Annotated in this window: 109 protein-coding genes, 1 tRNA gene, 1 pseudogene and 1 riboswitch (1 of these 112 only partly in view); of the genes and pseudogenes, 54 read left to right on the top strand and 57 right to left on the bottom strand. The window is 64.3% G+C overall.

The window, feature by feature from the left end; all coding sequences use genetic code 11:
- A protein-coding gene (locus AC1DW2_RS16810; RefSeq protein WP_477006637.1) for a GMC family oxidoreductase crosses the window boundary here: on the bottom strand, positions 1–187 show its start. 1,412 nt of this gene lie to the left of the window's left edge; the window shows 187 of its 1,599 coding nt (coding positions 1–187); its start codon is at positions 185–187; its stop codon lies off the left edge, out of view.
- Positions 188–388: 201 nt separating this feature from the next.
- Between AC1DW2_RS16810 and AC1DW2_RS16805 the strand changes: the two genes are divergently transcribed.
- The gene (locus tag AC1DW2_RS16805) at positions 389–1,177 is read left to right on the top strand and encodes a thermonuclease family protein (RefSeq protein WP_477006636.1); all 789 of its coding nucleotides are present in this window, start codon (positions 389–391) and stop codon (positions 1,175–1,177) included.
- 214 nt (positions 1,178–1,391) lie between these two features.
- Here AC1DW2_RS16805 and cyoD read toward each other — a convergent pair whose 3' ends face one another.
- Genes cyoD through AC1DW2_RS16785 form a run of 4 tightly spaced genes read right to left on the bottom strand, consistent with a single transcriptional unit; the run spans position 1,392 to position 5,242 of the window.
- Positions 1,392–1,781, bottom strand: coding sequence for a cytochrome o ubiquinol oxidase subunit IV (gene cyoD / locus AC1DW2_RS16800; protein ID WP_028150137.1), 390 nt, complete (start codon positions 1,779–1,781; stop codon positions 1,392–1,394).
- A complete protein-coding gene (locus AC1DW2_RS16795) occupies positions 1,778–2,419 on the bottom strand; it encodes a cytochrome (ubi)quinol oxidase subunit III (protein WP_071916008.1) in 642 nt (213 codons plus the stop codon). The genes cyoD and AC1DW2_RS16795 overlap by 4 nt, the downstream gene beginning before the upstream one ends.
- The gene (cyoB, locus tag AC1DW2_RS16790; RefSeq protein WP_477006635.1) at positions 2,419–4,419 is read right to left on the bottom strand and encodes a cytochrome o ubiquinol oxidase subunit I; all 2,001 of its coding nucleotides are present in this window, start codon (positions 4,417–4,419) and stop codon (positions 2,419–2,421) included. Before cyoB ends, AC1DW2_RS16795 begins: the two co-directional genes overlap by 1 nt.
- Positions 4,409–5,242 (bottom strand): cytochrome ubiquinol oxidase subunit II family protein, encoded by an 834-nt coding sequence (locus AC1DW2_RS16785; RefSeq protein ID WP_166088820.1) that lies wholly within the window; start codon positions 5,240–5,242, stop codon positions 4,409–4,411. Before AC1DW2_RS16785 ends, cyoB begins: the two co-directional genes overlap by 11 nt.
- Before the next feature lie 233 nt (positions 5,243–5,475).
- On the opposite strand from AC1DW2_RS16785, the gene AC1DW2_RS16780 reads away from it, so the two are divergent.
- The 3 genes from AC1DW2_RS16780 to AC1DW2_RS16770 are packed head-to-tail and all read left to right on the top strand — an operon-like array spanning position 5,476 to position 7,656.
- Positions 5,476–6,288, top strand: coding sequence for an SDR family NAD(P)-dependent oxidoreductase (locus AC1DW2_RS16780; RefSeq protein WP_477006634.1), 813 nt, complete (start codon positions 5,476–5,478; stop codon positions 6,286–6,288).
- Positions 6,289–6,299: 11 nt separating this feature from the next.
- A complete protein-coding gene (locus AC1DW2_RS16775) occupies positions 6,300–6,854 on the top strand; it encodes a carboxymuconolactone decarboxylase family protein (protein WP_477006633.1) in 555 nt (184 codons plus the stop codon).
- Between the two features lies 1 nt (position 6,855).
- On the top strand, positions 6,856–7,656 hold the full coding sequence (locus AC1DW2_RS16770; protein ID WP_477006632.1) for an SDR family NAD(P)-dependent oxidoreductase: 801 nt from the start codon (positions 6,856–6,858) through the stop codon (positions 7,654–7,656).
- 47 nt (positions 7,657–7,703) lie between these two features.
- On the opposite strand, the gene AC1DW2_RS16765 is transcribed toward AC1DW2_RS16770, so the two are convergent.
- The gene (locus AC1DW2_RS16765) at positions 7,704–9,044 is read right to left on the bottom strand and encodes a PQQ-dependent sugar dehydrogenase (RefSeq protein WP_477006631.1); all 1,341 of its coding nucleotides are present in this window, start codon (positions 9,042–9,044) and stop codon (positions 7,704–7,706) included.
- Positions 9,045–9,280: 236 nt separating this feature from the next.
- On the opposite strand from AC1DW2_RS16765, the gene AC1DW2_RS16760 reads away from it, so the two are divergent.
- The 3 genes from AC1DW2_RS16760 (at position 9,281) to AC1DW2_RS16750 (ending at position 11,836) form a co-directional block, all read left to right on the top strand.
- The gene (locus tag AC1DW2_RS16760; RefSeq protein ID WP_477006630.1) at positions 9,281–10,471 is read left to right on the top strand and encodes a urate hydroxylase PuuD; all 1,191 of its coding nucleotides are present in this window, start codon (positions 9,281–9,283) and stop codon (positions 10,469–10,471) included.
- Positions 10,472–10,623: 152 nt separating this feature from the next.
- A complete protein-coding gene (locus AC1DW2_RS16755; RefSeq protein ID WP_477006629.1) occupies positions 10,624–11,481 on the top strand; it encodes a VOC family protein in 858 nt (285 codons plus the stop codon).
- Between the two features lie 79 nt (positions 11,482–11,560).
- Entirely contained in the window at positions 11,561–11,836 is a 276-nt protein-coding gene (locus AC1DW2_RS16750; RefSeq protein ID WP_063984872.1) for a hypothetical protein, read from the top strand.
- Between the two features lie 157 nt (positions 11,837–11,993).
- On the opposite strand, the gene AC1DW2_RS16745 is transcribed toward AC1DW2_RS16750, so the two are convergent.
- Positions 11,994–12,968 carry a Bug family tripartite tricarboxylate transporter substrate binding protein gene (locus AC1DW2_RS16745; protein WP_477006628.1) on the bottom strand — a complete coding sequence of 325 codons (975 nt, stop codon included), beginning with the start codon at positions 12,966–12,968 and terminating at the stop codon, positions 11,994–11,996.
- A 422-nt stretch (positions 12,969–13,390) separates the two neighbouring features.
- Between AC1DW2_RS16745 and AC1DW2_RS16740 the strand changes: the two genes are divergently transcribed.
- Positions 13,391–14,062 carry a hypothetical protein gene (locus AC1DW2_RS16740; protein ID WP_208085308.1) on the top strand — a complete coding sequence of 224 codons (672 nt, stop codon included), beginning with the start codon at positions 13,391–13,393 and terminating at the stop codon, positions 14,060–14,062.
- The gene (locus AC1DW2_RS16735) at positions 14,059–14,328 is read left to right on the top strand and encodes an HGGxSTG domain-containing protein (protein ID WP_085404512.1); all 270 of its coding nucleotides are present in this window, start codon (positions 14,059–14,061) and stop codon (positions 14,326–14,328) included. Before AC1DW2_RS16740 ends, AC1DW2_RS16735 begins: the two co-directional genes overlap by 4 nt.
- Before the next feature lie 324 nt (positions 14,329–14,652).
- On the opposite strand, the gene acuR is transcribed toward AC1DW2_RS16735, so the two are convergent.
- From acuR to AC1DW2_RS16720, 3 genes are all read right to left on the bottom strand, one after another.
- A complete protein-coding gene (gene acuR / locus AC1DW2_RS16730; RefSeq protein WP_085404513.1) occupies positions 14,653–15,285 on the bottom strand; it encodes an acrylate utilization transcriptional regulator AcuR in 633 nt (210 codons plus the stop codon).
- Positions 15,286–15,412: 127 nt separating this feature from the next.
- Positions 15,413–17,098 (bottom strand): alpha/beta hydrolase domain-containing protein, encoded by a 1,686-nt coding sequence (locus tag AC1DW2_RS16725; protein WP_135215063.1) that lies wholly within the window; start codon positions 17,096–17,098, stop codon positions 15,413–15,415.
- A 28-nt stretch (positions 17,099–17,126) separates the two neighbouring features.
- Positions 17,127–17,645, bottom strand: coding sequence for a hypothetical protein (locus AC1DW2_RS16720; protein WP_477006627.1), 519 nt, complete (start codon positions 17,643–17,645; stop codon positions 17,127–17,129).
- 174 nt (positions 17,646–17,819) lie between these two features.
- On the opposite strand from AC1DW2_RS16720, the gene AC1DW2_RS16715 reads away from it, so the two are divergent.
- Positions 17,820–18,527, top strand: coding sequence for a LysR substrate-binding domain-containing protein (locus AC1DW2_RS16715; protein WP_477006626.1), 708 nt, complete (start codon positions 17,820–17,822; stop codon positions 18,525–18,527).
- Between the two features lie 173 nt (positions 18,528–18,700).
- On the opposite strand, the gene AC1DW2_RS16710 is transcribed toward AC1DW2_RS16715, so the two are convergent.
- The 3 genes from AC1DW2_RS16710 to AC1DW2_RS16700 form a co-directional block, all read right to left on the bottom strand.
- Positions 18,701–21,883, bottom strand: a complete 3,183-nt coding sequence (locus AC1DW2_RS16710; protein ID WP_477006625.1) for an efflux RND transporter permease subunit — start codon at positions 21,881–21,883, stop codon at positions 18,701–18,703.
- A gap of 1 nt (position 21,884) precedes the next feature.
- Entirely contained in the window at positions 21,885–23,093 is a 1,209-nt protein-coding gene (locus AC1DW2_RS16705; RefSeq protein ID WP_477006624.1) for an efflux RND transporter periplasmic adaptor subunit, read from the bottom strand.
- Positions 23,094–23,502: 409 nt separating this feature from the next.
- Complete coding sequence (locus AC1DW2_RS16700) at positions 23,503–23,871, bottom strand: hypothetical protein (RefSeq protein ID WP_477006623.1); 369 nt, start codon at positions 23,869–23,871, stop codon at positions 23,503–23,505.
- Between the two features lie 58 nt (positions 23,872–23,929).
- Between AC1DW2_RS16700 and AC1DW2_RS16695 the strand changes: the two genes are divergently transcribed.
- From AC1DW2_RS16695 to AC1DW2_RS16655, 9 genes are all read left to right on the top strand, one after another.
- On the top strand, positions 23,930–25,174 hold the full coding sequence (locus tag AC1DW2_RS16695; protein ID WP_477006622.1) for an MFS transporter: 1,245 nt from the start codon (positions 23,930–23,932) through the stop codon (positions 25,172–25,174).
- 258 nt (positions 25,175–25,432) lie between these two features.
- Positions 25,433–26,194 (top strand): outer membrane protein, encoded by a 762-nt coding sequence (locus AC1DW2_RS16690; RefSeq protein ID WP_477006621.1) that lies wholly within the window; start codon positions 25,433–25,435, stop codon positions 26,192–26,194.
- A 173-nt stretch (positions 26,195–26,367) separates the two neighbouring features.
- A complete protein-coding gene (locus tag AC1DW2_RS16685) occupies positions 26,368–27,561 on the top strand; it encodes a M20/M25/M40 family metallo-hydrolase (RefSeq protein WP_477006620.1) in 1,194 nt (397 codons plus the stop codon).
- Positions 27,562–27,651: 90 nt separating this feature from the next.
- Complete coding sequence (locus AC1DW2_RS16680; RefSeq protein WP_354245901.1) at positions 27,652–28,413, top strand: alpha/beta fold hydrolase; 762 nt, start codon at positions 27,652–27,654, stop codon at positions 28,411–28,413.
- Positions 28,414–28,576: 163 nt separating this feature from the next.
- Entirely contained in the window at positions 28,577–29,665 is a 1,089-nt protein-coding gene (locus AC1DW2_RS16675) for a mandelate racemase/muconate lactonizing enzyme family protein (RefSeq protein WP_477006619.1), read from the top strand.
- Between the two features lie 228 nt (positions 29,666–29,893).
- Positions 29,894–31,042, top strand: a complete 1,149-nt coding sequence (locus AC1DW2_RS16670) for an amidohydrolase (RefSeq protein WP_071916026.1) — start codon at positions 29,894–29,896, stop codon at positions 31,040–31,042.
- A gap of 293 nt (positions 31,043–31,335) precedes the next feature.
- Positions 31,336–32,763, top strand: a complete 1,428-nt coding sequence (locus AC1DW2_RS16665; RefSeq protein WP_038944105.1) for a sodium:solute symporter family protein — start codon at positions 31,336–31,338, stop codon at positions 32,761–32,763.
- The gene (locus tag AC1DW2_RS16660) at positions 32,760–33,974 is read left to right on the top strand and encodes a sialidase family protein (protein ID WP_477006618.1); all 1,215 of its coding nucleotides are present in this window, start codon (positions 32,760–32,762) and stop codon (positions 33,972–33,974) included. Before AC1DW2_RS16665 ends, AC1DW2_RS16660 begins: the two co-directional genes overlap by 4 nt.
- 4 nt (positions 33,975–33,978) lie before the next feature.
- The gene (locus tag AC1DW2_RS16655) at positions 33,979–34,659 is read left to right on the top strand and encodes an SDR family NAD(P)-dependent oxidoreductase (RefSeq protein ID WP_477006617.1); all 681 of its coding nucleotides are present in this window, start codon (positions 33,979–33,981) and stop codon (positions 34,657–34,659) included.
- A gap of 96 nt (positions 34,660–34,755) precedes the next feature.
- Here AC1DW2_RS16655 and AC1DW2_RS16650 read toward each other — a convergent pair whose 3' ends face one another.
- The 4 genes from AC1DW2_RS16650 to AC1DW2_RS16635 all read right to left on the bottom strand — a co-directional run bounded on the left by AC1DW2_RS16650 (position 34,756) and on the right by AC1DW2_RS16635 (position 39,699).
- Positions 34,756–35,688, bottom strand: a complete 933-nt coding sequence (locus AC1DW2_RS16650; RefSeq protein WP_477006616.1) for a dihydrodipicolinate synthase family protein — start codon at positions 35,686–35,688, stop codon at positions 34,756–34,758.
- 91 nt (positions 35,689–35,779) lie between these two features.
- Positions 35,780–37,138 carry an ABC transporter substrate-binding protein gene (locus tag AC1DW2_RS16645; RefSeq protein WP_085404529.1) on the bottom strand — a complete coding sequence of 453 codons (1,359 nt, stop codon included), beginning with the start codon at positions 37,136–37,138 and terminating at the stop codon, positions 35,780–35,782.
- 212 nt (positions 37,139–37,350) lie between these two features.
- Complete coding sequence (locus AC1DW2_RS16640; RefSeq protein WP_063984892.1) at positions 37,351–38,406, bottom strand: LacI family DNA-binding transcriptional regulator; 1,056 nt, start codon at positions 38,404–38,406, stop codon at positions 37,351–37,353.
- 105 nt (positions 38,407–38,511) lie between these two features.
- Positions 38,512–39,699: a CaiB/BaiF CoA transferase family protein gene (locus AC1DW2_RS16635; RefSeq protein ID WP_477006615.1), complete on the bottom strand. Its 1,188-nt coding sequence runs from the start codon at positions 39,697–39,699 to the stop codon at positions 38,512–38,514.
- Between the two features lie 171 nt (positions 39,700–39,870).
- Between AC1DW2_RS16635 and AC1DW2_RS16630 the strand changes: the two genes are divergently transcribed.
- Positions 39,871–40,758, top strand: coding sequence for a VOC family protein (locus AC1DW2_RS16630; protein WP_477006614.1), 888 nt, complete (start codon positions 39,871–39,873; stop codon positions 40,756–40,758).
- A 54-nt stretch (positions 40,759–40,812) separates the two neighbouring features.
- On the opposite strand, the gene AC1DW2_RS16625 is transcribed toward AC1DW2_RS16630, so the two are convergent.
- From AC1DW2_RS16625 to AC1DW2_RS16600, 6 genes are all read right to left on the bottom strand, one after another.
- Positions 40,813–41,097 carry a hypothetical protein gene (locus AC1DW2_RS16625; protein WP_135215059.1) on the bottom strand — a complete coding sequence of 95 codons (285 nt, stop codon included), beginning with the start codon at positions 41,095–41,097 and terminating at the stop codon, positions 40,813–40,815.
- Positions 41,098–41,295: 198 nt separating this feature from the next.
- Entirely contained in the window at positions 41,296–43,797 is a 2,502-nt protein-coding gene (locus tag AC1DW2_RS16620; RefSeq protein WP_477006613.1) for a two-component system VirA-like sensor kinase, read from the bottom strand.
- Entirely contained in the window at positions 43,794–44,702 is a 909-nt protein-coding gene (locus AC1DW2_RS16615; protein ID WP_477006612.1) for a cytochrome-c peroxidase, read from the bottom strand. Before AC1DW2_RS16615 ends, AC1DW2_RS16620 begins: the two co-directional genes overlap by 4 nt.
- A 186-nt stretch (positions 44,703–44,888) precedes the next feature.
- Entirely contained in the window at positions 44,889–45,524 is a 636-nt protein-coding gene (locus AC1DW2_RS16610; RefSeq protein ID WP_477006611.1) for a DUF1127 domain-containing protein, read from the bottom strand.
- 107 nt (positions 45,525–45,631) lie between these two features.
- On the bottom strand, positions 45,632–46,357 hold the full coding sequence (locus AC1DW2_RS16605; protein WP_014497160.1) for a response regulator: 726 nt from the start codon (positions 46,355–46,357) through the stop codon (positions 45,632–45,634).
- 365 nt (positions 46,358–46,722) lie between these two features.
- Positions 46,723–47,673: a c-type cytochrome gene (locus AC1DW2_RS16600; protein WP_477006610.1), complete on the bottom strand. Its 951-nt coding sequence runs from the start codon at positions 47,671–47,673 to the stop codon at positions 46,723–46,725.
- A gap of 389 nt (positions 47,674–48,062) precedes the next feature.
- Between AC1DW2_RS16600 and AC1DW2_RS16595 the strand changes: the two genes are divergently transcribed.
- The 3 genes from AC1DW2_RS16595 to AC1DW2_RS16585 all read left to right on the top strand — a co-directional run bounded on the left by AC1DW2_RS16595 (position 48,063) and on the right by AC1DW2_RS16585 (position 52,004).
- The gene (locus AC1DW2_RS16595; RefSeq protein WP_477006609.1) at positions 48,063–49,409 is read left to right on the top strand and encodes a nucleotide disphospho-sugar-binding domain-containing protein; all 1,347 of its coding nucleotides are present in this window, start codon (positions 48,063–48,065) and stop codon (positions 49,407–49,409) included.
- A gap of 86 nt (positions 49,410–49,495) precedes the next feature.
- Positions 49,496–50,746, top strand: a complete 1,251-nt coding sequence (locus AC1DW2_RS16590) for a multidrug effflux MFS transporter (protein ID WP_231144381.1) — start codon at positions 49,496–49,498, stop codon at positions 50,744–50,746.
- A 235-nt stretch (positions 50,747–50,981) separates the two neighbouring features.
- Entirely contained in the window at positions 50,982–52,004 is a 1,023-nt protein-coding gene (locus AC1DW2_RS16585; RefSeq protein ID WP_477006608.1) for an alpha/beta hydrolase, read from the top strand.
- Between the two features lie 87 nt (positions 52,005–52,091).
- On the opposite strand, the gene AC1DW2_RS16580 is transcribed toward AC1DW2_RS16585, so the two are convergent.
- Positions 52,092–52,553: a hypothetical protein gene (locus AC1DW2_RS16580; protein WP_477006607.1), complete on the bottom strand. Its 462-nt coding sequence runs from the start codon at positions 52,551–52,553 to the stop codon at positions 52,092–52,094.
- Between the two features lie 282 nt (positions 52,554–52,835).
- Here AC1DW2_RS16580 and AC1DW2_RS16575 point away from each other — a divergent pair, with 282 nt between their 5' ends.
- Together AC1DW2_RS16575 and AC1DW2_RS16570 are read left to right on the top strand one after the other, a co-directional pair.
- Positions 52,836–53,792 carry a hypothetical protein gene (locus AC1DW2_RS16575; protein WP_477006606.1) on the top strand — a complete coding sequence of 319 codons (957 nt, stop codon included), beginning with the start codon at positions 52,836–52,838 and terminating at the stop codon, positions 53,790–53,792.
- 379 nt (positions 53,793–54,171) lie between these two features.
- A complete protein-coding gene (locus AC1DW2_RS16570; RefSeq protein WP_354245845.1) occupies positions 54,172–54,570 on the top strand; it encodes a hypothetical protein in 399 nt (132 codons plus the stop codon).
- A gap of 63 nt (positions 54,571–54,633) precedes the next feature.
- Here the strand turns inward: AC1DW2_RS16570 and AC1DW2_RS16565 are convergent, their stop codons facing one another.
- The 6 genes from AC1DW2_RS16565 to AC1DW2_RS16540 all read right to left on the bottom strand — a co-directional run bounded on the left by AC1DW2_RS16565 (position 54,634) and on the right by AC1DW2_RS16540 (position 59,658).
- A complete protein-coding gene (locus AC1DW2_RS16565; protein ID WP_477006605.1) occupies positions 54,634–55,308 on the bottom strand; it encodes a Crp/Fnr family transcriptional regulator in 675 nt (224 codons plus the stop codon).
- Between the two features lie 321 nt (positions 55,309–55,629).
- Positions 55,630–56,013 carry a hypothetical protein gene (locus AC1DW2_RS16560; RefSeq protein ID WP_477006604.1) on the bottom strand — a complete coding sequence of 128 codons (384 nt, stop codon included), beginning with the start codon at positions 56,011–56,013 and terminating at the stop codon, positions 55,630–55,632.
- A gap of 577 nt (positions 56,014–56,590) precedes the next feature.
- Positions 56,591–58,240, bottom strand: coding sequence for a chaperonin GroEL (gene groL, locus AC1DW2_RS16555; protein ID WP_071917644.1), 1,650 nt, complete (start codon positions 58,238–58,240; stop codon positions 56,591–56,593).
- Between the two features lie 141 nt (positions 58,241–58,381).
- The gene (locus AC1DW2_RS16550; protein ID WP_354119881.1) at positions 58,382–58,699 is read right to left on the bottom strand and encodes a co-chaperone GroES; all 318 of its coding nucleotides are present in this window, start codon (positions 58,697–58,699) and stop codon (positions 58,382–58,384) included.
- 103 nt (positions 58,700–58,802) lie between these two features.
- Positions 58,803–59,066: a DUF1488 family protein gene (locus AC1DW2_RS16545; protein ID WP_063984906.1), complete on the bottom strand. Its 264-nt coding sequence runs from the start codon at positions 59,064–59,066 to the stop codon at positions 58,803–58,805.
- Positions 59,067–59,583: 517 nt separating this feature from the next.
- A tRNA-Gln gene (locus AC1DW2_RS16540) sits at positions 59,584–59,658 on the bottom strand.
- A gap of 269 nt (positions 59,659–59,927) precedes the next feature.
- Here AC1DW2_RS16540 and AC1DW2_RS16535 point away from each other — a divergent pair.
- Positions 59,928–61,706: an acyl-CoA dehydrogenase gene (locus tag AC1DW2_RS16535; protein WP_477006603.1), complete on the top strand. Its 1,779-nt coding sequence runs from the start codon at positions 59,928–59,930 to the stop codon at positions 61,704–61,706.
- A 6-nt stretch (positions 61,707–61,712) separates the two neighbouring features.
- Here AC1DW2_RS16535 and AC1DW2_RS16530 read toward each other — a convergent pair whose 3' ends face one another.
- Positions 61,713–62,948 carry an MFS transporter gene (locus AC1DW2_RS16530; RefSeq protein ID WP_477006602.1) on the bottom strand — a complete coding sequence of 412 codons (1,236 nt, stop codon included), beginning with the start codon at positions 62,946–62,948 and terminating at the stop codon, positions 61,713–61,715.
- A gap of 302 nt (positions 62,949–63,250) precedes the next feature.
- Between AC1DW2_RS16530 and AC1DW2_RS16525 the strand changes: the two genes are divergently transcribed.
- Positions 63,251–64,006 carry an enoyl-CoA hydratase-related protein gene (locus AC1DW2_RS16525; RefSeq protein ID WP_028148179.1) on the top strand — a complete coding sequence of 252 codons (756 nt, stop codon included), beginning with the start codon at positions 63,251–63,253 and terminating at the stop codon, positions 64,004–64,006.
- A 14-nt stretch (positions 64,007–64,020) separates the two neighbouring features.
- Here the strand turns inward: AC1DW2_RS16525 and AC1DW2_RS16520 are convergent, their stop codons facing one another.
- Positions 64,021–64,170 carry a hypothetical protein gene (locus AC1DW2_RS16520; protein ID WP_477006601.1) on the bottom strand — a complete coding sequence of 50 codons (150 nt, stop codon included), beginning with the start codon at positions 64,168–64,170 and terminating at the stop codon, positions 64,021–64,023.
- A 56-nt stretch (positions 64,171–64,226) separates the two neighbouring features.
- Here AC1DW2_RS16520 and AC1DW2_RS16515 point away from each other — a divergent pair, with 56 nt between their 5' ends.
- From AC1DW2_RS16515 to AC1DW2_RS16485, 7 genes are all read left to right on the top strand, one after another.
- Complete coding sequence (locus AC1DW2_RS16515) at positions 64,227–65,885, top strand: bifunctional metallophosphatase/5'-nucleotidase (protein ID WP_477006600.1); 1,659 nt, start codon at positions 64,227–64,229, stop codon at positions 65,883–65,885.
- A gap of 135 nt (positions 65,886–66,020) precedes the next feature.
- Entirely contained in the window at positions 66,021–66,950 is a 930-nt protein-coding gene (locus AC1DW2_RS16510; protein ID WP_477006599.1) for a histone deacetylase family protein, read from the top strand.
- A 68-nt stretch (positions 66,951–67,018) separates the two neighbouring features.
- Entirely contained in the window at positions 67,019–67,270 is a 252-nt protein-coding gene (locus AC1DW2_RS16505; RefSeq protein ID WP_008132970.1) for an exodeoxyribonuclease VII small subunit, read from the top strand.
- 589 nt (positions 67,271–67,859) lie between these two features.
- A complete protein-coding gene (gene dxs / locus AC1DW2_RS16500) occupies positions 67,860–69,788 on the top strand; it encodes a 1-deoxy-D-xylulose-5-phosphate synthase (RefSeq protein ID WP_028148183.1) in 1,929 nt (642 codons plus the stop codon).
- A 37-nt stretch (positions 69,789–69,825) separates the two neighbouring features.
- Positions 69,826–70,380, top strand: a complete 555-nt coding sequence (locus AC1DW2_RS16495; RefSeq protein ID WP_208085212.1) for a nucleoside 2-deoxyribosyltransferase — start codon at positions 69,826–69,828, stop codon at positions 70,378–70,380.
- Between the two features lie 34 nt (positions 70,381–70,414).
- Positions 70,415–71,149 (top strand): TlyA family RNA methyltransferase, encoded by a 735-nt coding sequence (locus AC1DW2_RS16490; RefSeq protein WP_477006598.1) that lies wholly within the window; start codon positions 70,415–70,417, stop codon positions 71,147–71,149.
- A complete protein-coding gene (locus AC1DW2_RS16485; protein ID WP_477006597.1) occupies positions 71,142–72,389 on the top strand; it encodes a class I SAM-dependent RNA methyltransferase in 1,248 nt (415 codons plus the stop codon). Before AC1DW2_RS16490 ends, AC1DW2_RS16485 begins: the two co-directional genes overlap by 8 nt.
- A 40-nt stretch (positions 72,390–72,429) precedes the next feature.
- On the opposite strand, the gene AC1DW2_RS16480 is transcribed toward AC1DW2_RS16485, so the two are convergent.
- Genes AC1DW2_RS16480 through AC1DW2_RS16460 form a run of 5 tightly spaced genes read right to left on the bottom strand, consistent with a single transcriptional unit; the run spans position 72,430 to position 77,366 of the window.
- Positions 72,430–73,281, bottom strand: coding sequence for an ABC transporter permease (locus AC1DW2_RS16480; RefSeq protein WP_477006596.1), 852 nt, complete (start codon positions 73,279–73,281; stop codon positions 72,430–72,432).
- Positions 73,282–73,283: 2 nt separating this feature from the next.
- The gene (locus tag AC1DW2_RS16475; RefSeq protein WP_477006595.1) at positions 73,284–74,132 is read right to left on the bottom strand and encodes an ABC transporter ATP-binding protein; all 849 of its coding nucleotides are present in this window, start codon (positions 74,130–74,132) and stop codon (positions 73,284–73,286) included.
- On the bottom strand, positions 74,129–75,175 hold the full coding sequence (locus AC1DW2_RS16470) for an ABC transporter substrate-binding protein (RefSeq protein ID WP_477006594.1): 1,047 nt from the start codon (positions 75,173–75,175) through the stop codon (positions 74,129–74,131). The genes AC1DW2_RS16475 and AC1DW2_RS16470 overlap by 4 nt, the downstream gene beginning before the upstream one ends.
- A gap of 38 nt (positions 75,176–75,213) precedes the next feature.
- Positions 75,214–76,434: a CaiB/BaiF CoA transferase family protein gene (locus tag AC1DW2_RS16465; RefSeq protein ID WP_477006593.1), complete on the bottom strand. Its 1,221-nt coding sequence runs from the start codon at positions 76,432–76,434 to the stop codon at positions 75,214–75,216.
- Positions 76,431–77,366 (bottom strand): hydroxymethylglutaryl-CoA lyase, encoded by a 936-nt coding sequence (locus tag AC1DW2_RS16460; RefSeq protein ID WP_477006592.1) that lies wholly within the window; start codon positions 77,364–77,366, stop codon positions 76,431–76,433. The genes AC1DW2_RS16465 and AC1DW2_RS16460 overlap by 4 nt, the downstream gene beginning before the upstream one ends.
- A 169-nt stretch (positions 77,367–77,535) precedes the next feature.
- On the opposite strand from AC1DW2_RS16460, the gene AC1DW2_RS16455 reads away from it, so the two are divergent.
- The gene (locus AC1DW2_RS16455; RefSeq protein ID WP_071917648.1) at positions 77,536–78,366 is read left to right on the top strand and encodes a GntR family transcriptional regulator; all 831 of its coding nucleotides are present in this window, start codon (positions 77,536–77,538) and stop codon (positions 78,364–78,366) included.
- A 48-nt stretch (positions 78,367–78,414) separates the two neighbouring features.
- Here the strand turns inward: AC1DW2_RS16455 and AC1DW2_RS16450 are convergent, their stop codons facing one another.
- Positions 78,415–79,017 carry a hypothetical protein gene (locus AC1DW2_RS16450; protein WP_477006591.1) on the bottom strand — a complete coding sequence of 201 codons (603 nt, stop codon included), beginning with the start codon at positions 79,015–79,017 and terminating at the stop codon, positions 78,415–78,417.
- A 253-nt stretch (positions 79,018–79,270) separates the two neighbouring features.
- Here AC1DW2_RS16450 and AC1DW2_RS16445 point away from each other — a divergent pair, with 253 nt between their 5' ends.
- Positions 79,271–80,329: a class I SAM-dependent methyltransferase gene (locus AC1DW2_RS16445; RefSeq protein WP_208073489.1), complete on the top strand. Its 1,059-nt coding sequence runs from the start codon at positions 79,271–79,273 to the stop codon at positions 80,327–80,329.
- 30 nt (positions 80,330–80,359) lie between these two features.
- Here the strand turns inward: AC1DW2_RS16445 and AC1DW2_RS16440 are convergent, their stop codons facing one another.
- Positions 80,360–80,743, bottom strand: a complete 384-nt coding sequence (locus tag AC1DW2_RS16440; RefSeq protein ID WP_063984917.1) for a bleomycin resistance protein — start codon at positions 80,741–80,743, stop codon at positions 80,360–80,362.
- A 201-nt stretch (positions 80,744–80,944) separates the two neighbouring features.
- Here AC1DW2_RS16440 and AC1DW2_RS16435 point away from each other — a divergent pair, with 201 nt between their 5' ends.
- On the top strand, positions 80,945–81,718 hold the full coding sequence (locus tag AC1DW2_RS16435; protein WP_477006590.1) for an enoyl-CoA hydratase/isomerase family protein: 774 nt from the start codon (positions 80,945–80,947) through the stop codon (positions 81,716–81,718).
- Between the two features lie 32 nt (positions 81,719–81,750).
- Here AC1DW2_RS16435 and AC1DW2_RS16430 read toward each other — a convergent pair whose 3' ends face one another.
- Positions 81,751–82,383 carry a hypothetical protein gene (locus tag AC1DW2_RS16430; RefSeq protein WP_071916058.1) on the bottom strand — a complete coding sequence of 211 codons (633 nt, stop codon included), beginning with the start codon at positions 82,381–82,383 and terminating at the stop codon, positions 81,751–81,753.
- Between the two features lie 179 nt (positions 82,384–82,562).
- Positions 82,563–83,426: a DUF1194 domain-containing protein gene (locus tag AC1DW2_RS16425; RefSeq protein WP_063984919.1), complete on the bottom strand. Its 864-nt coding sequence runs from the start codon at positions 83,424–83,426 to the stop codon at positions 82,563–82,565.
- Between the two features lie 263 nt (positions 83,427–83,689).
- Positions 83,690–83,767: riboswitch (Fluoride riboswitch) on the top strand.
- A gap of 52 nt (positions 83,768–83,819) precedes the next feature.
- Between AC1DW2_RS16425 and AC1DW2_RS16420 the strand changes: the two genes are divergently transcribed.
- The 5 genes from AC1DW2_RS16420 to clpS are packed head-to-tail and all read left to right on the top strand — an operon-like array spanning position 83,820 to position 86,602.
- A complete protein-coding gene (locus tag AC1DW2_RS16420) occupies positions 83,820–85,067 on the top strand; it encodes an MFS transporter (RefSeq protein WP_477006589.1) in 1,248 nt (415 codons plus the stop codon).
- A complete protein-coding gene (crcB, locus tag AC1DW2_RS16415) occupies positions 85,042–85,476 on the top strand; it encodes a fluoride efflux transporter CrcB (protein ID WP_354174262.1) in 435 nt (144 codons plus the stop codon). Before AC1DW2_RS16420 ends, crcB (AC1DW2_RS16415) begins: the two co-directional genes overlap by 26 nt.
- Before the next feature lie 6 nt (positions 85,477–85,482).
- A complete protein-coding gene (gene crcB, locus AC1DW2_RS16410; protein ID WP_247314118.1) occupies positions 85,483–85,911 on the top strand; it encodes a fluoride efflux transporter CrcB in 429 nt (142 codons plus the stop codon).
- A gap of 2 nt (positions 85,912–85,913) precedes the next feature.
- Positions 85,914–86,255, top strand: coding sequence for a DUF190 domain-containing protein (locus AC1DW2_RS16405; RefSeq protein ID WP_208085197.1), 342 nt, complete (start codon positions 85,914–85,916; stop codon positions 86,253–86,255).
- A gap of 41 nt (positions 86,256–86,296) precedes the next feature.
- Positions 86,297–86,602, top strand: a complete 306-nt coding sequence (gene clpS, locus AC1DW2_RS16400; RefSeq protein ID WP_014497217.1) for an ATP-dependent Clp protease adapter ClpS — start codon at positions 86,297–86,299, stop codon at positions 86,600–86,602.
- Positions 86,603–86,645: 43 nt separating this feature from the next.
- On the opposite strand, the gene AC1DW2_RS16395 is transcribed toward clpS, so the two are convergent.
- The 4 genes from AC1DW2_RS16395 to fabI form a co-directional block, all read right to left on the bottom strand.
- On the bottom strand, positions 86,646–87,836 hold the full coding sequence (locus AC1DW2_RS16395; protein ID WP_477006588.1) for an adenylate/guanylate cyclase domain-containing protein: 1,191 nt from the start codon (positions 87,834–87,836) through the stop codon (positions 86,646–86,648).
- A gap of 70 nt (positions 87,837–87,906) precedes the next feature.
- Positions 87,907–88,995: a chorismate synthase gene (gene aroC, locus AC1DW2_RS16390; RefSeq protein WP_247314124.1), complete on the bottom strand. Its 1,089-nt coding sequence runs from the start codon at positions 88,993–88,995 to the stop codon at positions 87,907–87,909.
- Between the two features lie 89 nt (positions 88,996–89,084).
- The gene (locus AC1DW2_RS16385) at positions 89,085–89,684 is read right to left on the bottom strand and encodes a histidine phosphatase family protein (RefSeq protein WP_038958652.1); all 600 of its coding nucleotides are present in this window, start codon (positions 89,682–89,684) and stop codon (positions 89,085–89,087) included.
- 14 nt (positions 89,685–89,698) lie between these two features.
- The gene (gene fabI / locus AC1DW2_RS16380; protein WP_477006587.1) at positions 89,699–90,514 is read right to left on the bottom strand and encodes an enoyl-ACP reductase FabI; all 816 of its coding nucleotides are present in this window, start codon (positions 90,512–90,514) and stop codon (positions 89,699–89,701) included.
- Positions 90,515–90,685: 171 nt separating this feature from the next.
- Between fabI and AC1DW2_RS16375 the strand changes: the two genes are divergently transcribed.
- The gene (locus AC1DW2_RS16375) at positions 90,686–91,174 is read left to right on the top strand and encodes a sigma-70 family RNA polymerase sigma factor (RefSeq protein ID WP_014497222.1); all 489 of its coding nucleotides are present in this window, start codon (positions 90,686–90,688) and stop codon (positions 91,172–91,174) included.
- A gap of 106 nt (positions 91,175–91,280) precedes the next feature.
- A complete protein-coding gene (locus tag AC1DW2_RS16370; protein WP_477006586.1) occupies positions 91,281–92,051 on the top strand; it encodes an anti-sigma factor family protein in 771 nt (256 codons plus the stop codon).
- Between the two features lie 443 nt (positions 92,052–92,494).
- On the opposite strand, the gene AC1DW2_RS16365 is transcribed toward AC1DW2_RS16370, so the two are convergent.
- Entirely contained in the window at positions 92,495–93,457 is a 963-nt protein-coding gene (locus AC1DW2_RS16365; RefSeq protein WP_085401292.1) for a DnaJ C-terminal domain-containing protein, read from the bottom strand.
- Between the two features lie 110 nt (positions 93,458–93,567).
- Complete coding sequence (locus AC1DW2_RS16360) at positions 93,568–93,975, bottom strand: RT0821/Lpp0805 family surface protein (protein WP_063984928.1); 408 nt, start codon at positions 93,973–93,975, stop codon at positions 93,568–93,570.
- Positions 93,976–94,088: 113 nt separating this feature from the next.
- Here AC1DW2_RS16360 and pdxH point away from each other — a divergent pair, with 113 nt between their 5' ends.
- From pdxH to AC1DW2_RS16345, 3 genes are read left to right on the top strand one after another with little or no spacing between them, the layout of a single operon-like run.
- Positions 94,089–94,730, top strand: a complete 642-nt coding sequence (gene pdxH, locus AC1DW2_RS16355; protein WP_085401293.1) for a pyridoxamine 5'-phosphate oxidase — start codon at positions 94,089–94,091, stop codon at positions 94,728–94,730.
- A 25-nt stretch (positions 94,731–94,755) separates the two neighbouring features.
- The gene (locus tag AC1DW2_RS16350) at positions 94,756–95,508 is read left to right on the top strand and encodes an SDR family NAD(P)-dependent oxidoreductase (RefSeq protein WP_063984930.1); all 753 of its coding nucleotides are present in this window, start codon (positions 94,756–94,758) and stop codon (positions 95,506–95,508) included.
- A 17-nt stretch (positions 95,509–95,525) separates the two neighbouring features.
- Positions 95,526–96,296, top strand: coding sequence for a class I SAM-dependent methyltransferase (locus AC1DW2_RS16345; protein WP_477006585.1), 771 nt, complete (start codon positions 95,526–95,528; stop codon positions 96,294–96,296).
- An 84-nt stretch (positions 96,297–96,380) separates the two neighbouring features.
- Here AC1DW2_RS16345 and AC1DW2_RS16340 read toward each other — a convergent pair whose 3' ends face one another.
- A complete protein-coding gene (locus AC1DW2_RS16340; RefSeq protein WP_477006584.1) occupies positions 96,381–96,599 on the bottom strand; it encodes a hypothetical protein in 219 nt (72 codons plus the stop codon).
- A gap of 186 nt (positions 96,600–96,785) precedes the next feature.
- Positions 96,786–97,763 carry a magnesium transporter CorA family protein gene (locus AC1DW2_RS16335; RefSeq protein ID WP_166087661.1) on the bottom strand — a complete coding sequence of 326 codons (978 nt, stop codon included), beginning with the start codon at positions 97,761–97,763 and terminating at the stop codon, positions 96,786–96,788.
- Positions 97,764–98,100: 337 nt separating this feature from the next.
- Here AC1DW2_RS16335 and AC1DW2_RS16330 point away from each other — a divergent pair, with 337 nt between their 5' ends.
- Complete coding sequence (locus tag AC1DW2_RS16330) at positions 98,101–98,787, top strand: L,D-transpeptidase (protein WP_063984933.1); 687 nt, start codon at positions 98,101–98,103, stop codon at positions 98,785–98,787.
- Positions 98,788–98,823: 36 nt separating this feature from the next.
- Here AC1DW2_RS16330 and AC1DW2_RS16325 read toward each other — a convergent pair whose 3' ends face one another.
- Positions 98,824–99,933, bottom strand: coding sequence for an extensin family protein (locus AC1DW2_RS16325; protein ID WP_477006583.1), 1,110 nt, complete (start codon positions 99,931–99,933; stop codon positions 98,824–98,826).
- A 64-nt stretch (positions 99,934–99,997) separates the two neighbouring features.
- On the opposite strand from AC1DW2_RS16325, the gene AC1DW2_RS16320 reads away from it, so the two are divergent.
- Together AC1DW2_RS16320 and AC1DW2_RS16315 are read left to right on the top strand one after the other, a co-directional pair.
- Positions 99,998–101,626, top strand: a complete 1,629-nt coding sequence (locus AC1DW2_RS16320; protein WP_477006582.1) for a fatty-acid--CoA ligase — start codon at positions 99,998–100,000, stop codon at positions 101,624–101,626.
- Between the two features lie 292 nt (positions 101,627–101,918).
- A complete protein-coding gene (locus AC1DW2_RS16315) occupies positions 101,919–102,773 on the top strand; it encodes a DUF1499 domain-containing protein (protein ID WP_028148216.1) in 855 nt (284 codons plus the stop codon).
- A gap of 72 nt (positions 102,774–102,845) precedes the next feature.
- On the opposite strand, the gene AC1DW2_RS16310 is transcribed toward AC1DW2_RS16315, so the two are convergent.
- The 4 genes from AC1DW2_RS16310 to AC1DW2_RS16295 all read right to left on the bottom strand — a co-directional run bounded on the left by AC1DW2_RS16310 (position 102,846) and on the right by AC1DW2_RS16295 (position 108,304).
- Complete coding sequence (locus tag AC1DW2_RS16310; RefSeq protein WP_477006581.1) at positions 102,846–103,763, bottom strand: MBL fold metallo-hydrolase; 918 nt, start codon at positions 103,761–103,763, stop codon at positions 102,846–102,848.
- A 190-nt stretch (positions 103,764–103,953) separates the two neighbouring features.
- Positions 103,954–105,168: an acyl-CoA dehydrogenase gene (locus tag AC1DW2_RS16305; protein ID WP_028148218.1), complete on the bottom strand. Its 1,215-nt coding sequence runs from the start codon at positions 105,166–105,168 to the stop codon at positions 103,954–103,956.
- A 138-nt stretch (positions 105,169–105,306) separates the two neighbouring features.
- Complete coding sequence (gene ribB / locus AC1DW2_RS16300; RefSeq protein ID WP_063984938.1) at positions 105,307–106,383, bottom strand: 3,4-dihydroxy-2-butanone-4-phosphate synthase; 1,077 nt, start codon at positions 106,381–106,383, stop codon at positions 105,307–105,309.
- A gap of 190 nt (positions 106,384–106,573) precedes the next feature.
- Positions 106,574–108,304 carry a cation:proton antiporter gene (locus AC1DW2_RS16295; protein ID WP_085401300.1) on the bottom strand — a complete coding sequence of 577 codons (1,731 nt, stop codon included), beginning with the start codon at positions 108,302–108,304 and terminating at the stop codon, positions 106,574–106,576.
- A 67-nt stretch (positions 108,305–108,371) separates the two neighbouring features.
- Between AC1DW2_RS16295 and AC1DW2_RS16290 the strand changes: the two genes are divergently transcribed.
- Positions 108,372–108,899, top strand: coding sequence for a DUF3124 domain-containing protein (locus AC1DW2_RS16290; RefSeq protein ID WP_477006580.1), 528 nt, complete (start codon positions 108,372–108,374; stop codon positions 108,897–108,899).
- Positions 108,900–108,953: 54 nt separating this feature from the next.
- Positions 108,954–110,186, top strand: coding sequence for an aminotransferase-like domain-containing protein (locus AC1DW2_RS16285; protein ID WP_477006579.1), 1,233 nt, complete (start codon positions 108,954–108,956; stop codon positions 110,184–110,186).
- Between the two features lie 8 nt (positions 110,187–110,194).
- Here AC1DW2_RS16285 and AC1DW2_RS16280 read toward each other — a convergent pair whose 3' ends face one another.
- Positions 110,195–110,467 carry a helix-turn-helix domain-containing protein gene (locus tag AC1DW2_RS16280; RefSeq protein WP_014497240.1) on the bottom strand — a complete coding sequence of 91 codons (273 nt, stop codon included), beginning with the start codon at positions 110,465–110,467 and terminating at the stop codon, positions 110,195–110,197.
- A 156-nt stretch (positions 110,468–110,623) separates the two neighbouring features.
- Here AC1DW2_RS16280 and AC1DW2_RS16275 point away from each other — a divergent pair.
- Together AC1DW2_RS16275 and AC1DW2_RS16270 are read left to right on the top strand one after the other, a co-directional pair.
- Positions 110,624–111,076 (top strand): annotated as a pseudogene (locus AC1DW2_RS16275) (hypothetical protein).
- Positions 111,077–111,229: 153 nt separating this feature from the next.
- Positions 111,230–111,451, top strand: coding sequence for a hypothetical protein (locus AC1DW2_RS16270; RefSeq protein WP_063986595.1), 222 nt, complete (start codon positions 111,230–111,232; stop codon positions 111,449–111,451).
- Positions 111,452–111,520: 69 nt separating this feature from the next.
- Here the strand turns inward: AC1DW2_RS16270 and AC1DW2_RS16265 are convergent, their stop codons facing one another.
- Positions 111,521–112,339, bottom strand: a complete 819-nt coding sequence (locus tag AC1DW2_RS16265) for an aldo/keto reductase (protein WP_477006578.1) — start codon at positions 112,337–112,339, stop codon at positions 111,521–111,523.
- Between the two features lie 304 nt (positions 112,340–112,643).
- On the bottom strand, positions 112,644–113,316 hold a 673-nt coding region (locus AC1DW2_RS16260; protein ID WP_477006577.1), incomplete at its 5' end, for an alkaline phosphatase D family protein.

Here is a 113,316-nt window from a genome sequence, read left to right as displayed (position 1 = left end):
GGCTCGACGACCACTCCCCGTAGAACTTGGCCTCCCAGTCGCGGCCCGTGCTGGGATATTCCGCCGGGTTCATCCAGCCGCCCTGCTCCAGGCAGAGGATGTGCATCTTGGTCTCGGCCAGCGACCACGCGATCGCGGCACCTGAAGCGCCGGCGCCGATGATCAGGACGTCCACGGGGTCTTTCATCGAACTTTCTTCCTCCCGCCCTCGCCGCTTCAAGGGCGATTCGGTCTACGCAGGTTTTTGATCGTGCCGAACGATAGGGGCAGACCGGCCRGTCAGTAAAGGCTGGCACGCGAATGTCGCACTTCGCAGGGCGCAGACCATTGGTATCGCGACTTCCGGATGCTAGGAACGAGGCGCCAGAGCAATCGATAGCGAGACGTTATGTCCTTTAGGAATTCATTTGCCGCCGCCCGCGCCTTCGCGCTTGTTTCGTTTCTCGCTCTGTCCGGGTTTCTGGCCGCGTCCGGGCCGGCCTCCGCGCTGACGGCGGCCGCGACCGTCCGGGACGCCAATTCGATCCAGCTCGGCGACGTCACCTACCGCCTCGACGGCGTCGACGCGCCCGAGCTGGACCAGGTCTGCATCGACGATCACGCCGATCCCTGGACCTGCGGCATCGAGGCCCGCGACCAGCTGGCGAAGCTGATCAACAAACGCAGCGTGCGCTGTGACGATGTCGGGCCGGAAAAGAGCTTCGGCAAACGGCACCGGGCGATCTGCACCGCCGAGGGCGACAAGGTCTCGTTGAACGAGCAACTGGTCAAGCTTGGCTATGCCATCGCCCGCGAGCCGATCAAGGCGAACGTCAAGGCTGCCGCGGCCGATGCCAAAACCGCGTCAGCCGGCATCTGGAAGGGCTGCTTTGTTGCACCGCAAGAATTCCGCATGGGCAAGAAGGACGGCACGCTGCTCGGCGCCGCCTGCCGCGCCGACCGCGACAAGGAAATCCGCGCGGCGCTGTTTCCGGAGGAGCTGACCATGCCGCCGAGTTGCAGCATCAAGGGCAAGCTCGCCGTGCGCGCCCGTGTCACCGGCAATATCGGCATCTATCACTTGAGGGGCTGCCCGAGCTATCCAGCGACCACCAAGCCGGACCGCTGGTTCTGCTCGGAGGACGACGCGCAGGCCGCCGGCTTCCGCAAGGCCTACAATTGCCGCCGACCGAAATGAGGAAGCCCGTCACGAGCATGTGAGCGGTAGCCGGAGACAGTATTGATCCGGAATTGAACTCTCTCGGTGGTTGCTACATCTAATATGTACGCAAGCGCTTTGCGCGAGCGTTCCTTGGCAGCAATCCGGCTTCGGTCCGATTGCTTTGCTCGGGCGTTTCCTCCCTAGACTTGGGCCGCTTGTCACAACAAGCGGCTCTTCTTTTTTGTGCGCCCTATTTCCGCATCGGCATAATCTGGTCCATCGGCGGCATGTTGGCATTCAGATGGCCCATGATCCAGACGGTGCCGCCGACGACCAGGAAGACGACCAGAAGGCCGAAGGCGAGCGCCAGCACGTTGTTGGTGTTGTCAGGCCCCGTCGTGATGTGCAGGAAGAACACGAGGTGCACGCCCATCTGCGCGATCGCGAGCACGATCAGAGCGACAGGGATGGACGGCTGCCAGACCAGGTCGGTGCCGGCGATGAAGAACGAGGTTGCCGTGAGCAGCAGCGCGAGGCCGAGACCGACGACATAGCCGAGCACCCGCTCGCCGACGCTGTGTTGTTCTTCCTCGCCCGGTGCGAGATCGTGTCCGGTCCGCACATGCGTCTGATCGCTCATACGGCACTCCCAAGCAGGTAGACGACAGAGAAGACCCCGACCCAGACGATGTCGAGCGCATGCCAGAACAGCGCAAAGCACATCATCCGGCGCAGGACGTCGGCGCGAAAGCCTTTTGCAAAGACCTGGGCCATCATGGTGAGCAGCCACAATATGCCGGCCGAGACGTGCAGGCCGTGGCAGCCCACCAGCGAGAAGAACGACGTCAGGAACGCACTGCGCGACGGGCCATAGCCGCGTGCGACGAGGTCGGCGAACTCGCGGAACTCAATGGTGAGAAAGATCAGTCCGAGCACGCAGGTCACGGTCATGCCGAGATAGAACCAGAACCGGTTGCGCACGTCGGCGGCAATGCTGGCCATGCCGCAGGTGAAGCTCGACAGCAGCAGGCAGACCGTCTCGATCGCGACGTTGCGCTGCTCGAATATCTCCGAGCCGCTGGGGCCGCCCGCGGTCTGGCCGGACAGCACCGCATAGGCCGCGAAGAAGCAGGAGAACATCACGATATCGGAGAGCAGGAAGACCCAGAAGCCGTAGGCGGTCACGATGCGCTTCGATGCCGGGCCTGGATGCTCGACGACGAGCCCGATGTGGTGGGGGTCGGCATGCGCGCGGCTGGCTGTCGCCGTCATCGACATCAGAGCGCTCCCGCCATGCTGACGAGGCTGCGCCGTTCCTCGAGATTGATGCGGTCGATGCGAGCGACCTCGTCGGCCGGAATGACGTATTCGTCATGGTCGCGCCAGGCGAACACGACGAAGGTCGCGAATGCGCCGATGCCGCCCAGGATCACCATCCACCAGATGTGCCAGATCAGCGCGAAGCCCATGATGGTGGCGAAGAACGCGCAGACGAAGCCGGTCGGCGAGTTCCTGGGCATCTCGATATCCTGATACTCCGGCGGATCATGCTCAAGCTGCTGCTGCTTGGCATGGGCCTTCTGATCCCAATAAGCATCCTCGCCGCGCACATCCGGATAGAAGGCGAAGTTGAACACGGGCGGCGGCGACGACGTCGCCCATTCCAGCGAACGGCCGTCCCAGGGATCGCCGGTGCGGTCGCGCAGGGCCTCGCGGTTGCGGATGCTGACCACGAGTTGCACGATCTGGCAGATCACGCCAATCGTCAGCACCGCCATGCCGGCGGCCGCCACGAACATCCATGGCCGCCAAGCCGCGACGTCGTAGTGCTGCATGCGCCGGGTCATGCCGAGCATGCCGGCGATATAGAGCGGAATGAAGGTGACGTAGAAGCCGAGGAACGTGAACCAGAACGCGGCCTTGCCCCAGCGCTCGTCGAGACGAAAGCCGAACGCCTTCGGGAACCAGTATTCGAAGCCGGCGAAGGCGCCGAACAGCACGCCGCCGATGATGACGTTGTGGAAGTGCGCCACCAGGAACATGCTGTTGTGAAGCATGAAGTCGGCCGGGGGCACCGCGACCAGCACGCCCGTCAGCCCGCCGATGATGAAGGTGACCATGAACCCGACCGCCCACAGCATCGGCGTCGCAAAACGGATGCGGCCGCCATACATCGTGAACAGCCAGTTGTAGATCTTCACGCCCGTCGGTATCGCGATGATCATGCTGGCGATGCCGAAGATGGCGTTGACGTCGGGGCCGGCGCCCATCGTGAAGAAATGGTGCAGCCAGACCATGAAGGAGATGACGCAGATCGCCATGGTCGCGAGCACCATCGAGCGATAGCCGAACAGCGCCTTGCCTGAGAAGGTCGACACCACCTCGGAGAAGATGCCGAAGGCCGGCAATACGAGGATATAGACCTCCGGGTGCCCCCAGGCCCAGATCAGGTTCATGAACATCATGACGTTGCCGCCGGCTTCATTGGTGAAGAAGTGAAAGCCGAGGTAACGGTCGAGCAGCAGCATCGCCAGCGTGGCAGTGAGGATCGGGAACGCCGCGACGATCAGGAGGTTCGAGGCCAGCGTGGTCCAGCAGAACATCGGCATGCGCAGATAGTTCATGCCCTTGGTGCGCAGCTTCAGCACGGTGGTGACGAGGTTGATGCCGGCGACCAGGGTGCCGACGCCGGAGATCTGGAGAGACCAGGCGTAGTAGTCGACGCCGACGCCCGGCGAATAGGACAGTTCCGACAGCGGCGGAAAAGCCAGCCAGCCGGTGCGCGCGAACTCGCCGACCACGAGCGAGATATTGACCAGCAGCGCGCCGGTCGCGGTCAGCCAGAAGCCGACCGAATTCAGCGTTGGGAAAGCAACGTCGCGCACGCCGAGTTGAAGCGGCACAATCAGGTTCATCAGCCCGATCACGAACGGCATCGCCGTGAAGAAGATCATGATGGTGCCGTGCGCCGAGAAGATCTGGTTGTAGTGCTCTGGCGGGAGATAGCCTTGTGACTGGTAAGCGACCGCCTGCTGGAGCCGCATCATGATGGCGTCGCTGCCGCCGCGCAGCAGCATGACCGAAGCGAGCAGGATGTACATCACGCCGATGCGCTTGTGATCGACGCTGGTGATCCATTCGTTCCAGAGATAGGGCAAATGCCCTTTCACGACGACCCAGATCAGCACGCCGAGGATCGCGACCAGCACCACGGCACCCGCGACGAGGGGTATCGGCTGGTCGAACGGGATCGCCGACCAATCGAGCTTACCGAGCATCGTGACCTCCACTGTGCGGCCTGCCGGCATCGGAGAGCAGCTCCGGGCCGGGCCCCGGCGGAATGTGCTGGGTTGCGATCAGGTCGAACAGACGGGGATCGTCCAGGCGAAAGGTCAGCCTGTTCTTCTCGATGCCCTGCTGCATCAGCTTCGTATAGCTCTCCTCGTTCAGCACGGCATCGGTCTTCGCCGTGGTCGCGACCCAGTCCGGGAAGGCGAGCGGCGAGATCACGTTGACGTCGAACATCATGTCGGGAAAGCCGTCGCCGGAGAAATGCGCCGACAGGCCCTGCAACTTGCCCTCATTGTCGGCGCGCAGGTTCAGCTTCGTCACCATGCCGTTCATGGTGTAGATCATGCTGCCGAGCTGCGGGATGAAGAACACGTTCATCACGCTCGACGACGTCAGCTGGAAATTCAGCTCGGCGCCGGCCGGCACCGTCAGCGTGTTGACGGTGGCGATGCGCTGGTCCGGATAGATGAAGAGCCATTTCCAGTCGAGCGAGACCGCCTGGATGCGGACCGGACTGCCGGTGCCCGGCACAGGCGCGGCGGGATCGAGCTGATGCGAGCCGATCCAGGCGACGCCGCCGAGCAGGATCACGGTGAGCGCTGGGATCGCCCACACCACCATCTCGACGCGGCCGGAATAAACGAAGTCAGGCTGGTAACGTGCTCTCGGATTGGACGCGCGAAACCAGAACGCAAAGGCCAAAATCGCGAAAATGGTCGGCACCACAATCACGAGCATGATAAAGACGGAATCGACCAGGATGGTGCTGTTGGCGGCAGCCACCGGCCCTTGTGGATCGAGCAGATTCATCGGCAAGCCACTGACGATTGGGAAACCCCAGGCGAGAGCCTAGCGCGGAAAAGCCCCCGCAACAAACGCAAGCTCGGCAGAACGGTTCCGCGATATGCCCGCTTAATCGCGCGCCGTGCCGCCCGGCGGCATGCAATTCCATGCGATGTCAATGACATCTGCGCGGGACCATCGGCCTTCTCTCCTGTCAGGGCGATTGCTAATCTGCACGAAAATAATTGGGATGAAACGACATGCAGGGCCCCGAGGACGATGCCGGCCTCGCCGGCAAGGTGGCGCTGATCAGCGGCGGTGGCGCCGCTGGCGACGGCATCGGCAACGGCCGCGCTGCAGCAATTCTGCTGGCCCGCGCCGGCGCAAAAGTGCTGGTGGCCGATCGCGATCTCAAGCTCGCCGAGCGCACCGTGGAGATGATCATGGCCGAGGGCGGCACGGCATCAGCGCATGGCGGCGACATCACCAGCGAAGCCGATTGCAAGACACTGGTCGAGGCCGCGCTCGACCGCTGGGGCCGGCTCGATTTCCTCGACAACAACGTCGGCATCGGCAGCCGTGGCAGCGTGGTCGACGAGACTCCCGAGCAGTATCGCCGCGTCATGCAGGTCAACGTCGAGACCATGTTCCTGCTCTCCAAGCACGCGATCCCCGCGATGATCAAGACCGCCAAGGGCGGCGCGATCGTCAATATCTCCTCGATCTCGGCCCTCAGGCCGCGTGGGCTCACGACCTACACGACATCGAAGGCCGCCATCATCGGTCTGACGCGCGCCATGGCTGTCGATCACGGCCGCGACAACATCCGCGTCAACTGCATCTGCCCCGGACCGATGTACACGCCGATGGTCTATGCCCGCGGCATGAGCGAGCGGGCCCGCGCCAACCGCGCCAGGGCCTCGCTGCTGAAGACCGAAGGCACCGGCTGGGATGTCGGCCACGCCGTCAAATTCCTGCTCAGCAACTTTGCACGCTACATCACCGGCCAGGTGCTGGTGGTCGACGGCGGCGTGACGCTGCAAGCGCCGGAACGTGAATCACAGGAACACTGAAAGGAACACGGATGGCCCGCCTACCCTATCTCGAGGCCGACCAGGTCGCGCCCGAATATCGCGACATGCTCAAGCGCAACACGAACCTGCACAAGCTGCTGGTCAACTCGCCGGAGATGGCGCGCGCCTTCAACGGCATCGGCAGCTATATTCGCTTCAAAAGCAAGCTCGACCCGCGGTTGCGGGAGCTCGCGATCCTCCAGGTCGGCTGGATGGAGAAATCGGAATACGAATTCACCCACCATGTGAAGATCGGCAAGGAGTTCGGCGTCACAGACGAGGACATCGCAGGCCTGATGGCGGAGACCGAGGGCACGCCGTCGAAGCTGGAGCCGCTGGCAAAAGCGATCCTGAAAGGCGCCCGCGAGATGGTGCGCGAGCTCGCGATGTCGGACGCGACCTTCGCAGAGATCAAGAGAGATCTCTCCGACGAGCACATGGTCGACCTCGTACTCACCATCGCCTTCTATTGTGGTGTGGTGCGGGTGCTCGCCACCATGAAGATCGACAACGAACCGTATTACAAAGAGGTACTCCAGCAGTACCCGATCCCGGGAGTGAAGTGACATGCGCTTGAAGGACAAGGTCGCGATCGTCGTCGGCGCCGGCCAGAGCCCCGGCGAAGGCATGGGCAATGGCCGCGCCACCGCGCTGACCTTCGCGCGCGAGGGCGCGAAGGTGCTGTGCGTCGACCATCACCTGGAATCGGCGCAGGAAACCGTCGATCTGATCGCAGCGGAGCAAGGCACCGCCGCGGCCTTCAAGGCCGACGTGACCAAATCCGCGGACATCAAGGCGATGGTCGCGGATGCGCAGGCGCGCTGGGGCCGCATCGACGTGCTGCACAACAATGTCGGCGTTAGCCTGTCCGGTGGCGATGCCGAGCTGCTTCAAATCACCGAGGAGGCGTTCGACCGTGTCGTCGCCATCAACCTGAAGAGCTGCATTCTCGCCGCGAAGGAAGTGATCCCGATCATGCGCGCGCAAAGAAGCGGCGTCATCATCAACATCTCCTCGATGGCCGCGATCACGACCTATCCTTACGTCGCCTACAAGGCGACGAAGTCGGCCATGATCGCCTTCACCGAGCAGCTCGCCTACCAGAACGCCGAATACGGCATCCGTGCCAACGTCATCCTGCCCGGCCTGATGAACACGCCGATGGCTGTCGACACCCGCGCCCGCGAATGGTCCAAGACCCGCGCTGAAGTCGAAGCCGAGCGCGACAGCAAGGTGCCACTGCGCAAGAAGATGGGCACCGGCTGGGACGTCGCGAACGCAGCGCTGTTTCTGGCGTCGGACGAGGCGAATTTCATCACGGGCGTGACGCTGCCGGTGGATGGCGGCGCGAGTGTGAGACGGGGGTAGGTCGAGCGCGCTGCTTACCCTCCCCTGGAGGGGGGAGGGAAACAGCGTCACTGCGGTGCGCGCGTCGCCCGCCAGATGGTGCCATTGCCGTCCTCCGACACCAGCAGCGATCCATCCTTCGCCACGGCGACACCAACCGGCCTTCCCCAGACCTCCGTGTCACTCACGACAAACCCCGTGACGAAATCCTCGTACTCGCCGGTGGGCTTGCCGTCCTTCATCCTGATACGGATCACCTTGTAGCCGGTGCGCTTGGAGCGGTTCCAGGAGCCGTGCTCAGCGGCGAAGGCATCGCCTTGATAGTCGGACGGAAACTGCGTGCCCTGATAGAAAGTCATGCCGAGCGAAGCCGAGTGCGGCTGGATCAGCACGTCGGGCACCGTCACCTTGTCCTTGAGATCCGGCCGCGCGCCGGCGTGACGCGGATCTTCGTTGCCGCCGATATAGAACCACGGCCAGCCGTAGAACGCGCCCTCCTTCACGCTGGTGACGTAATCGGGCACGAGATCGTCGCCGAGCCCGTCGCGCTCATTGGTCGAGCACCAGGGCAGCCCGCTCTGCGGCTCGATCGCAAGACCGACGCAATTGCGGATGCCGGTGGCATAAATCTTCCGGTCCTTGCCGTCAGGCGTGAAGGCCATCACGGTGGCGCGCTCGAGCTCACTGGCCCAGGCCGCGCCGAGCGGCTGCGTCTTCGACCAGCCATCCAATCCGCCCGGCGGCGTCCCCATGCCCTCGGCGACGTTGCTGAGCGAGCCGACCGAGATCAGCATGCGCTTGTTGTCGGGCGTGAAGACGATGTCGCGGGTGGAATGGCTGCCGTCCTGCGGCAGGCTTGCCACGATCGTCTCCGCCCTGCCGCGCGCCTTGAGATCGCCGGCCTGATAGGGAAACCGGACGACGCTGTCGGTGTTGGCGATATAGACCCATTGCGGATTGTCGCCGTTCGGAAAGAAGGCGATGCCGAACGGCCGTCTCAATCCGCTGGCAAACACCTCGTTGGTCGCGGCCTTGCCGCCATCCCCGGCGCGCAGCACGCGGATGGCGTCGGCCCGCGTCTCCGCGACGAAGACATCGCCGTTCGGCGCGACCCTCACAATGCGCGGCGCGCGCAAGCCTTCGGCGAACAGCTCGATCTTGAAACCCGCCGGCACACGTGGCGTGGCCTCCGGCGGTCGCGACGCCACACGCGCGGTGCTCGCAACCGACCGTGTCGCGCCGGGCCTGACGAGATCCTGTGGCCGGATCAACCTGACCGTGCCGGGCTTGTCGGCCTGCCAATCGCCATAGGCGTCCTTGCCTTGCAGAACCGGCTCTGCCTGCGCGCTGGCAGCAACCGCGACCAGCAATCCCGCAGCCGTTGCTGCGGACGAAATCCTGCTTTTCACGTCGTCTTCCTCCCAGCCTGCGCGTCCTGAACGTCGACGCTTATAGATCCGCAAATGTTCTGCGGCAGTTTAACCACCTGCCGAATCCCACGTCAGCTCATGCCCGCACGATGTGCATCAGCCGGAGCCCATCGTACTGGAAAATGCGGCAGATCGGTGCGACACATTGTAAGGGCGCGACCGCCGGTTGCGGTCATCAAAGCTGCGGCATCCAGGTCGCAATTGATGGGGTGATCATGTGGGGATCCATCATATCGGAATGGGCGAGCCTGCTGCTGCGCTGGCTGCACGTGGTCGCGGCGATCGCCTGGATCGGCAGTTCCTTCTACTTCATCGCCCTTGATCTCAGCCTGAAGCCGAAGACTGACCTGCCGGACGGCGTGCAGGGCGAAGCCTGGCAGGTCCATGGCGGCGGCTTCTACCGGATCATGAAATATCTGGTGGCTCCGAGCCAGATGCCGGAGGAGCTGACCTGGTTCAAATGGGAGGCCTACACCACCTGGCTGTCCGGCTTCGCGCTGATGGTGGTGGTGTACTATCTCGATGCCGACCTGTTCCTGGTCGACAAGTCGATTCTCGACCTCTCACCGATCCAGGCCGGGCTGTTCAGCTTCTGCAGCCTCGCGCTGGCATGGCTGCTCTATGAGGCGGCCTGCCGCACCGGGCTTGCGCAGCGCGAGCTGCCCTTTGCCATCGGCGGCTATCTGTTCCTGGTCGCGCTCACTTACGCCTTCACCCACGTCCTGAGCGGTCGCGGCGCCTTCAACCAGATCGGGGCGATCATCGGCACCATCATGGTCGCCAACGTGTTCGCATTGATCATCCCGAACCAGAAGAAGATCGTGGCCAGCCTGATCGCGGGCCAGGTGCCCGATCCGAAGCTCGGCAAGGCCAGCAAGGAGCGCTCGGTTCACAACAACTACCTGACCCTGCCCGTCGTCGTGCTGATGATCAGCAATCACTATCCTCTGCTCTACGCGACGCGCTTCAACTGGATCATCGTCGCGATCATTCTGGCGCTCGGCCCCGTGATCCGCCACTTCTTCAACGAGCGGCACGCGGGGCGCAAATCGCCGTGGTGGGTGTGGGGTGTCGCCGCGTTGGGCGTGATCGCGATCCTCCTGCTCTCCGCCGCAGGCCCACGCGAGATCAGGACGGGCGCGCTGTCGGCACAGCCGACGCGCGCCAATGTCGAGGAGATCGTGATGTCCCGTTGCAGCATGTGCCACGCGGCCGAGCCGGTCTGGGCCGGCATCGTGACCGCGCCCAAGGGCATCTTGCTCGACGCGCCCGAGCACATCCATCGCAACATCCGCCTGATCGGCCGCGTGGCGGCGTGGTCCAATGCGATGCCGCCGGGCAACATCACCGACATGACCAGCGAGGAGCGCGCCATTCTCGCCGCCTATATCGAGCAGGCGCAGTGACGCCATCACGCGTCGATACCGCATTTCGCGAAATGAAATTCCGCATCCAGCCCCGATTTGAAAATGACTTGATCGCCTATCCGGCGTAGACAGGGCCAGCGGCCGCTGGCGCGGTCCATATCCAAGTTTGCATTTGCTGCGGGGAAAGAACAGTGGCCCTCAAGAACATCATCGGTATCGACCACGCCGTGGTCATGGTTCGGGACCTCGACAAGGCCGCCGAAAACTACAGGCAGCTCGGTTTCACCCTGTCGCCGCGCGGCACCCACAGCGCGCATATGGGCACCGGCAACTACACCATCATGTTCGACCCCGACTATATGGAGCTGCTCGGCGTGCTGGCGGCGACCGAGCACAACGCACCGGCCCGCGCCTTCGTCGACAGGCACGGCGAGGGCATCGAGCGCATCGCCTTCACAGCGGTCGATAGCGCGGCCGGCGCCGAGGAGATCCGTGCGCGCGGCCTGACGCCGATCGGCCCGACCGATTTCGAACGGCCGGTGACGCTGCCCGATGGCACGATCTCGGCGGCAAAATTCCGTACCTTCATGTGGCCGACCGCTGAGGCGCCCGGCGGCGTGCGCATCTTCGCCTGCCAGCACAAGACCCGCGAGACGGTGTGGATTCCTGAATTGATGAAGCACGCCAATGCGACGAAGCGGATCAAGCAGACGCTGATCGCAACGTCCGAGCCCGCGCAGGATGCGGCGCATCTCGGCCGCCTGATCGACCGCGAACCGAAGGCGGAAGCCGACGGTGCCGTCGCCGTGCCGTCCGGCGGCGACCGCGCCGACTTCGTCTATCTGACGCTGGACCAGCTCGGCAGACGCTATCCCGGCGTGCCGCTCACCGGTCTTTCCGCGCGCGGTGGCGCCGCCTTGGTCCTGGTCAGCGGCGATCTCGCGGCGACCGAGAAGGCGCTGGGTCCGGCCGCGGTACGAAGCGGGACCGCAATCGTGGTACCGCCGGCCAAGGCCAACGGCACCCTGCTCGCCTTCGTTGCCGGCTGATTTGAACTAATTCTTTAACAAGCGTTTACCGGGCAAGCCTAGGCTTTTCGGGCTTTTCACGCCGCCCGAGGCCAAGCGCATGTTCAAAGAGGAATCGCCGATCGCCTACGACGCGCCGGCCGAACTGAAGAAGTGGCCGTCGCTGAAAGGCGAGAGACAGAAGGACCGGGGTCCGCCTTATCTCGTCTACAACGGCACGCTCGCCGACTGCGTTCGCGTGCTCATGGACAAGCCGATCAAGGGCATCTCGCTCTACGACATCATGACGAAGCCGCAAGCGGCGTTCGAGCAGACCGTGCTGTCGCCCGGCGACGCCGCCGAGATCGCGATGCGCAAAGACTTTCCCAAGGACTAGCTCGAAGCCCGCTTCGCGGCCGGTTTTCCCTGCTACTTTAATGAGGATTCCGTCGGCGCATCGAGGAAGACGACCGGCGCGAAGGCCCGCGCCGTGCGCCTCGCATCGAGCGAGCCCTGATCCGCTACCGCAAGCAGATCCTCTCGCGTGACGCCCCCTACTCCGCCTTGATGTTCGCGGCCGCGACGACCTCGGCAAGATCCGTCGTCTCCTTGGCGATCTTCGCGGCGTAGTCGGCCGGGCTGAGCACGCTGACGACGCCTTGCGACTCCAGGCGCTCCTGCACCGCCGGATCCCTGGCGGCGGCGACGATCTCACGGTGCAGCGTCTCGCGGATCGGCGCGGGCACGGCCTTCGGCATGAAGAAGCCGACCCAGAACGAGATATCGAAGCCGGGATAGCCGGCCTCCGCGACGGTCGGCACGTCAGGCAGCGCCGGCAGCCGCTCGGCCGATGACACCGCGAGCGCGCGCAGCTTGCCGGCCTTCACCAGCGGGACGGCGGACAAGGGATCGAACACCGCCAGGACCTCCTGCGCGAGGATGCCGACCTCGGATGCCGCGCCGCCGCGATAGGGCACGTGGATCAGCTTGATGCCGGCCTTCTGGCTGAGCAGCTCCATGGCGAGATGGGCGAGGTTGCCGTTGCCGCCTGAGCCGTAAGCGAGCGCGCCGGGCGCGGCCTTCGCCGCCGCGACCAGATCGGCGACGGTGTTGATGTTGGCCGTCTTGGGATTTTCGGGATTGACCACCAGAACGAGCGGCGCCGAGATGACGGTGGTGAGCGGCGCAAAGTCCCCTTGCGGATCGTAGCGGGCGTCCTTGAACAGCGTCTTGTTGAGCGTGATGGTGGACGAGTTGCAGGCGAGGATGGTGTAGCCGTCCGCGTCCGCGCGGGCCACGCCCTCGGCTGCGATCATGCCGTTGGCGCCGGCACGGTTCTCGACCACGAAGGGCTGGCCGAGCTTGTTGCTCAGCCGGTCGCCGACGATGCGCGCGACCACATCGACCGGGCCGCCCGCGCTGAAGCCGACCATGATCTTGACCGGACGCGTCGGATATTTCTGCGCGAGAGCCTCGGTCGTCACGCACAATCCGGCGACAATCGCCAGCAGGCGAAGCGTTCGTTGCATTCGTTCTCTCCCCGGACCCGCGCTGCCGCTTTTGCATGGTGCGGCGCCTCTGGAGATCATGATTAGCGGCCGCGCCGGATTTCGCAATCGCGTTTGCACGCCGGCATTCCGTCGCGCGGCACGCGAGAGCCGCATCCAAACAAAAAATGCGAAAACAACCCCATGCACAGTAGCCGGCCCCGGTCAGGACAAGGACTTGCGCAGGACAAGCACCTTCGGATACCACGAAATGCAATTTGACACGTCGGGCAAAACACCGGCATGATGGCATCATCGCAACAATCGCCAGCGTCCACGCCGCCCGCTCCACGGCCGCCTCGCCGCGATCGCGCGCAAGCCTCTCATCGACATCTCAAAATTCGTAGCCGCGCGCAGCACGCGAGCGGTCGTTCGCGCACCTGCGCCGGTAAAGGACACGACACATGACGACATCCCCCGATCGCCACACCACGCCGCCGGTTGCGGCAAACGATCGCAGCGACCCGGCTGCGAGCCCGCGCGTCAAACTCTACAGGCGGCGCATTGCCATCGATCATCCCGACCCGAGAACCGGCGAACGGCTGCTAGCCGACGCGCTCGGTGCCGTCGACCGTGACGCGTTGCAAGGCATCCTGAAGCAATTGGTGAAGGCCAGCGTGACTGCGCAGAAGCCGGACGAGGCCAATCTCGCCTTCATGATCTCGATGATGAAGAGCATCGCGCCGAGGGACTCCATCGAGGCCATGCTGGCGGCACAGATGGTCTCCATTCACGTCCTGGCGATGCGCTGCGCCCATCGCCTCGCCTTCGCTGACGACATCCCGCGGCAGGACAGCGCCTCACGCGCGCTCGCCAAGCTGGCGCGAATCTTTCCGGCCCAGGTCGAGGCGCTCAACCGGTACCGCAACAATGGCGAGCGGGCGATCACGGTGGAGAGTCTGACGGTGCAGGATGGCGCAGGAGCCATCGCGAGCCACCCCGTCCAGCACACGGGCATGATCGTAACGGAGCAAAGCGTCGCGGACACGCCGATGGGAGCAGGATCGGTCTCGCCTCACGAAGCCGGCGAAGGCGAACATGAACTGGTCGATGCCGCACAAGGTGCCACCGCATGAGCGGCGATCACCCCCGCAACATGGCTGCGATGCTGGCGAGTCCACGCTGCGGCGCCAGGACACGCAGCGGCAGCGCCTGCCTCGCGCCGGCGGTGCACGGCAAGACCCGCTGCCGCATGCATGGCAGCGCCGCGAGATCAGGCGCACCGAAGGGAAATCAAAATGCGCGGAAGCATGGGCTATTCACGCAGGACCGGATCGCAGAACGAAGGGCGATACGGGCGTTGCTGGGCGAGACGCGGAAGCTGCTGCAGGAGCTGGGCTAGGCCGTGTGCCCATAAACCCCGCGGCGTGATGCGAAGGCTACGTCTGCGTTGCCCCAATAGCGACCAGGTTCGTGCGGCAAGGCAAGAGGTCGCGATGGGCCAGAAGGCGACATTTATTCAGATCAACTCGGGGATGCACTTGCAAAACCAAGAATCGCAACCTTAGCGCCGTTTGCCACGAGCATGAGATCGATCAGCTCAACGGGATGCTCTAGATCGGCAGGCTCTCGCGGCCGAGCGCGAGCGGCTGATCAAGTCGGTTGAAATGATAGCGCGGAGATAGTGTGGTGGATTGTGCCTCCGGCCATCTACACGAAAAACGACTCATTCACCGAGGAGCTTGAAAAAGCCCTTCGAGAAGGAATGAAGCGGTTCGGAACGGCGTTCGAGTTTGGCGCGAAGAACCGCGCCCTCCCAACCGATCCAGAAGAACTCGGCAAGCCAGTCGCAATCTTGGTTGGAAGAGATTGCACCAGTAGCCTGGGCAGCTCTCAAGCACTTGGCAGTGCGCTGCTGCCAGTCGATGAACACATCGAACAGCTGCTGGCGAAATGATTGTGGAAGTACGCTCATCTCCTGCCCAAGATTGCCCACCAAACAGCCTCGCGCATAACGGAAGCGCTTCATGGCGGACGTAGCATCGTCGGTAAAACTTCTGAGCCTTTCGAGCGGGGAATGCTGCTCGTTCAGGAAGAAGCTGTCGAGCTTTCGCGAAAAGTAGCCAGCGTAGCTGTCGATCAGCTCCGCTCCAAATGCCTCTTTGCTCGGAAAGTAGTGGTAGAACGACCCCTTTGGCACGTCGACGCTCCGCAAGACTTCCTCGATCCCCGTCGCGGAATAGCCCTTCTCCGTCAGCATAACGACACCTGCACGGACAAGCGCGTCACGGGTCGCGCTGGTGCCGGCAAGTTCCTTAGGAGGTCGCCCGCGACGGCGGCGAGGCAGCGTCTTGCTCATGCAAATCGTAATAGACCGATCGTCTAGAAGAAGCAAACTGCCCGTGATGCGGCGTTCTGCAGGTGGCGGAAACCCTCTCACTCCATCCACCAGTTCGGTGGTAGGCCTAGGCTCCGGCTTGGCTCACTCAACGTGGCTCGGCATTCGTTGGTGCGGGCGCGAACAGGTTAGTCGACGCGGCTTCCTGAACGATCACTGCCGCGTCTTCCGGCAGCAGAAACCCACGCGCTAGCAGATCCTGGGCGGCGATCCGGATCCGGTTCACGTAATCGTCGCGGCCGTGATAGCGCTCTTCGATCGACGGGCGGGCGTCACCGGTACGCTCTCGTTCCGCTTTCGTCGCTGCGAATGGCGAGAAGGACCCGATCAGCATGCAGGTGAATGTCTGCGGCTGGTTCTGGGCGCCATTGGTGCCGGTCGGCACCGCGACATCCGGCAGCCGCACGCCGCCGAGCGCATTGCCGTCCTGATCGCGCTTTGGCACTTGTATCACTGCGGCGGAAAGCCGAGTCGGGGCGCGCAGCGCAGGTGGCTCGCCGCCCGCGGCTTCAAGCGACATCAGCTCGCTGGCGGGCGGCTTGGTGCCGCGGCTTACCCAGGCATCAAGGTGCAGCAGGAGGGCCCGCGACAGCGGCGACCAATCGAGGCGGCCTGGCGTCAGTGTGCAGGCCGGTGCCTTGGGGGCGGGTATATGCGGGCCTCCCGCGATATCGTACATCCGCACATTGGCGGGCAGTGGCTGATCCGCGGTTCCGGACGCGCCCGTGCGGCCAAGCGAAGCGCGCAGCGAATAGTAGTCCGTGGTGGAGCTCACGAGTATCATCCTCGGAGGCACCTCGCCGCGCGCCTCGACCTTGGCCGTGATCTCCCCGATCGTGAGCGGTCCGTCATTCACGCCGGGAAAATCCGGGTTGTCGAATGTTGGAGCCCCCTCGGCGCTCGACATTGGTCCAAGGCCCGTCTGCAGGATCGGTAGAAGGCCAGCGGCCGAGACGAACACATGCATTCCGTCGAAGACGCGCCGGTTGCCCATCATGTTGAAGCCGTTCAGGAGAAAGGTCTTCAGGAATCGTCCATCCTGCGACCTGCCGCTCGCGAGCACGCGGTTGATCGCTCCCTTGAGCGGGTTGGGCGTTCCACCCTTGTCAGAAGCTGCATGCGCGAAGAAATCCGCGGCATCGCGGACGATCGCAAAGCCCACTCCCTCGACGAACCGTGTCTTGCCATCGGCGTCAGCGAACGAAGGCAGGTCCGCACTCTGTCCAAGCTCCCAAAATACCTCCGCAACCGCGAAACCATGGTCTTGAAGAAAGCCGGTGCCCTGCTCCAGCGTGCCCGGGAGAAAGCGCACGTCGCGTGGCGAGTTGTAGATCGCCTCGGCCCAGACTTGCCCGCGGTTGGGTACGTCTACCAGCAACGCGCCGTTTTCCCCGCGCGGAGCCGCCGGCATCATGAGAATGACCTTCGCCGCGTAGTCGACGCGCCCGCGTTCATTGCGCGGCGCCTTGTTGATCCCAGGGATGGCTTCTTGCGGCGATAGGTCGCCGCGGATCTTGCCCTGCCAGATCACATAGTCGCCGGCGCGAAATGTGCCGTAAGGCTGCTTCGACGTGAACTCGATCCGGGTAACTTCTGCGCTCACTGGCCGCGCCGTAGAGATCAGGCTGAACAAGCAAAACAAGAACATCACAATTCGCCCGTTTCGACGGTGCGGCATGAGAATTCTCCATAGGGGATAGCGGCTGGTTTCGAGCATTTTTTGATCACGACACGCCGTATCAGAACGGACATGATGGACCGGCAACTTTTTCACCGGTCCATCGCCTATGGCGAAGGCCTTCTCACTCCATCCAATAGTCGATGTCCGTCTGATTTGCATTGGTGCCGGCCTTCGGCTCGGACGGGCCATGACTGCTGATGATGCCACGCATTCTGGCGAGGCTACCCGTGCCACCGGTAATGACGCCCGATGTCATGTTCGTAAGTTTCCCATCTCCACTGCTTTGAGCGACCAGAGATGTCCTGACAAAAAACTTCTCCCCGTTCTCCAGTATCCAAACGTTGTAGATGAGAGCCGGACCGTTGTTGTCGATGTAGTCCGACATGCCGCGTGTCCACTGCTCCTTCAACCTCGATCCGTTGATAAGGGGGGCATCGTCACCATAGGTCCGCCGAATTTCGAAAAGCCGAGCTTGATGTCCCGGAATGTCGCCAACGTCGATGACGTGTTGTTGGGTGTATACCGTCTGAGTTGCCGGCGTATCATAGCTGACGTGGTGCTTTTGCTGCGCAATGGCCACCGGCGCGGTTAGAGCCATTGCGAGAGTGATCATCATTCCAAGCGCGATACTGCGAAGCATGCGTGACCTCTCATGCTGAAATCCACCCAACCATGAAGATATGGTCGGACGATGTTTGTTGAAGATTCCCTCATCAACCAGTCAGCGCTCGGTAGCGACCGAGCCCCAACCAAAGCTGATTTCACCGCGCTTTTCCGAGGTGCCATAAATTAGACCGATCGTCTAGTATTCGGCTTGGCTGCAAGCGATTTCGCCCATCAATCTTTTTTGACAGCGCTTAGTCGGACAAGGCCGGCGGAGCGCTCCATTCGCGCCGCGCAGAGGGCTGCGCGGGGTCAAATCGGTTCGCTGCGGGTGGGCTTTACCAACTCGGCACCATTTAATCCCGTTGTTACCTCGACAATCCGATCGTTTCGCCGAGCTTATCCCGATGTGGATCTGACGCTGGAGGAAGCAAGCACATCCCGCCTCCTTGCGGGCCTTCGGGAAGGAGAGCGGGACGCGGTGTTCCTGCGCCCCGATGAGGGCGAGGACGATCTACAGTTTCGGCGTCTCTCCAACGAGCCGATGCTCGTCGTATTGCCCGCAAGCCATCCGGTGGCGAAGTCGACTGAAATCGATCTTATCAGGCTGAAGGGGGATCCGCTCATTCTGACACCGCGCGGATCGGCCTGGGTTGACACAGTCATCGCGGCCTGTCGGCGGGCGGGCTTCGAGCCGACCCTCGGGCAGTCCGCGCCGCAGATCAGCTCTGTCGTCAGCCTGGTGGCAGCTGAGCTTGGCTTTTCGCTCGTGCCGGCGTCAATGCGCCAGCTTCATGTAACCGGCGTCACCAATCGTGAGGTCAAAGGGATCGCTCCAATCGTGCGCTTGGCTCTGGCGTTCCGGCGTGGCGAGACCTCGAAGATCGTCCGCAACTTCATTGCCCAGGCGGTGGCGTGAAGCAGGGGGAGACTGTCAGACGGAAGCTGAAATGCTGATCGTCAAACGGTCCGACAATCACGAAAATCAGGTGCAACCAGTCCGAATTTGCGCATGGTTAGCCGCCGCGCGTTGGCCATGCATACATGAGCCAGATCGCCGCGCTCGCCGTCGTCGGCGCGGATGTCAAACAGTCATTCTGCCGCAAAGACCCTTGATTTCTTCGGGTCCAGCTTTTCGACGACGTCCAGATCGCCGTCGTCGACAACGTCCTCTTCCTGAGGATCGCTTCCTGCGTGTGGTTTCGGACTGAACCATTGCGAGACACGGTCCAGATAAAGATAGACAACCGGCGTGGTGAAGAGCGTCAGGACCTGGCTGACCAAGAGACCGCCGACCATGGCGTAGCCGAGCGGTTGACGCAGCTCCGAGCCGGTGCCGTGGCCGAGCATCAGCGGCACGCCGCCGAGCACCGCCGCCATCGTGGTCATCAGAATCGGACGGAAGCGCAGCAGGCATGCCCTTCGAATGGCCTCAACCGGCGACAGGCCCTGATCCCGCTCCGCAGCGATCGCGAAGTCGACCAGCATGATGCCGTTCTTCTTGACGATGCCGATCAGCAGGACGAGGCCGATCAACCCGATCAGGCTGAAGTCGAAATGGAAGATGAGGAGCGTCGCCAGAGCGCCGACACCGGCCGACGGCAGGGTCGACAGAATCGTCAAGGGGTGAATGTAGCTCTCGTAGAGCACGCCGAGAATGAGATAGACCACGATCAGCGCCGCCACGATTAGCAAAGGCACGGAGGAGAGAGACTCCTGGAACGCCTTCGCCGTGCCTGCGAAAGTCGAGGTGATCGCGGCCGGCACGTTCATCTGCTGTTCCATCGCGTCGATCGCCTGCGTCGCCTGGCCGAGCGCGACGTTGGGCGCGAGGTTGAAGGAGACCGTCACCGCGGGAAACTGGCCCTGATGGTTGATGGCCAGAGGCCGGACCGGAGCCGTGGTCCACTTGGTGAACGCCGACAGCGGCACCTCGCCTCCCGTCGTCGGGGAACGGAGGTAGATCTGCTCCAGCGTGGACGGATTCTTCTGCAGCGAGGGCAGCACCTCGAGGACGACATAGTAGGTGGACAATTGGGTGAAATATGTCGCGATCTCCCGCTGCCCGAATGCGTCATACAGGGTCGCGTCGATCACGTCGGGCGTGATCCCGAAACGCGCGGCCTGGTTGCGGTCGATCGACAGCGTCAGCGTCGTGCCCGACGTCTGCTGGTCGGACGCGACGTCGCGAAGCTCGGGCATCTCCTTCATCTTCGCGAGCAGCTTCGGGGCCCATGTGTTGAGCTGGTCCATGTCGGTCGACTGCAGGGTGAACTGAAATTGCGTCCGGGACGCCCGGCCGCCGACACGTACGTCCTGCGCCGACTGGAGATAGAGCCGCGCGCCCTGGACCTTCGCCGTCTGGACCTGCAGACGACGGATGACCTGGTCGGCCGAGTCGGTGCGTTCATCCCGCGGCTTCAACGTAATGTACATCGTGCCGTCGTTGAGCGTATTGCCGCTTCCGCCCATCCGCATCGCCATGTGGTCGATCGCCGGATCCTTCAGCACGATCGCGCCGATCTCCTGCATGTGCTTCGCCATATCGGCGATCGACACGTCCTGCGACGTTTCGACGATTCCGGTGATCAGCCCGGTATCCTGCTGCGGAAAGAACCCTTTGGGGATGATCACGAAGAGATAGACCGTCAGCGCGATCGTCGCGAAGAACACCATCAAGGTGATGAAGCGGAAACGCAGCACGAGGTCGAGGCCTCGCTCGTAGCCGTTCACGAGGGCCTGGAACATCCGCTCGCTGAGCATATAGAGCCTGCCGTGATGCTCCTCGTCGTGCGATTTGAGGAAGCGCGACGCCATCATCGGCGTCAACGTCAGCGATACCAGGGCCGACACGGCGATCGTCATCGCGAGCGTCACCGAAAATTCGCGGAACAGGCGGCCGATAATCCCGCTCATCAGCAATAGCGGAATCAAGACCGCGATCAGCGAAACGGAGATCGAGATGATCGTGAAGCCGATTTCGCTGGCGCCCTTGAGCGCGGCGGCCATCGGCGTCTCGCCCTCCTCGATGTAGCGGGTGATGTTCTCCAGCATCACGATTGCATCGTCGACCACGAAGCCGACCGCGATGGTGAGAGCCATCAGTGACAGATTGTCGAGGCTGTAGCCGGCTATCCACATCAGCGCGCAGGCGCCCAGCAACGCAAGCGGCACCGTGATCGACGGAATAATAGTGGCCCAGACGCTGCGCAGGAAGACGAAGATCACCATCACGACGAGGCCGATCGTCAGCAGCAGCGTGAACTGCACGTCCTTCACCGCCGCGCGGATCGTCTGCGTGCGGTCCGACAGCACCGAGACCTTGATGGCCGGCGAGATACCGGCCTGCAGATGCGGAAGCTGTTTCATGACGCTGTCGACGGTGTCGATGACGTTGGCGCCCGGCTGCTTGAAGATGACCAGGAAGACGCCGGGCTTGCCGTCAACCCAGCCGTATTGGGTATTGTCCAGCGGCGCACTGACGGCATGGCCGATGTCGCCGACACGGACGGGACTGCCGTTCCGATAGGCGATGACGATGTCGTTCCAGGCATCGGCCTTGGTGAACTGGTCGTTGGCATAGACGGTGTAGGTGCGGGTGTCGCCGTTGAGGGTTCCCTTGGGATTGTTGACGGTGATCACCGAGAGCGGGGTGCGCACGTCCTCCAGCGACAGGCCCTTGGCGACCAGCTTGGCGGGATCGATCTGGACACGGATCGACGGCGCCTGCTGTCCACCGACGCTGACCTGGCCGACACCGCTGATATGGCTGATCGCCTGCGCGAGCTTGGTGTAGGTCTCGTCGGACACCTGCGTCATCGGCAGCGTCGTCGATGTGGCGCCGAGCGTGAGAATGGGTGAGTCGGCCGGATTGACCTTTCTGTAGGTCGGCGGGGTCGGCATGTTCTTGGGCAATTGCCCGCTCGCGGCATTGATGGCGGCGAGCACGTCGGAGCCGGCGCCATCGATGTTGCGCGAGAGATCGAACTGCAGAACGATCTGGGTCGAGCTGGTCTGGCTCTGCGACGTCATCTCCGAGACGCCGGGAATGAGCGCAAATTGCGATTCGAGCGGTTGCGCCACCGAAGAAGCCATCGTTTCCGGATCCGCGCCGGGAAGGTTGGCGGAGACCTGGATGGTGGGGAAGTYGACTTCCGGCAGCGGCGCCACCGGCAATTGCGGGTAGGCGATGATCCCGACGAAGACGATGCCGACCATCAGCAGCGACGTCGCGATGGGGAGGCGAATGAAGGGAGCCGAGATACCGCCAGCCATGTCAGTCAGCCGATCCGGTCTTGACCTGGGTGGCAGTGGCGCTCGCATCCGCCGTCGGCGCGGCCTGCGGCTTGTCGTCGACCAGCGCGCCATCGAACAGGCGCGACTGCCCGGCCACCACGATCCTGTCTCCGACGTTCAGGCCTTCGGAGATCACGGCATTCGCGTCGCCACTCTGGCTGACCTTGATCGGCCTCGCGCTGACCTTGCCGTTGTCGCCGATCACGTAGGCGAACAGACCGGACGGCCCGTGCTGCACGCCATCCTGCGGCACGACGACGACGTCCTTGCGCGTATCGATCAGCATCCGCGTGGTGACCGACAGGCCGGGCCACAGCGCGTTGTCCTTGTTGTCGAAGCGCGCTTTCAGGCTGATGGTCCCGGTGGCTTGGTTCACCGAATTGTCCATGACCACGAGCCTGCCTTGCGACAGTGTCCTGGTTCCGTCCGAGGTCAGCGCCTCGACGGGCACCTCGCCGGCGTCAAAGGCCTTGTCGATGGCCTGCAATTGCTCTTCAGGTTCCGTGAACTGCACGGCGATCGGCTGCAGCTGGGCGATGGTGACGATCCCCGTCGTATCCGCGGCATGCACGATGTTGCCGGGGTCGACCAGCCGGAAACCCGTTCGTCCGCTGATCGGCGCCTTGATCGAGGTGTAACCGAGATTGGTCTGCGCATTGTCGATGGCAGCCTGGTCACCCTTCACCTGCGCGGTCAGTTGATCGACCAGCGCCTGCTGGGTATCGAGATTTTGCTGGGTCTCGAATTGCTGCTTCGCGAGCTTCTGAAAGCGCTCCAGGTTCAACCGGTCGTTCCTCAGATTGGCCTCGTCCTGGGCCTTCTTCGCCACCGCCTGCTCGAGAGCCGCGGTAAAGGGGCGTTGATCGATCTCCAGAAGTGGATCGCCCTCCTTCACCATCTGCCCCTGTTTGAAGAACACCTTGGTGATCTGACCGTCGACGCGGCTCTTGACCGTCACCGTCTTGAACGGCGAGACGACTCCGAGACCGTAGGCGCGCACGGGAAAGTCGGCCTTCTTCACTACGAACGAGGTGACGGGAATCTTCGCCGCGGCCTGACTGGCAGCGCTTTGGGCGGCCGCTGCGGCTGGCTTGACGCCCCCGAGCAGCTCATACCATGCGCCATAGGCCACCGCGGCTATTGCAAGGATTCCAAACAGCGCAACGCTGAACTTCGGTCGCGTTGACAAATTGATGGCCCTCTAACTGTTTGTACCTGCCTACGGGTGACCCGACTGATTGCAGGTGAAACCGCCGCCTCGGATTGGAAGTATCGCGGACAAAATCCCAGCGTCAAAATGACGATCGCGTGCGAAAATCTGTACAAATTTTCATGTTCGCTCGCCGCAAGACGCAGTCGCTCGATCAAAGCCATCCAACGAAGGACAGGCAGAAACAAACAGAAACGAAATGGAGAGACGTGGGAGGTCACCGCGGCATCACGCTGAATTGCGCCAGCGCTCGCGAATTTCAGGACCGCTCGCCTCAAGTCAGGCCTCATCATTGAAATTCAGCAAGCGCTGCTTGATGGGAACGAGGCGCGAGATGAAGGCTGATCAACCGAACCACCGGGGAAATGTCGTACCCTTTCGAACGCGATCAGGAGGCGGCAGAGATCCGGTTGATGATGCACGGTCCGGCAACATCTTGCGCATGCTCGACCTCTCGAAGTTCGAACACCATCGCGCCACTGTCGAGAACCGCCCCAGCATGCGTTCCAACATCGCGGCAATGGTTCTGCTCGGGCTTCTCGTATTCATTGCAACGGAGGACTTTTCCAGGCTCGAGCAAGCGAACCTGTGCTTCGATAAATCGGAATGCAGGAATTGAATAACGTTCGTCATCAACTGACGGCGTAACGACGAATCGCAGTTTCAGCGGCAGGCGTGTCGGCCGACCGGCGTTCGCACGGATGTCAGCGATGTCCGGCTTGCCTTCAACGAGGAACGAAGGTCCGGAAGACCCCATTGGCACCGTCCCGCCAATCGTGTAACCCGGCCGAAACCCTCGCCGGGACGGGACGCTGATGAGTGCGGTTGCCACTGATAACGCGGGAGATGGCACCCGCGCGCTGATCTTTGCGCTGCTTGCGCTCGCCTGCGGGCACATGCTCTCGACCTTGCTGCGCACGATTCCCGCCGTCAGCCTCGACCTGATGGCGGCGGATTTCCACATGGAGCCGCAGGCGCTGGCGAGCCTCACCTCGGTCTATCCCTTTGCCTTTGCCGCCGCGCAGATTCCGGTCGGCGCTGCGATGGATCGCTTCGGCGTGCGGCCGGTGTCGCTGAGTCTGCTTATGGGAACCGTGATCGGCGCCATCGCGTCGGGATTCGCGACGGGGCCGGAAAGTTTTGCGGTCGGGCAGGTGATGCTCGGCATCGCGACATCAGGCATGCTGATGTGCCCGATGACGCTGGCAGCCAAGCAATTGTCGGCGGCGCGGTTCGGGCTGTGGTCCGGCGCGATCCTCTCGATCGGCAATATCGGCATGCTGCTGTCGTCGAGCCCGCTCGCCTTCGTGGTCGATCATTACGGCTGGCGCGCCGGATTCTGGATCTCCGCGCTCGGCGGCGTCCTCGTCGCGCTCGCGGTGTTCTTGCTGGTGCCGAGGCAGCCGGCCGAGCACAAGGACGAGTCCTCGCCGCTGTCGCAGATGATCGAGGTGCTCAGGCTCGGACTCTCGCGTCCCCTGCGTGGCCTGATCGCGCTGGCGCTGGTGTCGCTCGCGACCTCGCTGGTGCTGCGCGGCCTGTGGGGCGGACCTTGGCTGATGGAGGTCAAGGGACTGACGCGGGTCGAGGCCGGCAACCAGCTCGGCGCGTTCACGCTGGCGATGATTGCGGGTCCCCTGTGCATCGGCATGATCGACCGCAGGCTCAGTCGCCGCCGCGAGCTGGTGGCGGGCACGCATATGGTCGGCGCGCTGCTGCTGGCGCTGATGGCGCTCGGGGCGCCGCATTATGCAGTCTCGATCCTGTTCGGCGTGCCCGTGATGCCGCCGCAATATGACCTCGTGCTGTTCGTGCTCATCGGCCTTGCGACCTCCGCCCAGCCGCTGCTGTTCGGCATGTCGCGGCAGCTGGTCGATGCGCAAACCGCGGGCAAGGCGCTCGCGGCGATCAACCTCGCCTTCTTCCTCGGCGCCGCCCTGATGCAGTCGATGACGGGCGCGGTGGCGGCATTCGCGGGGCTGCCGGCGGTGCTGCTGTTCATGGCGGCGGCGCTACTTCTGGGCGCGCTGATCTTCCTGGCCTATACGCGCACTGCGTGAAGCAGCCTCGTACAACAGCGTGGCGCAGGGGATGCTCCCGATTCTTCCTGTCGCGACAGCCTCTGTGAAAAGTCGCAACCTGCAGTGGCCGTTATTTCCACTGTGACCCGGTGGTTACAGCCGCCGCATGACTCGCCGGATATTGTGACCGGATCGCGAAGTCGGACAACTCACCAGATGAAGTCGCTGGCCTGTGCGATGCCGACACGCACGATGCGCCTCAGGCGCCATTGCCGTTAGTTGAAGGAAGATCCTCGCATGACCACCAAAACCCTTTTCAGCGCCATTGCGCTGGCCGTTTCGACGTTGACCTCGGCCATGGCGGCGGACGTGTCGATGCCGTACAAGGCGGCGCCCGCGGCCCCGGCCTTCTCCTGGACCGGTTGCTATGTCGGCGGCAATGGCGGCGGCGGCCGCGGGGTCAACGAGCAGCAGCCCATCGTCGGGCAAGCATTCACCGCCAATCACAACAGCGGCTGGCTCGCCGGTGTGCAGGGCGGCTGCGACTATCAGGTCGGCTCCCTGGTGGTCGGCCTCGAAGGCCAGTTCGATTGGGCCGACATGAAGGACACCAGCACGACACTGATTCCGGGCGGCGCCGCCGGCTTCCTGCTGACGACCCAGCTCGATCGCGTCGCCACCGCGACCGGCCGCATCGGCTACGCCTTCGATCGCGTGCTGTTTTACGCCAAGGGCGGCGCCGCCTTCGCCCGCTTCAATCATCAGATGACGCAGACCGATTTCGCCGCCTTCTCGGTTGATTTCAAGGGGTCGCGCGATGTGACGGGATTCGTCGTCGGCGCCGGCCTCGAATATGCGCTGCTGCCAAACCTGTCGTTGAAGGCCGAATACAATTATTTCGACTTTGGAACGAACGGCTACACCCTGAACTGCACCAGCAGTCCCGGATGTGCTACTCCCTTCTTCCCGGCCACCGTCCGGCAGAACATGCAAACCGTCATGCTGGGCGTGAATTGGCGATTCAATTCTGCCCTCACCCCGCTCGTCGCGCGATACTGATTGCTGTGCCAAAGGCGGCGCGTCGTGTTCGGCGCGCCGCCGCAAGCAGCCGCCGTGGCTTTGATGCGGTCGTCCCTGCCCCGCCCGAAAACTCACCGGACTCTCTGAGAGGCCTTGCGAAACACGGCGCAGCGAAGGATGCTGACGCGTACCGTGCATCAAAGGACCATCTCATGCCTGTCGACACCAAAGCCGCCACCGACCGCCTCATGCGCTTCCTCGCCGTCGAGGGCGTCACCGGACAGGAGGCGGCGATCGGGCGTGAGCTCACCGCCGCGCTAAAGGAGAGCGGCGTGCCGGCGAAGGCGATCCGGCTCGACGACGCCAACACCCGCATTCCCGTGCCGACCGAGACCGGCAACCTCATCGTCGACCTGCCCGGCCGCGGCGCGCTGCACAACCAGCCGCGCATCATGTTCATGACCCACATGGACACCGTGCCGCTGTGTGCCGGCGCCAAGCCGAAGAAATCCGGCCGCAAGATCGTCAACGAGGCCAAGACCGCACTCGGCGGCGACAACCGCTGCGGCTGCGGCGTGCTGGTGACGCTGGCCGCCGAGCTCGCCAAGCAGAAGCTCGATCATCCCCCGATCACGCTGCTGTTCTGCGTGCGCGAGGAGAGCGGGCTCTACGGCGCGCGCCACGTCAAGCTGGACGAACTCGGCTCGCCGGCGATGGCCTTCAACTATGACGGCGGCTCGGCCTCCAACGTCATCATCGGCGCCGTCGGCGCGGACCGCTGGAATGTCGAGATCTTCGGCCGCGCCTCGCATGCCGGCGTCGCACCGGAGCGCGGCATCTCCTCGACCATGATCATGGCGCTGGCGCTCGCCGAGGTGAAGTCCGGCGGCTGGTTCGGCAAGGTCGTGAAGGGCAAGAGCCAAGGCACCAGCAATGTCGGCCCCGTCACCGGCGGCGAGGGCCGCCCGGCGGGCGATGCCACCAATGTCGTCACCGACTACGTCCATGTGCGCGGCGAGAGCCGCAGCCACGACGGCAAATTCTTCAAGGAGATCACCAAGGCCTACAAGGCCGCGTTCGAGAAGGCCGCCAAGAAGGTGACGAACGCGCAGGGCAAATCCGGCAAGGTCAAGTTCAAGGCCGAGACCGACTATTTTCCGTTCCGCATGAAGGACAATCTCCCCGTCGTCAAACGCGCGGTCGAGGCGGTGTCCGCGGTCGGCGGCACGCCGAACGTCCGCACCGCCAATGGCGGTCTCGATGCCAACTGGATGGTCCGCCACGGCGTTCCGACCGTGACCTTCGGCGCCGGCCAGAACGAGGCGCACACGATCGACGAGTGGATCAACCTCGACGAATACGACCGCGCCTGCGCGCTGGCCGTGCAGCTCGCGACGATGCGGTGAGGCGCGTCGCGCGTGAGCTCAGAGAGATCATTTGTCGCCAATGACGGCACCGTCATTGGATATCGGCAACTGGGCTCAGGCCCCGGACTGGTGCTGCTCCATGGCGCGCTGCAGAGCGCAGCGAGCTTTACTGACCTTGGCGCAGCGCTGGCCAACCGCTTCACCGTTCTCATCCCGGACCGCCGCGGTCGTGGTCTGAGCGGACCGTTCCGGCCCGACCACTGCATGGCGACCGAGATCGATGATCTCGGCCGGCTTCTCGCCGAGACGGGCGCACGAAATGTGTTTGCATTGAGCGCCGGGGCCTTGGTTGCCATGCACACCGCGCTCGCCAATCCGGCGATCGCGCGCCTCACGCTTTACGAGCCGCCGCTCGAATTCGGCGGGGTCCAGCCGCGCTACTGGGCCGCTGGCTATGAGGCGGCCCTGGCGAAGGGGGATCTGCCGGGCGCCCTTGTTGCCGTGCTCAAAGGCACCGGCGACAACGAGATCATGACAAGGCTCCCTGCGCCTGTCCTTAAATCGTTCTTCGCCATGATGATGCGGCTCCGTCCCAACGCGGCCGTTGGCAACGGGCCGCCTCTGGCCACGCTCATCCCCACGGTCCACTACGACATCGAGCTGATTGCGGAGAAAGCCGGCGATCTTGACCGCTTCAGGAGCTTGAGCACGGAAACGCTGCTGCTTGGCGGCGATCGGAGCCAGGGCTATCTCGCCACCGCCCTCGATGCTCTCGCCGCGATCCTGCCGAACGCGACGCGCGTTGAATTCAAGGGCGCCGGACACATCGCGGCAGACAACGAAGGCGACCCGATTCGCGTTGCGGCGGAGCTGCGTCGTTTCTTCGCATGAAGTCGTCCGCAGGACGGGGAGAGTGCAGCGAAACCCATCGCCGCGGTAACGAAGATGATGGGTTTCGCTTCGCTCTACCCATCCTACAGAACTGCCCTGCATCGCCCGCGGTTGCCCGCCGATGCCTGCCGGCCTAGCCTGCAAGGAAAAGCAGGGAGGCCGCATGGCACGCGTCGCAAATATCGAAGCCGGATTCTACCGGATCCCGCTCCCCGTCACGCTGTCCGACTCAACGCATGGCGAGATCGCGGCATTCGAGCTGATCACCTGCCGCATCCGCGATGCCGACGGCGCCGAAGGCGTCGGCTACACCTACACGGTCGGGCGCAATGGCGGGGCGACTGCGGACATCCTCAAACGCGAGATCCCGCCGCTCGTCGAAGGACGCGAGGCCGACGACACCGAAGCGATCTGGCATCACGTCTGGTGGGGCCTGCATTATGGCGGGCGCGGCGGACCGGCGGTGCTGGCACTGTCCGCGCTCGACATCGCGTTGTGGGACCTGAAGGCGCGGCGCGCGAAATTGCCGCTGTTCCGCCTGCTCGGCGGCTTCGATGCGCACGTGCCCTGCTATGCCGGTGGCATCGACCTCGATCTCTCCGTCGAGGCGCTGCTCGCCCAGACCGACGGCAATCTCGCCAAGGGCTTTCGCGCTATCAAGATGAAGGTCGGCCGGCCCGATCTCAAATCCGACGTCGCGCGCGTCGCGGCCATGCGCAAACATCTCGGCGACGGCTTTCCGCTGATGGCGGACGCCAATATGAAATGGACGGTCGAGGACGCGATCCGCGCCGCCCGCGCCTTCGTCCCCTACGACCTCACCTGGCTCGAGGAGCCTGTTATCCCCGACGACGTCGCGGGCCATGCCCGCATCATGCAGGCCGGCGGCGTGCCGATCGCGGCCGGCGAGAATTTGCGCTCGCTGTGGGAGTTCAAGAACTACATCGTCGCCGGCGCGGTATCCTATCCCGAGCCTGACGTCACCAATTGCGGCGGCGTGAGTGCGTTCATGAAGATCGCGCGGCTCGCGGAGGCGTTCAATCTCCCGGTCACCAGCCACGGCGCGCACGACGTCACGGTGCATTTGCTCGCGGCCTGCCCGAACCGCTCGTATCTGGAAGCGCATGGTTTCGGGCTGGACAAGTATATCGAGCACCCGCTGGTGCTCGAGGACGGCAAGGCGCTGGCGCCGGACCGGCCGGGCCATGGCATCAGCTTCGACTGGAAAGGACTGGCGAAGCTCTCGCCGTAGGGCAATCCGTCATGGCCGAAGCAAGACGTGGATGGCCGGGTCATAGGCGAGCGGAAGCGACGCCGTCCTTCGGACGGCTATGGCGAGCGGAAGCGACGCCGTCCTTCGGACGGCTATGCCCGGCCATGACGATGTTGCTGCACGCGAGACATTCGCAGGCGCTTGACGGGTCGGCTCAATATTCGGCTATGCTGGCATTAGCCGGCCTCCTTGCGAAAGATCCCCGCCTTGCCCCCCGAGCTGCACCAGAAACTGACCCAGTGGCGCCGGCATCTACATGCCCACCCGGAACTGGGCCTCCACGAGAAGGCCACCTCGGCCTTCGTGCAGGAGAAGCTCACCGAGCTCGGCATTCCCTTCGAAGCGGGCATCGGCGGCCACGGCGTCGTTGCGACGCTGACGCGAGGGGCGGCGCAGGGCCGCGTCGGCCTGCGCGCCGACATGGACGCGCTGCCGATCACCGAGGACACCGGCCTGCCCTACGCCTCGACGACATCAGGCGTGATGCATGCCTGCGGTCATGACGGGCACACCGCCTCGCTGCTCGGCGCGGCCGCGCTGCTGGTGGCCGACACCAGCTGGAGCGGCACCGTCGACTTCATCTTCCAGCCGGCCGAGGAAGGCCTTGGCGGCGCGCGCGCGATGGTCGGGGCGGGCCTGTTCGACCGCTTTCCGATGACGCGGGTGTTCGGCTTCCACAACTGGCCCGGGCTCGCAGCCGGCACCATTGCGGTCCACGACGGCGTCGTGATGGCCTCCGGCGGACGCGTCAGCATCACCATCGACGGCCATGCCGGACATGCCGGCATGCCGCATCTGACCCGCGATCCCGTCATGGCGGCGGGACACCTGATCGTGGCGCTGCAATCGGTCGTGTCGCGCAGCATCGATCCGCTCGACACCGCCGTGCTCTCGCTGTGTACGCTCGAAGGCGGCACGGCGCGCAACCAGATCGCGGGACGCGTCACCATCGGCGGCACGCTGCGGTATCATCGCGACGCGGTGAAGGATGTCATCCTGGCGCGGATCGGAGAGGTCTGCGCAGGCATTGCAACGACCTTCGGCGTCAAGGTCACGCCCGAAATCGTCATGGGTGTCGGCGTGGTGGTCAACACGCCGGCCGAGGCGGGCCTGGCGCGCCTCGCAGCGGAGAGGGTGCAGACCGAGGTGCGACGCGATCTCGCGCCGAGCATGGCCGGCGAGGATTTTGCCTTCTTCCTCAAGCAGTGCCCCGGCGCCTTCGCCTGGATCGGCAACGGTGAATTGCGCGACGGCGCCGAGCTGCACGGCCCGCGCTACGATTTCAACGACGCGATTTTGCCGGTCGCCTCGAGCTGGATGGCCGAGGTCGCCAAGGTGGCGCTGAAGTCGAACTGACCCCGGAACGGCAGGGCCTCGGATTCCCTGCGCATGACGTCGGCCGTGCGCCGACCGTCCCGCCGCACTGTCCCACCGACACTTTTTCTTTGGCCTGCAACCCTTTGAACATGCAGCGGCGATGACTGCCCGACCGGGCGCGTTGCAGCACCGCACCGCTGCGCGCGCTTGACGCGGGACGTGCGGGCAGGAATAATGAAATTAAAGAACAATTGTTCGTATTCCGAACAATATGCAGCGGGATCAAGCGGGCTCACAACACCGCATCCGCGCCACCAGAGGAAACGTCATCGATGCAAGCCATCCTCAATGGCGACAGCACGCTCATCGTCGCGATGATCGTCGCCTACATCGCCTTCACGTCCTGGCTCACGTTCAGGCTGCGCAGCAGGACCAGCGATCAGTTCATGACGGGCGCACGCGCGATGCCGGCGGTGGTCGTCGGCGTGCTGATGATGTCCGAATTCGTCGGCGCCAAATCGACCGTCGGCACGGCGCAGGAAGCGTTTCAGTCGGGCATGGCGGCGGGGTGGGCCGTGCTCGGCGCCTCGATCGGCTTCCTGCTGTTCGGGTTCCTGATGGTGAAGAAGCTCTACAGTTCCGGCGAATACACCATCTCGGCGGCGATCGCGCAGAAATACGGCAAGTCGACCATGCTCACGGTGTCGGTGATCATGATCTACGCGCTGCTGCTCGTGAACGTCGGCAACTATGTGAGCGGCGCGGCCGCAATCGCCACCGCACTGCATGTCAGCATGCCTGTTGCGATGTGCATCATCGCCGTGGTCAGCACCTTCTACTACGTGTTCGGCGGGCTGAAGGGCGTCGCCTGGGTGACGATCCTGCACAGCGCCATCAAGGTCGTCGGTATCGTCATCATATTCTCGGTTGCGATGTCGCTGACCGGCGGCATCGCGCCGATCCAGGCCAAGCTGCCCGCCTATTACTTCAGCTGGGACGGCAAGATCGGCTTTGCGACCATCTTCGCCTGGACCTTTGGCACCGTCGGCGCGATCTTCTCGACCCAGTTCATCGTGCAGGCGATCTCATCGACGCCGAGCGCCGATGACGCGCGCAGGGCCACCTTCTATGCGGCGGCGTTCTGCCTGCCGCTCGGATTCCTGCTCGCCTTGATCGGCGTCTCCGCGAAATTCCTCTATCCCGACATGAACAGCCTCTACGCGCTGCCGGTGTTTTTGGAGAAGATGCCGCCGCTGGCCTCGGCTTTCGTGACGACCTCGCTCGTCGCCTCGATCTTCGTCAGCGTCTGCACGGTGGCGCTCGCGATCGCCTCGCTGGTGGTCCGCGACTTCTACGTCCCCTACTGGAAGCCAACGCCGGAGCGGGAGCTGAAGATGACCCGCCTGTTCTCGGTGGCGATCGGCATTGCACCGCTGGTCTTCGTCTTCTTCATTCCTGAAATCCTCAAGCTGTCGTTCTTCACGCGCGCGCTGCGCCTGTCGATCACCATCATCGCGATGATGGGCTTCTATCTGCCGCTGTTTGCCAGCAACCGCGGCGCCACCGCGGGCCTGATCGGCGCCGCGATCTCGACGACGGCCTGGTACATGCTCGGAAACCCCTTCGGCATCGACAACATGTATGTCGCGGCCGCGACGCCGCTGGTGGTGATGGCGGTCGAGCGCCTGGTGATGGGCCGCGCTCCGGCCGCCGCCACGACGCCGCAGCCAAATGCATTGATGGAAAGGACTTCGACATGATCATCGATACCGGGATCGTGACCGCCGACGTCGGGACCGCCGCCGATGGCGTCGTTCGCCCGGCCGCCGGCGATCCCGACCGGTCCGACGCTTTCATTCCCTCGCCTTGCGTGCAGAACCACGCCGCCAATCTGATGCCGCTCGCGAACGGCGATCTGGCCTGCGTCTGGTTCGGCGGCACGCAGGAGGGCATGTCGGACATCTCGGTCTATTTTTCGCGCCTGCCCCGCGGCGCGACGCAGTGGTCTCCCGCCAAAAAGCTGTCCGACGACAACGGACGTTCGGAGCAGAACCCGGTGCTGTTTCCCGCACCTGACGGCACGCTGTGGCTGATGTGGACGGCGCAGCTGGCGGGAAACCAGGACACCGCGCTGATCCGCCGCCGCCTCTCCCGCGACAACGGCAAGAACTGGGGCCCGATCGAGACGCTGTTTCCCGAGCAGCGCGGCCGCGGCACCTTCATCCGGCAGCCGATCGTCGTGCTCGACAATGGCGACTGGCTGCTGCCCGTGTTCTATTGCCACAGCACCCCGGGTCGGAAATGGAACGGCGACGAGGACACCAGCGCGGTGAAGATCTCGTCCGATTCCGGCGCGACCTGGCGCGACATCGACGTCCCCGGCAGCCGCGGCTGCGTGCATATGTGCATCGCGCGCCTCGACGACGGTTCGCTGATCGCCCTTTACCGCAGCCGCTGGGCGGACAACATCTATCAGAGCCGATCCACCGATCATGGCCGCACCTGGTTGGCGCCGGTCCAGACCGTGCTGCCCAACAACAACTCCTCGATCCAGGTCACGCGGCTTGGCAACGGTCATCTCGCGCTGGTCTTCAACGACTCCAGCGCCAGGGATGCGACCGGGCGCCGCCTCTCGCTCTACGACGAGATCGAGGACGATTTGCCGCCCGTGCTCGCCGGCGACGGCAAGACGACGGACGAACGCACCGCGTTCTGGGGCGCGCCGCGGGCGCCGATGACGCTGGCCGTCTCCGCCGATGGCGGGCGGACGTGGAGCAAACGCAACGTCGAGACCGGTGACGGCTTTTGCATGACCAACAATTCACGCGATCAGACCAATCGCGAACTGTCCTATCCTTCGGTCAAGGAGACCGCCGACGGGGCGATCCACATGGCCTTCACCTTCCATCGCCGCGCGATCAAATATGTGCGCGTGACCGAGCCATGGGTGAAGCGCGCCATCCGGGACTGAGAGCATGGACAAAAGGCCGCACGCGCTCGTCACGGGCGCCAGCTCAGGGATCGGCGCTGCGATCGTCGAACGGCTGCTGCGCGATGGCTGGCGCGTCACCGGCATCAGCCGGCGTCCCGCGCCATTCGACCATCCGGCCTTCGATCACCTCTCTCTCGATCTCGGGGAAGTCGATAGCATCGCAAACGCCGTCGCAGGCGTCGCGCCAACCGCGCTCGTTCACGCGGCCGGCATGCTCAAGGTCGGCGAGCTCGGATCGCTCGACCATGACGACGGCGCCGCGATGTGGCGACTGCATGTCGATGTCGCCGCGCGTCTCGCCGACGCGCTGGCGCCGCGCTTGCCGAAAGGAGGACGCATCGTCCTCATCGGCAGCCGCACCGCCTCGGGCGCGGCCGGCCGCGGTCAATATGCCGCGACCAAAGCGGCACTGGTTGCGCTCGCGCGGTCCTGGGCCATCGAGCTTGCGCCGCGCGGCGTCACGGTCAACGTCGTTGCGCCCGCCGCAACCGAGACGCCGATGCTGAAAGACCCGACCCGCGCCAATGTCGCACCAAAACTGCCCCCGATCGGCCGCTTCATTCGCCCGGAGGAAGTCGCGCACGCAGTGGCGTTCCTGCTTTCGCCGGAGGCTGCGGCCATCACCGGACAGCAGCTCGTCATCTGCGGCGGCAGCTCGTTCTAGGCGCACGGCCGCAATCACGGTCGGCCCGCAATTGCGCGAGGGACAGCCCTCGCGCGGCGGTTGCCCTCACATCATCGAGATTGGCAATTACGGCGATCAGCGCGTGGCCGCGATCCTTGCGCGGAAGCTCGCCTGCCCCTGCATGATCTTGTCGAGCAGTGCATCGAGCGCCCAGAAGCGCTCACGGATGTCGAAATCGATGGTCCGGCTGTGGGCGCAGGCGAACGTGCCGAGCCTCTGATGGTACAGCTTGGCCAGCTTGGGATATCCCATCGGCTCGGCCATCGCCGCGAGCGCGAGATAGACGGAGAGATCGTCCGCCAGCGCCGGATGCCGCGCGCTGTCGGTCAACAGCCATTTGTAGAGATCGGGATGGAAGTTCGTGAACACGCCGGTGAAGCCGGCGGATCCGCTTCTGATGGCGTCGAAGGCGATCGCCGCATTGGCATTGACGATGGCGAGCGAGGAGTTTTTCGTCAGCGCCACGCGACGCTTCACGGTCTCGAGGTCGCAGGACACGTCCTTGAGGATCGCGAAGCGCCCGCTCTCGGCACAGAACGCCAGCTCGTCGTCGGACATGAGCCGCCGGAACGGCGCGGGACATTCGTAGAGGCCGAGCGGAAGATCGGCGGGCAGCGCGTCGAGCAGATGGCGCAGATTGTCCATGAAGACCGTTCCGCCCTGCCCCTTCGGATCGAACCGGTTCGTCACCAGCACCAGTCCGTCCACGCCGGTCGCGGCGATGGAGGTCAGCTCGGTCACTTGATCGTCGCGGGATTCACTGACGTGGCCTGACGCGATGACGGGCACCCGGCCCGCCGCCTGCCGCACGACGAAGCGCGCCAGCGCGACGCGCTCCTCGAGGCTCAAAAACTGCATCTCGCTCGACTGGGCCACGGCGAACAGCGCATCCGCGCCATTGGCAATGTACCATTCGACGAGCTTTTCGAGGCCCGCATAGTCGATCGCGTCGGCTTCGGTGAACGGCGTCAGCATCACCGGAATGATGCCCTTGATGGTTGCGGTCACAAATCGGCTCCCAGGGTTGAAATTGTTGACAGGCAGGAGCCTGCCGCTCACGCGTCTTGCAACGCGTGAGCGTAGCTGTTCGGGCCGGCGGTCAGTTGCCGGCCACTTCCTTGATGCGCGCGATCATGTCGTCGACGGCCTTGTCGACCGGCACCTTGTTGGTGACGATGGCGTTCACGGCCTTCATCCAGACGTTCTCGTTGTTGAGGGTGGTGAACTTGTAGTTCTTGCTCATCTCGTAGCCGCCGACACCGGCGAAGAACTGGTCGCGCACGGCGCGGCGATGAACGTCGCCGTCCCAGAAGGCGGACTTCTGTGCGGCCGTCTTGACCGGGAACCAGCGACCGAGGGCGCCTTCGACATAGGGCTGGAGGTTCTCGTCGCGCAGCAGGAACGAGACGAACTCCTTGGCGCGGTCCTTGTTCTTGGCCTGCTCGAAGATCAGGCCGACCACCACGGAGGCGCGGGTGTGGACCGGCGTACCATCCGGCTTGTTGGGCCAGACCATGGTGCGGATGCGGTCATTATAGTTCTTCTTGGCTTCGTCGCGCTGCTCGGCGGTGAGCGTCTCGTTGCCGGCGTCGTCGAGCCATTTGCCGGGGAGCGAAACCGTCGAATTGTGCGTCATGATCGTCGTCTTGTTGTGGAAGGCGACGTTGTTGTCGGGATCCTTCCAGCTCGTCGCCGATTGCGGCGTGCAGCCTTTCGCGGCGAACTCGACATAGTCCGTCATGGCGGCGACGAGGCCCGCCTTCACCTTGGGATCGTCGACCAGGAGCTTGCCGTTGTCGTCGACCAGCACGACGTTGTAGGCGTCCATGAACACCAGGAACGAGATGAAGCTGTCGGTGGCGTCGACGCCCATCGGATGGCCGACGCCGTAGATGCGCTTGCCGGACGCCTTGCGCACGGCCGGTTGCGCCTTGTCACACCAGAACGACCAATAGCCCTTCCAGTCCTTCGGGATGTCGGTCTCCTTGAGACCTCCCTCCTCCAGCATGTCCTTCCAATAATGCAGATGCAGCGTCGCCTGCTTCAGCGGGAAGGCGTAGTAGGCCTTCGCCTTGGTCTTGTCGTTGTACAGCATGACCGTTTCGAGCGACTGCGGGGAGAACTCGCCCTTGATCGGTGCGAGCACGGAGCCGAGATCGACCAGCTTGCCTTCGGAGGCCCACTTGCCGGCGCCCTGGAAATGGTAGGTGTCCGCATAGGTCACGTCGGGCGGACTGCCGGCATCGAGCGCCGCCACCAGCTTCGGCATCATGTCCTGCGTCGCATATTGCGACAGCTCGACCTTGACCCCGGTCTTGGCCTCGAACTTCTTGATGACGGCGAGCAGCGCGTCTTCCTCGGCCTTGTAGTAGCCCTTGTTCCACCAGACGACGAGCTTCTCCTCGGCGGCTGCCGGGCTCGCCGTTCCCATCATCGGCAAGAGCAGCGAAACCGCCATCGAACAGTTTCTGGCCCACCGCAAAACGCTATTCCGCATTGTCGTTTCCTCTCCGTCTCATCCGGCGAGGGGCCCGCCGGTTGCTCTCATGGCGTTTAAAACGCGGCTATGTAAGCGCTTACATATGAGGAGTCAAGCGGCCCTTTGAGAGGGAAGCAGCCCTCCTGGCGGGACCAGGCGCGCTATCGAAGAGACGACCGCTCTCTGCGGGATCAGGCGCCCCTGGCGTGACCTGCGCTGTCGCGGATTTTCAAAACAGGCACGACTTCGCGGGACTGCGCCTGCGCTTGCCGGCCCGCGATCACGGCGAGAAGCTCGTTGGCCGCGAGGACGCCGATCTCCTGATTGTCGACCTTCATCGTCGTAAGCCCCGGAGAAAAGCGCGATGAAATCGCAAGATCATCGAAGCCGGTGATCGAAAAATCCCCGGGCGCGTCCAGGCCGCATTCCCGCGCAGCCATCAACGCACCGAGCGCCAGATTGTCGTTGCCGCAAACGATCGCGGTCGGCCGGACGTCGACGGCTTGCGTCATCAATCCGGCAAAGCTGGCCGCGCCGAACTCCAGTGTCGAGGGACCCATCATCAGATCCTGTGCCGCGATTTCCAAACCCGCGGCCGCGAGCGCTTCGCTGACGCCGCGAAGCCTGTCCTTCACGCGGTCGTTGTTGGTGTCGGGCTGGAAGATGGCGGCAAACCGGCGATGGCCGAGCGACAGCAGATGCTCCGTCATGCGGCTGAACGCGGCGCGATTGTCAAAGCCGATGCACGGATGCGGTGACAGCTTGTTGTAGGAGTACGTCACCACATACGGAATGCCGCGCGAGTTGAGCGCGTCAAAAAGCTCGGGGGGATGATTTTCACCGACCACGGCAATTGCTTCCACACCGCGCGCAAGCATCGCTTCGGCTTGCCGCAAGCCCTCGTCCGGATCATAGTTCGAGCAGCCCAGGAACAGCGTGAAGCCGCGTTCGCTGAAGACGGTCTGCATGCCGCCGATCTGGTGGGCGAAGATTTCATCGTCCAGGGTCGGGATGATGGCGCCGGCTATATGCGTCCGGCGCGAGGCCAGCGCCCGTCCGGCAGCGTTGGGAATCCAGTTCAGCGCGCGTGCGGCGTCCTTGACCCGCTGCCTGACCTCTTCGGAGACCTTGTCGGGTTCGTTGAAGGCGCGCGAGACGGTCGCGGTCGAGACATTGGCCTTGCGGGCGACCTCCTCGAGCTTGACGCGGCCGCTGCCTCCACGCGCTCTCTTTGAACCTGCCACCATCCCCGCCACGTCGGTCGAACGCCTGATCGATCAATACCTTGCCATGGTATTGACGACCACCGGAGTCCTCAATGAAAATCTCCTGGCGTGAGGCGCGCGCGCTTCCTAGACGATCCCGCCCTGCCGAAGCGTCGCAATCGCAGCCACATCGTAGCCAAGCTCAGTCAGGACGAGGTCGGTGTGCTCGCCGAGCGTCGGCGGACGCGATGCGATCTCGCCTGGCGTTTCCGACAGCCGGACGGCAGCACGAGCCACGGGTGCGCGTTTCGGCAGGCCGGGATACTCGACTTCCTGCATGAAGCCGGCGGCGCGAATATGCGGATGGTCCAGCGCCTGTTGTGGGCTCAGCACGGGCCCAGTCGGAATCATGGCCTTGCCCAGAGTGTCGACAGCCTCCTGCGTGGTGCGCTCGGCGCACCAGCGCGCCATCCGCGCGCTGATGACGGGGCCGTTGTTGCCGCGGCTGATGTCGTCGGCAAAGCGCGGATCGTTCAGCCACAGGTCCTCCTCACCCATCAGCTTCGCCCAGCGCTTGAACAGCGGATGCCCCGTGACCTGGCACAGCACCCAGCCGTCCCTGGTGCGATAGATGTCGGCCGGCGCTGCGGTCTGGCCCAGATTGCCGGTCGGAACACGGTTGACGTTGATGACCGCCTGCTCGATCAGCGTGGCATTGGTGAAGGACAGCGCGGTGGCGAGCAGCGCGCCCTCGACGATCTGCCCGCGCCCGGATTTGCCGCGCTCGATCAGGGCTGCGAGCGTCCCGAACGCGCAATGCAGCGCCGTGCCGAAATCGACCCAGTTCACCGCGGCCCGATATGGCGGGTCGCCGGCACCGGTCATGTAGACCGAGCCCGACATGACTTGGCCGACGCCATCGAAGCCGACGCGGTCGGACCATGGCCCCGGCCCGCCGAACGCGGTGGCGGTCGTCAGGATGATGTCGGGCTTGATCGCCTTCAAGGAGTCGTAGTCGAGCTTCATCGCGCGCAGGGTCTGCGGCGGCAGATTGGCGACAACGACGTCCGCGGTCGCGATCAGGCGGCGCATCACCTCCTGCCCTTCCGGCTTCATCGGATCGAGCGTGATGCACTTCTTGTTGCGGTTGACCTGAAGAAACAGCGCGCCTTCGCCGCCCTCGCCGACCGGCGCCACGAAGCGGTCCTCGCTGCCGTCGCGCTTTTCCACGCGGATGACCTCGGCGCCGAATTCGGCCAGCAAGGTCGCGCAATAGGGCCCCGCGATATAGCGCCCGAAATCGAGGACGCGCACGCCCTCCAAAACTCCTCCCATCGATCCCTTCCCATATTCATATGTTCTCGCCAGATTACAGGGACTGGCCGCCACGGCAAGGCGGCAGAGGACATCATGCCCCTGCCCCCAAGATGTGATCGCCTGACTGTTTCGGCTGGCGGAAATTCTGCTCTAGTATCGACCTCTCAGTCCCCCAGCCAGAGCACATCCATGCCGCAACAATTCGATCGATCCGCAGAAGATCTCGGCAACGCGATCCATTTCGAGCACGTCAACATCCAGGTCCCCGACCAGCGCCTCGCCACGCTGTTCTACGTGACCGGGCTTGGACTGACCCGCGATCCCTACCTGATGGTGTCCGACACCAACATGTGGATCAATGCCGGACGGAGCCAGTTTCACTTGCCGAGCGGCAGGCCGCAGGTGCTGCGTGGCCATGTCGGGCTGGTCATCGAGGGCCGCGAGGCACTGCTGGCGCGGCTCGCGTCGGTCGCGAAGAAGCTCGAGGGCACGGCGTTCGCGTTCGCCGAGCACAACGATCATGTCGAGGCGACCTGTCCGTGGGGCAACCGACTGCGCTGCTACGAACCGGACGCCGCACGCTTCGGGCGCATCGCGCTCGGCATTCCCTATGTCGAGTTCGACGTGCCGGAAGGCACCGCGAAGGCGATTTGCGCCTTCTACCCCGAGATCATGGGCATGCCCGCAAGCTTGCGAAACGGCGACGGCCAGGTCGCCGCCGTGAAAACCGGCCGCGACCAGCATCTGTTGTTCCGCGAGACCGATCGGCCGCAGGGCGACTACGACGGCCACCATGTGCAGATGTACATCACCGACTTCTCCGGCCCTTACCGCAAACTCCTGGCGCGCGACCTGATCTCGCGTGAGGACAATCAATACCAGTACCGCTTCTGCGACATCGTCGATCTCGACAGCGGCAGGCATCTCTTCACGATCGAGCACGAGGTCCGCAGCGCGACCCATCCGATGTTCATGCGGCCGATGGTCAATCGCAATCCGGCGATCAACAACCGTAATTACGCATTCGGCCACGATCAGTCGCTCTGGGCGATGGGGCCGGATCAATACGAGGGATAGGGAGTGGCGAACGCGCGCCTTGCGGCGCGCGCGATCCATGACCTCGGCCGGCCATCAGCAGCCACGGCAGATGATCAGCCGGCGGTCGATCTCCCTGTCGAGCCGCTGCAGCTCCGCGTCTTGGGGCGAGGCTTGCGTCGACCCGGGCACGTCGCTGCGTCGCGGCTGCCGGTGACCGATGGGAGCCTGCCGGGACAGGTCCGCGAACTTCATTGCGTCCACACTGCCAGGCGAGGACATGGTCACAGGCGCGCTTGCGCCTCCGGCAGCCCTGAGGCTGGAAACCGATCCGAACAGAAACGTAGCTGCGACGACGGTCACGCCAAGTCTGATTGACATCATCATTCTCCTATCGCGGTGACGTTGCGACGATGCGCATGCGATGGATAGGAGGTCCCGGCTACTCGACCATTTCGCCCGCGGCGACATCGCGTTACCATTGCAACCGCGATCGCCGATTGTCGTGCGCCAGCTCTGGATTCTTGTCTTGACGCGCTTCCTTCGCGCGAGCCGGCTTCCGCTTCGCTCGAAAACGCTCTACCGCGCCACGGCGGCCCGCCTCACGCGTCGTCGCGCGGCCGACGAGGCGACGCTCCGCGCCAGGACGCCGGCGAGCTCCGCCGATATCAGCGGGTGATGAACGAGCTCGGTGATCCCTGACGTCTCCAGCGACGGCACCGCCAGCTCGCGCGTCGATGGGCTCGCCAGAATCATCGGCAAGGCCGGCGCCGCCGCGTGCAATGCCGCCGCCAGCTCGATCGAGGAGCCTCCGGGCATGTGACACACCAGCGCCGCATCGAAGCGTGCTTGCGCGGTGCGGCAGGCGGTGATCGCCTCCGCCAGCCTGGTGAACCCGACCGGCTCATACCCCAGCGCCGCGAGGATTTCCTCATGGCGCAACAGGCGACGGCGATCGGTGTCGAGCACCAGCACCGTCTCGCCCGCGCCACGGAACGCCAGATCGGGGCTGTGCTGAACCGGCACCGCCTCGTCGGGGTCGCCGGATGGCAGCCAGACGTCGAAGCGCGTGCCCGCATCCGGCTCGCTCTGCACGGCGACGGCGCCGCCATATTGCTCCGCGATCTCGCGAACGGTTGCGAGCCCGATGCCGTTGCCGTCCGGGCGCGTCGTGAAGAAGGGCTCGAAGATCCGTTCCAGCGTCGCCTCGTCCATTCCCGGCCCCGGATCGGTGACCGAAATCACGGTGAAGCGGCCGGGGCCGACCTCACTGCGTCCGATCGACAATGGCTGTTGAAGATCGCGCACCTTGATGCCGAGTTCGATGCAACCCGGCTCCGTCATCGCCTGAGCCGCATTGTTGCAAAGATTCAGGATCACCTGCTGCAACTGGGCGGGCTCGCCCATCACGGTGGCCTCTTCGGCCGACTCGTTCACCTCGAACTGGACGTGCGAAGGCAACGAAGCCGCCAGCAGCGATCTGGTTTCGTCGATCAGGGTCCTGACGCAGACACGCTCCCGCCTGCCCTCGCCGCGGCGGCCGAAGCCGAGAATCTGTTCGACCAGTTCTCGCGCCCGCTCGCCGGCACGGCGGATCTCCGCAAGGCTGCCGGCCGGCCGGCCTCCTGACCGGATTCGCGCTTCGGCGATCTCGGCATAGCCGAGAATCGCACCGACGATATTGTTGAAGTTGTGGGCGATACCGCTGGCAAAGGTGCCGAGGGTTTCCATGCGGCGTGCCTGTTGCAGGCTCGCCTGCAAGCGCTCCTTCTCGCCTTCGAGCCGCACCCGGCGGATCGCGTTGCCGATGGCGTCGAACGCCATGCGAAACAACGAGACTTCGGACCAGTATGCGAGCGCCCCGGCCGGCACGGTATCGAAGCCGAGGATTTCATCGCGATGTCCCCTGACCGCCGTCACGCACAGCCAGCCGCCGACGCCGGCGTCCTCCAGGAGGTTCATCGTGTCGTCGGGATGGGCGGCCTTGACCTTGGGAATATAAACGATACCGGCTTCGCCGCCGTCGAAGCGTGGCGCGAGGCTCAGCGCGCGATCCGGCCAACCCGGCTCGAATGCGATCCCGTCACGGGACMACCGATAGGTGCTTGTCGTCGTCCCGGTCGCGCCGACGAAATAGGCGCGATCCGCACCGATGCATCCGGCGAGCTGTTGCAGCGCGGTCTCGACGTCAGCGGTGATCCTCTCGCGGCTCGAATCGATGAACCGCATCGAGATGCCGGCCATGACGTGCTCGAACGCCGCACGGCGGCGCAGCGTGACCGCGCGCCGGTGCAATAGCAATCCGAAATAGACCACGCCGCAGAGCAGCAGCAGCGACGTCATGAACTGCAACAGGCGTACCCGGCGCGCCGACGCCCGCGAGGCGAGCTGACGCCTGGTGATCAATGCCAATACGGCATCCTGCTCGCGGTTGTTCGATTCGGCGACGAGCGTCTTCACGATCGTGTCGATGTCGGGCAGCAGGTCATGCAGCATCTCCCCGTGCATCAACAACGCGCGGACCGAATCCATGTCCTGCGGCGGCGTTTGCACGAGCGCCAGCTCTTCCAATCGACCCTGGACCTGACGCGCCACGACGTCCGACGTATCGAGCGTCAGGCGCAGCATCGCTGCCGCCAATGCGGAGGCGGCCGTGACCAGCGCCCGCTGATCCGACTCGGCCAGCTTGTCGCTGAACAGACCGAAATAGGCAAAGGAGTTCTGGAGCAGCGCGTTGCGGCTCTTGAACCGTTCGACCAGGTCCTCCTGCCGGAGGGCGCGTGCCGACAGCACATCGATGGCCCTGGTCTCTTCGGCGTTGAGACCCGGCGTTTCGCGCAGCCGCGTCAGGGCGTCGTCATAGGCATCGGTCATCTGCACCAGCTTGTCATAGTTGCGCGACAGGCCGACGCGCGCAGTCAGCACTTCCCTGGTCATCGCGCGTTCGAACCGGGTGAAGTCGCCAAGCGCCTGGAGCTGACGGTCGTAACGCACCGAATTGAAGTTCAGCCCGTTCAACAACAGCCAGGTCAGCAGGGCGAGCACGCAGGTTACGCCGATCACGGCGGGGGCAAATTTCATGGGGAGCCTCCGACAGTCGCGCCGCGATAGGTGCCGGTCAGACTGTTCAGAAAGGCGACGAGCGCCTTGACCTGCTTCTCCGTCAACGTGGCGTTCAATTGGGCAAAGGCCATCTTGCGAACCGCGTCATCGAGCGTCGGCGCGCTGCCGTCATGGAAATACGGCGGCGTGGTCGCGACGTTGCGCAGGCTCGGCACGCGCAGAATTTTCGGCTCGGGCGATGCGAGCGGGTGGAATATGCCGTGGCGCTGGAACAGATTGCCGCCGACATTGACGCCCTGATGGCAGGACGCGCAGCCCAGCGATTTGAACAATTGGTAGCCGCCCAGCTCGTCCTCCGACAGCGCCGCGGCGTCACCCGCCAGCCAACGATCGAACTTGCCGCCCGGCGTGACCAGCGTGCGCTGGAAGTTCGCGAGCGCGTCGACGACATCGCCGCGCTCCGGGCGGTGGCCGTAAGCCGCGAAGAAGCTCTCGCGCATGTCGGGATCGGCATTGAGCTTCTCTGCGATCTCGACCGAGCTGCTCGCCATGGTGCGCGGGCTTTCCAGCGACGCCCTGGTATCGGCTTCGATGTTGCGTAGTTTTCCTTCCCAGCCGAAGCGAAAGCTGAGCGCCGCATTGAAGACGGTGAGCGTGTTGAGCGTGATCGCCGCCCCGTCGGGGCCGACATCGTGCTGCCTCGGGCTCGCGCCGTTCGTCGCGATATCGTGACACGATGCGCAACTGCGTGAATTGTCGTGCGACAGCCTGCGATCGGAGAACAGTCGTTCGCCGAGCTTGACCTTCAGCGGATTGATTGCCGGCGGTGCCGGAATGGGCGTGATGGGCTCATCCTTGCGGACCGACACGAAGGCAGACGGCGACTGCGACGGTGCCGGAGAGACCTTCAGAGAGCACGGCACCAGTGCGCAAATCACGATCGCGCAACGTCGAAGGCCGGCACCTCGTCCGGCCCCGAGAAATCTGGCGAACTGCTGCACGCCCAGCAATGTGGGGGTGAAGCGAGAATTGTCGCGGCTGCTCAAGGAATTTTGATCGAAGCTGGATGATTTCGCGAAGGTGGCCGCCACATGCTCCGGGCGATGGTGTCAGCAATCACGGCAGTACCTCACCACCCGCTCGATGTCCGACCTGCCGGAAATCCCGAGGTCCCGCAAGGTCCGGTCATCGAACTCCATCAACGCAGCGACGGCCTTCCTGATCTCACGTTCCCGACGCCAGTACGCAGGCAGGTCCATCAGAGTCCCCAGGGTCGCGCCGAGCGACCCCAGCCGATTCCAGCTGCGCTCCAGTCGCGCATCGCGCGGCGCGGCGCGATCGAGCCTGACGATATTCCCATTATTGTCATTCCCATTGTTGTCGGCTCCATCGTTGCCGCTCTTCTCCGCGGGCTCGCGACCCGCCGAGGGCGATCGGCAATCTCTCGTGGCCTCCAGCATCGCCTGAACCGGCGCGGCTGCGGTCGGATGCAAGGCTGCACCGTAGAGGGCAAAGCCCTCCATCAGGGAGGCGAAGACCGCCCACCAGAATGTGGTGACGGGCTGATCCTGCCCGGTAGGCGGTACGTCCGGAGGCGAAGCGATGTCCGGCGCGCGATGCCTCGCGGCAACCGCACCGAGACGGACCATGCCGCGACCGTCAGATCGTGCGACCCAGTTCGCCCTGTCGAGTTCCATGTGACTCGGCAAGGCAACGCGGCTCACACTGTGAGAATACTTCTCCATCGTAAATCTCCCACACGCTGTTGGTGGGAGGCAATCTGACGGCCCGCTGTTACGCCAAGGTCACCGCCCTCGGCAAATTGGCTACAATTGCAATCCGCCAATTGCTTCTAGAACGGATCGACCGGCACCGCGAAGACATAGCCGACGCCGCGCTCGGTCTGAATGACGCGCGGCGCGCTCGGATCGGTCTCCAGCTTACGCCGCAGCCGCAGCACCTGGACGTCGATGCTGCGATCGAAAATATCCTCATGGATACGGGTCGCCTGCAGCAGATGCTCGCGGGTCAGGGGACGCTGCGGCGCCTCCAGAAAGGCCAGCAGCAGCGCATATTCTCCCTTGCTCAACGGCACCGGCGCTTCGTCGGGATCGGTCAGCTTTCGGCTGCGGCGTTCGAGCTTCCAGCCGCTGAAGCGATAGCCCCCGCGCTCGGGATCGCGGGCGCGCGCGGCCCGTCCCATCTCCTGCCGCCGCAACACCGCGCGGACGCGCGCCAGCAGCTCCCTCAGGGAGAACGGCTTGATGATGTAGTCGTCGGCGCCGAGCTCGAGCCCGACGATACGATCGATCTCGTCGGGACGATGGCCCGTCGTGATGATGACCGGCACGTCGGAATGCGACCGGATTTCCCTCAACAGGTCCAGACCGTCATCCTGACCAAGCCGAAGGTCGAGGATGATCAGGCTCGGCTGGCTGCCATCGAGATAGTGGTTCAATTCCGATCTGTTGGAGGCCGCCCTTGTCGGGATATTGTGCTCCTCGAGATATTTGATCACCATTTGCCTTAACGTCGGATCGTCATCGACGACGACGATGTGGCCAATATCTGCAAGCATTCCATACTCTCAAAATTCGCCGTCCGCCGAGTGAGCTGTACTTAAGAATTGCGAACGTCAACGTCCGGCTGTGGTGAAATGATATTGATGTCGTCCGAATTGGAATCGCTCAAAATAGAATGGGATATCCGAGGCCATCGGCACACACTGAGTCTATCTATGATGCCGTGATGACGTCGCAACAGGGTAATTCTGCGGCTAATTCCGCCGGATGTCGCATACGTGAATAATTGTGATCCCAACGCTTACTACTTTGGGGCGATAGGAAGCCTGCGGCCTGCGCTGTCGTTCAGCGACTGCGATGTGCTGCGCAGGCTGTTGCCCGCCCCCGCAGGGCGCGATCGTTTGCGGGCTTCACGGAATCATCAGGAGCCCGGCAGAGCCAACAGGTACTGGTAGATCGCGGCGAGATCGTCGTCATCCATCCGCCCGATCGGCCGCCACGGCATCTGCTCGCCGAGCCGATGCCCGTTCGGATCAACGCCTGTGCGCATGGTGTCGACGAATTGCGCAAGGCTCCAGTTCTTGACGATACCGAGGTCCGGTCCGAGCGGCGGCAATTGTCCCGGCACGCCGCCGCCGAGATCCCTGCCGTGGCATTCGCGGCAATCCTGATAGGACAGCAGGTATTTGCCATAGAGCGCCGTCGGCGCCTTCGGCGGCGCGGTGATCACGCCGGTGAAGACGGGCTTCGCATCCGGCAACAATCCGGCGCCCAGCATCACGATGCCCAGCAGGCTGAAGCGATCCGGCGGATCCGGGGTCTGCGCACCGCTCGCGGGCAGGCTGCGGATGTAGGCGATCACGGCCTTGGTGTCGTCGTCACTGAGCCGGCCGGCATTGGTGAAGGACATGATCGCCAGCCAGCGCCCCCTCGCGTCGATCCCATTGCGAATGGCACGAAAGATCTCGGCATCGGACCAATTCTTCAAGACGCCGGCGGGCGTGAGATTGGCCGGCACGAACGCGCCGATGGGAATCGGGAGATCCTTGGCCACGTCGCCGCCGCCGGTCAGCGTCCCGGTCTGCGAGTGACATGCGGCGCAAAAGCCGTCGGCCACGGCCATGCCTCGGGCAATCTGGTCCGGTGTCGCCTCGATCTTCACATCCGGGACCGGTGCAGAACGGGCGTGTTGCCGGACGATACCGACCGCGGTCAAAGCGGCGACGCCGAACACTGAGACGGCCAGCACGGCGGTCAGCACCATGCCGCCCCACTTCGCCAGAGCAGATTTCGTCCGGGAGGCGCGAACGCCCAGCCAGGCCAGAAACGCGATGAACGCAACCATCGCAATCGGGGCGACAATATTTTCCATGCCAGTCCTCAATGAATTGGGCGCGACCGATGCCGCGCGACATCCGGATCGTCAAAAATGAATTTCGGCCGACGCCAACGCGCCAATATCTGCGAAGGTGTGCCATGCGGAGGTCTGCCGGATTAACAGCGCGGTGTTTCCGTGCCGTTTCATCGCCCGCCGCTCGCGTTACAATTGTAATCCTGTGCGAGTTATCGGCTTCCGGCGCGATGTCACCGGTTTTTGCACCGGCCTTTTTGCCCGGCCTTGGCAGCGCCACGATGCGTTGCCGCCGTAACCATTTTCGCTGCCGCCGGAAGTCTTGGCGTAACGGCGATCGCTTCAATTGCCTCTTACTCGACCGGACGCTCTGGGGCGACCGTGCATCGATCATCAAGAGGTCAACTCACATGAAGATTCTTATCGCTTCGACACCTGCGACGGGTCATCTCAATCCGATGCTGGCGATCACGCAAATCCTGCGTGGCGATGGTCACGAGATCGCTTTCCTGACGGGCACCGCCTTTCGTGCCCGCGTCGAAGCCAGCGGCGTGAAGTTCTTTCCCCTTCCCGAGGACGCGGACTTCGATCCGAACGACGTCTTCTCGCGATTCCCCGAACTCAAGACCATTCCGCCGGGACTGGAGTGGTTCCGTGTTGCTTGCGAGCGCATCTTCGTCGACGCCATTCCGGCCCAGCACCAGGGGCTGCTGCAAATCCTGCGGCAATTCCCCGCCGACATCATTGTCGCCGACGACATGCTGTTCGGTGTGCTGCCGATGCTGCTCGGACCGCGCTCGCAGCGGCCTCCCATCGCGCTCTGCGGGACCTCGTTTCTGCATTGGGCGCGCGAGGACGGCGGGCCCAATTTCCTCGGTCTGCCGCCGGCAAAGACCGACGAGGAGCGCGATCGCTATGCGGCCATGGCGCGGGAATTTGATGCGGCAGTCGATCAGCCGGTGTCGATGCGCCTGAACCGGGCGTTGAAGTCTCTCGGGGTCGGGCCGATCGCGATGCCGATGTTCCATTCCGTGGTCGCTCTCGGGGATGCCTATCTGCAACTGTCGGTGCCAAGCTTCGAATTTCCTCGCGAGATTCCGCCCTCAGTGCATTTCGTCGGCACCCCGCCGATCATCGCCAACCAGGTTCCGCCGCCGTCCTGGGCCGAAGAGCTCGACGGATCGCGCAAGATCGTTCTGGTGACGCAGGGAACGGTGGCCAATCACAATTTCAATCTGCTGGTTGCCCCGACGCTGGCGGCCCTCGCGGACGAGGAAGACATCCTGGTGATCGTGACGGCAGGCGGCCGCTCGGTTGACGCCATCCCCGGCAAGATCCCGTCGAACGCGCGCATCGCCAGCTATCTGCCGTTCGAATGGCTGCTGCCGAACGTCGACGTGCTCGTCACCAACGGCGGCTATGGCAGCGTCAACCAGGCCATGAGCTTCGGCATCCCGCTGGTCACCGCGGGGCTGACCGAAGACAAGGCCGACGTCAACGCGCGGGTCGCATGGTCCGGGGTCGGCATCAACCTCGCGACCAACGAGCCAACACCGAAGGCATTGCGCGACGCGGTGCGGACCGTGCTCGATCAATCCCGCTTCCAGTCGCGTGCATCGCAGATCGCGGACGAATTCGCCGGGATCGACACGCGGGCCGAAGTCCTCCGGGTCATCGGCGAGCTCGTGGCCGACGAGAGCTCGCACACCGGCGCGATGGTGGCAAGCCGGGGGCGGCGCGCCGAACGGCGCGCGTAATCGCCGAACGCGCGACGATGGAGGGCGGGCGACCGCACCTCCATCACCTCATGCACATCGAACAAGCCGGAACCGGATAACCGTCCATGCAAATCGACCCCGCATCCTTCGCCTTCACGTTGCTGCTCGGTTTTCTGGCGGCCGTGCCCTATTCCGGCATCGACATCAATCTGCCGGCGCTGGCCGCGACCGGCGCGACGCTCGACGCGAGCGCGTCGGATGTCGGGCTGACCATGAGCGCCTTCATGCTCAGCCTCGCCACCGCGCCGCTGATCTACGGACCTATCTCCGACCGCCTGGGCCGCAAGCCGATTCTGGCATTCGGCCTCGTACTGTTCGTCGCCGCAAGCCTTGCCTGCGCGAAAGCGTCCTCGCTGCCGGTTCTGTTGCTGGGCCGCTTCGTCCAGGGCATCGGCGCCGCCGCCACCGCAACGACCTTTGCCATCATTCGCGATCTCTTCGACGGCAACGCCGCGCGGGGCAAGATCGCCAACGTCATGGTCACGGTCAATGTCGCGACCGTGATCGCACCGACGGCCGGCGCCGCCCTGCTGGCGATMGCCGGCTGGCGATCGATCTATGCCGCCCAGGCGGGGATCGGTCTCATGCTGCTGGTCGTGGTGATGTTTCGCTTCGCGGAGACTGCGACGACCGACCGCGCCGGCCGCCTGGGGCTTTCAGCTGTCATCGACAGCTACCGCCAGGTGCTGACGCATCCGGTGTCGTTGCCTTTCATCCTGGTCGGCGCCGCGGGCGGCGCGACCGTGTTTGCCTACGTCACCGGCGCCTCGCTGTTCTTCGTCGGCGCCATCGGACTGCGCCCCGAGCAATATGGGCTGATCTTCAGCGCATGCTCGGGGGCCGTCATGGTCGGCGCCTTTCTCGACGGCCAGCTCGGCCGGCGCGGCGTAGAGTCGGCGCGCATGCTCACAACCGGGCTGACGCTGTCGGCCGCCGCCAGCACCGCCCTGCTCGCGATGACATTGGCCGGCTGGATGCCCACGTCACTCGTGGTCGCGCTGCTGATGGCGGTCGCACTCGGCTTCGGGTTCAGCGTGCCGAACGTGATGAGCGCGACGATGCAGCGTCTCCCGGAGATCGCGGGCGCCGTCAGCGCTGCCGCCGGAAGCATTCAGCTGACCGCCGGCGCGATATCGAGCGGACTGGTCGCACTTCGCTTCGACGGGCGGACCGCATTGTCGATGACCGCGGTGATGGCGGCAACGTCGCTGCTCGCTCTGGTTCTCTATCTGCTGGTCGCGCGCCCCGCCGAACGCCGCCTGCCGTCGCAGACGATCGATCCCGGCGTGGCGGTCCGCAGCCCCACGAAGTCCTGAGTTGGCCGAATCCAGCTGGCAGCCCGGCGCATCCGTCGGGTTGCGACCTGACTAGGCCAGTGAGGGATCGAACCTCCGAATGGAGGAACCAAGACCCGTTTGATTGTTCGACGATTTCAATCCGAATTTGGAACAAGCTGCGTGGCGCGCCCCGCCCTTATTCTCGCCGCCATCATCATTCAGGAACGCGCGCAGGGGGCGGGCTCCTCCAGGGGGCAGTTCCCAAAGGTTCTGCGTGATCATCCGACGTTTAGTGCAACACGAAGTGATTGCGTCCCGACGTGCGCTCCTTGGCGGGCTTGCGTCCTCGGCCTGCGTTGTCGCGCTGGGCGGATGCGCCAGCCTGGGTGCTACCGGCGCACGCTACGACGCTTCGTCGCTCTCGGTCGACCCTACGTTGCTCGTCGTAACGACACGCAAGCCAGTGAACGGCGGCCGGTCGAAGCCGTGGTTCGGGCCGGAGCGGGCTTCTACGATGACCGTCGCACGAGCGAAGCTTGTAGCGCCTGGTGACAGCCGTTTCTCTCTGGCTGCAGCGGGACTTGACGATTGGCGTCTTGATGGGGTCGAGCCGGTATCGGGCGAAGTCGGCAGTCTTGTCGCGCAGGCCGGCGGCGGACCAGACGTCCTGATCTACGTGCACGGCTTCAAACAGACGTTCGAGACAGCGGCGCTCGATGCTGCGCATCTCTCCGATGGCATCAGGTTCCGCGGCCAGACGATGGTATTCTCCTGGCCCTCGAAGGCTGGACTGTTCGACTACGCCTACGACCGCGACAGCGCAATGTGGTCCCGCGATGGCTTCGAACGCGTGCTGCAATCTGTCGTGACGAGTTCAAGCGCCGGCCGCGTCCACATCGTCGCGCACAGCATGGGAACCATGCTGACGCTCGAAAGCCTGCGCCAGCTCTATGCGCGATCCGGTGACGCCGTTGCGGGCAAGATCGGGGCCGTGGTGTTCGCCGCGCCGGACATCGACATGGACGTGTTCTCGTCGTCGATCAACCGCATCGGTCCGCTTTCGCGCAAGATCACCGTCATCGCCGCAACGAACGACCGCGCGCTGGCGTTGTCGGGGCAAATCGCTGGTGGGATGACACGGGTCGGCGCTGCCGAGAAGACCGCCATCGAAGGGCTCGGGGTGCGCGTGGTCGATGCTTCCGAGGCAGGCTGGGGCGTTATCAACCACGACCTGTTCCTGTCGAATGCGGAGGTGCGCCAGGTGATACGCCGCTCGATTGATACCGTGGCCGCGTGAATTCGGTGTGGCAACGGCTGGTCCGGGCRACGCAACCGGATTTCGTCGGCACGGCGTGTTTGCTCTGACGCATGCGCGAGGTTGGGGCTAGCTCTGACATCCCGTTGACAGGTTCAATGCCTTGAACAGCCCATCGAAGACACCTGACTGGCAGGGCTTGACCTCCGCGACTGCCTTGGCGCGCTTGGCATTCGCAAATGCCTTGGACGTTCCCTGCACGGGCCGAGGTCTGGGCAGCATGACCGCGAATTTTCTCCCGCTTGCGGTGCGCTGGTGTGGCGCGATGATCTTCAAAGGCTCTGGCGCAACAATCGCTGTTTGATCCGGCGGAGGCATCGGTCCGCTCAAGGAGACTGGCTGCGGAGGCGCCTCAAACTGCATGTGCGGGGTCCCGAGCCGGTCTGCCGTCGTCAGCGTATCGGCTGAGACGCGTAACCCGACGGTCGCCTGGACGGGCGGCGCGTTCACGGACTTTGTCATGCGCGGCGCCGTCTCAAGCTCCATCACCGCGAGTGTACTGAAGCCAACGAGGATGAGAGCCGCTTTCATCTGATTTCACGCTTCCCGAACGAGACGCCTCGTTCAAGGCCTGCCGAAAGATAAGCTCCCGAAAATCGGAGACCAATTGCAGACATCCAATAAGGCGGCTTGGCGGCAGAACTAAACCAGCCGGCGCGGCGACCGGACAAGATCGGAGACAGGGTTAACGCGGGTCATGCGAACTGGTCCCTTATGCGGAGTGCTCGCCGTCACCCACCGACCGGCACCTGAGGCCCCCCTCGAGCGCGCAATGTGCTAGTCTGAGCCGGCACTCAGCCCGGACGGTGCACCGTGACCGATGGTCGTCACCCGGCATGGACCGAGGAAAGCCGCTTTCGCGGTGCGCTCGACGATGTGATTATCATCCCACTTGTTGTTGTCGCGCTCGTCACGAACAAGATCCTGCGTTTCGTTCTTTCGATCTTGATGCGGATGCTCGACTACGCCTTCCCCTTTGCAATGCAGATTGTCTGGCTGCCGCTGTTCGCGGCCAGACTTGTCGGCGATGTCATCGTTACTGTCATCGATGGCGCGGTGCGCTTCCTTCCCCTGTCCGCCGCGAAGCGTCGACAGTGGGGTAGATCGATTCGGCGAAACTGGTTGTGGTTCCGGCGGAAGATCAGCTATCGGGCGTTCGAACACGCTGTGCATGATGCCTTTGAAGGCGGCATGGCATGGGTGTTCAGAACATGCCGGCATCTCACGCCGAACGCCGCATTGCTCGTGATCCTGTGCGCGGTCCTTTGGCTGCCGATCTCTTTCGGTGCGGCAACGGCGATGCACGCGGTATTGTTTGCCAAGGTCACATCCTGGCCAGCCTGGATGCAACTCCTGCATCCGCTCGCAACGGTCATCGCGAAGAGCAAGCTTCTGGTGCTACCGGTCTATCCGGCAGCCTGGCCGCAGGCCAGAAAGCATCCACTCGTTCAGCTCGTCATCAAGGGCTACGACATCATCAAGCGCGTGCATGTGATCAGAAAGGTCGGCCTTCGCTATCGGCAGGCAGAGATCGCCGGGACCGCGGCGGTTGAGAGGCTCGAGCGCATCGCCGGCCTCACCTCGGCGGTGAGGTGGCTGCGCGAGGCACATGTCGTAGAACATCTCGGCGTCGAGAAGCCAACTCAGGAATTGCGTTCGTTCTTCGCGCGATGGTCCATCAAGTTCTCGGCCGAATATTACGAAGCGAAGGAACGACAAGCCTCAGGCGTCCCATCATCAAACAGCAGCAAGCCGCAAACGCCGCGTTAGTCATCAATCGCCCACGACCTCACCGCGCCGTCGCTGCCCGATCTCTCTTCAACAGGCAACGGACTGCGCCATTTCCAAATGAAGCAAGGACAGCTTGTCTTACCATCCGGCAGCGAATCCCACTGGTCGATAGATCAGAAGCTTGGGTGCGAACCAGCGCCGGGACGCGATTACGGTGTTTCTGTCTGTCAGCATCATTGCGGCGCCTGAGGGATTGGTCGGACGCTGCCGGGCGCGTGCTCCTCGCCGCCAATTGCTGCCGACTCCATCGCTCGCAACTACGATGTCGTCGAAGATGGCAGTGAATTGTTTCTGACTACAATCCGCTACAGCAGCTCTTTTGCCGCGCGGCACGATTGGACGCACGGCAAAGCGATCCGTGCGCTCCTTTGGCAATCTTATTTATGCCGAGGGCTCACTATTCATCGCTTCGATCCCCACATTCAAGTCCACCTTGGTCAACCGTCGAGATTGGCCGGAGTGCGCGGAGACTTCCAACGAAAGGGCTCTGCATATGTCCAAATCTCAGCAGCATCGCGCAAGAGCGACCGCGTCCGGCGAGCTCGTGAAGGATTCGGCCAGCGCTGAGGAAAGCTGTAAATTCAACACCTGGCGGGCCGGCTTCGTCTTTTTGACGGATCACAGGCGCAACAATGAAATCGGTCGCAACAAGCTGCCTTTGAAAAAGGACACGCCTGGCGATGCGAGATCGAGCGCAACCGCTCTGTCACGATGGGAGAACGAGGGAGGCTCGGTCCGCGACGAACTGCCGCCCTGATCCGCTATTCGAGTGGGCTAATGTCCCGCGTTTGGCCCGGCGCTCGGTTTGGCCGCGCGGCGGTCAGTTCTTCCGGTCTATCTCGGGTTTGTCGCGCAGAACCGCGTTCAGAAGCGAGCTATGGACCTCGATCTTTCCATTGTAGCTGATGAAACCAAGCTTCCGGAACTTGTTCATGAAGAAGCTGACCCGTGATCGGGTCGTACCAATCATTTCGGCCAGCGTTTCCTGGCTGATATTGACGCCAATGGGCTGCGAGCTGGCTTCCTTGCCGAAGTTCGCCAGCAGAAGCAGCAGGCGCGCCAAGCGTTTCTCGCTCGAATTGAAGAGTTGGTCGATCAGGTCTTCTTCAATCCGGCTATTGCGCGCGAGCAAATACGCCATGAACAATTGAGAGAACTGCGGCTTGCCTTCGAGCGCTGTAATCATCGCCGTCTTCGATATTCTCGTGATGACACAGGACTCCATTGCCGTAGTCGTGGCAAGACGCAATGGATGACCATTGAGGCAGCCCTCGCCAAAGAATTGTCCGGGCTCCAAAATCCCAACGACGGCTTCCTTGCCTTGGTCCGAAACGACCGTGAGCTTGATCTTTCCCTCTTGAATGTAGAATACCGCGTCCGCGGCATCTCCCTGCACGAACACGCTCCGACCTTTGCCAACTTTCGAGATCGATTTCCCGGCCCCGACCTTGGCAAGGAATGCTCTGGGATCAAAGTCCTTCGCCGCTTTCACCAAGGCAGGACTCTCGTTCGCTGGACCATTAACACGCAATCATACTACCACAATTGAAAGGATGTTCACCCGTTGGAAGGCCGCGTGGCGTGCGGCAAATCGGGAACTGAAATGACGAGGGGAAGCGCTCGGCTCGACCTGGGCTTCAGGGATTTCGTCCCATCGAGTTCTCCGTTCAAAGTAGATACGACGAATTTGATGCTTGACCATCTGGCGACGACTGCCTGGTCTGCTTTGCAGGAGCCCCCTTCCACTGCGCAAGATGCAGACGTGTCGAGGGGCCGGCGCGTCTATGCGCAGATTTCCGCCGCGCGACTTGCCTGACTATCCGCGCAGCTCCACAGCTTTCTTGCTACCAAGCGATTCGGCACAAGCTTTCGCAACGGCTGAATTTGGCTCAGTGCTTCCCGGCATCGTGGCCCAACCGCCTTTTTCGACGAACTTGCTCTGATCCCACGCATAGGTCGTCTTCTTCATTGCGACCAGGTTTTCCGACGCATCAGCGGCTTGTCGAAACTTCTCAACGCAGATGGGTGTGAGAGCTGCGACGACAGCCGTCGCAGCACTATTCCTCGCGAGCGTCTCGGCGGCCCCACCCGTCACCCAGCCGCCCCAGCTGAAACCCGCGATTGCCAGAGCAATTGCTCCGGCCACGGCTCCCCACAGTGCCGGCCGCACGGCAGCTTTCGTCTCCCTGGAGATTTCCATGATTTTCGCCTTGATTTAGAGGTATGTTGAGCTTCACCGCTTAAGGAGGCTAGACACGTCGAGGGATCGGCGTCTGTACCAAATTGCTCACTGCACTCGCGTAGGGATACCTTCGGGATGCCTTGATGCGCCGGCGCGCTGCAGTCTGATGCCAGTGCGCCACGGCGAGTATCTGCAACCTCGATGCTCCTGGAAATGCAGGGCCTTTGTGAGATTCTCCGCCTTTCGCAGTTGAGCGCGGGCGGTGCCAATAATCGGTTCAGGTGTTCCTTTTCGAACAGACGGCGACGTCTCTCCCCGTTTTATTCCTGCATTGCCTGACTTGAATATATTACCGATCAGCCCGGCCCTCGCGGCCGGGCTTTTCGCTTGGGAAGGCCGTTCGCAGTCGAAGGCCGATAGAATAGCAGTCTCACCTCGGCGTCTCGGCAAACGAGGAGAAGCTTCCCTGGAAGAGTTCGCCGGACTGCGGATGCGGTTCTCAACCGGCCCTTTCCTGTGAGCAGATCGTCGCTTCTGCCTCCTGGAAATCGGCCATCCCTTTCCTTGTCTGCCGTTCGGCCATGAGCGGGTTGACCTAGAAATCCATACCGCCCATGCCTCCCATGCCGCCGCCACCCGCAGGCGCGCCGCCGCCGGCGTTCCTCTTCGGCACCTCGGCCACCATGGCTTCGGTGGTGATCAGGAGAGCCGCAACCGAAGCCGCGTTCTGGATCGCCACACGAACCACCTTGGTCGGGTCGATGATGCCTTTGGCGACCAGGTTGCCGTACTCACCGGTCTGCGAGTCGAAGCCGTAGGCGTACTGTTCCTTTTCCAGGATCTTGCCGACGATCACCGAGCCGTCTTCGCCGGCGTTGATCGCGATCTGGCGAGCCGGCGCGGACAGCGCCTTGCGCACGATCTCGACGCCGGTCTTCTGGTCGTCGTTCTTGGTGCGCAGCCCCTTGAGATGCTCGGAGGCACGGAGCAGGGCGACGCCGCCGCCCGGGACGATGCCTTCCTCGACCGCGGCGCGGGTCGCATGCATCGCGTCATCAACGCGATCCTTGCGCTCCTTCACCTCGACCTCGGTCGCGCCGCCGACGCGGATCACCGCGACGCCGCCTGCGAGCTTGGCGAGACGCTCCTGGAGTTTCTCACGGTCGTAGTCCGAGGTGGTCTCCTCGATCTGCGCCTTGATCTGGGCCACGCGCGCCTCGATGTCGGCCTTCTTGCCGGCGCCGTTGACGATCGTTGTGTTCTCCTTGTCGATCATCACCTTCTTGGCGCGACCGAGCATGTTGAGCGTGACGTTTTCGAGCTTGATGCCGAGATCTTCCGAGATCGCCTGGCCGCCGGCCAGGATCGCGATGTCCTGCAGCATGGCCTTGCGGCGATCGCCGAAGCCCGGAGCCTTGACGGCCGCGACCTTCAGGCCGCCGCGCAGACGGTTGACGACGAGGGTGGCGAGCGCCTCGCCTTCCACGTCTTCGGCGATGATAACGAGCGGCTTGCCGCTCTGTACGACTGCTTCCAGGAGCGGCAGCAGTTCGTTCAGGCTGGAGAGCTTTTTCTCGTAGATCAGGATATAGGCGTCGTCCATTTCAACCCGCATCTTGTCGGCGTTGGTGACGAAGTAGGGCGAGATGTAGCCGCGGTCGAACTGCATGCCTTCGACGACTTCGAGCTCGGTCTCGAGCGATTTGGCTTCTTCAACCGTAATGACGCCCTCGTTGCCGACCTTCTTCATGGCGTCGGAGAGGAACTTGCCGATCTCCGCATCGCCGTTGGCCGAGATGGTGCCGACCTGGGCGATCTCCTCGTTCGAGGTGACCTTCTTGGAGTTCTTGACGAGGTCGGCGACGACGGCGTCCACTGCCAAGTCGATGCCGCGCTTGAGGTCCATCGGGTTCATGCCGGCGGCAACCGCCTTGGCGCCTTCCTTCACGATCGCAGCCGCGAGCACGGTGGCGGTGGTGGTGCCATCGCCGGCCGCGTCAGCTGACTTGGAGGCGACTTCGCGCACCATCTGCGCGCCCATGTTCTCGAACTTCTCTTCGAGTTCGATCTCCTTGGCGACGGTGACGCCATCCTTGGTGATGCGGGGAGCGCCGAACGACTTGTCGAGGACAACGTTGCGGCCCTTCGGACCGAGCGTCACCTTTACCGCGTTGTTGAGAATTTCGACGCCGCGCAACATGCGGTCGCGGGCATCGACGCCGAATTTGACTTCTTTGGCTGACATGGCGATCTCCGTTTTCAACTGGTCAGATCCCAAAGGCCGCGCAACTGGCGAGCTCTTGAGGGATGAGATTTGAATTGCGGGCCTCATCCTTCGAGAACCCGGCTACGCCGAATCCTCAGGGTAAGGAAAACCGGCTGGCGCTTACGCGGCCTTCTTCTTGGTGGCCGGCAGATCCGTGAGGACGCCCATGATGTCGCTTTCCTTCATGATCAGCAGGTCGACGCCGTCGATCTTGACTTCAGTGCCGGACCACTTGCCGAACAGCACGCGGTCGCCGACCTTGAGGTCGATCGGGATCAGCTTGCCGGCTTCGTCGCGGCCACCGGGGCCGACGGCGACGACTTCACCCTGGGAGGGCTTCTCCTTGGCGGTGTCCGGAATGATGATGCCACCGGCTGTCTTGTCTTCGGCCTCTATGCGCTTGACCACGACGCGGTCATGGAGCGGACGGAATTTCATGCGATCCTCCCTGGCTTTTGTGATTATTTCTGGATTGGCAGTCGTAATGAAGCACGTGCCGTAAACGAAGTCTTCCGCTTCCATCAAGACGTGAGGCTTCGTCTCAAAAATTGGCGGCGACCAGATCGTAAGACCCCCTGCTGCCGCGGACGTACACCCTGGCAGCGGCGGCACATATCACATCACGATTGGAATCGAATGCGCTCAGGAAATCCGATTCATTGTTGGAGTGAGCGCCCGGTTCAAGTCGCCTCAGCGCGTCTTCCTCTATGAAGAACGATGCCTCTAACGCGCTATCGTATCCCCAAAAACGCACGGCGTGCCGCGTTCGGTCATATGAACGACTGAAATTCGGAAACTCGATCATGGTTGGGTCCGATCAAGTTTGCGCAACGGGAATAGGTTCTGAGAGCGATCCGGCTGCGCTAAACCATAAATGGCTACTCTGGAATCGGATTACAACTGCCCACGAAAATTAAGTGCGACCAGCCTCGTGATCTTCTTCGGGCTGTTGATCGTCGCTGCAATAAATTTTCAGTGGTAGTCCTCTCGGCTCACCCGCGCTATCGGCTCAAGCCAACAGCTAGTTGGCTCCGCTAAAATGACTCACGAGCTCAGCGCGGCGGCAGTTGATGCGATCCTTGCACAAGGTACGACCGTCACTCGTACTGCGCTCAGTCCTACAGGTGGTCAGCTTGTCTTCAGCGACCCGCGCGATCGTCGTGCGAAATTCGCGAACACCGTCCGGGTAACTGATCTCGAGTTTCTGGAAGATGTTCTGAGTAAATGGTGGCGAACAAAAACAGCGACGTCTCCAACGGACGGCGGCATCCGCTCTTTCCCAATAGGGCAACGGTGACGTCGATTTGACGAGCAATATCAATTGGCTGGGGCGGGAGGGATCGAACCTCCGAATGGCGGAATCAAAATCCGCTGCCTTACCGCTTGGCTACGCCCCAACAGGCGACCAGGGAATGGGCGGAAGAACCGGCTACCGCAGATTCCCGCTGGTCGCAGCCGGTCTATAGGGAGCGGCGCGGCATTTCAACCGCCTGGAGGGGCAAAATACCTGAGGTCCAGGACCGGGGCCGGCGCTGGCCGTGCCACCCTTTATTATAGGCCCGGCGGCGGCGCCGTTCCGGGCCGGCGCAGTCCCGGCGTTCGGGCAGTTGAGACCCCCCCCGTTTCATGGGAATACGGCGCCAATACCTGTCCACGGGAGTGAGCCATGACCTACCGCGCGCCGATCTCAGACATGCTGCTGTCGCTCAACCATGGCGCCGGCCTCAAGGCTGCCGTGGAGGCCGGCCATTACGGCGATTTCGACGGCGACATCGTGAGCGCCGTGCTGGAGGAAGCCGGCAAGTTCGCAACCGACGTGCTGGCGCCGCTCAACCAGGTCGGCGACGAGCACGGCATCAAGCTCAGCGATGGCAAGGTCACGACTGCGCCGGGCTGGCCGGACGCCTACAAGCGCTGGACCGAGGGCGGCTGGAACGCGGTCTCCGGCCCCGAGGATTTCGGCGGCCAGGGCCTGCCGATCGCGATCAACGCCGCCTGTACCGAGATCTGGAGCGCCTCCAACGTCGCCTTCGGCCTCTGCCCGCTGCTCACGGCGTCAGCAATGGAGGCGCTGGATGCGCATGGCAGCGACGAGCTGAAAAAGATCTATCTGGAAAAGCTCGTCTCCGGCGAATGGACCGGCACGATGCAGCTGACCGAGTCGCAGGCCGGCTCCGACGTCGGCGCGCTGCGTACCCGCGCCGAGCGGCAGGCCGACGGCACCTATCGCATCAAGGGGACGAAGATATTCATCACCTATGGCGAGCACGACATGACCGACAACATCGTGCATTTCGTGCTGGCGCGCCTGCCCGATGCGCCCGCCGGCACCAAGGGGATCTCGCTGTTCCTTGTGCCGAAGTTCATGGTCAATGCCGACGGCTCGCTCGGCGCGCGCAATGACATCTATGCGTCGGGCGTCGAGCACAAGCTCGGCATGCATGCTTCCCCGACCTGTACCATGACCATGGGCGATCATGGCGGCGCGATCGGCTTCCTCGTCGGCGAAGAGAACCAGGGCATGCGCTGCATGTTCACGATGATGAACCAGGCCCGCCTCGGCGTCGGGCTGGAGGGCGTCGGCGTCGCCGATCGCGCCTACCAGCAGGCGCTGGCCTATGCGCAGGAGCGCAAGCAGGGCCGCGCCATCGGCAAGACGGGCGACGGTTCGGACGCGATCTTCGTGCATCCGGACGTCAAGCGCATGCTGATGCGGATGCGGGCGCAGACCGCGGCCGCGCGCACCATCTGCTATGCGACCGCGGTCGCGATCGACGTCTCCACGCGTGCCAAGGATCCGAAGGTCCGCGCGGACGCCGCCGCGCGCGCGGCGCTGCTGACGCCGATGGCGAAGGGCTATTCCACCGATATCGGCAACGAGGTCGCCTATCTCGGCGTGCAGGTGCACGGCGGCATGGGCTTCATCGAGGAGACCGGCGCCGCGCAGCACTATCGCGATGCGCGCATCACCGCGATCTACGAGGGCACCAACGGCATTCAGGCGATCGATCTCGTCACCCGCAAGCTCGCGGCCAATGGCGGCGCTGCGGTGTGGGCGCTGCTCGACGACCTCTCGGCAACCGTGAAGCAGGTCGAAGCCTCCAACGATCCCGCTTTCGGCACCACAGGTACCAAGCTGCGCGAAGCGCTGGAGGCGCTGACGCGCACCAGCAAGTGGCTGCTGGAGCGCGTGACCTCCGCGCCGAACGAGGCGCTCGCCGGCGCGACGCCGTATCTGCAGCAGTTCGGCTCGACGCTCGGCGGCTGCATGCTGGCCTCCGAGGCGCTCGCCGCCAAGTCCGACGGCAACACCGACGCCGCGCGCTACGTCTCGCTCGCGCGCTTCTTCGCCGAGAACATCACGGTGCAGGCCGGCGCGCTCGAGCGCACGGTGACGGAGAGCGCGGAGTCGGTCGCGGCGGCGGATGCGGTGTTGTTGGGGTAAGGGTGGCTACGACGCCGCAAGCTTCGCGCGTCGGCCCGGCCGCCACAGCACGATTCCCGCCGCCACGAGATCGAGCATCACACATATCGCAAACGCGCTCGTGTAGTTGCCGGTGAAACTCCGCACGAGGCCGATGATGCCGGGGCCGAAGGCGCTGACGACGCCGCTGATCGACGTGCCCAGTCCCATTGCGGCGGCAAAGGCGGCAGCACCGATCTCGCGCTGGATGATCAAGGGTGGGAACGTGATCATGTTGCCGATCGAGAAGCCGTAGACGGCGCAGCAGACGAGCAGCACGGTCGGGTTCGTGCTTTGGAGAAGCACGAACAGCGCCGCCGCCTGGCTCGTCATCGACGCCGCGCAGGCGAGCCGCGGATCGAGCCGGTCGACGAACAGGCCGAGCGACAGGCGGCCGACCACCGCCATCGCCGCCATGATGGTGACCGCAAGGCCTGCGGCATAACGCCCGATCAGCGGCTCGAGGAACGTCACCTGGTGGATGATGAATCCCATCTGCGCCAGCAGCGCGATCGCGATCGGCAGCACCATGGTCCAGAACGCCGCGTTGGCGAGCAGCGTCTTGCGGGAATGGGCCGGCGCGGCCATGCCAGCGGACGAGCGGCCGCCCGATGCCGGCGACATCTGCGTCGGCCAGCCGATGAAGATGACGACCACCGGCAGCACCAACACCACCATAGCGATCGTGGCGGCAAGCATGGCGGACTGGAAGCCGATGCTCCCGGTCAGCGACAGCAACAGCGGAACGAGGACGATGCCGCCGCAGGTCGCGCCGTTGAAGGCGAGGCTGAGCGCGAGCCCGCGGCGCCGCTCGAACCAGGCGTTCAGCACGGTGGCGATCACCACGGTGCCCATGCCGGTCCAGCCGACAGACATCAGCGCATAGGCGAGATAAAGCTGCCAGGGCGTCTGCATCAGCGCCAGCAGCACGGTCGACGCGCCGAGCGCCGACAGGCCGCACAGGATCAGCGCGCGCAGTCCGATGCGGGCGAGCAGATCGTCGGTGAAGATGACGAGCACGGAGGTGAGGAGAAACGAGAAGGTGCTGGCCGCGGAGACCAGCGTGCCCGGCCAGCCATGGGCGCGCTGGAGCTCGGCGAGATAGACGCCCTGGCCATAGAGGCCGAAGCCGAACATGAAGAAGGCCATCAGGAAACAGGCCAGCACGACGCGCCAGCCGCGATAACGCAGCGAGGATTCGTCAACGCCCGTTGCGGCAATCATCAAACGAGCAATCGGCCAAATGGAACGGCATTGGGCAATCGTGCCCTACAACCCCCGGTTTTTCAAATGAAACATTGTAGCCATTTGCTGCAATGCGCAACTGCATGTGCGAAGCAATACAACCGGCATGATCCGGTGCGGTGCGGTTCCCGATCAGAAAAACGACAGCGCGCCATGTGGCGGACTCACGGGGACGTTCTCGAAAAGGTCGAGCGGGCGGATTGGCACGCCTGCAAGATGATGTAGGCTGAGGCTTGCGAGACTCGCCAAGGCAAGCGTCGCGGCGACCGCAGGGGGCTCTCATGCCGAATGGCAATATCGTCGTCACCGAAGAGCGCGGAACGCGCGTCATCACCCTGCGCCGCCCGAGCAAGAAGAACGCGATCACGCAGGACATGTATCGCGAGATGAGCCGCGCGATCGACACCGCGCAGAACAACCCCGACATCCGCTGCATGATCATCACCGGCGGCTCCGGCGTGTTCACCGCCGGCGACGACATCGACGACTTCATGCAGGCCGAACCAAATTCCGAGACGCTGTCGGACGGCGCAAAATTTCTCTATTCGCTCGCCCTCAACGTCAAGCCGATCATCGCGGCCGTCGATGGCGCCTCGATCGGCATGGGCACCGTGATGCTGTTTCATTGCGACTATGTGCTCGCCTCGAACGCCGCGACCTTCTCCGCGCCCTATATCCACCTCGGGCTCGTTCCGGTCGGCGCGGCCAGCCTCCTGATGCCGAACACGATGGGCTACCAGCGCGCCTTCGCGATGCTGGTGATGGGGCGGACCTTCACCGCCGCGGAGGCCCACGCGGCAGGCTTCGTCAACACCGTGGTCTCGCCGGGACATACCGAGGTCGAGGCGCGCAAGGTGGCGCGCGATATCTGCCGGCTGCCGGCCGAGGCGGTCGCGGCCTCGCGCAAGCTGCTGCGCGCCGCGCCCGAGGAGCTCACCCGCCGCATCGACCAGGAGGCCCATCTGTTCGGCGAGCGGTTGAAGTCGGACGAGGCGATTGCCGCGTTCAAGGCGTTTGCAAACCGGAAGAAGAGGTAGGGCGCCCTCTTCCCCTAGTGCGAGACGGGTGACGGGTCTGTCTCAACGAGTCCGGCACCGTAGGGTGGGCAAAGGCGTACTTGCGCCGTGCCCACCATCAATCCACAACCGCAACAGAAGCGGTGGGCACGCTTCGCTTTGCCCACCCTACGACACTCCCGCAAGGGGAGAAGGAAGAAAGCTTCGTGAAATCTTCGCGCGGAACGACTAATCTGGCTCCATGCGACATTTTCTCCGCCTGACCGTCCTTACACTCGCTCTCGCCACCCTCCCCGCCTCGGCCCAGACCGCCGCGCCCGTCGAGCTGCGCATTCTCGCGATCAACGATTTCCACGGCAATCTGCGTCCGCCGCCGGGCGGCATCCGGATCGGGGATCCCGAGGACAAGAGCAAGAAGGTGACGGTCGCGGCCGGCGGCGCGGAGTACATGGCGACGCTGGTCAAGCAGCTGCGCGAGGGGCACACAAACACGATCTTCGTTGCGGCCGGCGACCTGATCGGCGCGAGCCCGTTTCTGTCGGCAATGTTTCACGACGAGCCTTCGGTCGAGTCGCTCTCGATGATGGGGCTTGCGATCACCTCTGTCGGCAATCACGAGTTCGACGAGGGCAAGACCGAGCTCTTCCGGATGCAGAACGGCGGCTGTCATCCGGTCGACGGCTGCCAGGGGCCGCATCCCTTCACCGGCGCCAAGTTCCATTATCTCGCGGCCTCCACCATCGAGACCGCGACCGGCAAGAGCGTACTGCCGCCCTACGAGATCAGGGAGTTCGAGGGCATCCCTGTCGCCTTCATCGGACTGACCTTGAAGGAGACCGCGGGCATCGTCTCGCCCTCAGGCATTGCCGGGCTCGAATTCCGCGACGAGGCCGAGACGGTGAACGCGCTGGTGCCGCAGCTGAAGGCGCGCGGCGTCGAGGCGATCGTGGTGCTGATCCACCAGGGCGGTGAGCCCTCAGGCGACTACAATGAATGCCCCGCCATCACGGGGCCGATCGTCGACATCGTCAAGAAATTCGACCGCGCCGTCGACGTCGTCGTCAGCGGCCACACCCACCGCGCCTATGTCTGCGACATCGACGGGCGGCTCGTCACCAGCGGTGACAAATACGGCACGCTGGTCACCGCGATCGACCTCAAGCTCGATCCTGCAACCCGCGACATCGTCAACGCCAAAGCCGAGAACGTCATCGTCGCCAATGCCTCGCTGGCGAAGGATCCCGAACAGACCGCCCTGATCGAAGCCTATGACAAGCTGTCGGCACCGATTGCGAATCGCCCGGCCGGATCGGTGACGCAGACGCTGTCGCGCGTGCCGAACGAGGCCGGCGAGAGCGCGCTCGGCGACGTCATCGCGGACGCGCAGCTCGCCGCGACGAAGGACACCAAGGATGGCAGCGCTGTCATCGCGCTCACCAATCCCGGCGGCATCCGCACCGACATTGTTCCGAAGGAGAACGGCGCGGTGTCATTCGGCGAACTGTTCGCGAGCCAGCCGTTCCGCAATCGCCTCGTTACGATGACGCTCAGGGGCAGCCAGCTCAAGGACATGCTGGAGCAGCAATGGCTCGATCCGAAGCGCCCGCGGATTCTCCAGGTCTCGAACGGATTCAGCTACACCTGGGATGCGACGAAACCGTTCGGCGAGCGAATCAGCCTTGAGAAGATGACGCTCAACGGCAAGCCGATCGAGCCTGGGCGCGGCTACCGCGTCACCGTCAACGATTACCTCGCCGTCGGCGGCGACGGTTTTACGGCCGCCAAACAAGGCACAGCGCAGCAATATGGCGGCTACGACGCGGACGCGCTGTTCGCCTTCTTCAAGGCGCACGGACCGATCGGTCCGCTGCCGCCCACGCGCATCCTGCGCGTGAATTGATCCGGATCAAACGGACTTGTCCGGAACCACCCTTTGCCATCCCCGCCCAAGCGCTTAGATTGCGTTTTGCATTTGCGTTTTGGCTCGGGATGCGCCAAGCGACGTCAAGAGCCCGTTCCCTGTGAGGCCGACCTGATGAGCACGCTTCTCCTCTCCCACAAGGCCTGCCTCGACCACGTCACGCCTCCGGGACACCCTGAAAGGCCCGACCGCCTGCGGGCGGTGGAAGAAGCGCTGTCGCAGGAGCGCTTCCAGTTCCTGGCGCGCGACCTTGCACCGGAAGGCGATCTCGATCTCGTGACGCTGTGCCACAACGAGCATTACGTCACCGAGCTGCGCCACATCGCGCCGACCAGCGGTCAGGTCTATATCGACGGCGACACCTCGATGTCACCAGGCACGTGGGAAGCGGTGATGCGCGGCGTCGGCGGCGCAGTGGCTGCGACCGAAGCGGTGATGAATGGCGAGCATCGCAACGCCTTCGTCGCGGTGCGCCCGCCTGGACATCACGCCGAGATCGGCAAGCCGATGGGCTTCTGCTTCTTCGACAATGCCGCGATCGCCGCGCGTCATGCGCAGCGCAAATACGGCATCCAGCGCGCCGCCATCGTCGATTTCGACGTACATCACGGCAACGGCACGCAGGACATCTTCTGGTCCGATCAGACCGTGATGTACTGCTCGACGCATCAGATGCCGCTGTTTCCGGGCACCGGCGCGAAGGGCGAGCGCGGCGACCACGACACCGTCGTCAATGCGCCGCTCGCTTCCGAAGACGGCGGACCAGAATTCCGCGCCGCGTTCGAGCAACTGATCCTGCCGCGCCTCGAAAAATTCAGCCCCGAGCTTCTCGTCATCTCCGCGGGCTTCGATGCGCATTACCGCGATCCGCTGGCCTCGCTGAATTTGCGCGCGGAGGACTACACCTGGGTCACGCGCAAGCTGATGGACCTTGCCGACAAGTCCGCAGGGGGCCGCATTGTTTCGGTGCTCGAGGGCGGCTATGACCTGCAAGGATTGAAAGAATCTGTTACGGCGCATGTCGGCGCCCTCATGGGCGCTTGACGCACCCGCCACATTACGCCCGCAAAACTGCGCTTTTTCTCACGTGAAGCGGGCAATCGGAAACGGATATGGCCGAAAATACCCAAGTCGACGTCTCCAGGCTCACCTTCGAACGCGCCATCGAGGAGCTCGAAACCATCGTGAAGCGGCTCGAGGACGGCAAGGTGCCGCTCGAGGAATCCGTGACGATCTACGAGCGCGGCGAGGCGCTGAAGCGCCGCTGCGAGGAATTGCTGCGCCAAGCCGAGGCACGCGTCGACAAGATCACCACCGATGCCAGCGGCCAGGCCACCGGCACCGCACCGCTCGACGTGCAGTAAGGTCCCCGTTTCAAGCCGCCCGCCTCAAGCATCGGCCATCTGCAGTTTTTCATGATCGCACGCCGCTGTTTGGGCTTACAGCCCTCGGCGGCCAGGCACTGACATCGAAGAGTTCCCCCGGCCAGGGCCTCTCGGGCTCGCGAATCTGGCCAAAACGGCCTTCCTCTCGCCCAAAATGCAGGCGAGGAACCGGGCAAGACTGGAACCCATCCGCCGGCGCCAGGATTAACCAAGCTGGCCCGCGGGTTGCAGGTGCATACCCCTAAACGACCCTGCGGGTTGGCTTTGGCCCAAGCTTTGGTGTAAAGCTGCGCGGAGTGTGGCTTTTTGCAAGCCTTGCGTGGGCACAGATTACCGACGACAAGCGCTTCAAACTGCTAATGAAATTGGCTGGGACGGACGAAGCCGATCTAAGTGACAGGGATCACAGGGACTGAACCGGAGCGCACCTAAGCTCACCTAAGCTTGAAGACGGGGCCCTGCCCCATGCAGGTGGCTCCGACGGTTTAAGGACTCGCGCTGCGCCGATATTGTGCAAACCCATCGCGCACCGGAACGATCTTCCGGCGCTGACAAATTGGAAATCGCCGTGAACGCATACAGTAAAACGCCGCTTCTCGACACCATCCATACGCCGGATGACCTGCGCAAGCTCAAGATCGAGCAGGTTCGCCAGGTCGCCGACGAGCTGCGGCAAGAGACCATCGATGCCGTCTCGGTGACAGGCGGTCACTTCGGCGCCGGCCTCGGCGTGGTCGAGCTCACCACCGCGATCCATTATGTCTTCGACACGCCGCGCGACCGGCTGATCTGGGACGTCGGCCATCAGGCCTATCCGCACAAGATCCTCACCGGCCGGCGCGACCGCATCCGCACGCTGCGCACCGGCGGCGGCCTGTCCGGCTTCACCAAGCGCAGCGAGAGCGATTACGATCCGTTCGGCGCGGCGCATTCCTCGACCTCGATTTCCGCCGGCCTCGGCATGGCGGTCGCGCGCGACCTTTCCGGCGGCAAGAACAACGTTATCGCCGTCATCGGTGACGGCGCGATGTCAGCCGGCATGGCCTATGAAGCCATGAACAACGCCGGCGCCATGAACTCGCGCCTGATCGTGATCCTCAACGACAACGACATGTCGATCGCGCCGCCGGTCGGCGCCATGAGCGCCTATCTGTCGCGCCTCTACTCCGGCAAGACCTATCGCACGCTGCGCGATGCGGCCAAGCAGATCAACAAGCGCCTGCCCAAGATCATCGCCAACCGCGCCAACCGCGTCGAGGAATATTCGCGCGGCTTCATGATGGACGGCGGCACGCTGTTCGAGGAGCTCGGCTTCTATTACGTCGGCCCGATCGACGGTCATAACCTCGACCATCTGCTGCCCGTGCTGAAGAACGTGCGCGACATGGAGACCGGCCCGATCCTGGTCCACGTCGTGACGCAGAAGGGCAAGGGCTACGGCCCGGCGGAAGCTTCCGCCGACAAGTACCACGCGGTCGTGAAGTTCGACGTCGCGACCGGCACCCAGGCCAAGGCCAAGCCGAATGCGCCGGCCTACCAGAACGTGTTCGGCCAGAGCCTCGTCAAGGAAGCGCAGAAGGACGACAAGATCGTCGCCATCACCGCGGCGATGCCGTCGGGCACCGGCGTCGACATCTTCAACAAGGCCTTCCCGGACCGCACCTTCGACGTCGGCATCGCCGAGCAGCACGCGGTGACGTTCGCCGCCGGTCTTGCGAGCGAGGGCTACAAGCCGTTCTGCGCGATCTACTCGACCTTCCTGCAGCGCGGCTACGACCAGATCGTGCATGACGTCGCGATCCAGAACCTGCCCGTCCGCTTCGCCATCGACCGCGCCGGCCTCGTCGGCGCCGACGGCGCGACGCATGCCGGCTCGTTCGACAACGCCTATCTCGGCTGCCTGCCGAACATGGTGATCATGGCGGCGGCCGACGAAGCCGAGCTCGTGCACATGGTGGCGACCCAGGTCGCGATCGACGACCGTCCGAGCTCGCTGCGCTATCCGCGCGGCGAAGGCCGCGGCATCGAGATGCCCGAAGTCGGCGTTCCGCTCGAGGTCGGCAAGGGCCGCATGATTCGCCAGGGCAGCAAGATCGCCTTGCTCTCCTTCGGTACGCGCCTCGCCGAATGCGAGAAGGCGGCCGACGAACTCGCCGCCCACGGCCTCTCCACCTCGATCGCCGATGCGCGCTTCATGAAGCCGCTCGACACCGAGCTGGTTCTCAAGCTCGCCCGCGACCACGAGATCCTGATCACGATCGAGGAAGGCTCGGTCGGCGGCTTCGGCTCGCATGTCGCGCAGTACCTGACCGATCAGGGCGCGCTCGACGGCGGCATGGTCAAGTTCCGCTCGATGGTGCTGCCCGACGTGTTCCAGGACCACGACACGCCGGCCGCGATGTACGGCCGTGCCGGTCTCGACGCCAAGGGCATCGTCGCCAAGGTGTTCGAGGCGCTGGGCAAGGACGTCAAGACCGAGACGGTCAAGCTCGCCTGACGGCGAGCTTCGACCTTCGCGAACCAGCGCGACCTTCATGAAAATCTATCTGGCAGGGCCCGACGTGTTCCTGCCGGATGCGGTTGAGATCGGCCGGCAAAAGGCCGTGATCTGCGCCGCGCATGGGCTCACCGGCCTCTATCCCCTCGACAACGCCATCGATCTCACCTCGCCCGACGCCTCGCGGCAGATCTTTTGCGGCAACGAGGCGATGATGGACGAAGCCGATGCCATCATCGCCAACCTCACCCCGTTCCGCGGTGCCGGCGCCGACCCCGGCACCGTCTACGAGCTCGGCTACATGGCCGGCCGCCGCAAGTTTTGCCTGGCCTATTCCAACGACGGCGCCGTCTATGCCGACCGCGTCGGCCGCTTCATGGACGTGACCTCCGAGGACGGACGGCTGGTCGATGCACAGGGGCTGACGGTCGAGGATTTTGGCCTCGTCGACAACCTCATGATGATCCATGCGCTGGAGCTGCACGGCTGCCCGCTGGTGACGCCGGCGCAGATGCCGATCGACGTCTGGCACGATCTGGCCGCGTTCGAGGCTTGCGTCCGGATGGCGGCCGCGCGATTGATCGCTACATAGACGCTTCGACGCTTCAGTCGCCTCCGGAGATCCGATGTCCCCTGCCCGCAAGCGTGCGGATGTTCTGCTGGTCGAGCGCGGCTTGTTCGAGAGCCGGGCGCGGGCGCGCGCGGCGATCGAGGCCGGGCTCGTCACCGCCGACGACAAGCAGGTCGCCAAACCCTCGGAGACGATCGCCGAGAACGCGGTGATCGTGGCCGAGCCTGCGCATCCTTATGTGTCGCGCGGCGGCGTCAAGCTCGCCGGCGCGCTGGAGCGCTACCCCATCGAGATCGAGGACCATGTCTGCCTCGATGTCGGCGCCTCCACCGGCGGTTTCACCGAGGTGCTGCTGGCGAACGGCGCCAGCCTGGTGTTCGCCATCGATGTCGGCACCAGCCAGCTGCATCCTTCGCTGCGCGACCATCCCAAGATCGTGTCGATGGAGGAAACCGACATCCGCAGCTACGACGGCAAACGGCTGCCGGCGCGGCCCGACGTCGTCGTCATCGACGTCAGCTTCATCTCGCTCAAGACGGTGCTGCCCGTGGCGCTGTCACTGGCAGCGGCACCGATGAGCCTGCTGGCGCTGATCAAGCCGCAGTTCGAGGCTGACAGGAAGCACAACAAGAAGGGCATCATCCGTGACGCCGCCGTGCATCGGAAAATCTGCGATGACATCGCGGTCTTTGCCGCTTCGCTCGGCTGCACCGACATCGAGGTGTTCCCCTCCCCGATCACGGGCGGTGACGGCAATATCGAATTCTTCCTGGGCGCGCGCCGTGGTTGAGCGCGTGAGGATCGATCACGTCGGCCATCGCGGCGACGGCGTCTCGCTCGCTGCGGGCGATGCCGTCTATGTGCCCTACACGCTTGGCGGCGAAACCGTTGAGGTCGACCACGTCGCCGGCAACCATCCCGACCGCCGCAAGCTGCTCGCGGTCGATGTCGCCAGCCCCGATCGCATCGAGCCGTTCTGTCCGCATTTCGGCGTCTGCGGCGGCTGCGCCATCCAGCACTGGGCGCCCGCGCCGTACCACGCCTGGAAGCGCGGCATCGTCGCCGAGACGCTGGCGCAGGCCGGCATCGATTGCGAGGTGGCGCCGCTGGTCGATGCCCATGGTGCGGGCCGCAGGCGCGTCACGCTGCACGGCCGGTTCGGCACGCATGACGTCCTCAAGGTCGGCTTCTCGGCGGCGAGCTCGCACGACGTGATCCCGATCCATCGCTGCCCGATCCTCGATCCCGGGCTTGAGGGTGCGCTCGATGCCGCCTGGGCGCTTGCCGAATCCCTGACGTCCAGAATGGCGGCGACGAAGCCGCTGGACATTCAGGTCACCGCGACCGCCAACGGCCTCGATGTCGACGTGCGCGGCTCCGGCCCGCTGCCGACGGCGCTGGTCACGGCGCTCTCGCGCGTCGCCGAGCAGCATCGGCTGGCGCGGCTGACCCGGCACGGCGAGCTGGTGCTGCAACGCCTGCCGCCGACGGTGCGGATGGGCCGCGCCGAGGTGACACTGCCGCCGGGCTCGTTCCTGCAGGCAACGGTCGCGGGCGAGGAGACGCTGGCGTCTCTCGTCGCCGAGCGCGTCGGCAAGGCCAAGGAGGTCGCCGACCTCTTCTGCGGCGTCGGCCCGTTCGCTCTCCGGCTCGCGGAAAAGGCGCGCGTCACCGCCTATGACAACGACGCCGGCGCCGTCACCGCGCTCGCGAAGGCTGCGCGCACCCCAGGGCTGAAGCCGATCAAGGCCGAACCGCGCGACCTGTTCCGCCGCCCGCTGGTGCCGCCGGAGCTGCGCGACTTCGACGCCGTGGTGTTCGACCCGCCGCGCCAGGGCGCGCAGGCGCAGGCGCTGAAACTCGCTGCGAGCAAGGTACCCGTCGTGATCGCGGTGTCCTGCAACGCGGCAACCTTCGCCCGCGACGCCCGGCTCCTCATCGACGGCGGCTACAGGATCGAGACCGTGGTCCCGGTCGACCAGTTCCGCCACACGCCGCACGTGGAATTGGTGGCGCGGTTCGCGCGCTGATGCAGTACCTGCCGCTCACCGTCCGATTGCTTCCAGACTGCTATGCCGACGGCTCGAATTGCGGCTGCCATCGCAGCAGGTAGGACTGCAGCGAGCGCACCGCGATCGCCAGCAGGATTCCGACGAACATCATGACGAAGATGGCAACCATCATCTCGCTGGCGTTGGCGCGCGCCTCGGCTTCGATGATGAGCTTGCCGAGCCCGCGCTCGGCGCCGATGAACTCGCCGACGATGACGCCGATCAGCGCAAAGGACACCGCCGGCAACAGCGAAGCGAACACCCAGGCCAGTGCGGAAGGGATCACGACCGTGCGCAACACGGTGAATTCGCTGGCGCCGAGCAGACGGGCGGCAGCGATCTGGTCGCGGTCGACCGCACGCGTTCCCTCGAAGGTGTTGAAGAACACCACGAAGAACACGACGAGCCAGGCAGTGGCGATCTTGGAGAGATCGCCGAGGCCGAAGATCAGGATGACGAGCGGCACCAGCGCGATGCGCGGTATCGAGTTCAGCGCCACGACATAGGGCCCGAACACGCGGGCCAGGAAGTCCGAACGGCCGAGGACCAGGCCGGCCGCGATTCCGCTCGCGGACCCGAAAAGAAACCCCCACCAGGTGTTCTTCAGCGTGACGAGCGTGGCGAGCCACAAATTGTTGTCGTTGCCGTTGATGCAGGCGGCGAAGCCGGCGGGATCGGCAAAGCAGCCAAGCCGCAGGAAGCTCTGCCAGATCAACGACGGCTTGGCGACGAAATACGGATCGAGGATTTTCGGCACATAGGCCTTCGGCAACAGCGCCTTGCTCCATTCGAAGCCCCACTGCCAGACGACGAGAACCACCACGAGAATGGCCACTTGCCAGAACAGGACGGCGCTACGGCTGTTGGACATGATCATTCGGCCCTGGTGCGGCGGAATTCTTCGCCGAGGGAATGCCAGATGTGAGAGTAGAGGCGGCCGAATTCGGCGGTCTCGCGCACGTCCACGGGATCGCGCGGCCGCGGGATGGCGACGTCGAAATCTTCCTTGAGCCTCCCGGGCCGCGCCGAGAGCAGGATGATGCGGCTCGCCAAGGTCAAGGCCTCGCCGAGATCGTGGGTCACGAACAGCACGGTCTGCCGCTCGCGTTCCCATATCTCCAGCAGCGTCTTGTGCATCTCGAGCTTGGTGTGGGTGTCGAGCGCGCCGAACGGCTCGTCCATCAGCAGGATCTCGGGCTCCATGATCAGCGTGCGCATCAAGGCGACGCGCTGGCGCATGCCGCCGGACAGCATGCTGGGGAAGCTCTGTGCAAAGCCGGAGAGCCCGGCCTTCTCGACGGCCGAAGCGACGCGCCCGGCGCGCTCGGCCTTTCGCAACCCCGCGATCTCCAGCCCATAGCCGATGTTCTGCTCCACGGTTCGCCAGGGAAACAGCGTATCGCGCTGGAAGACATAGCCGACCCTGCGGTTGACCTTTCCGGTCTCAACCATGTCCTCATCGATCAGGATGCGTCCGCCCGAGCGCGGCAATAGCCCCGCGACCATGTTGAGGATGGTGCTCTTGCCGCAGCCGGACGGACCGAGCAGCGCGACGAACTCGCCCTGCTTGACCTCGAAGGAAACGTCATCGACCGCCACGAACTCGCGGCCGGACGCGCTGAACCGCTTGGCGAGACCTCGCACCGCGATGCGGGTTCGCGCCTCCGCTCTCTCAACCTCGTCTCGCGCGAGCGCGAATCCCGGGCCTGGCGCGGCGATCATTTGTATTTCGCCCTCGCCGCCTGGAGGAAGCTGATGTCGACGACATCCTCGTATTTCGTCTCGGGAATATCCGTTCCCTTGCGGTACCAGGGCTTGGCTCCGCGTTCGAACGAGGACTTGTCGATGACGCCGTCATAGGCCCAGGTCGACTTGTCGAAGCCGAGCTCGGCACTGACCGCATCGGGGTCGATGCCCGAGAAATATTTCGGCGTGACCAGTGCCTGCACGTCCGCGAGCGGCGTCGCCTTCACGAAAGCCATCGCGCGGTGGATGGCGTTCACATAGGCCTGCACCATCGCCTTGTCCTGCTCGATCGTATCCTGGAGCGTGTAGATCACCAGCACGGGCAGCGTTCCGCCGAAATCCTTCTCGAATACGCCGGGCTTGGAGGTGTCATAGATCGTCCTGCCAAAGCCCTTCTTCTCGACCTCGACGATCCAGCTTGGCGGCGCCATGATGGCGTCGAACTGCTTGGTCTGCAGCGACGGAAACATCGTGTTGGGTCCGCCGCCGGCGACCCAGTTCACCCTGTCGCCGAGCCCGCGCGTTTCGAACACATAGGTGCCGAACACCCAGGTGCCCGACCCGATCGCGGTGGCCGCGACGATCGGCTTGGCGCCGTCAGGCCGTTTATGCCCGGCGAGCTTCTCGACCGAATTGATACCGCCGTCGTAAAGGTCCTGCCGGACCACGATGTTGGCGTAGGAGCACACCATCTCGGTCGCGAGCAGGATCTTGCAGGGTTTGCCGCGCGCACTGAGCTGGAGCGGGTGGCTGGCATCGCCGTGCGCGAACACGGCTTGTCCCGCCGCCAGCGTCTGACGGCCGAACGTGCCGGCGTTACCGGTGACGAGCTTGGAGTCGAGACCTTCGTCCCTGAAGTAACCCTTCAGCTCGGCAATCATGCCGATGGCGTAGACCGGCGACACCGGCCCGAAGGCGAGCGATACCTGCTTGGTCTCGGCGCGGAGCTGCCCGGGCAGCATCGATGCGCCGGCCAATGTGGAGCCCGCGATCAACGCCTGGCGCCTGGTGATGTTCATGTGCTCCTCCCTTGATTCTTGTTTGATCGATCCGTTCGTCAGGACGGCCCAGGCGCGATCCGGATGGTTCCTGTCTTTCGCAGCGTTTCGATTTCGCTCGACGAAACGCCGATCTCGCTCAGGATCTCGCGCGTCTGCTCGCCGATCTGCGGCGGATCGTAGCGGTTGGGCAGGCGGCGGCCGTCCATGGAGATCGGCAACAGCGGCGTTTTTGCCTCGCCGCCATCAGGCAGGTGAATGTTGGTCAGCCCGCCCGACTGGTTCAGATGCGGGTCGTCGAAGAGATCGCCGGGCTTGTTCACCGGCGCGTAGGGCAGATCGAGCTGCTCGAGGCGCGCCGCGAGATCGGCCTTGTCCCATTGCTTGAAGATCTTCGCGATCTCGGGGATCAGCCAGCCGCGATGGTCGACACGGTCGTTGCTCGTCGCAAAGCGCGGATCGGCAAGCCAGGATTCGCGATCGAAGGCGCGGCAGAACGCCTCCCACTGCTCTTCACCGACGATGGTGACGAACAGTTTCGAGCCGTCCCTGGTGTCGAAGAGATCGTAGACCGGCCAGGGGCTGTCCTTGATCGAATAAGGAATCGAGGGCTGGCCGCTGACCACCTCGCACATCATGGCCTGCGCCATCAGGAACACGTTGTTCTCGTAGAGCGCGCTCTGGATGTAGCGACCGCGGCCGGTGCGCTGCCGCTCGGCCAGCGCAGCCTGAATCGCGATCACGCCGAACATGCCGCCCATGATGTCGTTGACCGAGGCGCCGGCGCGCATCGGCCGGTCCGGCAGGCCGGTCATGTAGGCAAGGCCGCCCATCATCTGCACGACCTCGTCGAGCGCGAGGCGATTCTCGTAGGGGCCGGGCAAATAGCCTTTGAGCGAGCAGTAGATCAGGCGTGGCGCAAAAGCGGCAACCGACTCGTAGTCGAGACCGATCCGCTTCAGCAGGCCAGGGCGGAAATTCTCGATCAGGACATCGCCGCTCTCGATCAGCCGCCGCGCGATGGTCTGGCCTTCCGCGGTCGAGGTATCCAGCGCGATGCTGCGCTTGTTGCGGCTATAGGTGGCGAAGAAGCCGGCAGCCGGCCCCTTGAAATAGCGGGTGCGGTCGCCCTTGGGCGGCTCGACCTTGATCACGTCGGCGCCGAGATCGGCGAGGATCAAGCCGCAGCTCGGCCCCATCACCATCTGGCTGAACTCGATGACACGAAGGCCGGCCAGCGGACGGAGCTCCGTTGCCGCCTCGGGCGCGGCCGTCGTCATGCCGCCCTCCGCAGCACCTTGGGAATGCCGGCCTCGTGCAGGTGCCCGGTCAGATGTTTTGCCGGGATATGGCGGGCCAGAATCTCGCGCGTCTGCATCAGGCGATCGAGGTCGATGCCGGTCGAAAGTCCCATGCGTTCCAGCATGAACACGAGATCCTCGGTGACGATGTTGCCACGGGCACCAGGCGCGAACGGACAGCCGCCAAGTCCTGATACCGCGGCGTCGAAACGCCGGATCCCGGCTTCGAGGCCGGCGACGGCATTGGCGAGGCCAGCACCGAGCGTGTCGTGCAGATGCAGCCGCAGCGTCATCTGCGATCCGACTTCGCGCCTGACGGCTTCGACGATCTGCCTGATCAGTTTCGGGGTGGCATAGCCGACGGTGTCGGCCAGTCCGATCTCGTCGGCACCGGCCTCGGCGAAGGCGCGCGCGACCCGGCATACCGCCGCTTCGCTCACCTCGCCCTCCAGCGAGCAGCCGAAGGAGGTGGCGATCGCGCCCATCAGGTGCGGCCGCCGGTCCGCCGGAGAGGCGTCGATCGCGGCGCGGACCGCGCGAAACCCGTCGAGCTGCTCTTCGATCGAGCGGCGCACATTGGCGCGGTTGTGCGTCTCGCTGGCGGAGATGACGAAGTAGATGGCGTCGACACCGGCGGCGATGGCGCGCTCGGCGCCCTTCACGTTTGGCACAAGTGCACCGATGGTCGCGGTCCTGTGCGCGAGCGCGTGCGCCATCACCGCATCGACATCGGCGAATTGCGGTACGACCTTCGGCGGCACGAAGGATCCCGCGTCGATCTCGCGCACGCCGGCGGCGGCGATCGTATCGATCAGCGCGCATTTGGCTTCGGTGGGAACGAACACGTCCAGGTTTTGCAGCCCATCGCGGGGGCCGACCTCGCAAATCAGGACATCCGGCGCATGCGCCATCAGGCTCTCCCTGGTTCGATTGTATATTATTGCGTAAAAGAACAATCCGTGGGACAGTCTGTCAAGCTCAAAATCCGCGTGCACTGCAATGACCGCCTCCGACAATTCCCGACCGCCCGCTTCAAGCAAAGGCGGTTCCGAGCGCGCTGAGCACCTCGCCGGGCTGATCATGGCGCTCGCCCGACGCGAAGGCATGAAGGCTGGCGATCGCTTGATCGAACAGCGGCTTGCCGATGCGCTCGATCTTTCACGCGCGCCGATCCGGCTCGGCCTCAAGGCTCTGGAAGCGGCAGGGCTCGCGCGCGGCGAGCCACATCGCGGGTTCGTGCTGGCCAAGCATCCGACCAGCGGCGCAGCCCAGCCGGCCCTCGCGGCGGTCAGGCGCAGCGAACAGGTTTATACGTCCATCGCAGGCGACGTGCTCGCAAGCCGACTGCCGGCTGACGTCACCGAGGCGGAGCTGATGCGCCGCTATGGCCTCAGCCGGGCCGAGTTGCAGCGGCTGCTTGACCGGATCGCTGCCGAGGGCTGGATTGCACGCCTGCCGGGCTATGGCTGGCGCTTCGCGGAGACGGTCTCGAACCCCGAAGCTCACGCCAAGGCCATGGCGTTTCGCGCGGTGATCGAACCTGCGGCAATCGCCCAGCCCGGCTTTGCGCTGCCGCAGGAGGTGATTGCACGCTTGCGCGAGCGCCAGCTGCGCGTATTCGAGGGCGAGCTCGAGAAGATGACGATCGGCGAGGTCTTTCTTTCCGGTTGCGAATTCCATGAGGAGATCATTCGCGGCGCCGGCAATCCCTTCTTTCTTGAATCGCTCAGGCGCGTGAATTCGATCAGACGCCTGTTCGCCTATCGCAGCTTCGCCGACCGCGACGGCATGCGGCGGCACGTGCGCGAGCATCTGCGCCTGCTCGAGGTTCTGGAAACGCGGCGTTACGCCGAAGCGGCGGAGCTGATGGCGAAGCACCTGCAACGCCCGCTGGTGGCGGGCTTGTCGTAGGCCAACGCGGCCGCGCTCAAGCGGGCGGCGAAAGCGACGCGTGACCGCTCAACGCCGCAAGCCGCCCAACGCCGGCGACTCGCCGGGCAGCATCGACGAATTGATGTCGCTGTCCATGCGTCCCGATTGCTGCTGGGTGAAACCGGCGCCGAATGACAGGCTGAGGTTGGAGGTCGGCTTGAACTCGACACCCGCGAAAGCGCCGTAGCCGGGCGAGGCGCCGGAGGTGAGCGGGGCGAGCGAGCTGCCAATGCCGCCATTGTATTTCAGCGTGTCGAATCCGGCAAAGAACGTGACGGGCATGCCGCCCGCGGTCTTGTAGTTGTAACCAAACTGCGTGCCATCGTAGGAGAGCGCGCTGAAATTGCCGGCTGGCGCAGGCTGGCTGAGGCCGCCCAGGCCTAGATTGCCGCGTTCGCTTCCGACGAAGAAACCGGGACGAAAATCATAGCCTGCGTTGGCATCGCCACCCTTGAAGCTCGGAAAATTGCCGTAGCCATCGGCGCCCTGGCCGGCGCTGCCGCCAAAGCCGAAAGACCCGCCCGGGATCCAATACTGCAGGGGCGCGACTTGCGCATGAGCCGGCGCTCCGCCGAGGCAGAGCACCACGAAGAGAGTTGCGAGACCGCAGGAGCGTGCAAGACTGGACATCTGGTAACCGTCAAAAAGTGCGGAAATTATATGCCGGGGACCACGCGAATACCAGTGACGCGATGCCGGTGGTCGCGCCATCGAGTTCCAAAATTACGTTATCCTGACGTGTTGAACCTCCTGCGCGACGGATTGACCCACATAGAGGACGCGCGAACGCGAGCCGTCGCTTCGATCCTGATCGGCCGGGGCAGTCCGGCAAGACGCAATTGCGCAGACCTTTGAAAATGCCAGACACAACATGGAGGCTGTCATGGAGGTCGATTCCGACAGGTTGAATGCCTTTATGGGCAAGATGATCACCGAGGTCGGTGCGGCGATGAACGCATCGCTGGTCCTGCTGGGCGACAAGCTCGGCCTCTACCGCGCCCTCGCCGCCAAGGGACCCATGAACTCTGCCGAACTCGCAAGCGCCACCGGAACGAACGAACGCTACGTCCGCGAGTGGCTGGCGAGCCAGGCGGCTTCTGGTTACGTCGAATACGACTCCACTTCCGGCAAGTTCTCGATGCTGCCGGAGCAGGCGTTGGCGCTCGCCGATGAGGACAGCCCGGTCTTCCTCGGCGCGGTCGGCAATGTCATTGCCGCGGCGTTCCTCGACGAGCCGAAAATTACGGACGCATTCAAGTCCGGCAAGGGCGTCGGCTGGAATCGTCGCAGCGAGTGCCTGTTCTGCGGCACCGCCCGGTTCTTCCGCACCGGCTACATGCATCATCTGGTGCAGGAGTGGCTGCCCGCGCTCGAAGGCGTCGTCGACAAGCTGAAGCGCGGCGCCAAGGTCGCCGATGTCGGCTGCGGGCACGGCGTCTCGACCCGGCTGATGGCGGAGGCCTTCCCGAACTCCCGCTTCTACGGCTTCGACTATCACGAGGGCTCGATCGCGGCCGCACGAAAGGCGGCCACTGAGGCGAAGCTGGGCGATCGTGTCAGCTTCGCGGTTCACTCGGCGAAGACCTATCCGGCCGAGGGCTACGATCTCGTCTGCTTCTTCGATTGCCTGCACGACATGGGCGATCCCGTCGGCGCCATCAACCACGTGCGCGAGACCATGGCCAAGGACGGCACCTGCATGCTGGTCGAGCCGTTCGCAGGCGACCGCCTCGAAGACAATCTCAATCCTGTCGGGCGGGTCTATTACGCGGCATCGACCATGATCTGCACGCCGGCCTCGCTCGATCAGGAGGTCGGCCTCGCGCTCGGCGCTCAAGCCGGCGAGGCAAGGCTGCGCAAGGTCGCCAGCGAAGGCGGCCTGTCGCGCTTCCGCCGCGCCGCCGAAACACCCTTCAACCTGATCCTGGAGGCCCGGATCTGATCCAACGGCGGACGCGCGCGGCCGGCGATGTCAGGCCGCGTCGTCCGTTCCCATACCGAACGTGAGCTGATTGCCGTCGGCATCGACGACGTCGAAATCGCGCATACGATAGTCGCGGTCCTCCGGCCGGTTGAGCAGCCTGGCACCGCGTCCCGATAGTTCGGCGTAGATCTGATCGACGTCCCTGACGAAGATGCAGATGCCGCCGTGCCCGGGCAACCGCTTCGTTACCGCCGCCGCAAGCAGATGCAGGCCGACCTCGTCACGGCAGAGGCAGGCGTAGGACGGAGGCTGACCGTATTCGAAGGTGACCTCGAAGCCGAGCACATCGCGGTAATAGGCGAGGCTGGCTGTGATGTCGGACACGACGAAGACGGTGGCGGAGCCGGCCATCATCGGGTGTTCGTCGGTCATTGGTCCCTCCATCCGGCAAGCAATCTCATGCACGCAGTCTAACATGCGCGCTGGAGGTCTTGCACGGCCCAAGCCGCACCGTAAGCTGTCGCCGGACAAGGCGGAAGCGCCGAACGACAGCGTCCTGCCGCCGCTCGCCGCGAAATGACCGTGCCACCATCGCGATCGATGCCGACGTTTCCCGAAAGCATGGAGAACCCGGTGACATCTGACAATCCAGTCGCCTACGAACGCGCAGGCAACATCGCCCGCATCACGCTGCGCCGCCCGCCTGTCAATGCCCTGAGCCTCGAGGTCATCCGTGCGGTGGTCGCGGCCCTGCGTCGCGCAGCGAACGATCCGGAAGCTCGCGTTGTCGTGCTGGCGAGCGCGATCGCCAAGCGCTTTTCGGCCGGCCTCGACCTCGACATCCTGCTGGGCAAATCCGGCGCCGAGATCCGCGAATTCCTCCAGTCGCTCTATATCGACCTTTACGACGCCCAGTACGGGCTCGGAAAACCGTCGATCGCCGCGGTCGGTGGTGCGGCGCGCGGCGGCGGCATGACCATGGCGGTGTCCTGCGACGTGGTGCTGGCAGCCGAGAGCGCGACGTTCGGCTATCCCGAGATCGACGTCGGCGTCATTCCCGCGATCCACTACGCGCATCTGCCGCGCATCGTCGGACGTCATCGCGCGTTCGAGCTGCTGTTCACCGGCCGCGTCTTCACCGCCGCGGAGGCGCGGGAACTCGGCGTGGTGAACCGCGTCGTTGCCGATGCCGAGCTCGACGCCGAGGTGATCAAGCTCGCGGCGCAATTCGCCGGCAAGTCGGCCGCCGTGCTGCGGATGGGCCGCGCCGCCTTCATGCGCCAGATCGATCTCGACTACCGGCGCAGCATCGCAAGTGCAGTGGACGATTTCTGCAATGTCGCGACGTCGGACGAAGCGCAGGAGGGTTTGAGGGCGTTCGTGGAGAAGCGGGCGCCGAAATGGTGAGGGGGCCGCAGGCCGCCTAGCGCGGCTGACGTTCAGGCCGTCCTGTCCACCGAGGACGACGAATCCGCAGGCGGATATTTCGTCACCGGCACAGTGAAGGATTTGGAGCCGACCTGGTAGATGATCTTGCCGTTTTGTCCGTTGTCGGTCGATATCTGCGACTGCCCGAACATGATGACGTTCCTGTAGACGTAGCCGGTGCCCTGGCGGGTGATACCGTCGGTGGTGACGCTGACCGTCGCCTCCTTGCCGTTGATGGCCAGCACGCGAAAGCTCGCGCTCTTGCCGATGTCGGCAGAATAGCCGCCCCAGCTTCCCATGAGGATGCTGTCGGAACCTGCCGGCGCCTGTTTCTGCAAAGTCGCGCTCTGCTTGCCAACGCCCGAGGAGAACAGGAGCACCAGGTTCTTGCCGTCCTTGGTGCCGACCGTGACGTTGCCGTAGCTTATGGTTGCACCATTGACCTCGCCGATACCGCGCTCGGTGTGCCCGTTATGGGTGTACTCGATCTGGGCCCTGGCCCCGCGGATGTTCACGACCTTGAAGCCGACGGCCTGGTTGTTGCCTGCCCAATTGCCCTTCCAGTCACCCACCAGACTGCTCTGGTGATACACCCGCTCGTTGGCGGGCGAAATCTGGCTGGTGCTCGATGTGACGATGGCCATTGGATTGCTCGGCGGATTTGTCTGACAGACCCGCTTCTGTTCGCGCGCCGGACGGCGAAGTCAGAACTTTATCCGGAAACAACGGGAAGCAGGCCGATTAGGGCCACGCAGCAGTTAACGCGTGGTTAAATTCGACCGCGGGCGGGACAGGGCAAAAGGTCTCATTTGGGTGGTGCGGATCAGCGCCCCCAGCGGTCCGACCAGATCTTCTCGCCGATCAAGCAGCTGACCCGCGGCTCCTTGTCGGCAACGCGCCTCACGGGGCGCTCCGGCATGCGGCCCGCGACCTCCATCAGGAGCTTGGTGCGGATCGCCTCCTTGAACTTGTCGCGATCCTTGATCGTGATGACGAAGGAGCCGGGACCGCCGATGACGCAGTCCTCGTAGTAGTAGTCGAGATTGTCGATATCCATGGTCGAATAGGACGGCTCCTTGACCATGATCGGCAGGCCGTTGATGACGATGCCCTTCTCGAGCGCGGCGTCGCGCGCCGCCGTCACCGGGCCGCCATTGTTGTTGGGGCCGTCACCGGAAATGTCGATCACGCGGCGCAAGCCGCGATAGGGATCCTCGTCGAACAACGGCATCGCGAACGTGATCGCTCCGGAGATCGAGGTGCGCGAGGCGCGCCGGATCGGCGTCTTCAAGATCTCGGCGGCGACCGCGTCCGCCGTCTCCGGTCCGTCGACCAGCCGCCACGGGATGATGATCTTCTGGTCGCTGGAAGCGGCCCATTCGAAGTAAGTCACCGCGATCCGGCCATTCGGCCCGAGCTTCAGCGCCTGGAGGAATTCTTTCGACTGGATCGCCTGCGCATAGCCTTCGCGCTGGATCGCGAGTTCGTCCATGTCCATGGAGTAGGAGACGTCGACCGCGAGGACCAGCTCGACATCGACCGTCTGCGCGTCCCGATCGGCCGCTAGCCGTTGTGGCGAACTCTTGCTCGGTTCAAATTTGGGCCCTGGTGCCGCGATGCCCGCGACATCCCCTCCGGCGAGTACGCCGGCCACCAGCACAGCCCCGATCGAGAACAGCATGCGCATCGCAGTCTCCCGTCGTATGACGCGATGGTGACATGCAATCGCCTTGCCGCAAAGTCCGAAGATCGCTTGCGCTTCACATTCCGGTTAGGAATTCGCGAGTTGGGAATGCGCACGTCACGCAAAGCTGCCGCCGTGTTGCCGCGCTTGCGCCACGGGGACATGCGCGATCGCTCACGCCATCATTCCGGAGCGTCCCGCAGCATCGAGCCGAAGACAGACCTTCCCCGCCCACTTGTCCGGTGCTATTTCCATGCTAGGTTGGATGTACAGATGGGGATGGAGTCCCCCGACAACCGCCCGTCGGCCTGTGACCGTAGTGGGCTGATGACTCCTGCTCGAGGAGGGGCAATCTCAAAGCCTCGGCCTTTGGCGGGAGCATGGACAAACCCGCCGATGGCGGGTTTTTTGTTGCCTGAAGGCGAAGGTCAGGGCGTGACGACGACGACACCGAATGCTGCGCGTGCGGGGCTGCCCAGGGGGATCTGGGTGCTCGGCTTCGTCTCGATGCTGATGGACGTCTCCTCCGAGATGATCCACGCGCTGCTGCCGGTCTATCTCGTCACTGTGCTCGGGGCCTCCACGCTGACGGTCGGCTTCATCGAGGGCATTGCGGAGGCGACCGCCTCGATCACGAAGATCTTCTCCGGCGCATTGTCCGACTGGCTCGGCCGGCGCAAGCTCCTCGCGGCGCTCGGCTACGGCCTAGCCGCGCTGACAAAACCGCTGTTCCCGCTTGCCCCCAGCGTCGGTTGGCTGATTGCCGCGCGCTTCATCGACCGCGTCGGCAAGGGTATTCGCGGCGCACCGCGCGATGCGCTGATCGCCGATATCGCACCTGCGGGTCTGCGCGGCGCGAGCTTCGGCCTGCGGCAGTCGCTCGACACCATCGGCGCATTCGTCGGACCGCTCGTGGCGATCGGCCTGATGTGGTGGACGGCAGATAATTTTGCCCTCGTCTTCTGGGTAGCGGTGCTGCCGGCCTTCCTGTCTTTCGGCCTGATCGCATTCGCGGTGAGCGAGCCGGAGCCGGACCCAAGCCGGGAGACTACGAAGAATCCGCTGAACACCTCCGCCATGCGGCAGCTCGGATCCGTGTACTGGCGCGTCGTCGCGGTCGGCGTGGTGTTCACGCTCGCGCGCTTCAGCGAGGCCTTTTTGATCCTGCGCGCGCAGAACATCGGTCTCTCTGCGATGTGGGTGCCGGCGGTGCTGGTGCTGATGAACGTGGTCTATGCGCTGTCGGCCTATCCCGCCGGCGTGCTGTCGGACCGGATCAACCGGACCGGCCTGCTCGCGCTCGGCCTCGTCTTCCTCGCGGCCGCCGACCTCGCGCTCGCGCTGCTGCCGAACCTCGCGGGCCTCGCGCTCGGCGTCGTGCTGTGGGGGCTGCATATGGGATTGACCCAGGGCCTGCTGTCGGCCCTCGTCGCCGACGCCGCGCCGCCGAGCCTGCGCGGCACCGCCTTCGGCTATTTCAACCTGTTCACGGGACTGGCCTTGCTGGCCGCAAGCGTGATCGCCGGCGCGCTGTGGGATGCCTACGGTCCGGCGGGCACGTTTTTGGCCGGGCTCGGCTTCGCGCTGGTCGCGCTCGTAGGGCTGCTCGCCGTCGGCAATGGTCTGGCAGCGGAGGACAAATGATGATGGAGGGGCGTTCGTCGTGTTGAGCGGAGTGATCGCAATCGTGGTCGGCAGCGTTCTCGGCGGCTGCGCGCGCTATTTCGTCTCGGGCGCGATCGCGCGGCGGCTGGGAGAGACCTTTCCCTGGGGCACCATGACCATCAACATCACCGGCGCCTTCCTGATCGGCATTTTCGGCGCGCTGGCAACCCATCCCGGCTCGATCTTCGCCTCCCCCAATCCCTGGCTGTTCGCGGTGACCGGGTTCCTCGGCTGCTACACCACGGTGTCCTCGTTCAGCCTGCAAACGCTGACGCTCGCGCGCAACGGCGAGCCGATGCATGCGCTCGGCAATGTCGCGCTCTCGGTCGGGCTTTGCCTTGCCGCCGTCAGTTGCGGCTTTGTCCTCGCTGACGGTCTTGGAGGCTAGAGGCGGATGACCGTTCCCTCCTCCACCGACCGCTGGCGCAGCGCGATGCTCTATGCCTGGGTTTCCTTCGGCAGCGTCCTTGGCGGCCTCGCGCGCTATTTCGTCTCCCTCGTGCTCGACACCGGCCCGGGCTTCCCCGTCGCGACGCTGTTCATCAATGCCACGGGATCGCTGATCATCGGCTTCTACGCAACGCTGACCGGCCCCGACGGCCGCATGCTGGCGCGGCCCGAGCACCGGCAATTCGTCATGACCGGGTTTTGCGGCGGCTACACCACCTTCTCGGCCTTCAGCCTGGAGACCTTCCGCCTGTTCCACGGCGGCATGAAATACACGGCACTCGCCTATATCGCGGCATCCGTCATCTGCTGGCTGGTGTCTGTGTGGCTCGGTCATATGATGGCAAGCCGCTACAACCGCTTGACGAGGAGCTGACCATGCAAATCCCCAATCAGGCTGTTTCGCTCCGGATCTTCATCGGCGAGAGCGACCATTTCGGCGGCAAGCCGCTTTACGAAGCGATCGTGATGACGGCGCGCGAGCGGCATCTCGCGGGCGCCACCGTGCTGCGCGGCCCGATGGGGTTCGGCAAGTCGAGCCGGCTGCACACCTCGAAGATCCTGCGGCTGTCGGAAGACCTGCCGCTACTGATCGAGATCGTCGACAGCGAGGACAGCATCAACGCATTCCTGCCCATCCTGGATGGCATGATGTCGAGCGGCCTGATCACCTTGGAGAAGGTACAGGTCCTGCAATATGGTGCGAGGGCCGCACACTGAGCACCGCGGCTGAACCGAGCCCGCCGTTTCCGGGAGGCGGAATGAACGACACCGTTACCAAGCCGAAAACCAGGACGAAGACCAAGGTCGAGCGGCCCAAGCTGCACAAGGTCATCCTGATCAACGACGACTTCACGCCGCGCGAATTCGTCACAATGATCCTCAAGGCCGAGTTCCGCATGACGGAGGATCAGGCCTACAAGGTCATGATCACCGCGCACAAGCTGGGCGCCTGCGTGGTAGCCGTGTTCACCAGGGACGTCGCCGAAACCAAGGCCACCCGCGCCACCGATGCCGGCCGCGCCAAGGGCTATCCGCTGCTGTTCACGACGGAGCCGGAGGAATAGGGCTTCATCTTGCGACGATGAATGATCTCGACCTCATCGCGCATCAGGCCATCACCACCGGCGTCTCTTCGGCAAGCCCGTACACGCGCTGCGCCTTGGAAAACCCCGCGATCGGAAATTCGCCGAGCTCGCGCCAGTCATGGCGGCAGGCGTTCGCGAAGACTTCCGAGACCACGACGGTCCGCCCCAGCCGGCCCGTGATCTTCTCCAGCCTTGCCGCGAGATTGACGGCGGGGCCGATGCAGGTGAAGTCGAGCCGATTGCCGCCGCCGATATTGCCGTAGAGGATGTTGCCAACGTGGAGTGCGACGCCGAAGCGGAAGCGCTCGACGACATCGCCGACCGGAAAGGCGAGCGCCTCGACGCTGGCGCGGGATTCGCGCGCAGCCTCCAGCACGCGCGTGCAGACATGCGCGGCATCGCCGACATATTCATCGATCGGGAACACCGCGAGCAGGCCGTCACCCATGAATTTCAGCACCTCGCCGCCATGGCCCCGGATCGCGGTGACCTGGCAGTCGAAATACTGGTTGAGGATCTCGACCACGGTCTCGGCCGGCAGCCGGTCCGACAGCGCAGTGAAGCCGCGCAGATCCGAGAGCCAGATCGCAGCCTGCATGGTGTCGTTGTGGCCGCGGCGGATCTGGCCGCCGAGGATGCGCGCGCCAGCACGGTTGCCGACATAGGTGTCGAGCAGCATCTCGGCGGTGCGGCGCAGGCTGATGATCTCGCTGACGCGCGCAAGCGGTGCCCCGAGAGTCCGGATCGCCGCGATGTCGTCGTCGCTGAAGCCGCCGGGCTGCCGCGTGACCCAGCTCGTCGCATGGATCGAGCCGTCGAGATAGTGCATCGGCATCGCGAGGTAGTCGGTCACGCCTTCGGCGCGCATGTCGTCGAGGAACGGAAACCGCTTGCTGTCCGGATCGTCCATCCGTCCCCGGACCTCCAGCCCCTCCTCGAACACGATCCGGAGCGGGCTCCGGGCGAACTCGGGCGTCTCCAGGATCTCGAAATCGACGGTGCCGATCTCGACCTTCTGGCCCTGCCGCCAGATGAAGTTGCGGCCGAAGATTTCCGGATGCAACGTGCGAATGAAGATGCCGAACCGCGACAGCGGCAGGCCGGCCGCGACCAGATGCTCGCAGACCTCGGCGATCATCTCGGAAGGGGTCCCGGACGACCTCGCACCGTCGATCAGCCAGTTGGTGATGCGCTGGATCTCGGAGTTTTGCATGTCCGCATTTGCGGACGAAGTTGTGGGGACGTCAAGCTGCGCGGTGGGCTAGTACCGCGACACGAATGCTCTAGCGGCCGACCTGCCCGCGATCCCGAATGAAGTGATCGGCGAGCACGCAGGCCATCATGGCCTCGCCGACGGGCACTGCGCGGATGCCGACACAGGGGTCGTGGCGGCCTTTGGTCATAATCTCGGTGTCGGCCCCAGCGCGATCGACCGTCAAACGCGGCTGGAGGATCGACGAGGTCGGCTTCACCGCGAAGCGCACCACCACCGGCTGTCCGGTGGAGATGCCGCCCAGAACGCCGCCGGCATGGTTGGACAGGAAGCGCGTGCCGTCATTGCCCGTGCGCATCTCGTCGGCGTTCTCTTCGCCGGTGAGCTCGGCCGCGCCAAAGCCGGCGCCGATCTCGACGCCCTTCACCGCGTTGATCGTCATCATCGCGCCCGCGAGATCAGAATCGAGTTTTGCGTAGATCGGGGCACCGAGGCCTGCCGGCACGCCTTCGGCGACGACCTCGATCACCGCGCCGATCGACGAGCCGCTCTTGCGGATGCCGTCGAGATAGGTCTCGAAGAACGCGGCCTTGTCCTTGTCGGGACAGAAGAACGGATTTTTTGCAATCTCGTCCCAGTCCCATTTGTCGCGGTCGATCTTGTGCGGGCCCATCTGCACCAGCGCGCCGCGGACCTTGACGTCGGGCAGCACTTTTCGTGCGATCGCACCCGCAGCGACGCGCATCGCGGTCTCGCGCGCCGAGGAGCGGCCGCCGCCGCGATAGTCGCGCAGGCCGTATTTGGCCTCATAGGTGAAGTCGGCGTGGCCGGGCCGAAACTTGTCCTTGATCTCGGAATAGTCCTTCGAGCGCTGGTCGGTGTTCTCGATCAGCAGGCCGATCGGGGTGCCCGTCGTCACCTGCACGCCGGTCTCCGGATGCGCCATCACGCCGGACAGGATTTTCACCTGGTCCGGCTCCTGGCGCTGGGTGGTGAAGCGCGATTGGCCGGGCCGGCGGCGGTCGAGATCCTGCTGGATATCGGCCTCGGTGAGCGGGATCATGGGCGGACAACCGTCGACCACGCAGCCGATCGCTACCCCATGGCTCTCGCCGAAGGTGGTGACGCGGAACATGTGGCCGAAGGTGTTGAAGGACATCGCTGCTCGCTGGGTCGGTTCCGGCGTGTGGTAACGCGCGGGGGCCCGGGGGTCAAACCCATAGCCACCGTGGATGACGGCGAACCGGCCTAACTAAACTTCTCAAGCCGCCCGTCGCGGAAGACGTAGACGGCGCCCTGCTCGATGTAGAGCTCGGCGGCGCTGGCGGGCGTCTCAAGGCCGAGCGAAACCATCAGGGCCCGGCAAGTCCCGCCATGGGCGACCGCAACGGTATCGGTCCGGAGTTCGTCGTACCAGGCCCGCACGCGGACCTGCACATCGGCGTAGGTCTCCCCGTCCGCGGGGCCGACCGTCCATTTGTCGGCAAGGCGCCTGGCATAGACGTCCGGATCGGCCGCCTCGCTCTCGGCCAGCGTCAGCCCTTCCCAGCTGCCGTAGCCGATCTCGCGCAGGCGATCGTCGAGCGCGTAGTCCGCCGGCGGCAGTTCGAGCTTGCCGCGCGCGAGTTCCATGGTCTGGCGTGCACGCCCGAGCGGGCTCGACACGTAGGGTAACGCCGCCTTGTCCTTGCCGTCGCGCTTGAAGAGATCCGCCAGCACGCCGCCGGCCTGCACGGCCTGACCGCGTCCACGCGCGTTCAGCGGAACGTCCTTGGTGCCCTGAAGCCTCCCGAGCGCATTCCACTCGGTCTCACCGTGGCGAAGATAATAGATCGTGGGCACCGGCATTCCAGATTTATAAGCTAGTCCTTGCCGCCGAACGAGATGTCCGGCGCGTCCGGGCGCTTCATGCCGAGCACGTGATAGCCGGAATCGACGTGATGCACCTCGCCGGTGACGCCGCGCGCGAGATCGGAGAGGAAATACAGCGCGCTGCCGCCGACGTCTTCGATCGAGACGTTGCGCCGCATCGGCGCGTTGTTCTCGTTCCACTTCAGGATATAGCGGAAGTCGCCGATGCCGGACGCCGCGAGCGTCCTGATCGGCCCGGCCGAGATTGCGTTGACGCGGATGTTCTTCTCGCCGAGATCGGCCGCGAGATAGCGCACGCTGGCCTCCAGCGCAGCCTTCGCCACGCCCATCACGTTGTAATGCGGCATCCACTTCTCGGCGCCGTAATAGCTGAGCGTGATGAGCGAGCCGCCATCGGTCATCAGCTTCTCGGCGCGCTGCGCCACGGCCGTGAACGAGTAGCAGGAGATCAGCATCGACTTGGAGAAATTCTCCGGCGTGGTGTCGACGTAGCGGCCGTCGAGCTGCTCGCCGTAGGCGATCGCATGCACCAGGAAGTCGATCTTGCCCCACTTCTCCTTCAGCACTGCGAAGGCGGCGTCGATGGTGGCAGCATCGGTGACGTCGCAATGGCCGAGCACGAGGCCGCCGATCTCGGCGGCAAGCGGCTCGACGCGCTTCTTGAGCGCATCGCCCTGATAGGTGAAGGCGAGCTCGGCGCCGGCTGCGTGGCATGCCTTGGCGATGCCCCAGGCGATCGAGCGGTTGTTGGCAAGGCCGAGGATCACCCCGCGCTTGCCCTGCATCAGACCTGAATTCTGCGCCATTTGCTAACGTCCCGTCGAGCTCTCGTTGAGGTCTGGAGGTACACCAGCCCTCCTTCGCGGTACAGTCCTAATACGCGGCGTTAACGCTGTTTCAAGCGCCGGAATAGCCGTTCCGTTCGGGTGTTATGATGATTGAGGCGCTCGCGCCGGACACCAGGACGTCAAGACGGCATGAGTGCGTTTCGCCAGAGTGTGGAAGCCATGATCCCGGCGTTGCGCCGCTACGCCCGCGCGCTCACGCGCGATGCGGATGCGGCCGACGATCTGGTGCAGGATACGCTGGTGCGGGCGCTGCGTTCGGAGCGCCTGTTCCTCGGAGGCGATGTCAGGAGCTGGCTCTATACAATCCTGACCAACCTCAACAAGAACCGGCGGCGCTCGCTGGCAAGACGCCCGCAATTCACGCAGCTGACGGAGAACAATCCGGATGCCAGCGGGACCGAGGCCGAAGGGCGCGACATCGAGAAGGCGCTGGCGACGCTGGTCGAGGAGCAGCGCTCGGTGCTTCTGCTGGTGATGCTGGAGGGCATGAGCTACCGCGAGGTCGCCGACATCCAGGGCGTGCCGATCGGCACCGTGATGTCGCGCCTGGCGCGAGCGAGAGCCCACGTTAAAGCCTCGCTGGAAGGTGAGCGCCCGGCGCTCAAGCGGGTGAAGTGATGGCAGTGTTGATGCATCGCGCAGGTCGCTTCGCCTGCATGGAGCGGGAAGCAGCGCAGTTGAACCGCGAAAGACATTTTGGGCCGCAGAGCCAGAGACGATCGATATGAACGACCATAATATTCCCATTACCGAAGACGAGCTGCACGCCTATGTCGACGGCGAGCTGCCGGCCGAGCGCCGCGCCGATGTCGAGGCCTGGCTTGCCACACACCCTGACGATGCCGGGCGCGTGCAGTCCTGGCGCGCCATGGCCGAGATGCTGCACGCGCGTTACGACTCTGTCGTCCAGGAGCCGGTGCCGGCCCGGCTCGAGCTCGAGCGGCTGGAGCGCCGTCCCCGGCAATGGTTCTATGCCGCCGCGGCGGCTGTGCTGGTCGCCTTCGTTGCCGGCGGCACCGCCGGCTGGGTGGCGCATGGCGCCGCCAACGCCCCCTCGACCTTCCAGAGCTTTACGGCGGACGCGCTTGACGCCCACCGCCTCTATGTCGTCGAGGTTCGCCACCCGGTCGAGGTCGGCGGCAACGAGCGCGATCATCTCCAGGCCTGGCTGACCAGGCGCTGCGGCTGGACCGTGTTCGCGCCGAACCTGGAGGCGAGCGGGCTGAAGCTCGTCGGCGGCCGGCTCTTGCCGGGGCCGAACGGTCCGGCGTCGTTCCTGATGTATGAGGGCGCCTCGGGCGAGCGATACACGATCTACACCGCCAAGACCGAGACCGGCGCGACTCAGATGCGCTACGCCAAGGCCGACAAGGACGGAGCGCTGTTCTGGGCCGAGCGCGGCGTCGGCTACGTCGTCAGCGGCGGCAGCGATCGCGATCGCCTGACCAAGGTCGCGCAGGCGGTCTACGACCAAGCCGAGAAAAACGGTACCTGAGCAACCGCTTGAAGGCGGTGCCTCGATTCCGACATTGAAAATTTGGAATCAAGACATGGGTGCGTCTCATTATCGCACCGGATGCTCACGAGAAAATGAGTAGCGTTCGATCCGCCGATCGACGCGGGCGGCCTCGATTGGGGTTTTTGGTACCGCGCTGGTCCCCCTCTCGAGGCCGCACCTATTATCGACTGCCCCGCCGGACAGCCGACACGTCGAACCACATGGGCCGAGAGGCGCTCTCACGCCTCAGGCATATGACGAGCATCATCTGTCGAGAGATGCTCTGGACTTCTGGGAGAACCCCCTTCAGTTGCGACTTCGCCCTAAAGCGCGATGGCTCACGCTTCAGCAGTTTTCTCTGCGCATGATCTTTTCCGAGAACCGCTGAACGCCGAATGAACGCCTCGCGCTCACGCGGCCCCCCGGGTCCGGATCATGCCTTAGCCAAGCCCGCTACGTGGATTGTAGGGGTGTTGGTCCCGCCACTTCTCCATCAATGCCTCAAGCTCGGCGTCGTTCCCGTCCGGTAGCATAATCCTGATGGTAACGAAGAGATCCCCGGTTCCGCCGGCTTTTGGCAATCCCTTGCCCTTGAGGCGGAAGGTCCGGCCGCTGGAGGTGTTTTTCGGGACCGACAGTTCCACGGCATTGCCGAGGGTCGGCACGCGGACCTTGCCGCCGAGCACCGCCTCGTAGAGCGTGACCGGCAGGTCGATCCTGAGGTCTGCGCCCTCGATCTTGAAGTACGGGTGCGGCGCGATGCTGATCGTGATCAGGAGATCGCCCGGCGGATGGCCCTGAGCGCTCTCGCCCTGCCCCCGCAACCGGATCTGCTGGCCCTCGGTGACGCCGGCCGGAATCTTGACGTTGAGCTCCTTGCCCGTCGGCAGCCGGACGCGCTTCTCGCCACCCTTGACCGATTCTTCCAGCGAGACGCTCATCGCGACATTGACGTCGAGATCGAGGCCGATCCCTCCGGTGTCGAATTCGAACTGCCCGGCGCCGCCGGCCCCGGGCCGCGCACCACGCGTCCCGCCGAACATGCTGTTGAGGATGTCCTCGAACGCGCCGCCGCCCTGACCAGGGCCCGCGCCGCCGCTGCGGAACGTATAGCTTTCGAACCCGCCGGGACCCGCACGGCCGCGCGGCCCGCCGCCGCCCGGAAAACCCTGGAAGCGCGGCTTGCCGTCGGCGTCGATCTCGCCGCGGTCGAACTGCTTGCGCTTGTCCTCGTCGCCGATGATCTCGTTCGCCGAATTGATCTCGGAGAAGCGCTCGGCGGCCTTGGGGTCATCCTTGTTGCTGTCGGGATGGTGCTTCTTGGCAAGCTTGCGATAGGCGCTCTTGATCGCGGCAGCGTTGGCGCTCCGCGGCACCCCCAAGACCTCATAGGGGTCGCGCATCCGTCACGTCTCCTTCAAGAGAAATCGAATTGTTCAAAGGGCTCCCCGCCCCATCTGCTGGTCATGTGGGAGGCGAGTGGCATTTTTGCAACTAGCCGCAGAGCCGATTCCTAGCTCCGCCACGGCTTTAGCGTATGAATCTCCCAACGGCCACGGCTGCTTTGGCAGCCGGCGCCCTGGAGCCAGCTTTCGGTGCTGCCATTGACGTAGCTCGCCAGGAAGTCCCGGCACTTGCGGCCGTCCTCGGCGGCGTAGGACTGCGCGATCGGCGTCACCGAGCCACGCGCTCCGGTTTCCGGATTCTCCCAATGCTGGCTGGAATCCTTGTCGCCCTTGCTCAGCACGTCGGAGGCGGCGTTACGGGCGAAGGCGAGATCGGTGTCGGTCGGCGGGGCGTCCTTTGCCGCCCGCGCGATCGAGCCGGTCAGGTCGCTGTCGTCGGCCTTGGCGTAGGCGCTGGTGTCGTTGCGGGAAAAGCTGCAGCCGCCAGAGCCGAGCCCGATCAGAATCATTGTCATGACAAAGCCGGACGGCCGGATCGCCGATAGGCCAACGCGTCCCCATGCCCTATATAGGGCGGTAGCGGACAACAACGCGTTTTGGGCCGCGGGACGCAATTCGGACTCCGGACATGACCGACACGACCTCGATGAAACACCAGACACCCTTAACATCCGGTGATTTCACCGCCGCCGACGAGCCATTTGCGCTGTTCGAGGCCTGGCTGAACGAGGCGATCAAGAGCGAGCCGAACGATCCGAACGCCATGGCGCTCGCAACCGTCGACCCCGACGGGCTGCCAGACGTGCGCATGGTGCTGATGAAGGGCTTCGATGCCGACGGTTTCGTCTTCTACAGCCACATCGCGAGCCAGAAGGGCCGCGAACTCGCCGCAAATCCTAAGGCGGCGTTACTTTTTCACTGGAAGTCGCTGCGCCGTCAGGTCCGCATCCGCGGCAACGTGACGCCGGTGACCGACGCCGAGGCCGACGCTTACTTCGCCACCCGCCCCAAGCAGGCGCAGATCGGCGCCTGGGCGAGCAAGCAGTCCGAGGCGCTGGAAAGCCGCTTCGCCTTCGAACAAGCCATCGCCAAAGTCGCGGCCAAGCACATCATCGGCGAAGTGCCGCGGCCGCCGGGCTGGAGCGGTTGGCGCATCACGCCCTCGCGTATCGAGTTCTGGCACGACCGCCCGTTCCGCCTGCACGACCGTATCGAATTTCGCCGTGACGCGGCCGGCCAGCCATGGTCCAAGACGCGGATGTATCCCTGAGCTTAGGCCGACCTGAAAGATGTCCATGCCGCATTCGTCCAATGCGCCGCGCCGCACGCTGCTCCTGACCGGAGCGAGCCGCGGCATCGGCCACGCCACAGTGATCCGGTTCTCGTCGGCGGGCTGGCGCGTCATCACCTGCTCGCGGCATCCCTTCCCCGAGGATTGTCCGTGGGACGCCGGCCCCGAGGATCACATCCAGGTCGACCTCGGCAACCCCCTGGACACCGCGCGCGCGATCACCGACATCCGCAACCGGCTCGAAGGCGGCATGCTGCATGCGCTCGTCAACAACGCCGCGATCTCGCCAAAGGGTCCGGGCGGCTCGCGGCTTGGCTCGGTCGACACCGACCTCGACACCTGGACGCACGTCTTCCACGTCAATTTCTTCGCGCCGATCATGATCGCGCGGGGATTGATCGAGGAGTTGAAGGCGGCCAGGGGCTCGGTCGTGAACGTCACCTCGATTGCGGGCTCGCGCGTGCATCCGTTTGCGGGCGCCGCCTATGCCACATCGAAAGCTGCGCTTGCATCCCTGACGCGCGAAATGGCCTCCGATTTCGGCCGCGTCGGCGTCCGCGTCAACGCGATCGCGCCGGGCGAGATCGACACCTCGATCCTGTCGCCGGGCACCGAGAAGATCGTCGACCAGCAGATCCCGATGCACCGGCTCGGCACGCCCGACGAGGTCGCCAAGATCATCTACGTGCTGTGCACGGACACCAGCTCTTACGTCAACGGCGCCGAGATCCACATCAACGGCGGCCAGCACGTGTAAGGCCAGGCAGGCGAAGCATGGGCCGGTTCGCGAGCACTGCGTCACTCTACGAGCATTTGCGGCCGCCCTACCCGAGTGAATTCTTTCGCAACGTCGCGCACAAGCTTGGTCTCACCAAACAGGGCAGCCTGATAGACCTCGGCACCGGACCCGGACTGCTGGCGCTCGGCTTCGGCCCCTATGTCGGCCGCGTTGCCGGCGTCGATCCCGAGCCTGCCATGCTCGATGCGGCGCGACGCGCGGCTGCGAGCGCAGGCCACGCACTCACGCTGATCGAAGGCAAGGTCGAGACGCTTAGCCCCGACATCGGCGCATTCGACGTCGTGACCATCGGCCGCGCGCTGCATTGGATGGATCGTGAGTCGACGCTTGCGCGGCTCGATCGACTGGTCGCGCGCGATGGCGCAATTCTGATCTGCGCCTCGTTCTCGGCCACCGACGGCAGCAACCCGTGGCTCGATGGGTACAACGACGTCCGCCGCCGCTGGTCACCGGCCAAGCTCTGGGAGGAGGCAGGCATGGGCACGCGCACCCATCGCGACTTGCCGGCGTTCTTTCGCGGCAGCGCCTTTCAGCCCACCGAGCTCGTCACGGTTGAGACCAGCCACACAATCAGTGTGCAGGATCTGACACGCCGCACCCTCACCTACTCGTCGTCATCGCCGGAGGCGTTGGGCGAGAATGCAGAGGCGATGCTGTGCGATGTCGGGGAGCACCTGGCTCCCTTCAGCCGCGACGGCGTCATCGCCGAGACCATCGTCTCGACGGCGCAGATCGTGAAACGCTAGAGCTCATCTGCCGAAAGATGGGAAGCAAGGCGATCCAGACAACGCCGCCGCAAGACCTGGATCGCCCGCCGTTCTTTCCGTTCCTCAATCGACTCGAATCCGACGCGACCGATCGCGCAGCCGCGGAGCGGCCTTGCTGAACGCAGTCGAGCAGTCGTCGTCGTTCTCACCGTCGAGCAGCGGAGCACCACAGTGCCGGCACATGCGTGCCGACATCGACGACGCCTTGCCGCTCGCCAGGACCTGACGATAATTCGCCAGATCGATGACGTTGCGGGGCGACGTTATGTGTTTTTCAACCATGGCTGTTCCTCGCGGCTAACATGCTGCTTATCGCAGACAAGTTTCGCGCAAACGTTCAGCCCACTGCTCAAATTTTACCGGAGGAATTGGGGCGGCGGGCACACATCACGGCGCGGCCTCAATCCCGCTCTATTCTGCGACACCAACCACCGTGTCTCGTTGAACGGCGTAAGGTCTCGGTAGGTATCAAAGCCACTTCTTCCACTTGAAGAGCCAGTACGGGACGATCGCGGCGGCGAGCATCATCACCAGCGCCATCGGATAGCCGTGGACCCATTCGAGTTCCGGCATCGCCTTGAAATTCATGCCGTAGATCGAGGCGATCAGCGTCGGCGGCATCAGGACAACGGCCATGACCGAAAACAGCTTGATGATGTTGTTCTGCTCGAGATTGACGACGCCGAGCATGGCGTCGAGCACGAAGGTGATTTTGCTGGAGAGATAAGAGGCGTGGTCGGTCAGCGAGGCGACGTCGCGCTGCATGGTCTTGAGCTGCTCGCGCATGTCCTTCGACCATTTCACGCCCTCCACCACCGCGGAGAGGAAGGTGACGACGCGGCCGATCGACACCAGGCTTTCGCGAACCTTCGAGGTCAGATCGCCCTTGCGGCCGATCGAGATCAGGATCTGGGAATATTGCTTGGCGTGGCCGTGGCGCTCGCTCTCGGGCTCGAAGATGTCGTGCGAGACCTGGTCGATCTCGGCGCCGCAGCGCTCCAGGATGTCGGCGCAGCGGTCGATCACGGCGTCGAGCAGTTCCATCAGCACCATCTCGCCGGTGATCGCGGGCGCGCAGGACCGGGCCAGCTTGGCCTCGACCAGCGCAAACGGCTTGGGCTGGTCGTAGCGCACCGTCACCAGGCGATGGTCGCCGAGAATGAAGGTCACAGCCGTGGTCCGGGGCATGTCGGTGTCGGACTGGCACATCAGCGTCGCCGTCATATAGCGCGCGCTGTTCTCGATATAGAGGCGGCTGGAGATCTCGATCTCCTGCATGTCCTCCCGGGTCGGGATCGCAATACCGGAGAGCCGCTCCACCGCCTTGTCCTCAGCCGCGGTCGGGTTGACCAGGTCGATCCACACGGCGTGCTCCGGAACCGCCGCGAGGTCCTCGACGACCGCTTTCTTGAGGGAGGAGTCGGAGGGAACGAACACAGAAAACATGCACAACTCCAGCAGGGGCCTGCGACAGACTGACAGCCCTTAGCGCGATTCTGACAAGTTCATGATGACAAGCACATTAACGGGGCGTTTGCATTTGTGGCGGAGCCGCGGCCCAACCGTGGCACGGAATCGACAGTCGGGCGTGCTTTGCCTAAAAACCAGCACAGGAGCGCAAAACTTGCGGCAAAAAAGCCACAGCTAGGCTCTTGCAGCGCGGGAAAAGGTCCGAAACGCTGGAATTGTGGCAGATTTCAACGATAATAGGGCCCAACGGAGTCGTGGTTTGGGCGCGTCTCAAGCCCCGCGAAAGCTAGTTGTTGTCGATTGGAATCAAATCATGTCGTCGCTGAAAGTTATGCTGGGTATTTTGGCCGCTGGCCTGATGCTGTCGGGCTGCATGCAGGCCACACATTTTGAAGCGACCGACACCAAGGCCTTCAAGCCGAAGGACAAGGAACTCCTCGCCAAGGTCCGGTACGAGAACACCCCCGTCGCCGAGCCGTTCCGCCGCGCCATCGTCGATTACCACCGCAAGGAATCGCCGGGCTCGATCGTGGTCGATTCCGACAACCATTACCTCTACTGGGTGATGGATGGCGGCAAGGCGATCCGCTACGGCATTACCGTCGGCGAAGAAGCCATGGCCTGGTCGGGCATTGCCAAGGTTGGCAGCATGACCGAGTGGCCGGCCTGGCATCCGACCCCGGGCGAGATTTCGCGACTGGGCGTGCCGACCTACGTTGCACCGGGTCCGGACAATCCGATGGGCTCCCGCGCGATGTATCTCTACTCCGGCGGCAAGGACACGCTGTTCCGCATTCACGGCACCAACCAGCCGGAATATATCGGCGCCTCGATCTCGTCGGGCTGCATCCGCCTGACCAACGAGGATGCCATCGACCTCTATGGCCGCGTCAAGGTCGGCACCATTGTCGTGGTGCTCGAGCCGAAGCATGGCGACTCGCCCTACAATTCGCGCCTCGCGCTCGGCGGCAGCCAGACGGGCCAGGCGGGCAGCTACTGATCGCTTCCTGCTCTCGGACATTCAAAAGCGCCGGTTTTACCGGCGCTTTTTTGTTGCCGGCTTGTGCGGCTCGGCTTTGGTGCCATCGGCGGCCGACTTGTCCGCCGGCGCAGGGGATTTCTGCGCCGGCTCGTCATCAGCTCCGTCCTTAGCACCGTCCTGGGCTCCATCCTTGGCCTCAGGCCTGGCCGCGACCTCGCGCGGCGGCGCCTCCTCGGGCCGTCCCGCCGGCAGCAACGGGGCGACCTGCGGCAGGGGATCCCAGACGTTCCACTGACAAATCCGGTAGTCGTTGCGCCGCTGCGCCAGGTCGAGATGGATGTGGTCCTCGTGATACCAGTCCGAGCCCGGACCGAGCACGGTGGAAAAGCGCGCGCAGACTGAATGCAGCACGCGCTCGCGCACATCGCGCGGCATGCCGCGGTCGGTCAGGCCGATCGACCGCCCGTTGGCGAGCTTGATGGCGCGGACGTCGAGCGCGTTGGCCTTGCCGTGCTCGGACAGCATCGCGCCGGCGATGCGGTTACGGCCTCGGCATTCGAAACTGTCGAAATTGTCGAGATCGCTGATGGTCGAGCCGAGGCTCGCCGCCAGCGGCACCATGTCCTTGCGCACCCAGTCGGCGATCGCGGAGGCCATGGTGCAGCGGAGGATCGCCGCCGGCTTGACCGCCACCTTGCGCTTGTCCGGCAGCACGATCGCCTCCAGCCGCACCAGATCCTCGCCGCCGCAGGCGCCGGGGCCGCGGATATCGGGAATGGACGGCGCGACGGCGATCTCCTCGGTCAGCGCCAGCCGGCAGGCMGAGAGCTGCTTCTCGGCCGGCGGCGCGGCCTCGGCGGGCTTGTTGGCACTGGGCTTGTCTGCGGAAGGCTTCCCTTCTGCCTCCGGCGCGGCCTCGTCCGTTGCTTGGGGGGCCTCCTCCGGACGGGGCTTTGGTAGCGGTATCCTGGCGGAGTGCACCTTCGTACGTGGCCGTGGTGTCCCGAGGCCAAAGATATCCAGCGGCGCAGCATATTTTCGCGCTTCTGCCCGCTCCGCCAGCACAAGCGACAGCCCGAGCGCAGCGGTAACCATTGCCGCGCCGGCGGACATATAGCCGCGACAAGACCATTTGCGGCGAAAGTCCGGCAGGCTAAAACTCATGACAATTCTTTGGCCCAGCGCTGAGAGCTATAAAAAGTCCAGCCCACCTCGGAGGAATGTCTGAATGCTTGGTTTGATGCAAGATTGGCCCCTGCTCTGCCACCGGATCATCGAACACGCCGCCAAGATTCATGGCAAGCAGGAGGTCGTTACGCGATCGGTCGAGGGACCGATCCATCGCACCACCTACGGCGAAATCCACAAGCGGGCGCTCAAGGTCTCGCAGGTGCTGGAGCGAGACGGCATCAAGCTCGGTGACCGTGTCGCAACGATCGCCTGGAACACCTGGCGCCATCTCGAGGTCTGGTACGGCATCATGGGGATCGGCGCCATCTGCCATACCGTCAATCCCCGCCTTTTCCCCGAGCAGATCGCCTGGATCATCAACCATGCGCAGGACCGCATTGTGATGACCGACCTCACCTTCGTTCCGGTCCTGGAGAAGATCGCCGACAAGCTGCCAAGCGTGGAACGCTACGTCGTGCTCACCGACAAGGCACACATGCCGCAGACGACGCTGAAGAACGTGGTCGCCTACGAGGATTGGATCGCGGAGGCCGACGGCAAATTCGAATGGAAGGACTTTGACGAGAACACGGCCGCCGCGATGTGCTACACTTCCGGCACCACGGGCGATCCGAAGGGGGTTCTGTATTCGCATCGCTCCAACGTGCTGCACGCGCTGATGGCGAACAATGTCGATGCGCTCGGCACCAGCGCGTCCGAGACAATGCTGCCGGTGGTGCCGCTGTTCCATGCCAATAGCTGGGGCATCGCCTTCTCGGCCCCCTCGCAAGGCACCAAGCTGGTCATGCCCGGCGCCAAGCTCGACGGCGCCTCCGTCTACGAGCTGCTCTCGACGGAGAAGGTGACGCACACGGCGGGCGTGCCCACGGTGTGGCTGATGCTGCTGCAGCACATGGCGGCCAACAATCTGAAACTGCCGGCTCTGAAGATGGTGATCTGCGGCGGCTCGGCGATGCCGCGCTCGATGATCAAGGCCTTCCTCGACATGGGCTCGAACGTGCGCCACGCCTGGGGCATGACCGAGATGAGCCCGATCGGCAGCGTCGCGGCACTGAAGCCGCCGTTCCAGAATGCGACCGGTGAGGCGCGGCTCGACGTGCTGCAGATGCAGGGCTATGCGCCCTTTGCGGTGGAGATGAAGATCACCGACGATGCCGGCAAGGAGCTGCCCTGGGACGGCAAGACCTTCGGCCGTCTCAAGGTCTCCGGCCCCGCCGTCGCCAAGGCCTATTACCGCGTCGACAGCAACATCCTCGACGAGGAGGGCTTCTTCGACACCGGTGACGTCGCGACCATCGACGAGGCCGGCTACATGCGGATCACCGACCGCTCCAAGGACGTGATCAAGTCCGGCGGCGAGTGGATCTCCTCGATCGACCTCGAAAACCTCGCGGTCGGCCATCCCGCCGTGGCGGAGGCCGCCGTGATCGGCATCTATCATCCCAAATGGGACGAGCGGCCGCTGCTGATCGTGCAGCTCAAGCAGGGCCAGCAGGCCAGCCGCGAGGACATCCTGAAGTTCATGGACGGCAAGATCGCCAAATGGTGGATGCCTGACGACGYCGCCTTCGTCGAAGGCATCCCGCACACCGCGACCGGCAAGATCCTGAAGACCGCACTACGCGACCAGTTCAAGGATTACCGTTTCCCGAACGCGGCGGCGTAACCCTAGGTACCGCCCTCCCCCTGGAGGGCGTGAGCGCTCGACGCATTGAAGCCTCCACAACGTCATGGCCGGGCTTGTCCCGGCCATCCACGCCTTGCCCCGCGGCACGGAGAACGTGGATGCCCGGGCATAGGCGAGCGGAAGCGACGCCGTCCTTCGGACGGCTATGCCCGGGCATGACGGTCTGGGCGCATGCGGAACCCTTGAATTTGCCCCCGGGCCGTGGTCTCAACGGCCCATCGTCGCGCCAAATCGGCCGACATCGCCCAAAACTCCGGCAGAGCTTCACCCGATGGCCCGCAGGTTTTCCGCTCCCTATCAGTCGGAGCCCGTGTCCAGCCTCGCGAGCTGGGCGCGTAATCTGGCCGTGTTCGCGGTGGTGGCGGTGGTGGTCTCGATCATCATCGTCCGCTTCGACTTCCTGGAGATGAAACCGGCGCTGATGACGTTCTTCGGCGGGCTCGCGATCGCCGGCCTCTCGATCCTGTTTGGGCTCGCGGGCTTTGCCGCGATCTGGCAGAACGGCTCGCGCGGCATGGGGCGCATCCTGCTCGCCTTCCTCATCAACGGCGCGATCCTCGCTTATCCCGCTTATCTCGCCCTGCAATACCGCAAGCTGCCGCCGATCTACGACATCACCACCAACCCGATCGACCCGCCGCGCTTCGACGCGCTCGCGCACCTGCGCACCGGCGATGGCACCAACACGGCGGTCTATGCCGGCCTCTATTCGGCCGAGCAGCAGCGCCAGTTCTACCCGGACATCGAGCCGATCGAGCTGGAGATCCCGGTCGATCGGGCCTATGCGATCGCGCGCCAGCTCGTCATCAAGCGCAAATGGCTCGTCATCGACGAGCGCGAGCCGCAGCCGCCGCGCCGTATCGGCCGCATCGAGGCGGTAGCACGGACGCCGATCATGGGATTCCGCGAGGACATCTCGATCCGGGTCGTGCCCGATGGTGACGATTCCCGCGTCGATATCCGCTCGGCGTCGCGCTATTTCGACAGTGATCTCGGCAGCAACGCCGCGCGCGTCAAAAAATTCATCGACGATCTCAACACCGCAGCCGACGCCGACGCGCTGAAACCGGTGAAGAAGACGCCGGTCGCGCCACCGAAGGCACCGGCGAAAACGGTGAAGAAGTGAGATCGGCGAATGGGGAGTAGCAAATAGCGAGTGGAAAGCACCTATTCGCTGCTCCCTATTCGCCATTCGCCCCTAAGCCATTCGATACGTTCCACCGATCACGGGATCGCCGTCCGTCGTCACCACGCCGCGCGCGACCAGATCTTCCAGATGCGCCAGGACGGAATAGCCGGCGGCCGTCGTCAGCCTAGGATCGATGCCGATATAGATCGCGCGCACCATGGTCGGGATATCGGCCTCGCCCTTGGCCAGGCGGTGCAGGATCGAGGCTTCGCGCGCCTTGCGGTGGCGGATCAGGAAGCGCACGAAACGCTGGCCGTCCGGGATCTCCGGGCCGTGGCCGGAGAAATACAGATCCTCCTCGCGCGCGGCGAGGCGGTCGAGCGACTCCATGTAGTCGATCATCGAGCCGTCGGGCGGCGCCACGATCGAGGTCGACCAGCCCATCACGTGATCGCCGACGAAGTTGAATTTCCGTTCGGGCCAGGCGAAGGCGAGATGATTGGCGGTGTGGCCGGGCGTCGCCACGGCCTCCAGACGCCAGCCGGCCCCCTCGACGACGTCGCCATGGGCGATCCTGATATCGGGCGCGAAATCGCGGTCGGCGCCGGACTCCGGATTGTGCTTCTCGCTCTCGAAGCGCGGGCGCGAGGCACGGTGCGGGCCCTCGGCATAGACGGGCGCGCCGGTCGCCTGCTTGATCCGTGCCGTGTTCGGCGAATGGTCGCGATGGGTGTGGGTGACGAAGATGTGGCTCACCGTCTCGCCCTTGACGGCATCGAGCAGCGCCGCCGCATGCGCCTCGTCGTCCGGCCCCGGATCGATGATCGCGACGTTGCCTTGGCCTACGATGTAGCTGACCGTGCCGGTGAAGGTGAAGGGGCTCGGATTGTTACAGAGCACGCGCCGCACGCCGGGACGGACTTGTTCGACGACACCGGCCTTGAGCGGAAAGTTGCGGTTGAACGGGATGTCGTCGTTGTCGGACATGGGACTTCCTGTGCACTGCAGCCCCAACCCTCGCCGTCATACCCCGCGAAAGCGGGGTATCCAGTACGCCGCGGCGCCTGAGGCGAGGGCGAGGTCTCTGGGATACTGGATCGCCCGCTCTAGTGCGCAATTGCGCACAGGGCGGGCGATGACAGCGGAGCAAACTAGCCGCGGCCGAAGAACGCTGCGACTAGAAAAACGCCTGGATGCCCGTGATCGCACGTCCCAGGATCAGGGCGTGGACGTCGTGAGTCCCCTCGTAGGTGTTGACGGTCTCGAGGTTATGGACGTGGCGCATCACGTGGTACTCGGCGGAGATGCCGTTGCCGCCGTGCATGTCGCGCGCGACGCGGGCGATATCGAGGGCCTTGCCGCAATTGTTGCGCTTCATGATCGAGATCATCTCGGGGGCAAACTTGCCTTCGTCCATCAGACGGCCGACGCGAAGCGAACCCTGGAGGCCCAGCGCGATCTCGGTCTCCATGTCCGCCAGCTTCTTCTGCACGAGCTGGGTCGCGGCGAGCGGCTTGCCGAACTGCTTGCGGTCGAGCGTGTACTGGCGGGCGCGATGCATGCAGTCCTCGGCGGCGCCGAGCGCACCCCAGGAGATGCCGTAGCGGGCACGGTTGAGGCAGCCGAACGGGCCCTTGAGGCCGGAAACGTTGGGCAGCAGCGCGTCCTCGGGAACCACGACGCCGTCCATCACGACCTCACCGGTGATCGAGGCGCGCAGGGACAGCTTGCCGCCGATTTTCGGCGCGGAGAGCCCCTTCATGCCCTTTTCCAGCACGAAGCCGCGGATCTGGTTGTCGTGCTCGGCCGACTTGGCCCAGACGACGAACACGTCGGCGATCGGCGCGTTCGAGATCCACATCTTGCTGCCGGTCAGGCGATAGCCGTCCGAAACCTTCTCGGCGCGGGTCTTCATGCCGGCCGGATCGGAGCCGGCGTCGGGCTCGGTGAGACCGAAGCAGCCGACCCATTCGCCGCTGGCGAGCTTCGGCAGGTACTTCTTGCGCTGGTTCTCGTCGCCATAGGCGTAGATCGGATACATCACCAGCGAGGACTGCACCGAGTTCATCGAGCGATAGCCGGAATCGACCCGCTCGATCTCGCGCGCGACGAGGCCGTAGGCGACGTAGCTCGCATTGGCACAGCCATATTCCTCAGGCAGCGTAATGCCGATGAGGCCGAGCTCGCCCATCTCGTTGAAGATCTCGCGGTCGGTCTTCTCCTCGAGATAGGCCTTGGTGACGCGCGGCAGCAGCTTGTCCTGGGCATAGGCGCGCGCGGTGTCGCGCACCATGCGCTCGTCTTCGGTGAGCTGCTCGTCGAGCAGGAACGGATCGTCCCATTGGAAAGAAGCCGCAGCCGGCTTGTCCTTGGTCTGAGGGCGCACGCTCATGAAACGTCCTTTCGTCTGGTTCCGTCAAAATTTGCCCGACAAAGTAAAGCGCCGCGGCAACAAGTGCAATTGCGTTGCAGATGGATGGCTCTGCGTGGACCCCGGGGATGCGCAGCGCGCGCCCCCGGAATGACAGCGCTAGCTTTCAAGCTGCTCGTTGGCGACGATCTCGATGCCGAAGCCTGACAGGCCCTTGTAGTCGTGCACCGACGAGGTGAGGTGGCGGATCGAGGTGACGCCGAGATCGCGCAGGATCTGCGCGCCGACACCAACCTCGCGCCACTGGCGGTTGCGGTCCGCCTCGCTCGCGCTCTCATCGGGCAGCGGGGCAACGGGGACACCGGCGGCGCCGTCACGCAGGTAAACCAAGACGCCACGGCCGGACTTCTTGAAGTGCTCGAGCACTGCCGCCATGCGCTTATGGCCGGTGAAGATGTCCTTGACGATGTTGGGCTTGTGGAAGCGCGTCAGCACGTTCTTGCCGTCGCCGACGCCGTTATAGACGAACGCGACGTGGGCGATTGAATCGAACGGCGAGCGGTAGGCATAGCCCTGAAGCGGCCCGATCGGGCTGTCAGTGACGAAGGTCGAGACCCGCTCGATCAGCTTCTCGCGCACCTGGCGATAGGCGATCATGTCGGCGATGGTGACGTGCTTGAGCTTGTGCCTGGCGGCGAACTGCGCAACCTGCTCGCCCTTCATCACGCTGCCGTCGTCGTTCATGAGTTCGCTGATGACACCGACCGGCGGCAGGCCGGAGAGCTTGCAGAGGTCCACCGCAGCCTCGGTATGGCCGGAACGCAGCAGCACGCCGCCGTCCTTGGCGATCAGCGGGAAGATGTGGCCCGGACGGGCGAAATCGTTGGCGCCGACATTGGGATTGGACAGCGCGCGGCAGCACGAGGCGCGTTCTTCGGCCGAGATGCCGGTGCCGCCGTCGGGCTTGTAGTCGATCGAGACCGTGAATGCGGTGGTGTGCGCGGAATCGTTGTGGGCCACCATCGGATCGAGCCGGAGGCGGCGCGCGTCCTCGGTGGTCACCGGCGCGCAGACGATGCCGGAGGTATGGCGGATGATGAACGCCATCTTCTCGGCGGTGCAGAGCGAGGCGGCGACGATCAGATCGCCCTCGCCCTCGCGGTCCTCGTCGTCGGTGACGACCACGAGCTCACCCCGGGCAAAGGCCTGCAAGACTTCCTGAACGTTATCGGGCATTTCCCAATCTCTATCGGTTATGGCCGGGAGGCTTCGCCGGACGCCTTAGCCGGACTTGGCCCCAAGCGCTAGTGTCCTGGACGCAACCGCATATGCCTGATGGCGGGCCGGCCCGCGGGTCTAAGGCTTGCACCGAAGATACCAGGGATATAGGCGCACACGGCCCGGACGGAAAGCGGCCGCGCCGCCTTCAGGGCAGCACTTCGCGCCGCTCGCCGAGCCGGACATCGAGCTCGGCCCGCTTGTCGGCCAGCAGGCCAGCCTGGGCCGCTTCGATCACGGTAAACAGCTCATGAGCGTCGCTGAGCCGGGTCACCGTGACATAGCTGGCGCCGGCCGCGTAGAGCTCGCTCACATCCGACAAAAGATCGGCCGTGGCCACGATCATGGCGGTCGGGTTGAGGGTACGGACGTGGCGAACCAGCTTCTCGTTGCTCGCGCCCTTGAGAAGGGCGTCCGGCACGCTGAGGATGATCATCTCGGACTTGCCGACGCCGGCATGGAGCAGCGTGTCGGCGCTGCTGATGTCACCATAGATCACGTGCAGGCCGCGCGACAGCAGCGTCTTGTACACATTGGGATTGAAGTCGATCACGGTGATCTGCTCGAGCAGCACCGGCGCCTGCCGTTCGATCTCGGCCAGCAGCGCGCTCGCCGCACGGAAAAAGCCGAGGATGACGATGCGGCGGGCCTCGCCGTGGCCGCCCTCGTGCCCCTCCTCGGCGTGGCCGTTGCCATGGTCGAGGTCGCGCAGGCCGATCCGCTTGAGGGGGCCGATCGCCCAGCGGGTGATCTCGTCGCTGCGGGTCATCACGAAGGTCGAGAGCACCGCCAGCACCACGAAGGCAAAGGAGGCCGCATTCGCCGTTTCGGCCGCGATATGATGGTCGGCGACGCCGGTCTGGATCACCACCAGCGAGAACTCGGAGATCTGCGCGAGGTTAAGGGCCGGCAACAGGCTGGCGCGCAGGCCCTGCTTCATCAGGTAGAGCGGGGCGAAGGTGGTGACGAGGCGGCTGACCACCGTGAACGCCGCGATCATCAAGGCAAGCCCGATCACGGAGAGGCCCGGCACGGGAATGGTCATGCCGAGCGCGACAAAGAACAGCGTGATGAAGAAGTCGCGGAGCGTGGTGACCTTGGCGGTGACGTCGAGGGCGTAAGGGAAGGTCGACAGCGAGACGCCGGCGATCAGCGCACCCATCTCGCGCGAGAGTGAGAGCCGCTCCGCGGTCTCGGCGACCAGGAAGCACCAGGCGAGCGCGCCAAGCAGGATCAGCTCGGGGCGGCGGGCAATCTGATGGAATAGGCGCGGCAGCACGTAGCGGCTGACCAGCAGCGCGGCGGCGACCAGCACCGCGACGCGGCCGATCGACAGCAGGATGACGCTGACCTCGAGATTGGCGAGGCTCGGCTGCACCGCCAGGAACAGGATGGCGAAGATGTCCTGGAGCACCAGCACACCGAGCGTGATGCGGCCGGGCAGCGTGTCGAGCTCGCGTTTCTCGTAGAGCACCTTGACGATGATCACGGTGCTCGACAGCGCGCAGGCGACGCAGAGATAGACCGCATCGAAATGCCCACCGCCGAGCGACAAGCCGATACCGACGAAGAACAGCACCCCGAGCAGGCAGCCGCCGATGAGCTGGCCGCCCGCCGCGAACAGGATCACCTTTCCCGCCCGCACGATCTTCTTCAGGTCGATCTCGAGCCCGATCATGAACAGCATGAAGATCAGGCCGAGCTCGGAAATGACGCTGATCGATTCCTGCGATTTGACCCAGCCCGCACCGAATGGACCTATGCAGAAGCCGGCGATAAGGTAGGCCAGGATCAGCGGCTGCCGGGAGAAATGGGCGAGCAGGCCCAGCATCCAGGCAAACAGAATACAGAGAGTGATGTCGCGAATGAGTTCGTGCATACCAAATTGGTCCGTTTTGCCGCACCCTAGGGCCAGGTTGCGGCGCGGCAAGCGAGCAATTCGTCACATGCGAGCAGGGCTTTTCACAGCAATGCTGCTATGTCCCCTCGCCTCTGCCGCGCCCGCAGCCGCGCAATCCAAGGTCAATATCGAACAAAATTTTGCCGATTCGCTCACCACACTGCCGAAGGAGGAACTCGCCGTCTCCGGCGGGTTCTATGTGCCCGCCTATTCCAGCGTCGCGATGAGCCAGGGCAAACTACGTGTCGACTTCTCGGTGACGCTGAGCGTTCACAACGCCTCCGAGACCCAGCCGCTGGTGGTCAAACGCATCGCCTATTTCGACACCGCAGGCAAGCAGGTCGAGACCTACCTGAAGGGCCAGGTGGCGCTGAAGCCTCTGGCCACCGTCTCGATCTTCATTCCGAACGACGATGTGCGCGGCGGGACCGGGGCCAACTTCCTCGTCGACTGGGCGGCAACAGGCGAGATCGCCGAGCCCGTGGTCGAGGCCTTGATGGTTGGCGGCGTCGCCAATGCGCATTACGCTTTCATCAGCCAGGGCCGTCCGACGAGGACGACCGGCAAGAAGTAAGGCAGGCCGGCGCAAGGCCGGCCGCTCAACAAGAACAAAACGAGGAACGCCCCCATGACGTCCAGCTTCGATTTCGCGCCCCTGTTTCCCGCAGGGCTGCCGGCCCCTTCCGCGCGCTGGACGGGCCTCGCCAAGTACAGTTTCGTCGGCGGCAACAACGATTCCGAGCAGTTGCCGCTCGACGGCCTGATCGAGGCGACCAATTCCGCCCTGCAAAAGGAAGGCCGCTCGCTTGCCACTTACGGCCTGGCGCACGGGCCGCAGGGCTATTTGCCCTTGCGCGAATTCCTGGTGACAAAACTGAAGCGCGACGCCGGCATCAACTGCACCGTCGACGATCTCCTGATCGTCTCCGGCTCGCTCCAGGCACTCGACCTCGTCAACGCAACGCTGCTGACGCGCGGCGATACCGTGATCTTCGAGCAGGACAGCTATCAGGGCTCGTTGACTCGCCTGGCGCGGCTCGGGGTCAACGTCGTCGGCATCCCCCTCGACAAGGACGGCATGCGGATGGACGTGCTGGCCTCGACGCTGGCGGATCTCAAGGGCCGCGGCATCCGGCCGAAATACATCTACACCATCCCGACCGTGCAGAACCCGACCGGCAGCATCATGCCGGAGAGCCGCCGCACCGAAGTGGTGCGGCTCGCGGCCGAATATGGCGTGCCCATCTTCGAGGACGATTGCTACGCCGATCTCGTCTGGTCGGGACAGCGCCCGCCGGCGATCCACGCGATGAGCCCGAACGGCGGCGTGATCCATATCGGCTCGTTCTCGAAATCGATCGCACCGGCGTTGCGCGTCGGCTTCATCGTCGCGCCCTGGGATGTGATGTCGCGGATGCTGGCGCTGAAGACGGATGCAGGCTCCGGCGCGCTGGAGCAGATGGTGCTGGCCGCCTATTGCAAGCCGCATTTCTCGACCCACGTGCCCGCGTTGACGAAGGCGCTGCGCACCAAGCTCGATACACTGATGGAGGCGCTGAACGAGCAGTTCGGGACGGCGGCCGAGTTCGAGGAGCCCAAGGGCGGCATCTTCCTGTGGGTGAAGCTGCCCGACCAGGTCGATACGCTAAAACTCTATCAGGCCGCGCTCGCCGCCGGCGTGTCGATCAATCCGGGGCCGGAATGGTCGACCAACAAGCCCCATTCCAGCTCGCGGCTCAGGCTGTGCTTTGCGAGCCCCTCGCATCAGCAGATCCGTGAGGGCGTCGCCGTGCTGGCCGAGGTCTGCCGCAAGGAGTTCGGCGTGCCGGCCCGCAGCGCCAACGTGGAGAAGCGGGCCTAAGGCTCGCTCTAGGCCACCTGAGGCTGGCTGCCGTGAATCGCGGAGGCCAGCCGCAGCAGCAGGACGATCGAGACGTTGCCCTTGCCGGCCTCGATCTGGGCGATGTAGCGCTCGGAAATCCCGGAGCGGCGGGCCAGCTCCCGGCGCGACAGCTCGCACCGCGCACGCGAGGACCTCAAGCGCTCGCCCAGCTCGGCCAGGAACGCGGTCTCGGAATAAGGCGGCACGGCACAGCTCCCCGGCAGTACCTCGCCCGCGAAATCCACGACTTGATTCAGCATCGCTCTCACCAACTTCGCCTTCGGGAGCGCCATCCTACCCTTGATACGACCGGCCTCATTGACGCGGATCAAATTCGAGCGCGATTGCCAGCTCGCGTGGACGATCGCGCGCGGGATGCTACACTTGGACTTGTTCGAGGCGGGGTTTTTCAGGACATGACGCGTTGTCTGGGCTGCTGGGTCGCGGCGGCGATGCTGTGGATTGCGTTCACGCCAGCGGCCGGCGCCGAGACGCTTGCGGCGACGGTCGAGCAATGGGGCCTGCTCGGTTCATAGGCGGTCGATTGCGCGGCTCGGCCGGACCGCGACAAGGGCTCGCTGTTGACTTACGAGATCAGGAAAGACGGCCGGGTGATGTACCGGCGCGATTTCGGCGAGGCCAGGGACGAGAACGAAGTGGTGTCCGCCACGGTCGAAGCCGAGGGCCTGCTCAATGTGATGGTTTACTTCCCCTCGCTGCACCAGGCGCGTGAATTCGGGCTGCTGCTGGCGAAGGATGGCAGCCTGCGCGCGATCTACAATCGCAGCGAGCGCGGTGTGTACACGATCAGGGACGGCAAATACGTCGCGACAGGCGCGCCGACACCAGCGCAGCAACGCTGCGATTGAGCATCACGTTTGAGCATGATCGTTCGGAAAACCGCTTCACACTTTTCCGGATCATGCTCTGTCTGAACATCCATTCAGAATTCTCTTCCAGTTCCTCCGGAACGTTCGCACACATGCGCCGTTCTCATGTGCATTGCATTGGAGGAGGACATCATGAAGAAGCTTGGTTATGTGGTTGCGGCTCTCGGCGCGCTCGCGATCGTTGCACCGACGATGGCGAATGCCGAAACGGTGGTGATCAAGAACGGCTACCATCATGGCTACGGCGCCCGCGCCGAAATGCGCGAGCATCGCGACCACGGCTGGCATCGCGGCTGGCACCATCACGACCGGGTCGTCGTGGTCAAGCGCGGTCACCATCACCACTGGGATTAATGCGTAACGCATTATGGAAATGGCCCTTCGCGGGGCCATTTCTTTGCGTGTTCGAAACGTTCGGCAGGACTAATCCCACACCGGCGCAAAGCCCGGATTGACGCAACGCCTGTCCTTGGGCAACGCCGCGATCTTCTTGCGGTCGGCATCGTCGAGCGTGATCTTCAGCGCATCGAGATTGGCCTGCTGGCTCTCGCGGCGCGAGGCCTTCGGGATCGCAGCGACACCGTTCTGGTCGAGCAGCCACTTCAGCGCGACCTGCGCGGCGGTCGCGTTGTGCCTGGCGCCGATCTCGGCCAACGCCGGATCTGACGCGATGCGTCCTTGCGCGAGCGGGCAATAGGCCACCAACGGAATCGACCTGGCGTTGAGATAGGCCAGCACCTTCGATTGATCGAGCATGGCGTGATATTCGATCTGGTTGCAGGCGATCGGCGCCTTGATGTCCTCGACCGCGATCTTGAGCAGCGCCGTGGTGAAATTGGCAACGCCGATCGCCCGCGTACGCCCCTCCTCCTTCAGCTTCATCAGGGTTTCGAACACCGCGCCCCAGTTCGCGGATTTCGAGGGCCAGTGCACGAGGTAGAGATCGACGTGGTCGAGCCGGAGCTTGGTCAGGCTGGCGTCGAAGGCGCGGCGGATCGCATCGGGGCTGAGATTCTCGTGCCAGACCTTGGTCGTGACATGAAGCTCGCCGCGCGGCAGCCGGGCCGCGGCGAGCGCGGCACCGATCGGTTCTTCGTTGGCGTACATCTCGGCGGTGTCGATGTGGCGATAGCCGATCGACAGCGCGCTGTCGACCGCCGCGCGGCAGGCATCGCCCTGCATGCGGAAAGTGCCGAGGCCGAGCTTGGGCATGCTGATGCCCTGTGTCTTCAGATGATCCATGGGTCAACTCCTGACGTATTTCAGCCGCCGAACACGCGGTGGGGTCGCGAGGGCAGACTCTTCGGTGATGGAAAAGAGGTGGCGGGAATGGAGACTATAGCGCAGCAGACGCGAGGCGGCCAATCAAGATCGGGTTAGTGTTGGGATGCGCGATCCCTCCCCCATCGTCATGCCCGGGCATAGCCGTCCGAAGGACGGCGTCGCTTCCGCTCGCCTATGCCCGGGCATCCACGTTCTCAGGGCCGAGCCGCAGGGCGTGGATGGCCGGTCAAGCCCGGCCGAGACGACGGAGAGAGTTGCCCACTCACGAATGCTGCGCCACCACAGCCGGGCGCGTCTGCGGCTGCGGCACGATGTCGACCGACCAGAGGTCGCGGTTGTCGACGTCTTTCAAGGTCACAGTCATCACGCCGCTCGCACCGTCGATATCGACCCTGCCGAAGAACTGGAGGCCGAAGCACGGCGCGAGGTTCTCCCCCTGCGCCTCGCTGCAGCCGTTCTGGTACATCGCGACCGGGCCAAATGTGTTGTCGAGCTCGCCCGGCCCCCAGGTGCCGGCATGGAGCGGGCCGGAGACGAACTCCCAGAACGGCTCAAAATCCTGGAATTGCGCCTTGTTCGGATCGTAATAATGCGCGGCGGTGTAGTGCATGTCGGCGGTGAGCCAGACGATGTTGCGGATGCCGGCGCGCTTGATGGAGCTGAGGAGATCGGCGATTTCGTGCTCACGCCGATCGGGCGCTCCATTGCCGAGCGCGACGGCATCGAGACTGACGAGGCCGATCGGCAGGTCGGCCGCGATCACCTTCCAGGTCGCACGCGAAGCGGCGAGCTCCCGCTTCAGCCATACGAGCTGCTCGGCACCGAGAATCCAGCCGCGATGGTCCTCGCCCTTGTTCCAGCTGTCGTCACGGTAGCTGCGCATGTCGATCATGAAGACGTCAAGCAGTGGACCGTAAGCGATCTTGCGATAGACC

The organism is Bradyrhizobium sp. P3_C3, assembly GCF_056402655.1.
The sequence above is the reverse complement of the archived record's forward strand: the minus strand, read 5'-3'. Positions and strand labels throughout refer to the sequence as shown.

Bases quoted from the DNA above. Each gene is read 5' to 3' on its own strand.
- ribB (WP_063984938.1), bottom strand. From the start codon at position 106,383: ATGCCCGATAACGTTCAGGAAGTCTTGCAGGCCTTTGCCCGGGGTGAG.
- AC1DW2_RS16465 (WP_477006593.1), bottom strand. From the start codon at position 76,434: ATGACGACGGCCGCGCCCGAGGCGGCAACGGAGCTCCGTCCGCTGGCC.
- AC1DW2_RS16420 (WP_477006589.1), top strand. From the start codon at position 83,820: ATGGCGGGTTTTTTGTTGCCTGAAGGCGAAGGTCAGGGCGTGACGACG.
- AC1DW2_RS16665 (WP_038944105.1), top strand. From the start codon at position 31,336: ATGCAAGCCATCCTCAATGGCGACAGCACGCTCATCGTCGCGATGATC.
- AC1DW2_RS16635 (WP_477006615.1), bottom strand. From the start codon at position 39,699: ATGGGAGGAGTTTTGGAGGGCGTGCGCGTCCTCGATTTCGGGCGCTAT.
- AC1DW2_RS16445 (WP_208073489.1), top strand. From the start codon at position 79,271: ATGGAGGTCGATTCCGACAGGTTGAATGCCTTTATGGGCAAGATGATC.
- AC1DW2_RS16625 (WP_135215059.1), bottom strand. From the start codon at position 41,097: ATGTCAATCAGACTTGGCGTGACCGTCGTCGCAGCTACGTTTCTGTTC.
- AC1DW2_RS16350 (WP_063984930.1), top strand. From the start codon at position 94,756: ATGCCGCATTCGTCCAATGCGCCGCGCCGCACGCTGCTCCTGACCGGA.
- AC1DW2_RS16745 (WP_477006628.1), bottom strand. From the start codon at position 12,968: ATGCAACGAACGCTTCGCCTGCTGGCGATTGTCGCCGGATTGTGCGTG.
- AC1DW2_RS16605 (WP_014497160.1), bottom strand. From the start codon at position 46,357: ATGCTTGCAGATATTGGCCACATCGTCGTCGTCGATGACGATCCGACG.
- AC1DW2_RS16610 (WP_477006611.1), bottom strand. From the start codon at position 45,524: ATGGAGAAGTATTCTCACAGTGTGAGCCGCGTTGCCTTGCCGAGTCAC.
- AC1DW2_RS16550 (WP_354119881.1), bottom strand. From the start codon at position 58,699: ATGAAATTCCGTCCGCTCCATGACCGCGTCGTGGTCAAGCGCATAGAG.
- AC1DW2_RS16285 (WP_477006579.1), top strand. From the start codon at position 108,954: ATGACGTCCAGCTTCGATTTCGCGCCCCTGTTTCCCGCAGGGCTGCCG.
- clpS (WP_014497217.1), top strand. From the start codon at position 86,297: ATGAACGACACCGTTACCAAGCCGAAAACCAGGACGAAGACCAAGGTC.
- AC1DW2_RS16595 (WP_477006609.1), top strand. From the start codon at position 48,063: ATGAAGATTCTTATCGCTTCGACACCTGCGACGGGTCATCTCAATCCG.
- AC1DW2_RS16660 (WP_477006618.1), top strand. From the start codon at position 32,760: ATGATCATCGATACCGGGATCGTGACCGCCGACGTCGGGACCGCCGCC.
- AC1DW2_RS16490 (WP_477006598.1), top strand. From the start codon at position 70,415: ATGTCCCCTGCCCGCAAGCGTGCGGATGTTCTGCTGGTCGAGCGCGGC.
- AC1DW2_RS16360 (WP_063984928.1), bottom strand. From the start codon at position 93,975: ATGACAATGATTCTGATCGGGCTCGGCTCTGGCGGCTGCAGCTTTTCC.
- AC1DW2_RS16475 (WP_477006595.1), bottom strand. From the start codon at position 74,132: ATGATCGCCGCGCCAGGCCCGGGATTCGCGCTCGCGCGAGACGAGGTT.
- AC1DW2_RS16795 (WP_071916008.1), bottom strand. From the start codon at position 2,419: ATGTCGATGACGGCGACAGCCAGCCGCGCGCATGCCGACCCCCACCAC.
- AC1DW2_RS16505 (WP_008132970.1), top strand. From the start codon at position 67,019: ATGGCCGAAAATACCCAAGTCGACGTCTCCAGGCTCACCTTCGAACGC.
- acuR (WP_085404513.1), bottom strand. From the start codon at position 15,285: ATGAGCAAGACGCTGCCTCGCCGCCGTCGCGGGCGACCTCCTAAGGAA.
- groL (WP_071917644.1), bottom strand. From the start codon at position 58,240: ATGTCAGCCAAAGAAGTCAAATTCGGCGTCGATGCCCGCGACCGCATG.
- cyoD (WP_028150137.1), bottom strand. From the start codon at position 1,781: ATGAGCGATCAGACGCATGTGCGGACCGGACACGATCTCGCACCGGGC.
- AC1DW2_RS16495 (WP_208085212.1), top strand. From the start codon at position 69,826: ATGAAAATCTATCTGGCAGGGCCCGACGTGTTCCTGCCGGATGCGGTT.
- pdxH (WP_085401293.1), top strand. From the start codon at position 94,089: ATGACCGACACGACCTCGATGAAACACCAGACACCCTTAACATCCGGT.
- AC1DW2_RS16630 (WP_477006614.1), top strand. From the start codon at position 39,871: ATGCCGCAACAATTCGATCGATCCGCAGAAGATCTCGGCAACGCGATC.
- AC1DW2_RS16345 (WP_477006585.1), top strand. From the start codon at position 95,526: ATGGGCCGGTTCGCGAGCACTGCGTCACTCTACGAGCATTTGCGGCCG.
- AC1DW2_RS16640 (WP_063984892.1), bottom strand. From the start codon at position 38,406: ATGGTGGCAGGTTCAAAGAGAGCGCGTGGAGGCAGCGGCCGCGTCAAG.
- AC1DW2_RS16430 (WP_071916058.1), bottom strand. From the start codon at position 82,383: ATGGCCATCGTCACATCGAGCACCAGCCAGATTTCGCCCGCCAACGAG.
- AC1DW2_RS16305 (WP_028148218.1), bottom strand. From the start codon at position 105,168: ATGAGCGTGCGCCCTCAGACCAAGGACAAGCCGGCTGCGGCTTCTTTC.
- AC1DW2_RS16310 (WP_477006581.1), bottom strand. From the start codon at position 103,763: ATGTCCGACAACGACGACATCCCGTTCAACCGCAACTTTCCGCTCAAG.
- AC1DW2_RS16685 (WP_477006620.1), top strand. From the start codon at position 26,368: ATGCCTGTCGACACCAAAGCCGCCACCGACCGCCTCATGCGCTTCCTC.
- AC1DW2_RS16750 (WP_063984872.1), top strand. From the start codon at position 11,561: ATGTTCAAAGAGGAATCGCCGATCGCCTACGACGCGCCGGCCGAACTG.
- AC1DW2_RS16265 (WP_477006578.1), bottom strand. From the start codon at position 112,339: ATGGATCATCTGAAGACACAGGGCATCAGCATGCCCAAGCTCGGCCTC.
- AC1DW2_RS16515 (WP_477006600.1), top strand. From the start codon at position 64,227: ATGCGACATTTTCTCCGCCTGACCGTCCTTACACTCGCTCTCGCCACC.
- AC1DW2_RS16425 (WP_063984919.1), bottom strand. From the start codon at position 83,426: ATGCGCATGCTGTTCTCGATCGGGGCTGTGCTGGTGGCCGGCGTACTC.
- AC1DW2_RS16510 (WP_477006599.1), top strand. From the start codon at position 66,021: ATGAGCACGCTTCTCCTCTCCCACAAGGCCTGCCTCGACCACGTCACG.
- AC1DW2_RS16675 (WP_477006619.1), top strand. From the start codon at position 28,577: ATGGCACGCGTCGCAAATATCGAAGCCGGATTCTACCGGATCCCGCTC.
- AC1DW2_RS16295 (WP_085401300.1), bottom strand. From the start codon at position 108,304: ATGCACGAACTCATTCGCGACATCACTCTCTGTATTCTGTTTGCCTGG.
- AC1DW2_RS16580 (WP_477006607.1), bottom strand. From the start codon at position 52,553: ATGAAAGCGGCTCTCATCCTCGTTGGCTTCAGTACACTCGCGGTGATG.
- fabI (WP_477006587.1), bottom strand. From the start codon at position 90,514: ATGGCGCAGAATTCAGGTCTGATGCAGGGCAAGCGCGGGGTGATCCTC.
- AC1DW2_RS16770 (WP_477006632.1), top strand. From the start codon at position 6,856: ATGCGCTTGAAGGACAAGGTCGCGATCGTCGTCGGCGCCGGCCAGAGC.
- AC1DW2_RS16780 (WP_477006634.1), top strand. From the start codon at position 5,476: ATGCAGGGCCCCGAGGACGATGCCGGCCTCGCCGGCAAGGTGGCGCTG.
- AC1DW2_RS16375 (WP_014497222.1), top strand. From the start codon at position 90,686: ATGAGTGCGTTTCGCCAGAGTGTGGAAGCCATGATCCCGGCGTTGCGC.
- AC1DW2_RS16760 (WP_477006630.1), top strand. From the start codon at position 9,281: ATGTGGGGATCCATCATATCGGAATGGGCGAGCCTGCTGCTGCGCTGG.
- crcB (WP_354174262.1), top strand. From the start codon at position 85,042: ATGGTCTGGCAGCGGAGGACAAATGATGATGGAGGGGCGTTCGTCGTG.
- crcB (WP_247314118.1), top strand. From the start codon at position 85,483: ATGACCGTTCCCTCCTCCACCGACCGCTGGCGCAGCGCGATGCTCTAT.
- AC1DW2_RS16270 (WP_063986595.1), top strand. From the start codon at position 111,230: ATGAAGAAGCTTGGTTATGTGGTTGCGGCTCTCGGCGCGCTCGCGATC.
- AC1DW2_RS16645 (WP_085404529.1), bottom strand. From the start codon at position 37,138: ATGGCGGTTTCGCTGCTCTTGCCGATGATGGGAACGGCGAGCCCGGCA.
- AC1DW2_RS16480 (WP_477006596.1), bottom strand. From the start codon at position 73,281: ATGTCCAACAGCCGTAGCGCCGTCCTGTTCTGGCAAGTGGCCATTCTC.
- AC1DW2_RS16315 (WP_028148216.1), top strand. From the start codon at position 101,919: ATGGCCCGCAGGTTTTCCGCTCCCTATCAGTCGGAGCCCGTGTCCAGC.
- AC1DW2_RS16525 (WP_028148179.1), top strand. From the start codon at position 63,251: ATGCCGAATGGCAATATCGTCGTCACCGAAGAGCGCGGAACGCGCGTC.
- AC1DW2_RS16805 (WP_477006636.1), top strand. From the start codon at position 389: ATGTCCTTTAGGAATTCATTTGCCGCCGCCCGCGCCTTCGCGCTTGTT.
- AC1DW2_RS16365 (WP_085401292.1), bottom strand. From the start codon at position 93,457: ATGCGCGACCCCTATGAGGTCTTGGGGGTGCCGCGGAGCGCCAACGCT.
- AC1DW2_RS16440 (WP_063984917.1), bottom strand. From the start codon at position 80,743: ATGACCGACGAACACCCGATGATGGCCGGCTCCGCCACCGTCTTCGTC.
- AC1DW2_RS16280 (WP_014497240.1), bottom strand. From the start codon at position 110,467: ATGCTGAATCAAGTCGTGGATTTCGCGGGCGAGGTACTGCCGGGGAGC.
- AC1DW2_RS16740 (WP_208085308.1), top strand. From the start codon at position 13,391: ATGACGACATCCCCCGATCGCCACACCACGCCGCCGGTTGCGGCAAAC.
- AC1DW2_RS16690 (WP_477006621.1), top strand. From the start codon at position 25,433: ATGACCACCAAAACCCTTTTCAGCGCCATTGCGCTGGCCGTTTCGACG.
- AC1DW2_RS16395 (WP_477006588.1), bottom strand. From the start codon at position 87,836: ATGCAAAACTCCGAGATCCAGCGCATCACCAACTGGCTGATCGACGGT.
- AC1DW2_RS16530 (WP_477006602.1), bottom strand. From the start codon at position 62,948: ATGATTGCCGCAACGGGCGTTGACGAATCCTCGCTGCGTTATCGCGGC.
- AC1DW2_RS16655 (WP_477006617.1), top strand. From the start codon at position 33,979: ATGGACAAAAGGCCGCACGCGCTCGTCACGGGCGCCAGCTCAGGGATC.
- AC1DW2_RS16775 (WP_477006633.1), top strand. From the start codon at position 6,300: ATGGCCCGCCTACCCTATCTCGAGGCCGACCAGGTCGCGCCCGAATAT.
- AC1DW2_RS16460 (WP_477006592.1), bottom strand. From the start codon at position 77,366: ATGGCGCATGCGCCGGATGTCCTGATTTGCGAGGTCGGCCCCCGCGAT.
- AC1DW2_RS16370 (WP_477006586.1), top strand. From the start codon at position 91,281: ATGAACGACCATAATATTCCCATTACCGAAGACGAGCTGCACGCCTAT.
- AC1DW2_RS16450 (WP_477006591.1), bottom strand. From the start codon at position 79,017: ATGTCCAGTCTTGCACGCTCCTGCGGTCTCGCAACTCTCTTCGTGGTG.
- AC1DW2_RS16340 (WP_477006584.1), bottom strand. From the start codon at position 96,599: ATGGTTGAAAAACACATAACGTCGCCCCGCAACGTCATCGATCTGGCG.
- AC1DW2_RS16600 (WP_477006610.1), bottom strand. From the start codon at position 47,673: ATGGAAAATATTGTCGCCCCGATTGCGATGGTTGCGTTCATCGCGTTT.
- cyoB (WP_477006635.1), bottom strand. From the start codon at position 4,419: ATGCTCGGTAAGCTCGATTGGTCGGCGATCCCGTTCGACCAGCCGATA.
- AC1DW2_RS16785 (WP_166088820.1), bottom strand. From the start codon at position 5,242: ATGAATCTGCTCGATCCACAAGGGCCGGTGGCTGCCGCCAACAGCACC.
- AC1DW2_RS16405 (WP_208085197.1), top strand. From the start codon at position 85,914: ATGCAAATCCCCAATCAGGCTGTTTCGCTCCGGATCTTCATCGGCGAG.
- AC1DW2_RS16455 (WP_071917648.1), top strand. From the start codon at position 77,536: ATGGCGCTCGCCCGACGCGAAGGCATGAAGGCTGGCGATCGCTTGATC.
- aroC (WP_247314124.1), bottom strand. From the start codon at position 88,995: ATGTCCTTCAACACCTTCGGCCACATGTTCCGCGTCACCACCTTCGGC.
- AC1DW2_RS16700 (WP_477006623.1), bottom strand. From the start codon at position 23,871: ATGGGGTCTTCCGGACCTTCGTTCCTCGTTGAAGGCAAGCCGGACATC.
- AC1DW2_RS16560 (WP_477006604.1), bottom strand. From the start codon at position 56,013: ATGGAAATCTCCAGGGAGACGAAAGCTGCCGTGCGGCCGGCACTGTGG.
- AC1DW2_RS16290 (WP_477006580.1), top strand. From the start codon at position 108,372: ATGCGAGCAGGGCTTTTCACAGCAATGCTGCTATGTCCCCTCGCCTCT.
- AC1DW2_RS16695 (WP_477006622.1), top strand. From the start codon at position 23,930: ATGAGTGCGGTTGCCACTGATAACGCGGGAGATGGCACCCGCGCGCTG.
- AC1DW2_RS16335 (WP_166087661.1), bottom strand. From the start codon at position 97,763: ATGTTTTCTGTGTTCGTTCCCTCCGACTCCTCCCTCAAGAAAGCGGTC.
- AC1DW2_RS16545 (WP_063984906.1), bottom strand. From the start codon at position 59,066: ATGATCGAGTTTCCGAATTTCAGTCGTTCATATGACCGAACGCGGCAC.
- AC1DW2_RS16385 (WP_038958652.1), bottom strand. From the start codon at position 89,684: ATGCCGGTGCCCACGATCTATTATCTTCGCCACGGTGAGACCGAGTGG.
- AC1DW2_RS16535 (WP_477006603.1), top strand. From the start codon at position 59,928: ATGACCTACCGCGCGCCGATCTCAGACATGCTGCTGTCGCTCAACCAT.
- AC1DW2_RS16470 (WP_477006594.1), bottom strand. From the start codon at position 75,175: ATGAACATCACCAGGCGCCAGGCGTTGATCGCGGGCTCCACATTGGCC.
- AC1DW2_RS16330 (WP_063984933.1), top strand. From the start codon at position 98,101: ATGTCGTCGCTGAAAGTTATGCTGGGTATTTTGGCCGCTGGCCTGATG.
- AC1DW2_RS16720 (WP_477006627.1), bottom strand. From the start codon at position 17,645: ATGCTTCGCAGTATCGCGCTTGGAATGATGATCACTCTCGCAATGGCT.
- AC1DW2_RS16735 (WP_085404512.1), top strand. From the start codon at position 14,059: ATGAGCGGCGATCACCCCCGCAACATGGCTGCGATGCTGGCGAGTCCA.